Annotated in this window: 113 protein-coding genes and 2 pseudogenes (2 of these 115 running past the window's edge); 81 read left to right on the forward strand and 34 right to left on the reverse strand. The window is 68.9% G+C overall.

Annotated elements, in window-relative coordinates; all coding sequences use genetic code 11:
• Positions 1-505, forward strand: partial view of a hypothetical protein gene (locus AB0H76_RS07035; protein ID WP_357318485.1) — the 3' portion only. The gene continues 1,238 nt to the left of window position 1, outside the view; only the last 505 of its 1,743 coding nucleotides appear in the window; the start codon falls outside the window, past its left edge; the stop codon is at positions 503-505.
• Positions 506-1,123 carry a TetR/AcrR family transcriptional regulator gene (locus AB0H76_RS07040; protein ID WP_357318488.1) on the forward strand — a complete coding sequence of 206 codons (618 nt, stop codon included), beginning with the start codon at positions 506-508 and terminating at the stop codon, positions 1,121-1,123.
• On the opposite strand, the gene AB0H76_RS07045 is transcribed toward AB0H76_RS07040, so the two are convergent.
• The 4 genes and pseudogenes from AB0H76_RS07045 to AB0H76_RS07060 form a co-directional block, all read right to left on the reverse strand.
• Positions 1,104-2,246 (reverse strand): acyl-CoA dehydrogenase family protein, encoded by a 1,143-nt coding sequence (locus tag AB0H76_RS07045; protein WP_357318490.1) that lies wholly within the window; start codon positions 2,244-2,246, stop codon positions 1,104-1,106. The two genes, AB0H76_RS07040 and AB0H76_RS07045, sit on opposite strands and share 20 nt — an antisense overlap.
• 114 nt (positions 2,247-2,360) lie before the next feature.
• On the reverse strand, positions 2,361-3,371 hold the full coding sequence (locus tag AB0H76_RS07050; RefSeq protein ID WP_357318493.1) for an AraC family transcriptional regulator: 1,011 nt from the start codon (positions 3,369-3,371) through the stop codon (positions 2,361-2,363).
• Between the two features lie 36 nt (positions 3,372-3,407).
• Positions 3,408-4,839 (reverse strand): annotated as a pseudogene (rox, locus tag AB0H76_RS07055) (rifampin monooxygenase).
• A 140-nt stretch (positions 4,840-4,979) separates the two neighbouring features.
• Entirely contained in the window at positions 4,980-5,381 is a 402-nt protein-coding gene (locus AB0H76_RS07060; protein WP_357318496.1) for a hypothetical protein, read from the reverse strand.
• Positions 5,382-5,507: 126 nt separating this feature from the next.
• Here AB0H76_RS07060 and AB0H76_RS07065 point away from each other — a divergent pair, with 126 nt between their 5' ends.
• Entirely contained in the window at positions 5,508-6,557 is a 1,050-nt protein-coding gene (locus tag AB0H76_RS07065) for an NADP-dependent oxidoreductase (protein WP_357318499.1), read from the forward strand.
• Between the two features lie 2 nt (positions 6,558-6,559).
• Here the strand turns inward: AB0H76_RS07065 and AB0H76_RS07070 are convergent, their stop codons facing one another.
• Positions 6,560-7,801 (reverse strand): oxygenase MpaB family protein, encoded by a 1,242-nt coding sequence (locus AB0H76_RS07070; RefSeq protein ID WP_357318502.1) that lies wholly within the window; start codon positions 7,799-7,801, stop codon positions 6,560-6,562.
• A gap of 333 nt (positions 7,802-8,134) precedes the next feature.
• Between AB0H76_RS07070 and AB0H76_RS07075 the strand changes: the two genes are divergently transcribed.
• Positions 8,135-9,286 (forward strand): nucleotide pyrophosphatase/phosphodiesterase family protein, encoded by a 1,152-nt coding sequence (locus AB0H76_RS07075; RefSeq protein ID WP_357318504.1) that lies wholly within the window; start codon positions 8,135-8,137, stop codon positions 9,284-9,286.
• On the opposite strand, the gene AB0H76_RS07080 is transcribed toward AB0H76_RS07075, so the two are convergent.
• The gene (locus AB0H76_RS07080; RefSeq protein WP_357318507.1) at positions 9,270-12,428 is read right to left on the reverse strand and encodes a carboxyl transferase domain-containing protein; all 3,159 of its coding nucleotides are present in this window, start codon (positions 12,426-12,428) and stop codon (positions 9,270-9,272) included. The two genes, AB0H76_RS07075 and AB0H76_RS07080, sit on opposite strands and share 17 nt — an antisense overlap.
• A 57-nt stretch (positions 12,429-12,485) precedes the next feature.
• On the opposite strand from AB0H76_RS07080, the gene AB0H76_RS07085 reads away from it, so the two are divergent.
• Positions 12,486-13,097 (forward strand): helix-turn-helix domain-containing protein, encoded by a 612-nt coding sequence (locus AB0H76_RS07085; RefSeq protein ID WP_357318510.1) that lies wholly within the window; start codon positions 12,486-12,488, stop codon positions 13,095-13,097.
• Here the strand turns inward: AB0H76_RS07085 and AB0H76_RS07090 are convergent.
• The gene (locus tag AB0H76_RS07090) at positions 13,094-14,383 is read right to left on the reverse strand and encodes a helix-turn-helix domain-containing protein (RefSeq protein WP_357318513.1); all 1,290 of its coding nucleotides are present in this window, start codon (positions 14,381-14,383) and stop codon (positions 13,094-13,096) included. The two genes, AB0H76_RS07085 and AB0H76_RS07090, sit on opposite strands and share 4 nt — an antisense overlap.
• A 205-nt stretch (positions 14,384-14,588) precedes the next feature.
• The gene (locus AB0H76_RS07095) at positions 14,589-15,215 is read right to left on the reverse strand and encodes a TetR/AcrR family transcriptional regulator (protein WP_357318515.1); all 627 of its coding nucleotides are present in this window, start codon (positions 15,213-15,215) and stop codon (positions 14,589-14,591) included.
• Between the two features lie 137 nt (positions 15,216-15,352).
• Between AB0H76_RS07095 and AB0H76_RS07100 the strand changes: the two genes are divergently transcribed.
• Positions 15,353-16,726: an AarF/ABC1/UbiB kinase family protein gene (locus AB0H76_RS07100; RefSeq protein ID WP_357318518.1), complete on the forward strand. Its 1,374-nt coding sequence runs from the start codon at positions 15,353-15,355 to the stop codon at positions 16,724-16,726.
• On the opposite strand, the gene AB0H76_RS07105 is transcribed toward AB0H76_RS07100, so the two are convergent.
• Entirely contained in the window at positions 16,727-18,217 is a 1,491-nt protein-coding gene (locus AB0H76_RS07105; RefSeq protein ID WP_357318521.1) for a multicopper oxidase domain-containing protein, read from the reverse strand.
• Between the two features lie 177 nt (positions 18,218-18,394).
• On the opposite strand from AB0H76_RS07105, the gene AB0H76_RS07110 reads away from it, so the two are divergent.
• The 3 genes from AB0H76_RS07110 to AB0H76_RS07120 are packed head-to-tail and all read left to right on the forward strand — an operon-like array spanning position 18,395 to position 21,497.
• Positions 18,395-19,564, forward strand: coding sequence for a histidine kinase (locus tag AB0H76_RS07110; RefSeq protein ID WP_357318524.1), 1,170 nt, complete (start codon positions 18,395-18,397; stop codon positions 19,562-19,564).
• Complete coding sequence (locus AB0H76_RS07115) at positions 19,561-20,202, forward strand: response regulator transcription factor (protein WP_357318527.1); 642 nt, start codon at positions 19,561-19,563, stop codon at positions 20,200-20,202. The genes AB0H76_RS07110 and AB0H76_RS07115 overlap by 4 nt, the downstream gene beginning before the upstream one ends.
• A gap of 53 nt (positions 20,203-20,255) precedes the next feature.
• Positions 20,256-21,497 (forward strand): acyl-CoA dehydrogenase family protein, encoded by a 1,242-nt coding sequence (locus AB0H76_RS07120; RefSeq protein ID WP_357318530.1) that lies wholly within the window; start codon positions 20,256-20,258, stop codon positions 21,495-21,497.
• Here the strand turns inward: AB0H76_RS07120 and AB0H76_RS07125 are convergent.
• Positions 21,494-23,134 (reverse strand): CocE/NonD family hydrolase, encoded by a 1,641-nt coding sequence (locus tag AB0H76_RS07125; RefSeq protein WP_357318533.1) that lies wholly within the window; start codon positions 23,132-23,134, stop codon positions 21,494-21,496. The genes AB0H76_RS07120 and AB0H76_RS07125 overlap by 4 nt on opposite strands.
• A 459-nt stretch (positions 23,135-23,593) precedes the next feature.
• Between AB0H76_RS07125 and tuf the strand changes: the two genes are divergently transcribed.
• From tuf to AB0H76_RS07140, 3 genes are all read left to right on the forward strand, one after another.
• Positions 23,594-24,769 carry an elongation factor Tu gene (gene tuf / locus AB0H76_RS07130; RefSeq protein ID WP_357318535.1) on the forward strand — a complete coding sequence of 392 codons (1,176 nt, stop codon included), beginning with the start codon at positions 23,594-23,596 and terminating at the stop codon, positions 24,767-24,769.
• 167 nt (positions 24,770-24,936) lie between these two features.
• The gene (locus AB0H76_RS07135; protein ID WP_357318538.1) at positions 24,937-25,458 is read left to right on the forward strand and encodes a hypothetical protein; all 522 of its coding nucleotides are present in this window, start codon (positions 24,937-24,939) and stop codon (positions 25,456-25,458) included.
• A gap of 144 nt (positions 25,459-25,602) precedes the next feature.
• The gene (locus tag AB0H76_RS07140) at positions 25,603-26,739 is read left to right on the forward strand and encodes an LLM class flavin-dependent oxidoreductase (protein WP_357318541.1); all 1,137 of its coding nucleotides are present in this window, start codon (positions 25,603-25,605) and stop codon (positions 26,737-26,739) included.
• A gap of 7 nt (positions 26,740-26,746) precedes the next feature.
• On the opposite strand, the gene AB0H76_RS07145 is transcribed toward AB0H76_RS07140, so the two are convergent.
• Entirely contained in the window at positions 26,747-27,577 is an 831-nt protein-coding gene (locus tag AB0H76_RS07145; RefSeq protein WP_357320489.1) for a siderophore-interacting protein, read from the reverse strand.
• Positions 27,578-27,739: 162 nt separating this feature from the next.
• Here AB0H76_RS07145 and AB0H76_RS07150 point away from each other — a divergent pair, with 162 nt between their 5' ends.
• Genes AB0H76_RS07150 through AB0H76_RS07160 form a run of 3 tightly spaced genes read left to right on the forward strand, consistent with a single transcriptional unit; the run spans position 27,740 to position 29,593 of the window.
• Positions 27,740-28,324: a biotin transporter BioY gene (locus AB0H76_RS07150; protein ID WP_357318544.1), complete on the forward strand. Its 585-nt coding sequence runs from the start codon at positions 27,740-27,742 to the stop codon at positions 28,322-28,324.
• Positions 28,317-28,997, forward strand: a complete 681-nt coding sequence (locus AB0H76_RS07155) for an ABC transporter ATP-binding protein (RefSeq protein WP_357318547.1) — start codon at positions 28,317-28,319, stop codon at positions 28,995-28,997. The genes AB0H76_RS07150 and AB0H76_RS07155 overlap by 8 nt, the downstream gene beginning before the upstream one ends.
• A complete protein-coding gene (locus AB0H76_RS07160) occupies positions 28,994-29,593 on the forward strand; it encodes an energy-coupling factor transporter transmembrane protein EcfT (RefSeq protein WP_357318550.1) in 600 nt (199 codons plus the stop codon). The genes AB0H76_RS07155 and AB0H76_RS07160 overlap by 4 nt, the downstream gene beginning before the upstream one ends.
• 29 nt (positions 29,594-29,622) lie before the next feature.
• On the opposite strand, the gene AB0H76_RS07165 is transcribed toward AB0H76_RS07160, so the two are convergent.
• Both AB0H76_RS07165 and AB0H76_RS07170 read right to left on the reverse strand, forming a co-directional pair.
• Positions 29,623-30,039 carry a PIN domain-containing protein gene (locus AB0H76_RS07165; RefSeq protein WP_357318553.1) on the reverse strand — a complete coding sequence of 139 codons (417 nt, stop codon included), beginning with the start codon at positions 30,037-30,039 and terminating at the stop codon, positions 29,623-29,625.
• Positions 30,015-30,326, reverse strand: coding sequence for a hypothetical protein (locus AB0H76_RS07170; protein ID WP_357318556.1), 312 nt, complete (start codon positions 30,324-30,326; stop codon positions 30,015-30,017). The genes AB0H76_RS07165 and AB0H76_RS07170 overlap by 25 nt, the downstream gene beginning before the upstream one ends.
• A gap of 209 nt (positions 30,327-30,535) precedes the next feature.
• Between AB0H76_RS07170 and helR the strand changes: the two genes are divergently transcribed.
• Positions 30,536-32,737, forward strand: coding sequence for an RNA polymerase recycling motor ATPase HelR (gene helR / locus AB0H76_RS07175; protein WP_357318559.1), 2,202 nt, complete (start codon positions 30,536-30,538; stop codon positions 32,735-32,737).
• Positions 32,738-32,868: 131 nt separating this feature from the next.
• On the forward strand, positions 32,869-34,053 hold the full coding sequence (locus AB0H76_RS07180) for an Ig-like domain-containing protein (RefSeq protein ID WP_357318562.1): 1,185 nt from the start codon (positions 32,869-32,871) through the stop codon (positions 34,051-34,053).
• A 61-nt stretch (positions 34,054-34,114) separates the two neighbouring features.
• On the opposite strand, the gene AB0H76_RS07185 is transcribed toward AB0H76_RS07180, so the two are convergent.
• The 3 genes from AB0H76_RS07185 to AB0H76_RS07195 form a co-directional block, all read right to left on the reverse strand.
• Complete coding sequence (locus AB0H76_RS07185) at positions 34,115-35,494, reverse strand: MFS transporter (RefSeq protein WP_357318565.1); 1,380 nt, start codon at positions 35,492-35,494, stop codon at positions 34,115-34,117.
• Positions 35,495-35,576: 82 nt separating this feature from the next.
• Positions 35,577-36,368, reverse strand: coding sequence for a hypothetical protein (locus tag AB0H76_RS07190; RefSeq protein ID WP_357318568.1), 792 nt, complete (start codon positions 36,366-36,368; stop codon positions 35,577-35,579).
• Positions 36,369-36,520: 152 nt separating this feature from the next.
• Positions 36,521-37,399 carry an RNA polymerase sigma-70 factor gene (locus AB0H76_RS07195; protein WP_357318571.1) on the reverse strand — a complete coding sequence of 293 codons (879 nt, stop codon included), beginning with the start codon at positions 37,397-37,399 and terminating at the stop codon, positions 36,521-36,523.
• 135 nt (positions 37,400-37,534) lie between these two features.
• Between AB0H76_RS07195 and AB0H76_RS07200 the strand changes: the two genes are divergently transcribed.
• Entirely contained in the window at positions 37,535-38,008 is a 474-nt protein-coding gene (locus AB0H76_RS07200) for a carboxymuconolactone decarboxylase family protein (protein ID WP_357318573.1), read from the forward strand.
• A 79-nt stretch (positions 38,009-38,087) separates the two neighbouring features.
• On the opposite strand, the gene AB0H76_RS07205 is transcribed toward AB0H76_RS07200, so the two are convergent.
• A complete protein-coding gene (locus tag AB0H76_RS07205; protein ID WP_357318576.1) occupies positions 38,088-38,615 on the reverse strand; it encodes an ATP-binding protein in 528 nt (175 codons plus the stop codon).
• 110 nt (positions 38,616-38,725) lie between these two features.
• Between AB0H76_RS07205 and AB0H76_RS07210 the strand changes: the two genes are divergently transcribed.
• The 4 genes from AB0H76_RS07210 (at position 38,726) to AB0H76_RS07225 (ending at position 41,088) form a co-directional block, all read left to right on the forward strand.
• On the forward strand, positions 38,726-39,208 hold the full coding sequence (locus tag AB0H76_RS07210) for a macro domain-containing protein (protein WP_357318579.1): 483 nt from the start codon (positions 38,726-38,728) through the stop codon (positions 39,206-39,208).
• A 150-nt stretch (positions 39,209-39,358) separates the two neighbouring features.
• Entirely contained in the window at positions 39,359-40,132 is a 774-nt protein-coding gene (locus tag AB0H76_RS07215) for an ATP-grasp domain-containing protein (RefSeq protein ID WP_357318581.1), read from the forward strand.
• A gap of 74 nt (positions 40,133-40,206) precedes the next feature.
• The gene (locus tag AB0H76_RS07220; RefSeq protein ID WP_357318583.1) at positions 40,207-40,632 is read left to right on the forward strand and encodes an SgcJ/EcaC family oxidoreductase; all 426 of its coding nucleotides are present in this window, start codon (positions 40,207-40,209) and stop codon (positions 40,630-40,632) included.
• 30 nt (positions 40,633-40,662) lie between these two features.
• A complete protein-coding gene (locus tag AB0H76_RS07225) occupies positions 40,663-41,088 on the forward strand; it encodes a hypothetical protein (RefSeq protein ID WP_357318586.1) in 426 nt (141 codons plus the stop codon).
• A 60-nt stretch (positions 41,089-41,148) separates the two neighbouring features.
• Here AB0H76_RS07225 and AB0H76_RS07230 read toward each other — a convergent pair whose 3' ends face one another.
• The 4 genes from AB0H76_RS07230 to AB0H76_RS07245 form a co-directional block, all read right to left on the reverse strand.
• Positions 41,149-41,484 (reverse strand): YnfA family protein, encoded by a 336-nt coding sequence (locus AB0H76_RS07230; RefSeq protein ID WP_357318588.1) that lies wholly within the window; start codon positions 41,482-41,484, stop codon positions 41,149-41,151.
• A 22-nt stretch (positions 41,485-41,506) separates the two neighbouring features.
• A complete protein-coding gene (locus AB0H76_RS07235; RefSeq protein ID WP_357318591.1) occupies positions 41,507-41,974 on the reverse strand; it encodes a MerR family transcriptional regulator in 468 nt (155 codons plus the stop codon).
• On the reverse strand, positions 41,971-42,300 hold the full coding sequence (locus AB0H76_RS07240; RefSeq protein ID WP_357318593.1) for a hypothetical protein: 330 nt from the start codon (positions 42,298-42,300) through the stop codon (positions 41,971-41,973). Before AB0H76_RS07240 ends, AB0H76_RS07235 begins: the two co-directional genes overlap by 4 nt.
• Before the next feature lie 62 nt (positions 42,301-42,362).
• Complete coding sequence (locus AB0H76_RS07245) at positions 42,363-42,794, reverse strand: SgcJ/EcaC family oxidoreductase (protein ID WP_357318596.1); 432 nt, start codon at positions 42,792-42,794, stop codon at positions 42,363-42,365.
• Positions 42,795-42,932: 138 nt separating this feature from the next.
• On the opposite strand from AB0H76_RS07245, the gene AB0H76_RS07250 reads away from it, so the two are divergent.
• Entirely contained in the window at positions 42,933-43,580 is a 648-nt protein-coding gene (locus AB0H76_RS07250; protein ID WP_357318599.1) for a CoA pyrophosphatase, read from the forward strand.
• A 9-nt stretch (positions 43,581-43,589) separates the two neighbouring features.
• On the opposite strand, the gene AB0H76_RS07255 is transcribed toward AB0H76_RS07250, so the two are convergent.
• The gene (locus AB0H76_RS07255) at positions 43,590-44,600 is read right to left on the reverse strand and encodes a fused (3R)-hydroxyacyl-ACP dehydratase subunits HadA/HadB (protein WP_357318601.1); all 1,011 of its coding nucleotides are present in this window, start codon (positions 44,598-44,600) and stop codon (positions 43,590-43,592) included.
• A gap of 330 nt (positions 44,601-44,930) precedes the next feature.
• Here AB0H76_RS07255 and AB0H76_RS07260 point away from each other — a divergent pair, with 330 nt between their 5' ends.
• Positions 44,931-45,431 carry a hypothetical protein gene (locus AB0H76_RS07260; RefSeq protein WP_357318604.1) on the forward strand — a complete coding sequence of 167 codons (501 nt, stop codon included), beginning with the start codon at positions 44,931-44,933 and terminating at the stop codon, positions 45,429-45,431.
• Positions 45,432-45,531: 100 nt separating this feature from the next.
• Here AB0H76_RS07260 and AB0H76_RS07265 read toward each other — a convergent pair whose 3' ends face one another.
• A complete protein-coding gene (locus AB0H76_RS07265; protein ID WP_357318607.1) occupies positions 45,532-45,846 on the reverse strand; it encodes a hypothetical protein in 315 nt (104 codons plus the stop codon).
• Positions 45,847-46,122: 276 nt separating this feature from the next.
• Between AB0H76_RS07265 and AB0H76_RS07270 the strand changes: the two genes are divergently transcribed.
• The 9 genes from AB0H76_RS07270 (at position 46,123) to AB0H76_RS07310 (ending at position 55,789) form a co-directional block, all read left to right on the forward strand.
• Complete coding sequence (locus tag AB0H76_RS07270; protein WP_357318610.1) at positions 46,123-47,661, forward strand: arylsulfatase; 1,539 nt, start codon at positions 46,123-46,125, stop codon at positions 47,659-47,661.
• 2 nt (positions 47,662-47,663) lie between these two features.
• Positions 47,664-48,617, forward strand: a complete 954-nt coding sequence (locus AB0H76_RS07275) for an HAD family hydrolase (protein WP_357318613.1) — start codon at positions 47,664-47,666, stop codon at positions 48,615-48,617.
• 49 nt (positions 48,618-48,666) lie between these two features.
• Positions 48,667-49,590, forward strand: a complete 924-nt coding sequence (locus tag AB0H76_RS07280) for a formylglycine-generating enzyme family protein (protein ID WP_357320490.1) — start codon at positions 48,667-48,669, stop codon at positions 49,588-49,590.
• The gene (locus AB0H76_RS07285) at positions 49,583-50,239 is read left to right on the forward strand and encodes a GAP family protein (protein ID WP_357318616.1); all 657 of its coding nucleotides are present in this window, start codon (positions 49,583-49,585) and stop codon (positions 50,237-50,239) included. The genes AB0H76_RS07280 and AB0H76_RS07285 overlap by 8 nt, the downstream gene beginning before the upstream one ends.
• Positions 50,240-50,366: 127 nt before the next feature.
• Positions 50,367-50,792, forward strand: coding sequence for an SRPBCC domain-containing protein (locus AB0H76_RS07290; protein WP_357318619.1), 426 nt, complete (start codon positions 50,367-50,369; stop codon positions 50,790-50,792).
• Positions 50,793-50,808: 16 nt separating this feature from the next.
• Positions 50,809-51,738, forward strand: a complete 930-nt coding sequence (locus AB0H76_RS07295) for an aminoglycoside phosphotransferase family protein (protein ID WP_357320493.1) — start codon at positions 50,809-50,811, stop codon at positions 51,736-51,738.
• Positions 51,735-52,328 carry an ElyC/SanA/YdcF family protein gene (locus tag AB0H76_RS07300; protein ID WP_357318622.1) on the forward strand — a complete coding sequence of 198 codons (594 nt, stop codon included), beginning with the start codon at positions 51,735-51,737 and terminating at the stop codon, positions 52,326-52,328. The genes AB0H76_RS07295 and AB0H76_RS07300 overlap by 4 nt, the downstream gene beginning before the upstream one ends.
• Positions 52,329-52,373: 45 nt before the next feature.
• The gene (locus AB0H76_RS07305) at positions 52,374-52,520 is read left to right on the forward strand and encodes a DUF1059 domain-containing protein (RefSeq protein WP_357318624.1); all 147 of its coding nucleotides are present in this window, start codon (positions 52,374-52,376) and stop codon (positions 52,518-52,520) included.
• Positions 52,521-52,708: 188 nt separating this feature from the next.
• Positions 52,709-55,789, forward strand: a complete 3,081-nt coding sequence (locus AB0H76_RS07310; RefSeq protein WP_357318627.1) for a hypothetical protein — start codon at positions 52,709-52,711, stop codon at positions 55,787-55,789.
• A gap of 43 nt (positions 55,790-55,832) precedes the next feature.
• Here AB0H76_RS07310 and AB0H76_RS07315 read toward each other — a convergent pair whose 3' ends face one another.
• On the reverse strand, positions 55,833-56,393 hold the full coding sequence (locus tag AB0H76_RS07315) for a heme-binding protein (protein ID WP_357318630.1): 561 nt from the start codon (positions 56,391-56,393) through the stop codon (positions 55,833-55,835).
• A 163-nt stretch (positions 56,394-56,556) separates the two neighbouring features.
• Between AB0H76_RS07315 and AB0H76_RS07320 the strand changes: the two genes are divergently transcribed.
• The 3 genes from AB0H76_RS07320 (at position 56,557) to AB0H76_RS07330 (ending at position 59,078) form a co-directional block, all read left to right on the forward strand.
• Positions 56,557-57,711: a sensor histidine kinase gene (locus tag AB0H76_RS07320; protein WP_357318633.1), complete on the forward strand. Its 1,155-nt coding sequence runs from the start codon at positions 56,557-56,559 to the stop codon at positions 57,709-57,711.
• Entirely contained in the window at positions 57,708-58,337 is a 630-nt protein-coding gene (locus AB0H76_RS07325) for a response regulator transcription factor (RefSeq protein WP_357318636.1), read from the forward strand. The genes AB0H76_RS07320 and AB0H76_RS07325 overlap by 4 nt, the downstream gene beginning before the upstream one ends.
• A gap of 75 nt (positions 58,338-58,412) precedes the next feature.
• A complete protein-coding gene (locus AB0H76_RS07330) occupies positions 58,413-59,078 on the forward strand; it encodes a DUF899 domain-containing protein (protein WP_357318639.1) in 666 nt (221 codons plus the stop codon).
• Positions 59,079-59,094: 16 nt separating this feature from the next.
• Here AB0H76_RS07330 and AB0H76_RS07335 read toward each other — a convergent pair whose 3' ends face one another.
• Complete coding sequence (locus tag AB0H76_RS07335) at positions 59,095-59,697, reverse strand: hypothetical protein (RefSeq protein WP_357318642.1); 603 nt, start codon at positions 59,695-59,697, stop codon at positions 59,095-59,097.
• Between the two features lie 316 nt (positions 59,698-60,013).
• Between AB0H76_RS07335 and AB0H76_RS07340 the strand changes: the two genes are divergently transcribed.
• The 13 genes from AB0H76_RS07340 to AB0H76_RS07400 all read left to right on the forward strand — a co-directional run bounded on the left by AB0H76_RS07340 (position 60,014) and on the right by AB0H76_RS07400 (position 75,199).
• Positions 60,014-62,257, forward strand: coding sequence for a bifunctional SulP family inorganic anion transporter/carbonic anhydrase (locus AB0H76_RS07340; RefSeq protein WP_357318645.1), 2,244 nt, complete (start codon positions 60,014-60,016; stop codon positions 62,255-62,257).
• A gap of 162 nt (positions 62,258-62,419) precedes the next feature.
• Positions 62,420-64,666 (forward strand): bifunctional SulP family inorganic anion transporter/carbonic anhydrase, encoded by a 2,247-nt coding sequence (locus tag AB0H76_RS07345; RefSeq protein ID WP_357318648.1) that lies wholly within the window; start codon positions 62,420-62,422, stop codon positions 64,664-64,666.
• Positions 64,667-64,738: 72 nt separating this feature from the next.
• Positions 64,739-65,170, forward strand: coding sequence for a TIGR02611 family protein (locus AB0H76_RS07350; RefSeq protein ID WP_357318651.1), 432 nt, complete (start codon positions 64,739-64,741; stop codon positions 65,168-65,170).
• Complete coding sequence (locus AB0H76_RS07355) at positions 65,164-65,814, forward strand: (2Fe-2S)-binding protein (RefSeq protein ID WP_357318654.1); 651 nt, start codon at positions 65,164-65,166, stop codon at positions 65,812-65,814. Before AB0H76_RS07350 ends, AB0H76_RS07355 begins: the two co-directional genes overlap by 7 nt.
• 168 nt (positions 65,815-65,982) lie before the next feature.
• Entirely contained in the window at positions 65,983-68,040 is a 2,058-nt protein-coding gene (gene thrS / locus AB0H76_RS07360; RefSeq protein ID WP_357318657.1) for a threonine--tRNA ligase, read from the forward strand.
• A complete protein-coding gene (locus tag AB0H76_RS07365) occupies positions 68,037-68,600 on the forward strand; it encodes an HIT domain-containing protein (protein WP_357318660.1) in 564 nt (187 codons plus the stop codon). Before thrS ends, AB0H76_RS07365 begins: the two co-directional genes overlap by 4 nt.
• 3 nt (positions 68,601-68,603) lie before the next feature.
• A complete protein-coding gene (gene pgsA, locus AB0H76_RS07370; protein ID WP_357318662.1) occupies positions 68,604-69,272 on the forward strand; it encodes a phosphatidylinositol phosphate synthase in 669 nt (222 codons plus the stop codon).
• Between the two features lie 63 nt (positions 69,273-69,335).
• Complete coding sequence (locus AB0H76_RS07375; RefSeq protein ID WP_357318665.1) at positions 69,336-70,295, forward strand: phosphatidylinositol mannoside acyltransferase; 960 nt, start codon at positions 69,336-69,338, stop codon at positions 70,293-70,295.
• Complete coding sequence (locus AB0H76_RS07380; RefSeq protein WP_357318668.1) at positions 70,292-71,416, forward strand: glycosyltransferase family 4 protein; 1,125 nt, start codon at positions 70,292-70,294, stop codon at positions 71,414-71,416. Before AB0H76_RS07375 ends, AB0H76_RS07380 begins: the two co-directional genes overlap by 4 nt.
• Positions 71,416-72,438, forward strand: a complete 1,023-nt coding sequence (locus AB0H76_RS07385; RefSeq protein WP_357320496.1) for an NUDIX domain-containing protein — start codon at positions 71,416-71,418, stop codon at positions 72,436-72,438. The genes AB0H76_RS07380 and AB0H76_RS07385 overlap by 1 nt, the downstream gene beginning before the upstream one ends.
• Before the next feature lie 364 nt (positions 72,439-72,802).
• On the forward strand, positions 72,803-73,705 hold the full coding sequence (gene pdxS, locus AB0H76_RS07390; RefSeq protein WP_357318671.1) for a pyridoxal 5'-phosphate synthase lyase subunit PdxS: 903 nt from the start codon (positions 72,803-72,805) through the stop codon (positions 73,703-73,705).
• Positions 73,706-74,027: 322 nt separating this feature from the next.
• Positions 74,028-74,132, forward strand: coding sequence for a hypothetical protein (locus AB0H76_RS07395; protein WP_357320498.1), 105 nt, complete (start codon positions 74,028-74,030; stop codon positions 74,130-74,132).
• 224 nt (positions 74,133-74,356) lie between these two features.
• The gene (locus AB0H76_RS07400; RefSeq protein WP_357318674.1) at positions 74,357-75,199 is read left to right on the forward strand and encodes an MHYT domain-containing protein; all 843 of its coding nucleotides are present in this window, start codon (positions 74,357-74,359) and stop codon (positions 75,197-75,199) included.
• Here AB0H76_RS07400 and AB0H76_RS07405 read toward each other — a convergent pair.
• Positions 75,162-75,995 (reverse strand): helix-turn-helix transcriptional regulator, encoded by an 834-nt coding sequence (locus AB0H76_RS07405; protein WP_357318677.1) that lies wholly within the window; start codon positions 75,993-75,995, stop codon positions 75,162-75,164. The genes AB0H76_RS07400 and AB0H76_RS07405 overlap by 38 nt on opposite strands.
• A gap of 87 nt (positions 75,996-76,082) precedes the next feature.
• Here AB0H76_RS07405 and AB0H76_RS07410 point away from each other — a divergent pair, with 87 nt between their 5' ends.
• Together AB0H76_RS07410 and AB0H76_RS07415 are read left to right on the forward strand one after the other, a co-directional pair.
• Complete coding sequence (locus tag AB0H76_RS07410) at positions 76,083-76,487, forward strand: hypothetical protein (RefSeq protein WP_357318680.1); 405 nt, start codon at positions 76,083-76,085, stop codon at positions 76,485-76,487.
• Positions 76,484-76,885 (forward strand): SgcJ/EcaC family oxidoreductase, encoded by a 402-nt coding sequence (locus AB0H76_RS07415; RefSeq protein ID WP_357318683.1) that lies wholly within the window; start codon positions 76,484-76,486, stop codon positions 76,883-76,885. Before AB0H76_RS07410 ends, AB0H76_RS07415 begins: the two co-directional genes overlap by 4 nt.
• 1 nt (position 76,886) lies before the next feature.
• Here AB0H76_RS07415 and AB0H76_RS07420 read toward each other — a convergent pair whose 3' ends face one another.
• Positions 76,887-77,495 carry a hypothetical protein gene (locus tag AB0H76_RS07420; RefSeq protein ID WP_357318686.1) on the reverse strand — a complete coding sequence of 203 codons (609 nt, stop codon included), beginning with the start codon at positions 77,493-77,495 and terminating at the stop codon, positions 76,887-76,889.
• 109 nt (positions 77,496-77,604) lie between these two features.
• On the opposite strand from AB0H76_RS07420, the gene AB0H76_RS07425 reads away from it, so the two are divergent.
• The 5 genes from AB0H76_RS07425 to AB0H76_RS07445 all read left to right on the forward strand — a co-directional run bounded on the left by AB0H76_RS07425 (position 77,605) and on the right by AB0H76_RS07445 (position 81,601).
• Entirely contained in the window at positions 77,605-78,102 is a 498-nt protein-coding gene (locus tag AB0H76_RS07425) for a hypothetical protein (RefSeq protein WP_357318689.1), read from the forward strand.
• Between the two features lie 138 nt (positions 78,103-78,240).
• Entirely contained in the window at positions 78,241-79,062 is an 822-nt protein-coding gene (locus tag AB0H76_RS07430; RefSeq protein ID WP_357318692.1) for an acyl-CoA thioesterase II, read from the forward strand.
• A gap of 25 nt (positions 79,063-79,087) precedes the next feature.
• Positions 79,088-79,732 (forward strand): pyridoxal 5'-phosphate synthase glutaminase subunit PdxT, encoded by a 645-nt coding sequence (pdxT, locus tag AB0H76_RS07435; protein WP_357318695.1) that lies wholly within the window; start codon positions 79,088-79,090, stop codon positions 79,730-79,732.
• Between the two features lie 139 nt (positions 79,733-79,871).
• Positions 79,872-80,696: a C1 family peptidase gene (locus AB0H76_RS07440; protein WP_357318697.1), complete on the forward strand. Its 825-nt coding sequence runs from the start codon at positions 79,872-79,874 to the stop codon at positions 80,694-80,696.
• 152 nt (positions 80,697-80,848) lie between these two features.
• Positions 80,849-81,601, forward strand: coding sequence for a YebC/PmpR family DNA-binding transcriptional regulator (locus tag AB0H76_RS07445; RefSeq protein WP_357318699.1), 753 nt, complete (start codon positions 80,849-80,851; stop codon positions 81,599-81,601).
• Here AB0H76_RS07445 and AB0H76_RS07450 read toward each other — a convergent pair.
• Genes AB0H76_RS07450 through AB0H76_RS07460 form a run of 3 tightly spaced genes read right to left on the reverse strand, consistent with a single transcriptional unit; the run spans position 81,586 to position 82,897 of the window.
• On the reverse strand, positions 81,586-82,101 hold the full coding sequence (locus AB0H76_RS07450; protein WP_357318702.1) for an SRPBCC family protein: 516 nt from the start codon (positions 82,099-82,101) through the stop codon (positions 81,586-81,588). The genes AB0H76_RS07445 and AB0H76_RS07450 overlap by 16 nt on opposite strands.
• The gene (locus AB0H76_RS07455) at positions 82,098-82,457 is read right to left on the reverse strand and encodes a metalloregulator ArsR/SmtB family transcription factor (RefSeq protein WP_357318705.1); all 360 of its coding nucleotides are present in this window, start codon (positions 82,455-82,457) and stop codon (positions 82,098-82,100) included. Before AB0H76_RS07455 ends, AB0H76_RS07450 begins: the two co-directional genes overlap by 4 nt.
• A 38-nt stretch (positions 82,458-82,495) precedes the next feature.
• A complete protein-coding gene (locus AB0H76_RS07460) occupies positions 82,496-82,897 on the reverse strand; it encodes an SMR family transporter (RefSeq protein WP_357318708.1) in 402 nt (133 codons plus the stop codon).
• Positions 82,898-83,036: 139 nt separating this feature from the next.
• On the opposite strand from AB0H76_RS07460, the gene ruvC reads away from it, so the two are divergent.
• From ruvC to AB0H76_RS07480, 4 genes are all read left to right on the forward strand, one after another.
• On the forward strand, positions 83,037-83,606 hold the full coding sequence (gene ruvC, locus AB0H76_RS07465) for a crossover junction endodeoxyribonuclease RuvC (protein ID WP_357318711.1): 570 nt from the start codon (positions 83,037-83,039) through the stop codon (positions 83,604-83,606).
• Positions 83,603-84,202: a Holliday junction branch migration protein RuvA gene (gene ruvA / locus AB0H76_RS07470; protein ID WP_357318714.1), complete on the forward strand. Its 600-nt coding sequence runs from the start codon at positions 83,603-83,605 to the stop codon at positions 84,200-84,202. The genes ruvC and ruvA overlap by 4 nt, the downstream gene beginning before the upstream one ends.
• Before the next feature lie 6 nt (positions 84,203-84,208).
• The gene (gene ruvB / locus AB0H76_RS07475) at positions 84,209-85,300 is read left to right on the forward strand and encodes a Holliday junction branch migration DNA helicase RuvB (RefSeq protein WP_357318717.1); all 1,092 of its coding nucleotides are present in this window, start codon (positions 84,209-84,211) and stop codon (positions 85,298-85,300) included.
• An 82-nt stretch (positions 85,301-85,382) separates the two neighbouring features.
• Positions 85,383-85,925: a GtrA family protein gene (locus AB0H76_RS07480; RefSeq protein WP_357318720.1), complete on the forward strand. Its 543-nt coding sequence runs from the start codon at positions 85,383-85,385 to the stop codon at positions 85,923-85,925.
• Here the strand turns inward: AB0H76_RS07480 and AB0H76_RS07485 are convergent.
• Positions 85,894-86,460 (reverse strand): DivIVA domain-containing protein, encoded by a 567-nt coding sequence (locus AB0H76_RS07485; protein WP_357318723.1) that lies wholly within the window; start codon positions 86,458-86,460, stop codon positions 85,894-85,896. The two genes, AB0H76_RS07480 and AB0H76_RS07485, sit on opposite strands and share 32 nt — an antisense overlap.
• Positions 86,461-86,527: 67 nt before the next feature.
• Positions 86,528-87,178, reverse strand: a complete 651-nt coding sequence (locus tag AB0H76_RS07490; RefSeq protein WP_357318726.1) for a TetR/AcrR family transcriptional regulator — start codon at positions 87,176-87,178, stop codon at positions 86,528-86,530.
• 80 nt (positions 87,179-87,258) lie between these two features.
• Here AB0H76_RS07490 and AB0H76_RS07495 point away from each other — a divergent pair, with 80 nt between their 5' ends.
• From AB0H76_RS07495 to AB0H76_RS07525, 7 genes are all read left to right on the forward strand, one after another.
• The gene (locus tag AB0H76_RS07495) at positions 87,259-88,764 is read left to right on the forward strand and encodes an NAD(P)/FAD-dependent oxidoreductase (protein ID WP_357318729.1); all 1,506 of its coding nucleotides are present in this window, start codon (positions 87,259-87,261) and stop codon (positions 88,762-88,764) included.
• A gap of 145 nt (positions 88,765-88,909) precedes the next feature.
• The gene (gene yajC / locus AB0H76_RS07500; protein ID WP_357318732.1) at positions 88,910-89,281 is read left to right on the forward strand and encodes a preprotein translocase subunit YajC; all 372 of its coding nucleotides are present in this window, start codon (positions 88,910-88,912) and stop codon (positions 89,279-89,281) included.
• 143 nt (positions 89,282-89,424) lie between these two features.
• Complete coding sequence (gene secD, locus AB0H76_RS07505) at positions 89,425-91,152, forward strand: protein translocase subunit SecD (RefSeq protein WP_357318735.1); 1,728 nt, start codon at positions 89,425-89,427, stop codon at positions 91,150-91,152.
• Positions 91,149-92,369 carry a protein translocase subunit SecF gene (gene secF, locus AB0H76_RS07510; protein WP_357318738.1) on the forward strand — a complete coding sequence of 407 codons (1,221 nt, stop codon included), beginning with the start codon at positions 91,149-91,151 and terminating at the stop codon, positions 92,367-92,369. Before secD ends, secF begins: the two co-directional genes overlap by 4 nt.
• A gap of 22 nt (positions 92,370-92,391) precedes the next feature.
• Complete coding sequence (locus tag AB0H76_RS07515; protein WP_357318741.1) at positions 92,392-94,095, forward strand: ABC transporter substrate-binding protein; 1,704 nt, start codon at positions 92,392-92,394, stop codon at positions 94,093-94,095.
• Between the two features lie 26 nt (positions 94,096-94,121).
• Positions 94,122-94,694 (forward strand): adenine phosphoribosyltransferase, encoded by a 573-nt coding sequence (locus AB0H76_RS07520; protein ID WP_357318744.1) that lies wholly within the window; start codon positions 94,122-94,124, stop codon positions 94,692-94,694.
• A gap of 176 nt (positions 94,695-94,870) precedes the next feature.
• A complete protein-coding gene (locus tag AB0H76_RS07525) occupies positions 94,871-96,460 on the forward strand; it encodes an ATP-binding cassette domain-containing protein (RefSeq protein ID WP_357318747.1) in 1,590 nt (529 codons plus the stop codon).
• Positions 96,461-96,500: 40 nt separating this feature from the next.
• On the opposite strand, the gene AB0H76_RS07530 is transcribed toward AB0H76_RS07525, so the two are convergent.
• Positions 96,501-96,854, reverse strand: a complete 354-nt coding sequence (locus AB0H76_RS07530; protein ID WP_357318750.1) for an MmcQ/YjbR family DNA-binding protein — start codon at positions 96,852-96,854, stop codon at positions 96,501-96,503.
• A 77-nt stretch (positions 96,855-96,931) separates the two neighbouring features.
• On the opposite strand from AB0H76_RS07530, the gene AB0H76_RS07535 reads away from it, so the two are divergent.
• Both AB0H76_RS07535 and AB0H76_RS07540 read left to right on the forward strand, forming a co-directional pair.
• Positions 96,932-97,873 carry a hypothetical protein gene (locus tag AB0H76_RS07535; RefSeq protein ID WP_357318752.1) on the forward strand — a complete coding sequence of 314 codons (942 nt, stop codon included), beginning with the start codon at positions 96,932-96,934 and terminating at the stop codon, positions 97,871-97,873.
• A gap of 28 nt (positions 97,874-97,901) precedes the next feature.
• Positions 97,902-99,125: pseudogene (locus AB0H76_RS07540) on the forward strand (adenylosuccinate synthetase); the annotation flags it as partial.
• Between the two features lie 9 nt (positions 99,126-99,134).
• On the opposite strand, the gene AB0H76_RS07545 reads toward AB0H76_RS07540, so the two are convergent.
• The gene (locus AB0H76_RS07545) at positions 99,135-100,412 is read right to left on the reverse strand and encodes a family 1 glycosylhydrolase (RefSeq protein ID WP_357318755.1); all 1,278 of its coding nucleotides are present in this window, start codon (positions 100,410-100,412) and stop codon (positions 99,135-99,137) included.
• Positions 100,413-100,535: 123 nt separating this feature from the next.
• On the opposite strand from AB0H76_RS07545, the gene AB0H76_RS07550 reads away from it, so the two are divergent.
• The 12 genes from AB0H76_RS07550 to AB0H76_RS07605 all read left to right on the forward strand — a co-directional run.
• A complete protein-coding gene (locus AB0H76_RS07550; RefSeq protein WP_357318758.1) occupies positions 100,536-101,159 on the forward strand; it encodes an NUDIX hydrolase in 624 nt (207 codons plus the stop codon).
• Positions 101,160-101,456: 297 nt separating this feature from the next.
• A complete protein-coding gene (locus AB0H76_RS07555; protein WP_357318761.1) occupies positions 101,457-103,850 on the forward strand; it encodes a RelA/SpoT family protein in 2,394 nt (797 codons plus the stop codon).
• Positions 103,851-104,232: 382 nt separating this feature from the next.
• Entirely contained in the window at positions 104,233-105,843 is a 1,611-nt protein-coding gene (locus AB0H76_RS07560; RefSeq protein ID WP_357318764.1) for a cutinase family protein, read from the forward strand.
• A gap of 58 nt (positions 105,844-105,901) precedes the next feature.
• The gene (locus AB0H76_RS07565; protein ID WP_357318767.1) at positions 105,902-106,810 is read left to right on the forward strand and encodes a hypothetical protein; all 909 of its coding nucleotides are present in this window, start codon (positions 105,902-105,904) and stop codon (positions 106,808-106,810) included.
• Positions 106,811-106,919: 109 nt separating this feature from the next.
• Entirely contained in the window at positions 106,920-107,738 is an 819-nt protein-coding gene (locus AB0H76_RS07570) for a hypothetical protein (protein WP_357318770.1), read from the forward strand.
• Positions 107,735-108,385, forward strand: coding sequence for a hypothetical protein (locus AB0H76_RS07575; RefSeq protein WP_357318773.1), 651 nt, complete (start codon positions 107,735-107,737; stop codon positions 108,383-108,385). The genes AB0H76_RS07570 and AB0H76_RS07575 overlap by 4 nt, the downstream gene beginning before the upstream one ends.
• A 40-nt stretch (positions 108,386-108,425) precedes the next feature.
• A complete protein-coding gene (locus AB0H76_RS07580; RefSeq protein WP_357318775.1) occupies positions 108,426-108,737 on the forward strand; it encodes a hypothetical protein in 312 nt (103 codons plus the stop codon).
• On the forward strand, positions 108,734-109,000 hold the full coding sequence (locus AB0H76_RS07585; protein WP_357320500.1) for a hypothetical protein: 267 nt from the start codon (positions 108,734-108,736) through the stop codon (positions 108,998-109,000). The genes AB0H76_RS07580 and AB0H76_RS07585 overlap by 4 nt, the downstream gene beginning before the upstream one ends.
• Positions 108,997-109,653: a hypothetical protein gene (locus AB0H76_RS07590; protein ID WP_357318776.1), complete on the forward strand. Its 657-nt coding sequence runs from the start codon at positions 108,997-108,999 to the stop codon at positions 109,651-109,653. The genes AB0H76_RS07585 and AB0H76_RS07590 overlap by 4 nt, the downstream gene beginning before the upstream one ends.
• Positions 109,650-110,474, forward strand: a complete 825-nt coding sequence (locus tag AB0H76_RS07595) for a hypothetical protein (RefSeq protein ID WP_357318777.1) — start codon at positions 109,650-109,652, stop codon at positions 110,472-110,474. Before AB0H76_RS07590 ends, AB0H76_RS07595 begins: the two co-directional genes overlap by 4 nt.
• Positions 110,468-111,322 (forward strand): hypothetical protein, encoded by an 855-nt coding sequence (locus AB0H76_RS07600; RefSeq protein WP_357318778.1) that lies wholly within the window; start codon positions 110,468-110,470, stop codon positions 111,320-111,322. Before AB0H76_RS07595 ends, AB0H76_RS07600 begins: the two co-directional genes overlap by 7 nt.
• A 26-nt stretch (positions 111,323-111,348) precedes the next feature.
• Positions 111,349-112,284: the 5' portion of a hypothetical protein gene (locus tag AB0H76_RS07605; protein WP_357320502.1), read on the forward strand. 519 nt of this gene lie beyond the right edge of the window; the window shows 936 of its 1,455 coding nt (coding positions 1-936); the start codon lies at positions 111,349-111,351; its stop codon lies off the right edge, out of view.

A 112,284-nucleotide genomic window follows, 5' to 3' on the forward strand; every position in this document is an offset into this window, starting at 1 on the left:
CGGCACCAAGATGCGCTGGCGCACCACCATTTCCAACCACCGGCCCGACATCCTGAACAAGCTCAGCGTGAATCCCGGTGTGCAGCTCGGCTTCTCCGACGCGGGCGCGCATCTGCGCAACATGGCCTTCTACAACTTCGGGCTGCGTTTCCTGCGGCGCGTGCATCACGCCGAACAGGCCGGAGTCCCGTTCATGACACTGGAACACGCGGTGCACCGGGTGACCGGCGAGCTGGCCGACTGGTACGGCGTGGACGCGGGCCATCTGCGCGAAGGCGACCGGGCCGACCTCGTCGTCATCGATCCCGCGGGCCTGGACGACTCGCTGGACGCCTACGCCGAATCCCCGGTCGCCATGTACGGCAACCTGCCTCGTATGGTCAACCGGAACGACAAAGCCGTCTCGGCCGTGTTCGTCGGTGGCCAGTACGTGTTCGGCGACGGTCGACCCGCCGAGGTGCTCGGCGTCCGGCGCACCGGCCGCTTCCTGCGAGCCGGAGGGTAAGTGACCACAGCGCGACGAACGCAAGCCGAGCGCAGCGCCGCCACCATCGCCAAACTGATCGACGCCACCATCGAGGCGATCGAGCAGGTCGGCTACCACAGCACCTCCCTGGGCGAGGTCAGTAGCCGCGCGGGCGTTTCCAAGGCGGCCATCTTCCGGCACTTCGACTCGCGCATGGATCTGGTGGTGGCGGCGGCCGGCGAGGTCAGCCGCCGGCACCTGGCCGTGGTCGCCGCGCTGCGGATTCCCGAAACCATCACGCATCCGGTCGATCTGGCGGCGCTCATGCGGGTGGCGCGCCAGCAGATCCGCAGCGATATCAACACCGTCTGGCTGGAACTGCTCGTCGCCGCGCGCACCGAACCCGAGCTCCGGGTCCGGATCGCGCCGGTGCTGCGGGAGCTCTACGACGAATTGGAGGAGCTCGCCGTCGACGTGCTGACCCCCGAGGTGCCCCCGGAGGCGGCGCGGCTGCTGGTCACCTCGCTGATCCACATGTTCGACGGCGAGGCGATCCTGCGCACCACCTACCCGCGCCCGGAACTCGAGGACGCGCGCATCGAGCACGTCGCCGCCGCGTTCCGGGCGCTGACGGGACCTACAGACCCCGGCCGATGATCAGCTTCATGATCTCGTTGGTGCCGCCGTAGATCTTCTGGATGCGCGAATCGGTGTACATCCGCGAGATCGGATACTCCTCCATGTAGCCGTAGCCGCCGAACAGCTGCAGGCACTCGTCCACGACCTTGCACTGCTGCTCGGTCAGCCACCACTTGGCCTTGGCCGCGGTGGGGATATCCAGTTCGCCGCGTTGGTGTTTGGCGACGCAGTCGTCCAGGAAGGCCCAGGACACCGTCTTGATGGTGTCGGCCTCGGCGAGGGTGAACTGGGTGTTCTGGAAGTTGAAGATCGGCTTGCCGAACGCCTCGCGGTCCTTGGTGTAGGCCAGGGTCAGCTCGACGGAGGTCTCGATGGTGGCCGCGGCCGCGACCGCGAGGATCAGCCGTTCCTGCGGCAGCTGCTGCATGAGCTGGATGAAGCCCTGCCCTTCCGCGCCACCGAGCAGGTTCGACTTGGGCACCCGCACCTCGTCGAAGAACAGCTCACAGGTGTCCTGGCCGTGCTGGCCGATCTTGCGCAGGTTGCGGCCGCGCCGGAAGCCCTCGCGGTCGGTCTCCACCACGATCAGCGAGACGGTGTCGGCGCCCTTGCCCTCGGAGGTCTTGGCGGCCACGATCACCAGGTCGGCGAGCAGGCCGTTGGAGATGAAGGTCTTGGCGCCGCTGATCACGTACTCGTCGCCGTCGGCGACCGCCTTGGTCTTGATGTTCTGCAGGTCGGACCCGGTGCCGGGTTCGGTCATGCCGATGGCGCCGACGATCTCGCCGGAGGCCATCTTCGGCAGCCAGGCCTGCTTCTGCGCTTCGGTGCCGTAGCCGTTGATGTAGTGCGCGATGATCGTGCTGTGCACCGGGTTGCCCAGGCTGGGCGCCAGCGCGCGGACCTGCTCGATCGCCACCACGGCCTCGTGCCGGAAGTCGCCGCCACCGCCGCCGTACTCCTCGGGGATGCTCAGGCACAGCAGGCCGAGCTCGCCGGCCCGGTTCCAGACCTCGCGGTCCACGTGCTGCTGCTGACCCCAGCGTTCTTCGTGGGGCGCGCACTCCTTGTCGAAGAACCGGCGCGCGAGATCGGCCAGAGCGTCCAGGTCGTCGTTCATCCAGGACGAGCGGTGGGCCACGGGAACTCCTTCGTTCGAAAAACAGGCTGCCTCCCGACGGTAGGGCGTGGCGGGGCCCGGGCCGATGACCGTGCCGATCAGATCGTTGACCGGACCGCTCGAGTTGGCCCGAATTCACCGCTGATAGGACCCGGGTGCGCTACCGGTCCAGCGCCGGAAGGCCCGGGAGAACGCGCTGGCCTCGGAGAAACCGAGCCGCCGGGCCAGGGCGGCCACCGTCTCCTCGCCGCGCACCAGGCCGGCGATGGCCGCGTCGCGCAGGATCTGTTCGCGAATCCGGCGCAGCGAGACGCCCTCGTCGCCGAGTTTGCGGCGCAGCGTCTGCGGGCTCATGGCCAGCTCGGCGGCGATGTCCTCGACGCTGGGCCAGGTGCCGTCGAGCCCGCGTTCGAGGATGGTGCGGACCCGCCCGGCGACCGACAGCGCGAACTCGCGCCGGCCCATCACGCCCGCCGGTGCGTTGCTCAGGAAGAGCATCAGGTCCTTCTCGTCCCGCACCAGCGGCGCGTCGAACACCGTCGCGGTGAAGATCAGCGCGGGCGCGGGAGCCTCGAAAACCACTGGCGCGCCGAACATCTGGTCGTAGTCGTCGAGTCCGGGTATCGCCGAGTACGGCACCTCGACCCGGCGCAGTGGCAGCCATTTCGCGGCCGCCCAGCAGGCGAAGCGGTGGCACGCGGCCAGCATGGTGTCGATGGGCAGCGCGACCGGCGCCACCACGTCGCTGATGTCGAAGGACAGCCGCACCTCCTCGCCGACATCGCGGACCGACACCGGCGGCACACCGGGCAGCGAGCGCTGAAAGTTGGCGTAGCGCTGGGCCGCCGCCCGCGCGGTCGGCGCACCGAGCAGCCCGAAGCACACCAGGCGGAAGGTGCCGAGCGGGACCGGTTGCAGCCCCAGCCCGAGCAATTCGTCCCCGGTCTCGCGCCAGAGCCACTGCACCAGCCGCACGGCCTGCTCGAGGGTGACCCGGGAACCGCCCTGTGCCAGCAACTCCGGTGCGACACCGGCGTCGGCGAGCGCGGCGGTGATGTCCCAGCCCTTGCTCGTGGCGACCTCGATCAGGCCCTGCACGCGCTGGATCGGCAGCGTGTACTCGACGTCGGCGGGTGCGGGTGACACACGCCTGACCCTATACAGCGCCGCCGAAACCCCGGTTTACCGGTGCCCGGCCGCGCCGAACCAGCGCGGCAGGTGCGCCAGCAGATCCTGTTGCTCGCTGCCGACCCATGCCACATGGCCGTCCGGGCGCAGCAGCACGGCCGGCGCCGCCAGCTCCGTACTGATATCGACGACGTGGTCGATCCGATCCGACCAGCCCGGCACCGACAGCTGCCCGGTCTGGTCGAGCAGCAGTCCCCGGCCCTCGTGCATCAGGTCGTAGAGGCCGCCGCTCTTCAGCGGCAGGTCGCGCAACCGGCGGCCGAGCAGCGGGTCACCGTCGCCGAAGTCGTAGCGGATGCCGATCGCGGTGATCTTCTCGATCAGATACCGGTTGACCTCCTCGAAGTCCATCAGCTGCGCGAACAGCCTGCGCACCGCCTGCGGGCCCGGCTCCAGCAGCATCAACTGCATCTGCGCGCGCGTGTTGTCCAGCACGTCGGCGGCGACCGGGGTCCCGTTCGGTGTGATAGCTGTCCAGCAGGTCCGCCGGGGCCCAGCCCGCCAGCTCGGCCGCCAGTTTCCAGCCCAGGTTGAACGCGTCCTGGATGCCGAGGTTGAGGCCCTGCCCGCCCAGCGGCGGGTGCACGTGGGCCGCGTCGCCCGCCAGCAGTACCCGGCCGACCCGGTAGCGGTCGGCCTGGCGGGTGGCGTCGCCGAAACGGGACAGCCAGCGCGGCGAATGCGGGCCGAGGTCGACGCCGGCCGTCGCCCGCAGCTGCCGAGTGAACTCCTCGAAATCCGGTGCGACGGAACGGTCGTCGGCGACACCCTCGGCGGGCACCACGATGCGGTAGCCGCCGTCGGCGAGCGGACCCGCGCCGAATCGCAACTGGGTCTTGCGGACCTCGGTGTTGACGGCGGTGATCGTCTCCGCGTCCGCGGTCAGTTCCATCTCGCCCAGCAGCGTGTCCACCCGGCTCGATTCGCCGGGGAACCCGACGCCGAGCAGCTTGCGGACCGCGCTGCGGCCACCGTCGCAGCCGACCAGATAGCGTGCGCGCAACCGGGTGCCGTCGGCCAGCTCGACGGTCACGCCGTGCTCGTCCTGTGCCAGCCCGACGAGTTCACACCCGTGCCGCAACTCGGCGCCGACCTCGACGGCGTGCTCGTAGAGCAGGCGATCGGTGATGTTCTGCGGAATGCCCAGCAGGTATTCGTGCGCGGTGTCCAGCCCCTCGGGCGTCGGCTTGATGATCCCGGCGAAGGAGCCGCGGATCGGGTACCGCTGGCCGTGGGCGAGGAAACGCTCCAGCAGGCCACGCTGATCCAGGATTTCGATACTGCGGGCGTGCAGCCCGAGCCCGCGCACGATCTTGGTCGGCTCGGCCTCCTTCTCCAGCACCACCACGTGCACATCGTGCAGGCGCAACTCGGCCGCCAGCATCGATCCGGTCGGACCGCCACCGGCAATGATCACGTCGATCATGAAACCCCCATTCCCTCGCGGACCCACGTTTTCGCAGGTTATCGGCTTCGGCGGACGATTGTGCGCCATCCCCGGGGGCTTGCCGCAAGCCCCCGGGTGCGATATACGTTGGAGTGGGGGAGGGAGAGTGCGGCCATATTTCAGGCGTCGAGCGCCGCGCTGATCTTGCGAGTCATCTCGGCCAGGGCCGGGCCGGGCTGCGCCTTGTGCGCCTGGGTGGACGCTTCGACGGCAATGAGAACGGTGCGGCGGAAGTTGTCGGCCTCGGCCGGGTCCTGCTGCTCGAGCAGGGCCACCGCGGCGGTCAGCGCCGGCAGCACCTGATCGGCGATCCCGGCGACGGACTTACCGGTCAGCTTCATGCCCTTCGGTCGTTCGGCCAGCACATGCCCGACCGCACCGGTCGCGGAGCTCAAGGCGATGGACCCGTTGGTGGCGGCCTTGTGCGCCGAGGGCGCCCCCGCGGCCGAGATCAGCGAGATGGCGCCGTGCGCGGCGGTCCACAGAGTGAGCTTGTCCTGGGTGGAGAGGGTGATCGACATGATGTTCGCTCCTTGGTGAGGGGGTCCGCGGTGTCGCTGACGAGAACTACCTTCGCGGCCCGCCCTGACACCGCCCTGTCACGGCGCTGACTCCACCGCTGACATCGTGTACGGCCCGAAATCCGGATGACATCGCCCCGATCCGGCCGCTACCGTCGCCGGGTGAATCGCCAGTGGATCCTCATCGAACGACCGACCGGCCTGGTCGGCGACAACAACTTCGAGCTCAGAACCACCCCGATCCCGCAACCCGGTCCCGGTGAGGCGCTCGTCCGGGTGGTCTGGCTGGCGTTCGATCCGACCCAGCGCGGCTGGCTCAACGACGGGCCGAACTACCTGGATCCGGTGCCGGTCGGCGCGGTCATGCGCGCCGGCGGCGTCGGGCAGGTGGTGGCCTCCCACAGCGCGGAATACGCGGTGGGGGACTGGGTGTGCGGGATGGTCGGCTGGCAGGAGTACGCGATCGCCGCGGGCCAGGGCCTGCTGGGGCTGAACGTCGTCCCGCCCGGCATCGACCCGAAGGCCATGCTCGGCGTCTTCGGGGCGACCGGGCTGACGGCCTACTTCGGCATGACCGATATCGGCAGGCCCGCCCCCGGCGAGACCGTGGTCGTCTCCGGCGCCGCGGGCGCCACCGGCTCGGTGGCCGGTCAGATCGCGAAAGCGCTGGGATGCCGGGTGATCGGGATCGCGGGCGGCGCCGCCAAGTGCGCCTGGGTGACCGAGGTCGCCCGTTTCGACGCGTGCGTCGACTACAAGTCCGACGACGTCGCGTCCCGGTTACGCGAGCTGGCGCCGGACGGCATCGATGTGTTCTTCGACAATGTCGGCGGCCCCATTCTCGATGCCGCGCTGGCGAATATCGCCGAACGCGCCCGAATCGTGGTCTGCGGCGGCATTTCTTCGGGCTACGCCGCCGGTGACCCGCCGCCGGGCCCGCGAAACTATATGCAGCTGGGCCTGAAGCGAGCTCGCATGGAGGGTTTCATCTTCCTGGATTACCTCGACCGATTCCCGGAAGCCTTCGGTCGCCTGCACGACTGGCTGACCAACGGCGACATCGTGTACGCCGAAGACATCCGGGCGGGCCTGGAACTCGCACCGGCTCTCCTGCGGGGCCTCTTCGAAGGACGCAACCTCGGTAAGCAGTTGCTCCGCATCGCGTCCCCCGAGTGAGATCAGCGCGGAGGCTGATTCATGTCCCGGTTCATGGTGGGGAGTTCGATGCTGATCGGCAGGCGTAGTTCGGCCAGGTAGATCAGGGCGGCTTGGCGCAGGAATTCGTCGAAGAGCCAGTAGGCGTCCGGGGCCAGCGGGACGACGGGCAGCAGGCCCTCGCGCACGGCGATGAACGGGCCCCAGCTCAGGCGCAGCAGCGGATCCCAGACCGGTTCGCGGGGGATGGACAGGCCGTCGGCGATGGGGTCGCCGAGCAGGAAGCGGGTGAACGCGCCCAGCACCGGTTTGGTGAGGATCGCGAGGTCGAGCTGGTTGCCCAGGCGCAGTAGCCGGTCGGCGAGTTTCGCGCCCTCGGGCGTCGCGGCCAGGATGGGGTCGAGCACCTGTGCCGCTTGGGAATCGGCTTCGGGCCAGGTCGCGGGGATGTACTCGTCGCGGACGCCGAGCATGTGCGCGGCCACCTGCCAGGAGTGCAGGAATCCGTCGGATTCGTGCGCCGGGATCGGCACCCGCCAGGCGGTGAGATGTTTCATCACGGTGGTGGGCAGGCTGTGCCAGGTGACCATGATGTCGTTCTGGCTGATCGGGATCTGCTCCTCGGCCACGTAGACCCAGTGCGGCGACTGCGGCAGCAGATGCCGGACCGCGGCGTGCACCAGCCGGGTCTTGACGCAGGTCACCACCATTTCCCCGTCGGGGCCGTAGGCGTTGTGCGTACCGATGTCGTAGCCGAGTTTCGCGGTCTTGGAGATCCGGTCCTTCAGGTCGTGGCCGCCCTTGGAGTAGTAGACCGAGCGGGCCTCCTTGGGAATGACGGTGCTCATCATGCCGCTGGCCAGCCCGTACAGGACGCCGAGGTAGAGGCCGCGCTTCTTGTTGAAGTCGACCGCGGCGCGCAGCTTGCCCTGGTCCGCCCACTGCGGCAGCCGCCGGGCGTATTCCATGAAGTCGCGCAACTCGTCGGGCAGTCCGGCGGGCAGCGCCTGGCCGTTCCTGGTCCAGGTGCGCAGCAGCTCGTTGACCCGCGGCGCTTCGCCGCGGTCGAGCAGCCCGGCCACCACCGGATCCGCCTCGGGGTCCCACATCGTCAGGGGATCGGCGCCGGCGCCGTCGCCGGCCACCGACCCCTGCGGGGACCAGGTCCACGGTTCGGCCCGGGCGGGCGTGACGGCGGCGAGGGTGCCGAGTGCGCCGAGCGCTCCGCCTACTTTGAACGCGTTGCGTCTGCTGACTGGATCCATTGTCGCCACTCCTCATCGAGCGCTGCCGCCATGAGGTCTCGGACGGGGTGCCTCATGTGCGAAGAATGATTAGTAACTTAGCGTGCGATTGGACAGCTGTCCGGCGTTTCTGGAATTTTCGTGTCAACCACGCTGGAGGTGGTCGAAATACCATGAGCAACATCGATTACCGGGACGTTTGCAGCGGCCGACGGCTAGTCGAGTTAGCTATGTGCTCGTGTTCAACCCTGACTCGACCGCTAAGAATGTATGGACACTTACTTCTCGACACGAGCACACGCGATCCGGTAATGAACTCGCGAAAACGGCACGCGCACGGCACTATTCGAGGTGATGCCGAACACACTCGCCGATGTCCTGCCGTCCGTCGCGGCCTCCTTCGGGCTGGGCACGGCCAACCCGCTGGGGCTCACACCCAACCGCGACGTCGTGCTGCTGCTGATCGACGGGCTCGGCGCCGAATTGCTGGCCCGCCACCACACCGTCGCACCCACCTTGGCGGCCCACGTCGTCGACACCCTGGTCGCCGGCTTCCCCGCCACCACCGCGACCAGCCTGGCCAGTCTCGCGCTGGGCGCACCGTGCGCCACGCACGGCATCATCGGCTACTCCTTCGCCCTGCCCGACCTCGGCAGCGCGCGCCTGTTCAACGCGCTGCGCTGGCGGCTCGACGCGGCGACCGGTGACGATGCCCGCGCGGAGTTCCCGCCGGAAACGGTGCAGCCGCGGACCAGCCGCCTCGAGGACCTCGCCGCGCACGGGGTGGAGGTGCACTACGTGGTGCCGCCGTATCAGCGCACCTCCGGCCTCACGCGGGCGGTGTTCCGCGCCCCGGGCACTCTGCATCCGGCCGAGAGCCTGGACACGGTGCGAGACGGAATCCGCGCTGTCGCACAGCATTCGGGCGCCCGGTCGCGCTTCGCCTACGCCTACTTCCCGGAGCTCGACAGCACCGGTCACCTCTACGGTCCCGAATCGCCGCAGTGGCTGGAGATGCTGGGCGCGGTCGAGGCGTTCGCCGCTGAGCTCCTGGCCGACCTGCCCGCGACCTGCACGCTGCTCGTCACCGGCGATCACGGAATGATCCACGCGGACAACGTGATCGATCTCGATGCCCGGCCCCGATTACAGCAGGACGTGCACCTGATCGCGGGCGAGCCGCGCGTTCGCCACGTCTATCTCGAACACCCCACCGCCCTGGCCGACGTGCAGGCCGTCTGGACCGCCGAATTGGCCACGGACGCACGGGTGGTCAGCCGCGAGCAGGCATTGGACGAGCACTGGTTCGGCCCGACTCCGCCCGATGCCGTCATCGCCCAGCGCATCGGCGACCTCGTCGCCGTCGCGGAAGGCAACAGCGTGCTCTACTGCCCGCAGCGCGAACCGCTGGAGTCGGCGCTGCTCGGCCACCACGGCGCCTGGACCGCCGACGAACAGCTGGTGCCGTTGCTCAGCAACCGGCCGCTCGTCAGAACAGGGTCGTGATCCACCGCCGGGTGTCCGCCGGATCGATGACGTCGTCGAGTTCCAGCACCGCCGCGGCGTTGAGCGCCTTGCTGTTGGCGTAGGCGAGCTGCACCATCGCCTCGAAGGTGCGCTCGCGCTCGGCCGGGTCCTCGATCGCCTCGAGTTGCTTGCGGAAGCCGAGGCGCACCGCGCCTTCCAACCCCATGCCGCCGATTTCGCCGGTCGGCCAGGCGATGACGAAGCGCGGGCTGCGGAAGGAGCCCGCCGCCATCGCCTGCGCGCCGAGCCCGTAGCCCTTGCGCAGCACGACGGTGCCGAAGGGCACCGTCAGGGCGGCGCTGTCGATGAACAGGCGGGAGAACCTGGTGACCGTCGCCTCCCGTTCGGCGTCCGGCCCGACCATGAAACCCGGTGTGTCACAGAGCGAGACGATGGGCAGGCCGTGCGCTTCGCAGAGTCGCAGAAAGGCGCTGAGCTTGTCCGCAGCCGGTGCGTCGATGGCGCCGCCGAGGTGGTGGCCGTTGTTCGCGACGAGTCCGAGCGGGCGTCCCTCGACCCGGGCGAGCGCGGTCACGATGCCGGTACCCCAGTCCGCCCGCAGTTCCAGCAGCGAGTCGACGTCGATCACCGACTCGATCGCGGCGCGCACGTCGTAGGCGCGTAACCGGTTCTCCGGCACCACATGCCGGGCCAGGCGCGGATCCGGCGCGGTCCACTCGGCGACACCGTCCTGGAAGTAACCCAGGTAGCGCCGGGCCAGCGCCACGGCGTGCGCCTCGTCCCGCGCGACCACGTGCACCACGCCGTTGCGCCGCTGCACCTCGACCGGGCCGATGTCCTCGGGCGCGTAGACGCCGAGCCCGCCGCCCTCGATCATCGCCGGCCCGCCCATGCCGATATTCGCGTCGGGGGTGGCGATCACGACATCGCACATGCCCAGCAGCGCGGCATTGCCGGCGAAGCAGCGCCCGGACACGATGCCGATCAACGGCACCCGCCCCGAGAGCGCGCCCATGGCCCGGAAGGTGGTCACCTCCAGCCCCGAGACGCCGGGGTGATCGGTATCGCCGGGCCGGCCGCCGCCGCCCTCGGTGAAGAACACCACCGGCAGCCGCCGCTCGTGCGCCAGCTCCAGCATCCGGTCGGTCTTGCCGTGATTGCGCACGCCCTGCGTGCCGGCCAGCACGGTGTAGTCGTAGGACAGCACCACCGCCCGGGCGGCGTCGATGGTCGCGACACCGGCGATCAGGCCGTCGGCGGGGGTGTTGGCGATCAGGTCCGCGTCGTTGCGGCGCTGCCGTTGCGCGGCGATCGCGAGTGCGCCGTATTCGCGGAAGCTGCCGTCGTCGACCAGGTCGGCGATGTTCTCGCGGGCGGTCCGCCGGGCCAGGCGGTGGCGCTTGGCCACCGCCTCCGGGCGGGCCTCGTCCTGTCCGGCCCGGTGCCGGTCGCGCACCTCGGCCAGATCGGGGCGGATCGTGTCGAGGTCGATATCGGTGGTCTCGGTGGCGGTGCCGTCGTGCTCGGCCGCGGCCCAGGTCGCCAGCAGCGCGTGCGGATCGACGACCGCGCCGGGCTCGGCGCAGGTGCGCCGCACCAGCAGCGCCGTCTCCGCGCGCAGTACGTGCTGCATCTTCATCGCCTCGAGGACCGCCACCTCGCCACCGGCCGCGATGACCGAGCCGGGTGCGGCGATGCTGATGACGGTGCCGCCCATGGGGGAGCGGAAGGCCTGCTCGTCGTCGAGAAGTGCCGGTGTGGAAGAGGTTCCGGAGGTTTCCCCGGTCGTGATCGGCGCCGACGGGTAGTTCGCGGCGTCGGCGATCAGCTTCTCCGCGTGCTGTTCGAACCAGGTGGTGGACACCGGCCCGGTCGTGGCGAGCGCGGCCACGATCGCCCGCAGCAGGGCCACGTTGGTGTCCACCCCGGCGATCGTCGTCTCGGCGAGCGCGTCCGAACAGCGTTGCAGCGCGGCGGGATAGGAATGGGCGCGGCCGATCACCTTGGCGAGCAGCGAGTCGAAGTCAGGGCCGATCCGCAGGCCGGGCCCGGCGGCGGTATCGACGCGGACACCCGCACCGGTCGGGGCGGCGAAGTGTGAGAGGGTGCCGGTGCTCGGCAGCATTTCGCCTGCGGCCGTGACGAGTTCGGCGGTCACCCGGGCCTGGATCGCGACACCGCGCGGCGGCGAGGCCGGCAGCTCGAGCTCGTCGAGGGTGGCGCCGCGGGCGAGATCCAGCTGGGCCGCGACCAGATCCAGTCCGGTCGTCTCCTCGGTCACCGTGTGCTCGACCTGGAGCCGCGGATTGACCTCGAGGAACCACGCATCGTCCGCGGCGACCAGGAACTCGACGGTGGCCAGCCCGCGACAGCCCACCGATTCGACGATCCGGACGGCGTCGCGATGCAACCGATCCCGCAGTGCGGCAGGCAGATCCGGAGCCGGCGCGATCTCGATCAGCTTCTGCCGCCGCCGCTGCACGCTGCAATCGCGATCACCCAGCGCGACCGCGCGTGACCCGTCACCGATCACCTGCACCTCGATGTGCCGGGCGTCCGGCGCGAGCGCTTCCGCGTAGAGGGTGCCGTCGCCGAAACTCGCCAGCGCCTCCGAACGGCAGCGCGCGTAGGCCTCGGCGAGTTCCGTGGCGGCCCGGACGACGCGCTGACCGCGCCCGCCGCCACCGTGCGCGGCCTTGATCAGCACGCCGTGCGGATGGTCGCCGAGCAGCGCCTCGATCGCCGGCAACCCGGCCTCGGCGGTCGTCGCCGCCAGCACCTGAAGTCCCGCCGCCAGCGCGGCGGCGCGTGCGGCGAGCTTGTCCCCGAACGTCCGCAGCGCCGCCGGTTCCGGACCGGTGAACACCAGCCCCGCCCGGGCGCACGCGGCGGCGAAATCGGCGTTCTCGCTGAGGAATCCGTAGCCGGGATGCACCAGCGCCCCGGCGCCGGCCGTGCTCGCCGCCGCGACCACCGCCGCCACGTCGAGGTAGGCCGCGGCCCCCGAGCCCGGCAACAGCACCACCTCGTCGGCCAGCCGGGCCGGCAGGGCCGAGCTCTCCGCCGCGGTGCACAGCGCGTACGTCGCGTAACCGCGCTCGCGCGCCGTCCGCAGCACCCGGACCGCGATTTCGCCTCGATTGGCTACGACTACCTTCACGTCGCCCAGTCTGCTTTGACGTTGATGTCAATGTCAACGGAGCGCTACGCTTTCCCGGTGACTCAGGCTTGGTCGGTGCGCGACGCGCGCGAACGCACCCAGACCCCGCGGCACCGCGAACTCCTGGACGCGGCCGCGCGGGTCTTCGCCGCGCGCGGTTACGAGGACACCACCGTCGCGGCCATCACCGCCGAAGCCGGTGTCGCGCGGGCGACGCTGTATGTCTACTTCGCGTCCAAGGACGAGATCTTCCACGCCCTGGCCGAACGCGTTCGCGACGATTTCCTGGCCGCGCAGGAATTCGAGAGCACCGGCGCGGATCCGCGCGCCGCCCTCGTCGCGACCATCCGGGCCTATGCCGACGCGGTGCTCGCCGCCGGGCCGCTGCTGCGACTGATCGATCAGCGCGGCGCGGTCGACTCGCGGATCGCCGCGCTCTCCACCGAGATCAACGAGCGCCCGCTGCGCCGTTTCACCCGCTACCTCGACCGGCAGGCCGCGGCCGGGACCATCGCACCCGCCGCCTCGCACCGGGTGCTCGCCGAAACCATCGGCTACACCATCACCCACGGCGTGCTCGCCCGGCGCGCGGCGTCCCCGGCCGCCCGGGCGGCCTTCCTCGACGACATCCTGCGCGTCAGCGAGACGCTGCTCGGGCTGGCCCGCTAACCGGCCCGGCGGTCGCTCGAGGTGTCGGGCTGGTCCCGGTAGCTGCGCGCGACCAGCGCCGAGCGCAGGTACCACAGGCCACTGGCCTGGCTCGGGTCGAAGCCGGTGATCGCGGCGATGCGCTTGAGCCGGTAGTCGACGGTGTTGGTGTGCACGTGCAGGGCGTGCGCGGTGCGCTGGCGGTTGAGGTTGTTGCTGATGTGCAGGTGCAGGGTGCCGAGCAACTCGGGGTGCGAGTCGAGCGGATCGAGCAGCGTGCACAGCTGTTCGCGGCCGGGCCCGGGCCGGGTGAGCTGGTATTCCAGGGCGAGATCGTCGAAGCGGTAGAGGCCGCGTTCGAGCCGGAGCCGGTGCACCATGTCGAGCAACTGGTGGGCCTGGTCGGCGGCGCCGGGGACATCGGTGGCCGCGACGGTGACCACGGCGGCGGTGACGGGCACCTGCCCGGCCTGCGACAGCGTGGTGACGAGGCGGTCCATGTCGACGGTGTCGGTCGTGTCGGGCAGCAGCAGCGTGCCGCCGTCCACGCTGAGCAGCGACAGCACGGTGTCGCCGGCGGTGGCGAGCGCGGCCTGGACGCGGCGCAGTTTCCGGCGGGCCACCACCGTGCGGTCCACGCCGGGGTTGGCCTCCTCCGGATGCGGCGGAATCGAGAGCGCGAGCACGTTGTACCGGGCGGCGATCTCGATGCCGGATTCGCGCGCCATGGTCGAGGTGGGGTGCCCGGCCAGCAGCGCGGAGGTCATGGTGTGCACGCCGTGGTGGTGCTCGCGGATCACCGAACGCAATTCCCGCACATAGGCTTTCGAGACCGCGGTGGTCATGGTGTCGAGGATGTCGACCACGATGCGGGCACCGCCCACCAGATCGTCGTAGTCGCCGCGGCGCAGCACCAGCAGTTGCGGGTCGTCCTCGTGGCTGTAGCCGTTGGCCGCGCTGGAGACGACGAGGTCGAGCCCGATCCGGAAACCCTCGTGCATGGCGCGGTGCACGGTGTCGATCGGCACGCCCTCACGCGCCCACTGTGCAGCGCTGTGTTCGAGCCGGCGGATCTTGTCCGGGGCGTCGGTGCCGTCCAGCATGCTGACCGCCAGTTCCAGGCAGACCCGGGTGATCGAGGTGACGTCGCCGTCCAGCGATTCCCCGGGCAGGGTGCGGCACGGCGCCACCGTCTCCAGGAACTGACTCACCATCTCGCGCGACAGGGCGCGCACATTGCGCAGCGGCCCGGCCAGCGACGTCCCGGGACGGGTACGGCCCGGATTGTGCGACGTGTCCACGGTCATCGGTGACCTCTCTTCCGAACTCTGAGAGAGCGATTGATGTAACCCGCTCTAGCAGAAACCGTAAACTGCAAACGAACTCACCTTCTACTCCTCTTCGGAATCCCGGTGGCATCCGCCAAAGACCTATCCCCACCAGGGGAAAGGGCGGTTTTCGCGGGCTGGGACGGAGTACTCGCGGAGTCGATTGCTAGGGCAGGGCTCACTTTTAGGCGACGCTCTTGCGTTCGGAATCGGTCCAGGCCGTGACCATGCGCGCGGTCATCTGGATGGCCTCCCGGCGCGCTTCGCTGTCGACCTCCAGCGCCGCGGAGCGGACCACCGCCGCGAAACACGTGTTGATCAGCACGAACGTCATCACGTCGTACTCGTGATCGTCGCCGGGACCCAGAATCTGGATCACCATGACCTTGACCAGCAGCCGCAGGCGCGGCTCGAATTCCGGGATGCCGCTGCTGTAGAACTGCACGCCCTCCACCAGCGCGCGCACCAGGCGGGCCTGGGCGGCCAGCTCCTCGGCGAGCACCTCCAGGATGCCGGTGATCATCTCCAGGGTTGTCCGGTCCGAGAGGCCGAAAACCTGCTGGGTGAAGCGCTGCTCGATGGTTTCGAGCAGCCGCCGCAGCAGCTCCTCGACGATCACCCCGCGGTCGGAGAAGTACCGGTAGACGGTGCCGATGCTCACCCCCGCCTCGGCGGCGATGCGGTTGGTCGAGGTGTTGGCGATGCCGCGGTCGCCGAACAGCGCCGCGGCGGTGTCCAGGATGTGTTCCCGGGTCGCCTTGGCGCGTTCCTGGGCGGGGCGCCGCCGCTGACCCGTGGATTTCGACGGCATCCAAGCCTCCTGCCGACGGTGGAAAATGAGCGGCGCTCAGCTTAAGCGTGATCCAGGTAACCGCGTGGGCGAATTCGTGATCACGCGCGGCCGGGATGCGGTGAGATGTGGCGGAACGAACCAAGGGAGGTGCGACAGTGAGCGGTCGAGTGCCCAAGGGCCGGCTGGTGCGCGGTGGCCGGATCGGCAAGCTGGTCGCGGGTCAGGCGGTGCGCGGCGTCGGCACCCGGCTGTCCATGATCGGGCGCCCGGAACAGGCGCGCCGGGTGCTGGCCGAGCGGTCCACCCTGCAAGCGGCCCAGCAGCTGGTCACGGTGCTCGGCGGCCTCAAGGGCGCGGCGATGAAGGTCGGGCAGATGCTGTCGGTGCTCGATGTCGACCTGATGCCGGAATCGCACCGGGAGATGTTCCGGGTCAAGCTCGCCGAGCTGCGCGATCACGCGCCGGTGGTGCCGTTCACGGGCATGCGGAAGGTCATCGAGGATGATCTGGGCCCCTTGACGCGCGTCTTCGCCGAGTTCGACGAGACGGCCATCGCCGCGGCCTCGATCGGCCAGGTCTATCGCGCCCGGCTGCACGACGGCCGCGAGGTCGCGGTCAAGGTGAAGTATCCGGGCGTCGACGACGCCGTCGAGGCGGACATGCGCAATCTGGCGATGTTCAGCCGGCTCTGGAAATCGGTGCTGCCCAGCGCCGCCGACAACGAGGTGCTCGACGAGATCGCCCGCAATATCGGCAGCGAACTCGACTACGAACGCGAAGCGCGCACCCAGCACCGGATCGCCGAACGCTATCGGGGCCACCCGTTCCTGCTGGTGCCGGACGCGATCGGCGAGTTGTGCGGACCACACGTCCTGGTCACGGAATTCGTTGCGGGACAGTCGTTCCAGGACATCCGGAACTTACCGGCCGCCGATCGTGACCGGATCGGCGAACTGGTGTACCGCTTCTACGTCGGGTCGCTGTTCTCCGACTACGAGTTCTGCGGCGACCCGCACCCCGGCAACATCCTCTACGCCGCGGACGGCCGGGTCGGGCTCGTGGATTTCGGGCTCTTCCACCACATGGACCCGGTGCACGTCGGCTTCGAACGCGAAGGGCTGCGCGCCGCGGGCGAGTACCGGGCCCAAGACCTCTACGACGCGTGGGTCACGCACGGCGTCGTCGAACCGGGCTCCGGCATCTCCGCCCAGGAGGTGCTGGACTATGTCTGGGCCGCCGCGGGGTGGCATCTGCTCGACGAGGACATCACCATCACACCCGAATTGGCCACCGGCGCGGTGATCATGGCCGTCGATCCCCGCGCCGCCGAGTTCAAGAACATGCGCCAGCTTCGGCTTCCGCCCGAGCACGTCTTCTCCCGCCGCTCCGACCTGTTCACCTTCGCCGCCCTCGGCCAGCTGGAAACCACCAACAACTGGCACCGCATCGCGCGTGAATGGCTCTACGACGAACCCCCGGCCACCGAGATCGGCCGCGAGGTGGCGCGCTGGCAGGCCGCGCGGGGCTGATCAGCCGTGCCCGCCGTGCGCCGGCATCGCCATCGGGGCGGGGCGCTGACCGGGCGCGAGCGCGAGGAACTGGCCCATCATGCCGTGGTCCTCGTGCAGCAGCAGATGGCAGTGGTACATGTACGGGTAAGTCGGATCGGTGTGGCCGGAAAAGCGCATGACCAGGGTATATTCGGATCCGGGCCGGGTGTAGACGGTGTCCTTCCAGCCCGCGAGCTCGGGCGGCGGTGCGGCCCCGTCGATGTCGGTGATCTGGAACTGGACGTCGTGGACGTGGAAGTTGTGCGGCCAGTTGTCGATATTGCGCACGGTCCACACCTCGGTGCTCTCCGGTGCGACGGTGAAGTCGATGCGATTCATGTCCATCTGCCGGCCGTTGATCTGGAACCACTCCAGCTCGAAGCGCCGCTGCGCGGCCGCGCCCGCAGTCGGGATCGACGCCCGCGGCATCAGCGAATCCGGCACTGCCGGAGCGTCTTCCATCGATGCCGCGCCGCGCAGGTCCAGGATGTCGAAGCTGTCGTCGAAGCCGAACTCGCGGGCCCGATCGGCCTCGATGTCGCCGCGGTCCGCGATCGGCAGCGCGCGCAGCATGGTCCGGTCCCCGGCCCGGATCGGCACCACGATCTCGACCCGTTCGCCGGGGCTGAGCTGAATTCGGTTGCGGGACAATGGCTGGGGCAGCAGGCCGCCGTCGGTGCCGATGATCTGGAATGCGCGGTCGTCCGCGAAACCCAGGTGGTAGAGCCGCCCCGATGACCCGTTCAGCAGGCGCATTCGGAGTCGGGAGGTGCGCGCGCGGAAGTACGCGCCCGCGCTGCCGTTGGTGACGATGGTGTCGCCCAGCAGGCCGATATCGGTGGGGTCGGATTCGTCGAGCGCGCCGGTGGCGGTAAAACGCCGGTCCTGGATGACCAGCGGAATATCGTCCACGCCATAGTCTTTCGGCAGATCGAGCGCGTCGGCGTCGGGGTCGTCGATCAGGAAGAACCCGGCCAGTCCGCGGTAGACGTGCTTCTCGGTGCCGCCGTGCGGATGCGGGTGGTACCAGAGGGTGGCGGCCTGCTGCTCGATGGTCCACGACGGCGTCCAGGTGGCGCCGGGTGCGATGGTCTGGTGCGGCCCGCCGTCCATGCGGGCGGGCACCCGCATGCCGTGCCAGTGCAGCGTGGTCGGTTCGGGCAACTCGTTGCGCACCTGCACCGCGACCGTCTCCCCGCGCCGGGCGCGCAGCGTGGGCCCGAGGTACGGCCCGTTCACGCCCCAGGTGGGCGTGCGCTTTCCGGCCAGGATCTCGGCGGTGCCCGGCTGCGCGGTGAGCCGGAAATGCCGCACGCCGTCCGCGCCGACGGACGAGTCGGCCAGCGGCGGGATCGGCAGCGCTCGCGGCCCCGAGACCACGGCCGGCGGACCGCCGAGCGCGCAGCCCGCGGACACGGCGATCGGCGCGGCCGCGAGCCCGGCCAGGAACCCCCTTCGCGAAACAGTCATGCCGGAAATCCTGGTCGGCGCGGACTCGTCGGCCCTCCTGCCGCGGGCCCGGAATCCGGCCGTCCCGGTTCCTGCGCGCGACCCTTGTGGTCGTACTTGCTGTGTGATAACCAACGCCTCGCCACCTCCTACCGGGGGAGGAGGTCGGACACCGCTCGCGTCCCCTACCGTGGATCGGTGACCGAAACCGCCGCACGCCGTGACCAGTGGCTGCTGCTGCGCTGCCTACCCCTGGTACTGGTGCCGCTGCTGCTGCTGGCGAGCACGTTCCCGGGGCAGTACCGCGTGCCGGTGAGTTACTGGCTGCTCGCGATGACGGCGGCGGCGCTGTTCGTGGCCGGTGCGCGCCGGCCGGTGGCGGTCTCGGTGGCGCTGTCCGCGCTGGCGATCCCGATGTTCATGACCGACGCGTGGGGGTTGTCGGGCCTGGTGCCCTATCTCGGCGCGGTCGCGCTCACCGACGCGGTGACGCGCACCCATCGGCGCGCCGCGGTGGCGCTGGTCGCGGGTTGCTGGGCCGTCGCGCTGCTGGTCGGCCTGTGGTTCGATCACCTGCCGTTCTGGCGCGCCGCGACCGCCCTGGAGGCGATCGCCTATGCCGGGCTGCCGCTGCTGCTCGGCCTGTACCTGCGCGCCCAGCGCGATCTCGCGGAGAAGTTCCGGCTGGAGGCCCTGGCCGCCGAGGCGCGCCGGGTCGACGCCGAAGCGCACACCCGCGCCGCCGAGCGCAGCGCCATGGCCCGCGAACTGCACGACCTGGTGGCCCACCACATGGCCTCGATCGTGCTGCGCATCGAGGTTGCCCGGCATGTGCTGGCCGACCCCGATCCGCGCGTGGTGTCGGTGCTCGACGATGTGCACGGCGCCGCCTCCGATTCCCTCACCGACATCCGCCGCCTCCTGGTCGCCCTGCGCGATCCCGATCTCGGCGCGGTCGCCCTGGTCGAGTCCGCCACCCTGGGCCGGGAGATCGCCGCGGCGGTCGAGCGGGCCCGCGCGGCGGGTTTCGGCATCGAGGCCGACCTGATGGCCGACCCGTCCGGGCTCGACGCGGTCGGGCGCCTCACCCTGCTGCGGGTGGTGCAGGAGTCGCTGACCAACGTGATGAAGCACGCCGACCGCACGGCGCCGGTCACGGTCGCCGTGACGCGCGGCACGGGCGGTATCGCCGTGCGCATCGCCAGCGGCGGCGGCGCGGCCCCGAATCCCCTCGGCCACGGCCTGATCGGCATCCGCGAGCGCGTCGACATCGCGGGCGGCACGCTCACGGTCGGCCCGGTCGCCGAGGGCTGGGTGGTCGCCGCCTGGCTGCCCGCGACCGCGAGCCGGGAGCTGATGCCGCGATGATCACCGTCCTACTGGTCGACGACCAGCGTCTGATCCGCACCGGCCTGCGCATGCTGCTGGAATCCACCACCGACCTGCGGGTGGTGGGCGAGGCGGCCGACGGTGTCGAAGCCGTCCGTCTGTTCGCGGAGCTCGAACCCGACCTGGTCCTGATGGATCTGCGCATGCCCGGCCTGGACGGTGTCGGGGCGACCCGGCAGATCCTCGGATCCCGCCCCGGCGCGAAGGTGGTGGTGCTCACCACCTTCGACGACGACGAGCACCTGTATCCGGCCCTGGCCGCGGGCGCGGTGGGCTTCCTGGTCAAGGACACCGCCGCCCCCGACCTGCTCGCGGCCCTGCGCCGCGCGGTCGACGGCGACATGCCCTTCTCGCCTGCACTGGTGCCCCGGCTGGTCGGTCGCGCCCTGGCTGCCGCCCCCAAGGCCGAGGCGGTCGCCGTCGCGCTCACTCCGCGCGAGCAGCAGGTGCTCGCCCTGGTCGGCGAGGGCCTGGGCAACCAGGAGATCGCCGATCGCCTGCACCTGGGCGTCACCACCGTGAAAACCCACGTGGGAAACCTGATGGACAAGACCGGCTGCGACAACCGCGTGCGCTTGGCCGTCTACGCGCACCGCCGCGGCACGGGTATCAACTAGAACGTGTTCTATATTGAGGACACCGTTCCGGCGATCCCGTGGGAGTTTGCACGATGTACCAGTGGTCCGACACCGACCTGATGTTCCGCGACGCCCTGCGCGGCTTCATCGCCAAAGAGGTCACACCGCATGTCGAGCAGCTGGAGAGCGGTGAGCTGCCGCCGTTCGACATCATCCGCAAGCTGTACGCCACCTTCGGCATGGACGAGATGGCCCGGGAGAGCTTGCAGAAGGCGATCGCCCGCGAGGAAGCCAAGGAGCGCGGGGAGGCCCCCGCGGCGGCCGAGAAGTCGTCCGGGTTCAGCGGCGCGGGCAGCATGGGCGTGGTCCTGAACAGTGAGCTCGCCGGTGTCAGCCTGGGACTGGTTGCCTCCATGGGTGTTTCGCTGGGACTGACGGTCGGCACGCTGCGCAGCCGCGGCACCCTCGCGCAGAAGAAGCGCTGGCTGCCCGAGCTGGTCACCTTCGAGAAGGTCGGCGCGTGGGCGATCACCGAACCGGACTCGGGCTCGGATGCCTTCGGCGGCATGAAGTCCTACGTGCGCCGCGACGGCGAGGACTACATCCTCAACGGCCAGAAGACCTTCATCACCAACGGCCCCTACGCCGATGTCACCATCGTCTACGCCAAGCTGGACGACGGCGACACCGCCGTGGACCGCCGCGACCGCAAGGTGCTCGGCTTCGTCCTGGATCAGGGCATGCCCGGCTTCACCCAGGGCAAGCCGTTCAAGAAGATGGGCATGAATTCCTCGCCCACCGGCGAGCTGTTCTTCGACAACGTCCGCATCGGCAAGGACCGCCTGCTCGGCGAGACCGAGACACCCGCCAAGGGCGACGGCAAGGACAGCGCCAAGGAGTCTTTCGCCGCCGAACGCATCGGCATCGCCTCCCTGGCGCTGGGCATCATCAACGAATGTCACCGGCTCTGCGTCGATTACGCGAAGTCCCGCAAGCTCTGGGGTCGCGAGATCGCCCAATTCCAGCTCATCCAGCTCAAACTCGCCGAGATGGAGGTCGCCCGCATCAACGTGCAGAACATGGTCTTCAACGCCATCGAGCGCACCGCGGCGGGCGAGAAGGTCTCGCTCGCCGAGGCTTCCGCGATGAAGCTGTACTCCTCGCGCGCCGCCACCGAGGTCGCGATGGAGGCCGTGCAACTCTTCGGCGGCAACGGCTACATGCGCGAATACAAGGTGGAACAGCTGGCTCGCGATGCGAAGTCGCTGATGATCTACGCCGGTAGCAACGAGATTCAGGTCACCCACATCGCGAAGGGCCTGCTGGGCGCCTAGTCGGCGGGCAGGTCCAAGTAGGCCGCTCCGTGCCCGCTGGACAGCGTCACGGTGCCGCCCGTGTCGGGTTGCTCCGGGTAGAAGTAGAGGTGATCGCGGGCGTCGGTCACCAGCACCAGCTGGTGACCGAGTGGGATCTGATAGTCGGTGGCCTGCAAGCGGATTCGAACCTCTGCCGGATGGCCGGGCTGCTGGTTGCGCACCGTCGCGGCGGCGTGGGTGATGATTCGCATGGAGCCGGTGAACGGATTCAGGTCGAACAGATACGCGACGACGGTGACCGCCGCGCCCGACGGCGTCAGGGTCAGCCCGAGCTCGGGAATGCCCGCGATGTGCTGCGGCCGCGGGAACATCTCGGTGGCCCAGACCGCCGCGGCGGCGCGATCGATGTCGGTCAGCTGCTGCCGGCGCGGCATGAGCAGCCGCTCGCGAAAGCCGTCCAGCACCAGCGCCGTGACCGCTTGGACCTGCTGGCCGCCCGCCTGGAAACTCTGCCCGAAATCGGCCGGCGCCTCGAGACTCAGGGTGCCGTCGCCGGATCTGCGCACGGGGGCGGTGAGGTAGTAGCGCCGCGGCTTGCGGGCCCAGGAGTCCAGATCCGGGGCGGCGGTGGTGCCGAAGGTGTGCATGGTCTCGGTGTGCACGACACCGTCGCGATCGATGCCGTTGTCGACACCGCGCAGGTAGTGGTCGAACCAGTCGTAGGCGGCCTCGGTGGTGCGGGTGTGCACCCCGAGCAGCAGGCCCGGGATCTCCACCGCGCCATGGTCGCCCACTCCGAGGTCCAGGCGCTTGGGCCCGGGGTAGCGCGCGAAGAAGTCGAGCAGCTGGTTCTGCGGGAAGATCGTCTCGTGCCAGAAGCTGGTGAAGAAGGTCGGCACCGGCCGCAGTTCACCGGGGAGCTGGGCGGGGGAGCGCAGTCGCGCGTACTCCAGGACCAGATCGATATTGGTGTCGGCGCGGAAGTCGGCCAGCACCTTGAGCAGTTCGCCGCTCGGGCGGTCGCTGATCGCGGCGAGCGCGTCGGCCGCCGCGGTGTGCCGGGTCTCGTTGTCGTAGAGCGCGGCTCCCAGATCCGCCCAGGTGCTCAGGGCGACAACGGCTTTCACCCGCGGATCGGCCTGGGCGACGAGCTGGCCGATGCCGGAGCCGTAGGAGATGCCGGCCAGGCCGATCCGGTCGGCGTCGGCGTTCAACTGTTCGTGGCCCAGCGCCCAGTCGATCACCCGCCGGCCGTCCTCGACATCCTCGGGACCGGCCACCGTGAGCTCGCCCTCGGAGCCGGGCAGGCCGCGCTCGGTGTAGGCGACGACGGCGTAGCCGCGCATCAGCAGTCGAATGATGGCTCCGGAGTACATCTTCCAGCCGGCCGGGTCCAGGCCGGCGGGCATGATGATCAGCGGGTGCGGGCCGCCCGCGTGGGGGTAGGCGGCGATGCCGGCGAGGAGCACGCCGCCCTCCCCGGGGATCAGGACCTTGCCGAGGATGCTCTGGGCGCGCACCGCGGTGATGTCCTCGACGAGATATTCGGGCACACCCGTGGTGGTGCCGGTGAGCAGGCCCTCGACGACGGCCGCGCCGTCGGACTCCTGGTCGGGAGCGAGTAGCCGTACCTGATTCGAACGCGCGTGGGACATGAGAGTGTCCTTTCGATGGCAACGAGGTGCGAACAGCGTTGTCGCGCAACAGGGTCCGTGTAAAACGGCAAGGGGGAATCGCGCCGGCGGATGCGGTGGCGGCGCTCGAATTGTGTTCGAACACAATGGCTTTGACGAAATATTACCGCCTCGTTTCGAGCTGTGGAGCGAATTCGGAATCGATACCGGGAGTCGGGTTTTCGGCCCGGAAGCTCGACGCCCGCCGGAAAATCGGTGGCGCCGCCCGGGACCCGGCGGGCATCATGAATCCCATGTTCTGGCAGCCGACCCTCGCTACGCCCGCAGCCGCGGGCGCGACGGCGGCTGCCCTGGTGGTCGCCTTCGCATTCGACGGCGCACGACGCTGACCTTCCCCGGGATGTCCCCGGGACCTCGCGCGGGGAAGGTCGTCCGGCGCCGAGGTTCCGATTTCACGACTTCCAGGGAAGGTTCCCGATCATGGCCAAGCAGGCCTACCTCCGCACCAAGCCGCACCTCAACATCGGCACCATGGGTCACGTCGACCACGGCAAGACGACCCTGACCGCCGCCATCACCAAGGTGCTCGCCGAGCGCGGCGGCGGTTCGTTCGTCCCGTTCGAGCGGATCGACCGCGCGCCCGAAGAGCGCGATCGCGGCATCACCATCAATATCGCGCACGTCGAATACGAGACCGCCACCCGGCATTACGCCCACGTGGACATGCCCGGTCACGCCGACTTCGTGAAGAACATGATCACCGGCGCCGCCCAGGTCGACGGTGCGATCCTGGTGCTCTCCGCCCAGGACGGGGTGATGCCGCAGACGATCGAGCACGTGCTGCTGGCCCGTCAGATCGGCGTCGAGCACCTCGTCGTCGCGCTGAACAAGGCCGACGCCGGCGACGACGAACTGCTCGAGCTGGTCGAGCTCGAGGTGCGTGACCTGTTGCGCGCCAACGGCTACGACGGCGCGGGCACCCCGGTGGTGCCGGTGTCGGGCCTGCGCGCGTTGCAGGGCGACCCGTACTGGTCCGCGGCGGTGCTGCGCCTGCTGGACGAGGTGGACACCCACATCCCCACGCCGGTGCGCTACACCGACGCGCCGTTCCTGCTGCCGATCGAGAACGTGCTCACCATCACCGGGCGCGGCACCGTCGTCACCGGTGCGGTGGAACGCGGCCGGGTCCGCATGGGCGAGCGCGTCGCGGTGCTCGGCTACGGCGCGGATCTCGAATCCGTGGTCACCGGCGTCGAGACCTTCGGCCGGACAATGGAGTTCGCGGAAGCGGGCGACAATGTCGCGCTGCTGCTGCGCGGCGTGCAGCGCGGTCAGGTCCGGCGCGGTCAGGTGGTGGCCGCCCTCGGCAGCTCCGGCGTGCACACGCGTTTCACCGCGCGCCTGCACCTGCTGTCGGCGGCGGAGGGCGGCCGGCGCACCCCGATCGCCTCCGGCTACCGCCCGCAGTTCTACCTGCGGACCGGTGATGTCGTCGGCGATGTCACCCTCGGCTCGGCCGTCGCCCGCCCGGGCGAGACGGTCGAGGTGACGGTGACGCTGGGGCAGCCGGTGCCGCTCGAGCCGGGCCTCGGGTTCGCCGTCCGCGAGGGCGGGCGCACCGTGGCGGCGGGCTCGATCCTGACGGTCGAGGCCTAGGCGGTTTCGCGAAGTGGCCGCGGCGGATTCCGCCGCGGCCACTGGACGGCCGGTGGGAGACCGTGCGGTGTCCGCGGAATTACCGGGTGGGGGGCGTCGGATCAACACGAGGTTAAGGATGGCCGCGCGGAGTGCGGGGTGTTCGCTGCGCTCATAGACTCCGCCTCGTGTATGAAGCTGCCGGTGGCACAGTCGAATTGGCTATGCCGACGATCGCGCGGATGCTGCTGCACGCGGACGGCTCCACCACCCGGTTGCTGGAAGCGCTGCTGGGGCAGCGGGTTTCGCTGACCCTGCTCGAGCAGCAGGCCGCCACCGCCGGGGCGCTGCCGCTCGGCGTGCGGGCGGCGCTGCGCTGCGCGGCCGGCACCGAGGTGGTGTGCCGGCGTTCGCAGCTGCGCACCGGCGACGGCGCGGTGGTCTCCAGCAACGAGGTCGTCGTGGTCTGCCGGGACGCGGATATCGCGGCGCTGCTGACCGGTAGCGCCCTGCCGATCGGCCACGCGCTCGCGGCCGCCCGGCGGCATCTGGGTCGGGTGCTGCTGGCCACCGGGTGGGATGTGTGGCCGCTGGCCACGGACGGCGTGATCCGGTGCGCGTTCAAGGAATACGTGCTGCTGGACGCGGCTTCGGTGCCGGTCGCCCACATTCACGAACGATTCAATCCGGTTTACGTCCCGGTCGACTGAGCTACCCCGAACCGGCGGGTCGGTACGGGTAGAAGACCGACCTGGAGTCGAAAAATATTGTGGCGTAAGCATTTTCCGGACGTGCGTGGTCCGCGTCCGGATAATCGGTACTTCGGGCCTCTGCCCGGTCGAGAGGAGACCACGGTGTCGGATTCGCGATCGTTCTCGTTGGGCACCATGGCAGGGGTCAATCCGCCCCTGGCCGCGGCGCGGTTCCTGGTACGGGCGGCCCGGCTGGGGCGGCTGGATTCGGTGATCGCGCCGGATCATCTGATCAGCGTGTTCCCGAAGGCGATCTGGGACACCGATTTCACGCCGCAGGCCAAGTCGGTCGCCAGCCCGGACGAGCAGTTCGATTACGCACCGCTGCTGGCCTATCTGGCCTCGGGCGCGGGCAAGATGCAACTCGGGGTCGGCGTGACCGATCCGCACCGGCGGCATCCGGTCCTGCTGGCGCAGACCTTCCTGACCCTGGCGCACATGACCAAGTCGCCGCCCATCCTGGGCATCGGGTCGGGGGAGAAGGAGAATCTCGACCCCTACGGCTTCACCTGGGACCGCCCGGTCAGCCGTTTCGAAGAGTCGCTGCAGGTCCTGCGCGCGTGCTTCGAGGCGAAAGGCCCGATCGACTTCGCCGGGAAGTACTACCGGCTCGATCAGGCCCCCATGGATCTGACCGCGCCCCCGGGTCGCGAGCCGCAGATCTGGATCGGCGCGCACGGCCCGCGCATGCTGGAGCTGACCGGCCGCTACGCCGACGGCTGGTACCCCTGGGAGTCGCTCTCGCCCGACGAGTACGCGGGCAAACTCGAGGTGGTCCGCACCGCGGCCCGCGCCGCCGGCCGCGATCCGGACAAGATCGTGCCCGCGCAACTGCTGTCGATCATCACCGCCCGCACCCGCGAGGGGATCGCGCGCCAGCTGCGCGCCCCGGCGGTGCGCTACCTGGGACTGATGGCTCCGGCCGCGGTGTGGGCGCGCTGCGGCGCGAAACACCCCTTCGGCGACCGCTTCCGCGGCCTCATCGAACTGATGCCGCACCAGCTGACCAGGCAGGAAGTGCTGGACGCGATCGCCGAGGTCCCCGAGGAGGTGCTGCACGAGTGGCTCGTGATCGGCACCCCCACCGAGATCTTGACCCGGCTCCGCGCCCAGGCCGACGCCGGCCTGCGACACGCGATCGTGTTCCCGAGCTCGGCCCTGGTCTCCAACGCCGACGCCGCCTACGGCTACGGCGTGGTGCTGTGGCTGGCCTCGAAGCTGCGCGGCAAGGCCGGGTGAGCGGCGCTCATTCGTCCCGGTCGTAGTCCTCGACGCCGCGCTTCCAGTATCCCGCGATCAGGAAGTCCTCGGGGCGCACGCCGAGTTCGGTGCGCACGAAGCGGCGCAGCGGGCGCAGGCAACCGGCCTCACCGGCGATCCACACGTAGACCCGTTCGCCCTCAGCGACTTTCACCGCGCGCACGGCCTGCTCCAAGGCGTCGCCGGTGCCCGGCTCGGGTGTGCCGCGCGGCACCCAGCGCACCTGGACGCCGGGTGGTGGGTTCAGCTCGATCCGCTCGTCCTCGGCGCCGATTTCGACGAAGGCCCAGCCGGAAGCGGTGCGGGGCAACCACTCCAGCCAGCGGGCGATGGCGGGCAGCGCGGTGATGTCACCGGCGAAGAGGTATTTGTCGTAGGTCTTGGGCACCACCACGCCGCCGGGCGGGCCCGCGATGTGCACCCGGGTGCCGGGGGCGGCGGCCAGCGCCCAGTCCGAGGCCAGGCCGCCGGGATGGATCGCGAAGTCGATGTCGAGTTCCGCGCCGTCGTAGCGGCGCACGGTGTATTCGCGCGACACCGGCCGGGGCGCACCCCATTCCAGCGACAGGCCGTCACGCTGCGGCAAGCGCAGGACGCCGTCCTCGCACGGAAAGATCAGGCGCACATGCTCGTCCGGCACGTAGCTGTGGAACCCCGCGAGATCCGGACCGCCGAAGGTGACGCGCAGCAGCCCCGAGCCCACCGCGACACTGCGCAGCACCTCGACCTCGCACAGCCCGATCGGGTAGCCGACCTTGGCGCCGTGCGTACCGGCCAGCACCTCGGCGATGCGTTCGGCGTAGGCGCTGCGATCCATCATCATCTTCCCTCTCTCCGGCGTGACGAAAGTTAGCCTATCCTTGCCGACGGCAGACAATGGAAGTGCCCTGTCCAGCGGTCGCGCAGGTCACGCGCGCCCCGCCGAGCGGGCGCTTGCTATCTTGAACGTCGTTCAAGCAGGTAGTGGAGGAAAACCGTCATGGATCGCGTCGAGCACACCCGAGCGTCGAAAGCCGCCTTCTCCGCCCGGGAACTGGCGCAGATCGCCGTTTTCGCGGCCCTGATCGCCGCGCTGGGGCTGCCGGGCGCCATCACGGTCGGCTTCAGCGGCGTGCCGATCACCGTGCAGACGCTCGGCGTCATCCTGGCCGGCGCGGTGCTGGGCGCACGCAAGGGCACCGCCGCGGTGCTGGTGTTCATCGCGCTGACGCTGGTCGGGTTGCCGCTGCTGTCCGGCGGCCGCACCGGGCTGACGGCGCTGGCCAGCCCGACCGCCGGGTACCTGGTCGGCTGGATTCCGGCGACCCTGGTCATCGGGCTGCTGACCGCGCGCATCCTGCCGAAGTACCCGATCGTGCTCGGGCTGCTGATCAACGCGTTCGGCGGGCTGGTCGTCATCTACCTGTGCGGTTCCCTCGGCCTGCTGCTGCGCACCGATCTGGATCTGTCGCACGCGATCTCGGCCAATTTCGCCTTCATCCCCGGCGATCTGGCCAAGGTGGTGGTCGCGACGATCGTCGCCAAGGGTGTGCACCGGGCCTACCCGGGCCTGATTCGTGCCTGAGGTCGTCTTCGAGGCGGTCCACCACGCCTTCGGGGACCGGCGCGTCCTCGGCGGCATCGATCTGCGCATCACTGAACGCCGGGTCGGAATCATCGGCGCGAACGGTTCCGGCAAGTCCACGCTGGCGCGGATGATCAACGGGTTGCTGATTCCGTCGGCGGGGCGGGTCACGGTCGACGGCCTCGACACCGCCCGCAAGGGCGGCCAGGTGCGGCGCAAGGTCGGGTTCGTCTTCACCGATCCCGATACCCAGATCGTCATGCCGACCGTGGCCGAGGACCTGGCCTTCTCGCTGCGCCGCGGCGGCCTGGGCAAACCGGAGATCGCGGCCCGCGTCGCGGAGACGCTGGACCGGTTCCAGCTCGCCGGCCACGCCGACCATCCCTGCCACCTGCTCTCCGGCGGCCAGAAACAGCTGCTCGCGATCGGCGCCGTCCTCATCCGGCGGCCCGAGCTGATCATCGCCGACGAGCCGACCACGCTGCTGGATCTGCGCAACGCCCGCGTCGTCGCCGCGGCGCTCGACGCGGTGGACCAGCAGGTCATCGTCGTCACGCACCAGCTGGCCTTGCTGGACGGATTCGACCGGGTGATCGTGATCGACGACGGCACAGTCGCTTTCGACGGTTCGCCCGACGATGCCGTACCCACTTATCGAGCCCTGGTCGGATGATCGGCCTCTACCGCCCGGGTACCTCGCCGCTGCACCGGCTCCCGGCCGGCCTCAAGCTGCTGCTCCTGCTGGCGGCGATCGTCGGGGCAACGGTGTTCGCGCACAACCCCTTACACATCGGCGTCGCGGCCGTCCTGGTCGCCGTCCTGTTCGCGGTGGCGCGCATCCCGTTCGGCGTCGCGATGGCTCAGCTCCGCCCGGCGGTCTGGATGCTGCTGATCATCGCGGCCTTCCAACTGCTGCTCACCTCACCCGCCCGCGCGATCGTCGTCTGCGGCCTCCTACTGCTCTCGATCGCCCTGGCCGCCCTGTTCACCCTCACCACCCGCGTCACCGACATGCTCGACGCCCTCACCCGCGCCCTGCACCCCCTACGCCGCTTCGGCCTCGACCCCGACCGCCTCGGCCTCCTGCTGGCCCTCGCGATCCGCTGCAGCCCCCTGTTGACCACGATCGTCCACGAGGTCGCCGAGGCCCGCCGCGCCCGCGGCCTGCACTGGTCCATGACCGCCCTGATCACCCCGGCCCTGGTCCGCGCCCTGCGCACCGCCGACGCCCTGGGCGAAGCCCTCGCCGCCCGCGGCGTCGACGACTGAACCCATAGGGGCAGTAGCTGTTTCCGTTCCTAAACGGCGACGACGCGTACCTCCTTGCCGCAGAGTTTGACCATATCGTCGGTGTCGGAGGTCAGGACGATGGTCGGCTTGGTGGCGCGCAACGCGGTGGCCGCCACGACGGCGTCGATCGCGTACTTGTGGCCGTGCAGTCCGGCGACCCGCAGTAGGTCTATCGCGTGCAGGGCGATCTCGTCGGTCACGGGCTCGATTCGCAGCCGGGACAGGTGCCAGCGAAAGTGTTCATTCTTCGCGCGGACGTTGTAGGCCTCGATGGGAGTGAGCGCGCTGACTGCGACCCGGAAGTCGTTGTCCTGCGCCGCGCGAATATGGGCGGTCACTCGCGGGTCCGACGTGCACCACTTCGACAGCCCCTCGCTGTCGAGAATCACCGTTCCAGCACTCAGTCGGCTTCGCGTTCGCGCCACCCTCGGTCCCCCTGCAACTCGGGCGAGGATTTCACCTCGCGGAACAGTGCTGCCGCTTCATCTTTGAACTCTTCCGGGATGGGCCCGGCCTGCGCCTCGTTGGCGAGCAAGGCCTCTTCCAGGAGGTCGCGTTCGATCTGGCGCTCGACGGCGGCATCTACGTAGGCGGAGAATCCGCGCGCGCCGACCCGGTCTTTGATGGCGCGAATATTGCCCGCTCGCAAGGACACGCTCACCTTCGACGCCGGGCCGTCACCTGGCGGATAGTCGGCAGGTAGTGCACTCATACCCGAAGTTTACTACTTGAAGTAGCAAACCGAGTGGCACCTGTGGACCGGCATCGGAGTCGTTTGCCGCGTAGCGGAAAATAAGAAAGGGCAAGGAGTGCGCTGTCTCCTTGTCCCTTCTAAATATATAGCGCACACGGGGGCTTGCGGCAAGGGCGGGGTGATGGCGCATAATCGCTGGCCGAAGCTTGGACCTGCGGAAATAGGAGTTGGGAAGGCCTGTGTCTACTCACGGATATGAAGACGAACTGCGGTCCGAGCAGGACTACGTGGCCGGGCTCTACGAGCGGCTGGACGCGGACCGCGCGCAGGTGCGGGGCCGCTACAGCGAGGCGCTGCGGGGCCGGGGGACCACGGCGATGGAACGGGAATTCGAGGTCCGCGCCCTGGCCAAGCAGGTGCAGCGGCTGGACGTGGCCGACAACGGGCTGTGCTTCGGCCGCCTGGACGCCGCCTCGGGCGAGCGCTCCTACATCGGCCGGATCGGCATCTTCGACGAGGCGAACGAGTTCGAGCCGCTGCTGCAGGACTGGCGGGCGCCGGCTTCGCGCGCCTTCTATGTCGCCACGGCCGCGAACCCGGAGGGCATGAGCCGCCGCCGTCAGTTCCACACCCGCGGCCGCACCGTGCTCGATTTCACCGACGAGGTTCTGGGCCGCCCCAGCGGCGACGAGCACGGCGCGGACGCGGCCCTGCTGGCCGCGGTCAACGCGCCGCGCGGTCAGGGCATGCGCGACATCGTCGCCACGATCCAGGCCGAGCAGGACGAGATCATCCGCCTGGAACACCCCGGCGTCCTGGTGATCGAGGGCGGGCCGGGCACCGGCAAGACCGTCGTGGCCCTGCACCGCGTCGCCTACCTGCTCTACACCCAGCGCGAACGGATGGAACGCCAGGGCGTGCTGGTCGTCGGCCCGAACCCGGCGTTCCTCAACCACATCGCGCACGTCCTGCCCTCGCTGGGCGAGACCAACGTCGTGTTCATGACCGCCGGCGACCTGCTGCCCGGCCTGCGCGCCACCGCGGAGGACGTGCCGGAGGCGGCACGGCTCAAGGGATCGCTGGCGATCCTGGCGATCCTGCGCGCCGCGGTCGCCGACCGTCAGCGCCTGCCCGCGGAACCGATCTCGATCGAACTCGCGGACGTCACCGTGCGGATCGACGCTCCGACCGCGGAGTGGGCCCGCGAGGAGGCCCGCGGCACCGGCCTCCCGCACAACGAGGCGCGCGCGAAGTTCACCGAGATCGTCACCTATGTGCTGACCGAGCGGGCGATCGCCAAGATCGGCAAGGGCTGGCTGACCCGATCGGACAAGGACGCCTGGGAGCAGATGCGCGCGGCCCTGCTCGCCGAACTCGCCGAGCACCCGGGTTTCACCGCCGCGCTGGACGAGCTGTGGCCGGCCCTGTCGCCGGAAACCCTGCTGGCGGAGCTGTATTCGTCGCCGGAACGATTAGCCGCGGCGGGCGCGCCGCCCGTACTGCACCGGGCCGACGGCGCCGCCTGGACGGTGTCGGACGTCCCGCTGCTCGACGAGCTGATCGACCTGCTCGGGCCCGACAAGCCCGCCGACGACAGCGCCGACCGGGAGCGCCGGGCCGAGGCCGAATACGCCGCGGGCGTGCTGGACGTCCTGGTCAACCGCGAGGACCACATGGACGACGAGGACCACCTGTTCGCCTCGGACATGCTGTCCGGGTCGGACCTGGCCGAACGCTTCCTCGAGCGCGACACCCGAGATCTCGCGGAACGCGCTGCGGCGGATCGGGATTGGACCTACCGCCACGTTGTGGTCGACGAGGCGCAGGAACTCTCGGAGATGGATTGGCGCGTGCTGATGCGCCGGTGTCCCGGCAAGTCGTTCACGATCGTCGGCGACCTCGCGCAACGCCGATCGGCCGCCGGTGCGATGTCGTGGGGCCAGATGTTGGAGCCGTATGTGCCGGGTCGCTGGGTGTACCGGTCGCTGACGGTGAACTACCGGACCCCGGCCGAGATCATGTCCGTCGCGGCCGCGGTGCTGGCGGACTTCGCGCCCGAGATCCAGGCGCCGGAGTCGGTCCGGTCCTGTGGCGTGCAGCCCTGGTCCCGGGAGGTCGCCGGTGCCGAATTATCTTCGGCCATCGAGGATTTCGTGCGCGACGAGGCGGCACGCGAGGGGACGAGCATCGTGATCGGGCCGCCGGGCGTGCCGGGCACGGTGCCGGCCTCGGAGACCAAGGGCCTGGAGTTCGACGCCGTTCTGGTCGTGGACCCGGCGCGGATCCTGACCGATGGTCCGCGCGGCGCGGCCGAGCTGTATGTCGCGCTGACTCGCGCCACGCAGCGCCTGGGTGTGCTGCACGAGGGTCCGCTGCCGCGGTCGCTGACCGGCCTGGTGGAGTCCGGGACCCCGGCGCGGGTGCGCTAGCGATGCCGGGATGGTGTCGGTTCCGCGTCGGATCGGTCGCGGGCCGACCACACTCCCCAGTCATTAACTGAATCTTTGCTATACAGCAACCGGTGCTCGTTCCGTTTGCTGTTCGGCGAAGGGAGTTCGCGGTGTCTCTGGGGCGCAGACAGGTATTGGCCGGACTGGCCGGTGCGACCGTGCTGGCCGGCTGCGCGAGCGGACCGAAGGATCCGCCCGCGCCCACGCCGGCGGTCATCACCTTCGGCCCCGCGCCGGACGGTCCGGAAGCCGACCCGCGCAAGGTCGGCACGGCGGCGGTGACCGGCGGAACGCTGACCTCGGTCGAATGGATCGACGAGACCGGCCGGGCGCTGCCGGGCATCATGACGGCGGACAAGCGCACCTGGTACAGCACCGAACCGCTCGGCTTCGGGCACGTCTACGCGGTCAAGGCGGTGGCGAACGGCGCGACCGGCGACGTCACCGCGACGACGACCTGCCCCACCATCCGCCCCGCGACGCTGACCGACGTGGCCCTGCGCTCCGCGAGCCTGGAGGACCTGGTCGACGGCGACACGCACGGCGTCGGGCTGGTCATCGTCGCCGTCTTCGACGAGCCGGTCGATCACGCTGCCGCGGAACAGCATCTGCACGTCCGCACCGACCCGCCGGTGGACGGCGCCTGGTACTGGCTCACCGACCGCAACGCGCACTGGCGCCCCGAGCGCTACCACCGCGCCAACTCGAAGGTGGTCGTCGAGGCCGAGCTGTTCGGCGCCCCGCTCGGCGACGGCCTCTACGGCGCCCGCAACCAGCGGGTCACGATCAATATCGGACCGGAGCGCATCGCGATCGCCGACGACAACACGAAACACGTGGACGTGTTCGAGAACGGCCAGCTGGTGCGCAGCATGCCCACTTCGATGGGTATGGGCGGCACTGCCGTCTCGGGCAACAAGGTGCTGTCCTTCTGGACTCCGCCCGGCGTCTACACGGTGCTGCAACGCCAGCACCCGGTGAAGATGGACTCGCGCAGCTACGGCCTGACCGGCGCCCAGGGCTACGACGTGATGATCAACTACGGCGTCCGGATCAGCCACGACGGCATCTTCCTGCACGAACTGGCGTCCAGCGTCTGGGCCCAGGGCAATACCAATGTCTCGCACGGCTGCCTGAATCTCGGGCCCGGCGATGCCCAGTGGTTCTACGACTTCATCGGCCAGGGCGACGTCGTCGAGGTCCGCAATACCGGCGGCGATCCGCTGAACCTCTGGCAGAACGGTGACTGGGGCATCCCCTGGGAGCAGTGGCGCTCCGGCGCCATACCGGCCTGACGAACAACGGATCATGCTCCCGCACCGACGATTACCGGTGCGGGAGCACGATTGTCTCGGGTCAGGCGGCGGCCGCCAGCTGGCGCGCGGTGGGCCACCGCGGGTGGTCGACGTCGATGACGTAGGGGTGGGTGTGGCGGTAGTGGGTGGCGTCGACCCGTTCCGCGTCGCGCAGGCGGGCCGGGTCGATGGTGCCGACCGCGTGCAGGTGGGTCAGCTGCTCCGGGTCGCGGCGCGGCCACATCCGCTGGGCGACGGCGAATCCCGCGCCGGCGAGCCCGATCAGCGTGATCCAGGTCAGGGTGAAACCGGCTGCGGCGGTGAGCCATCCGGCGACCGGGTAGCTGATCAACCAGGCCAGGTGCGACAGCGAGAACTGCGCCGCGAACAGGGCCGGGCGATCGGCGGGCCGGGCCGAGCGGCGCAGGAGCTGGCCGGTCGGGGTGAGGATCGCGGCGGTGCCCGCGCCGATCAGGAGCCAGATGGTGAGCGCGGCGCTCCACCGCCAGTCGCCGGCGCCCGCTGTCGACAGGGCGATGGCCGCGCCGAGTCCGAGCACGAGTGTCGCCGCGCCGGTGAGCATTACGGGGCGAGCGCCGGTGCGGTCGAGCAGGCGGGGGAGTGCCATCGCGACCAGTAGCGTGCCGAAACCGTTGGCGGCCAGCAGCATCGCGACCCCGGACTGGGTGCCGCCCAGGGTGTCCCGGACGTAGTTGACGGTGTTGACCATGATCATCGAGCCGGCCGCCGCGACCACCAGGTTCAGGCCGAGCAGACCGCGCAGCCGGGGTGTCGCGGCGAAGATCCGCAGGCCCACGGTGATTCGCTCCCGGAAGCTGCCCGCCGCGCCGGTGGCCGGACCCGGGATGCGGGTGGCGAGCACGAGTGCGGCCGAGACCGCGAATCCGATCGCGGTGCCCACGAACAACCAGTGGAAGCTGATCAGGGTCAGCGCGGCGGCGGCGAGCATCGGGCTCAGCAGGGTCTCCATGGTGGCGGCCAGCTGGGCCGCCGACAGCGCCCGGGTGTAATCGCGTTCGTCGGGCAGGATGTCGGGAATGATCGCCTGGTAGGTCGGAGTGAACGCGGCCGAGGCGGTTTGCAGGATCGCGATCAGCAGGTAGATCTGCCAGATCTGATCGATGAACGGCAGGCCGAGCACGATGGCCCCGCGAACGGCGTTGAGCGCCACCAGGAACGGGCGCCGGGGCAGCCGGTGCGCGAAGGCCGCCACCACCGGGGCGACCGTGACGTAGACGAGCATCTTGATGGTCAGCGCGGTGCCGAGCACGGCGCCCGCCGCGGCGCCGGCGAGCTCGTAGGCGAGCAGACCCAGTGCGACGGTGGTCAATCCGGTGCCGAAAAGGGCCGAGACCTGGGCGGTGAACAGTCGCAGGTAGTCACGGTGCTGGAACAGCGAGGTGAACTGGGACGTGGACATGACTGATTCTTCCTCGAAATAGGGTGTCAGGGGGCGGATCTCGGGAGCAGGGGCAGTCGCACACGGGGGACTCCATCAGGGCTCAGGCCTGGACGGCAGGCAGGGTGAAGGCGGCCGTGCGGACCACGTCACCGTGCTGGAAATCCAGGAACAGGCGGTAGGTCCCGGTACCGGGGACCGCGGTGTGGAAGGTGATGGCCGGGCCGGGCGCGGTCACGCCGTCGCCGGGTGCGCCGTTCGGGTGCACGTGGATGTAGGCCAGGTCACCGGCGCGGATCACCACCAGGTGCCCGTAGGCGGCGAGGTAGGGCTGAAGGTCGGTGACGGGCCGGCCGTCCTTGCGCACGGTGAGGGTGAGCAGCTCTCCCGCGCCGGGCACCAGGTCGCCGTCGAGGGTGACCTCGTAGCCGTCGACGGTGGCGACGCGGGCGGTGCCCGGGGTGGGGCGCGGCTGGTAGTCGCCGGTCACGGCCAGATCCGCGCCGAGGGTGAGCGTCTTACCGAGGGCGCGCGGGGCGATATCGGTGAATACGCGGTAGGCGCCCGCGTCCGGGAGATCCAGGCGCACCACCCAGGTCCCGTCCGCGGTGAGTTCGGGGTGGACGTGCCAGAAGCCGGTCAGCTCCCGCCGCACCACGATCAGGTGCAGGTCGCGGTCGTGCAGCGGGGTGTATTCGGTGACCGGGTTGCCGTCGGGGCCGAGGATGCGGAACCGGAAATCGATCGCGCCGGGCCGGGTGATCGGCTGCGCGAGCTCCAATGTGTACCCGTCCTGGGTGATTTGGAGTCCGCCGGGCAGGCCGCCGCCGTGGGCGTCGTGGTGCTGCTCGGTGGTGTGCGCGCCGTGGTGGTGGGTGTGGGTCTGCGTGGTCATTGTCCCGGCCTTTCCGATCGTGTTCTTTCGACGACCTGAAATGTATACCCCTAGGGGGTATAGGGCAACCGGCTGTGATGCAGCCCACTGCACCGGAATGGCCTTCGGTGCAGTGTTGATATGTCGATACGCTAGGGGGGTACGGTTATTGCTCACCGCCGCAACGATGTCTCCTCCTCCATCCGCGACAGCTTCGCCGGATTCCGCACCGCGTAGAGCCCGGTGATGCGCCCCTGTTCGATGCGCACCGCCACCACCGTGTCGATCTGATCGTCGAGCCGCAGCACCAGCGCCGGGTAACCGTTCACTTGAGTCGGCACCAGCGACCCGGCGGGATCGATCCGGCGCAGCACCCGGGCCACCACCGTGGCGCCCACGATCGGTTGCAGTGCGGCCTGTTTGACGCCGCCGCCGTCGCCGAGGAAAACGACATCGGGGGCGAGAATGTTCAGCAGCCCCTGTAGATCGCCGGTAGCGACCGCACGCTGGAACGCTTCCAGCGCCACCTCGGTCTCGGCGGGCGACGCGACACCGCGCGGCCGCCGGGCCGCCACGTGCGACCGCGCGCGATGCGCGATCTGGCGCACCGCGGCCGGGGACTTCTCCACCGCCTCGGCGATCTCGTCGTAGTCCAGATCGAACACGTCGCGCAGCACGAACACCGCCCGCTCGGTCGGCGTGAGCGTCTCCAAGACCAGCAGCATCGCCATCGACAGGCTCTCGGCCAGCTCCAGGTCCTCGGCCACGTCCGGCGCGGTGAGCAGCGGTTCGGGCAGCCACGGACCGACGTAGGACTCCTTGCGCCGGCCCAGCGTGCGCAACCGCCCGAGGGCCTGGCGGGTGGTGATCCGCACCAGATACGCCCGATGCTCCCGGATCGAATCGAGGTCGACGCCCGCCCAGCGCAACCAGGTCTCCTGCAGGACGTCCTCCGCGTCGGCCGCCGACCCGAGCATCTCGTAGGCGACGGTGAACAGCAGATTCCGGTGGGTCACGAACGTCTCGGTGGCGCGATCTCTGAACTCTGGCACGTACACAAGATGCCGCCCGCCCCCGTTCTGTGACACCTCACCCAGGTGGCATGGGTCACATCCCCGCCCTGTCACAGGACACGGCCACCCGGCATCTCATGGTCGTTCCCCATCGCAACCAGTAAGGACACGATCATGAATTCCCGAATCAACCTGGTAGACAACGAACTCGGCGCCAAGTTCGGCAAGCGCTTCGGCAACGCCGCCCAGGTCCTCGCCCAATCGTCACTGTCGAAAACCATCCAGGAACTGGCCTCCCTGCGCGCCAGCCAGATCAACGGCTGCGGCTGGTGCGTCGACGTCCACACCAAGGAACTCGCCCACCTCGGCGAATCCGCCACCCGAATCAACCTGGTCGCCGCCTGGCGCGAAGCCACCGTCTACACCGAAGCCGAACAAGCCGCCCTGGCCTTCGCCGAAGAAGGCACCCGCCTCGCCGACGGCCACCACGGCGTCTCCGACGAAACCTGGGACCTGGTGCGCAAGCACTACGACGACGACCAGGTCATCGCCCTCGTCGGCGCGATCGCCATGATCAACGCCGCCAACCGGCTCGGTGTGATCCTGCACCAGAAGGGTGGGTCGTACGAAGTCGGTATGTTCGGGTGACAGATCGGCTCGGCCCCACCGATCCCTCGGTGGGGCCGATCTCGCTGGTTCGATCGGTCCGATCGGATTGCTTCCGGCTTCACCCGGGCCCGGCAATCACCTGTACTCGCTCAGCGAGCGCGGCGTAATCCACGGTGCCGGTGGTGTCGACCAGCACAACGGGAGTCAGCCCAAGTGGCTCGGCCTCGGCAGCCCAGCGGTCCCAGCTGCCGGCCAAGCGTTCCCTGTCTCGGTGGATCGCTGCCCGCTGCCGTGCGGCATATCGAGATTTCGCGACCTCCGCAGGAAGGTCGCACCACACTTCCACGATCCGGCGCGCACCGGATCTCGCTATACCCGCACGGGCGAACTCCAGATCTCGTGGCTTGAACCACCACGAGTCGATGACACCATTCCCGGGCGCTCGGCTCGCCATCGCCCAGATCGTCTCCATAGCAACACCGCCCAATTCCGTTACGTCGACGGCATTTTCGAGACTCCCGGCCAACGCCTCCTTGACCGCGTCTTTGGACAGAAACCAAGCATTCAACGACCGAGCAAGCCGGGCACCCACTGTGGTCTTGCCCGCGCCGGGCAATCCATTCACCAAGACCAGCAATCCGTCCACGCTTCGATCATGACCCATCGAAATGCGGTCCTCCGCGACGTACTGTTCGCCGCCCATCGCCCAGCCGTTGATGTCGGTGCCCGTGTCTATCGTCGGGGCGGGAGGGCATCATGAACAAGACCGAGATCGCGTACGAAACCGGGGACGCGACCACACCCCGTATAACCGGCCCCGCGATCATCGCGCACATCTGCAACGATCTCGGCCGCTGGGGCAAGGGCTTCGTCCTCGCCGTATCCGCACGCTGGCCGCAACCCGAACGCGCCTACCGCGACTGGCACAAGCAACGTGACACCAACGACTTCGCGCTGGGTGCAGTGCAATTCGTCCCGGTCGCCGCCGATCTGTACGTGGCCAACATGATCGGCCAGCACGGCCTCCGCTCCAGCACTGGCAGTCCACCGATCCGCTACGACGCTGTCGACCAGAACCTGCGAACACTCGCCGATTTCGCGTCCACGTCGAAGGCGTCGGTGCACATGCCGCGTATCGGCTGCGGATTGGCCGGCGGATCGTGGGACCGGATAGAACCGCTCATCGATAGCTGCCTGTCCAGCCGCGGTATCGCCGTCGTGGTGTACGACCTGCAATGACCACCGTGCTTCGGCGTGCCCGTAGATCTCTGGATAGTCGGCCCAACACCACAGGGCCGATGTCTCTTCAATATCCCGAACTACGCTACGCCCCAAGCTGATTGATACTTCGCGGGTAGATGCTTCGCGCGGTGTGAATAGCATCGTGGCATGCGACCCCAGTGGCTCATCGATCTGCACGAGGACTTTCCCGGCTCGGCTCTCGTCGCGGCCGCCCTCGACGATGCGCTGATCGTCGAACCGCATGATTCGATGATGGGGCGCTGGCCCGTTGTTCAAGACGGGCGCACGGTGGTCGGGTACGGGACGATGCCGACGATGATGGGTTTGCGTCGTGTGGCGCGGCTCGGGGAAGCGGTGTTCGATGACTATGCGGCACTGCGCTGTTCGTTCTATTACCGGCACGTCTACGACCTGCTCGGGCGGACCGCCTTTCTGGTGCCGTTCTCCGCGGTGCCCGATCTGCCCTTGCGGCGCATGTTCGACAGTGATCAGGTGTTCATCCGTAGCGATACGAACTACAAGCTGTTCCCGGCGGGCGTTCATGCGATCGCGGAGCTGGGCCGCTGGCTCGAGATCTATGACCAGCACCGCGACGCATTGGTCGTTGTCTCCGAGGTAGTGACCTTCGAGCGTGAGTATCGCTGCTTCTGTCGCGACGGCCGCTTCTTCTGCGGTAGCTCTTATCCGGTCGAGCCGTATCTCCCTGTGCCCGAACACGTACGCGGCTTCGCGGAGAGTGTGGCGGCGCGACTCCTTGTTCACGGCGCCAACATGGTCACCGTGGATGTCGGTGTCGGTCCCGACGGCGTACTGCGCTTGGTGGAACTCGGCGGGGTGAACAGCTGGGGCATCTACGGCTCCGATGTCGCCGACTTTATCGCCGCGATGGAAGCCGAGGCCCTCGCTCGCGCGGATATGTGAAGGAGGGTCCCGCGCACTGAACGCCGCCGCAGGTGATCCTGATCGATGCCTACGGCTAGCCGTATGTTGAAACGATGACTGCCGATACGAACAGCGTGCGCCCGAAGGCCGCCGTCGCAACGGATCAGGACAACACGCTATCCGCGATCACGAAAGTGTTCGAACGTCTCGAATCCGCACTCGCGGCGAAGGACGCCGTTGCCTTCGACAGCGTCTTCACCGACGACGTGGTCTTCATCAATCCGGCGGGCTCGGTCTTTCTGAACTGGGATGAGCTGCACGCCTATCACTCGACCGCGCTGCGGAACAGCCCGGATGCCCAGGCGCGCTACAAGATTCTGGCAGTGCGGCTGCTTGCCGGTGGGCATGCGATCGTCACTGTCGAGCAGACGTTGCGGACACCGGATTTCTCGGTAACCAACCGTGGTACCTGGGTTTTCACGGAGCGAGACGAGAGCTGGTGGGTCTGTTCGGTGCACAACACGAATGTGGCGGGATGACGTGTCGGTGCCCCGTGTCACCATCCTGATATGTCACTGGAGTTCTTCAATGGGTTGTCCGGAACGTTGGCGATCGAGCTGACGGAGCCGACCGAGGCCGTCGCGGCCAACCTGATCAATCAGCGCGCGTCGGCTACGGCGGCGATCAGGGGAATCTCGTTTGCGCTGAATGTGTTCGAAGACGGGGATTTCCGTGACCTGACCGTCGGCGAGTTGGACCGCGTTGTCCTGGAATCGCCTGTGCTGAACTTGCGTGGGCTGAGTGCGCCTGTTGAACACCTGGCGCCCAACGGTAAGTGGTTCACCGTGCGTGACCTCGCGGCCGCCATCAGGGAGACGGAAAGAAGCACTCGCCAGGAATCGCAGTGGTTCGGCGGCGTCGACGTGCATCACATCTTCTTCGAAGGTATCCACCAGGGCGACGACGGAGTCTGGGAGATCTATTGGGGGTCGTGAATTCGGTGGTGACTCGAGCTCTCTCGACCAGGCGGAGAAGAACGTCCCGGCGCGCGTTGCTCAGGCCGGGCGGGGCGCGTACATGATGATCGCGACCCCGATGAGGCAGATGGTCGCGCCGATCACATCCCAGCGGTCGGGGCGGAAGCCGTCCAAAACCATTCCCCACACCAGGGATCCGGCAACGAACACTCCGCCGTAGGCGGCGAGGATGCGACCGAAGTTCGCGTCGGGCTGCAAGGTGGCGATGAAGCCGTAGATGCCCAGCGCGATGATTCCGGCGCCGATCCAGGCCCAGCCGCGGTGTTCGCGCACGCCTTGCCAGACCAGCCACGCGCCGCCGATCTCGGCGACAGCGGCCAGGACGAACAGCAGGATGGAGCGCGCCACAGTCATGGGCAGAGCCTAAATGTCGTGGTCAGGAGGTTGTTGGCGAGCGGGTCTGTTCAGCGATGACCGCCTCCACGTTCGATGGGGCCGCTCCGTCGAAAGGCACTGGGCAGGTGGCGGATTCGCTACAGATGAGCAGGTCATCGCAACCGGCGGCCAAGGCTGCGCGCAAGGAGTCGCGCATCTGGGTCAGTTCGGCGAGCTTGACGTCGACCTCGGCCAGCTTCGTCGCGGCACGGGCTTGCAAACCCGCGTCGGCGCGTCGGCGTCCGACCTGAGCCACTGTGAGCAGGTCGGCGACTTCGTCGAGCGTGAACCCGAGCCGCTGGGCGGCTTTGATCACCCGCAGCACTGTGACGGCGTGATCCGGGTATTGCCGGTGGCCGCCGAGGGTGCGGGCGGGTTCGGCGAGCAGGCCGCGGCGTTCGTAGTAGCGCAGTGTCTGCACGTTCACGCCGGCGGTCGCGGCGAGTTCGCTGGTGCGGAGTCCGCTCATCGTGGGCCGATCCGGTCGGCGAAGGCGTCGAGCACCTCGGTGTAGGACGCGGGAACCTCGACGCGCATCACCAATCCTTCTGTGGTGAAAACGAAATCGAAGGTGAAGAACGCGCAGCAGTTCGACTCCCGCGCGGCCAGGTCCCGCCCGGCGGGTTCGGCCTCGGCGGTGAGCAGGAGTTCGAGACCAGTGGGGGAGACCCGGCGCAGCCGGGTCACCCCGTCGGCGCGGAACTGGTCGAACTCGGCGACGCGTATCGGTTGTTCGACGGTGGGCAGGGTGCACGCATCCGGCACCCAGTCGCCCCGAGCCGGTGAGATCGTCATGTTCACGACGGTAAGCCTGTACCCGGGTACCGGATGCAACCCCGAATTCGGAGCAATCCGCGTTACCGCGATTCCGCCGGTGTGAAGTCGTCGAGCCCGTTGAGCCGGGTGTTGTGTGCCGCCCGGATCAACCAGCGCCCCGAGCGTTCCACGAGAACCGCGGTGATGAGACCACGTCGATCCTCACCCGCGGGAGCGCCCGGCAAGACGTGATCCGGCCACGCCCACTCTGTGTGCGCCAGCAGCACGCCGGGAGCGATCGGCTGGATGTTCACCACCCTCTGGCTGTAGTTCTTCTTCTGTGCCAGAACGGATTCGGGCACATCTTCGTGCCCGCGCACATTCTCCTCCCTCGATCGCCACCACACGCCGCGGTGTGTGATGAAGTCGCAGTCCTCGGTGAACAGCTCGCCCCACTCCCGCATCTCATGCTGAATCCAGAGCTCGGTGTAGCGATCGAACAGTTCTCGGATCATCTCGGTGTCATCACGCATACATCGGAGTGTGAAACATCAACCATGGTTGGGGTCAAACCCGCGCTCGCGACCACTACGGCGTTCAGCCCACAACGACACGCTCCGGCGACGGCAGGAACGTTGACGGTTACCGACGGGGCGAATTAGGTTCGGCTGATGCCGGTCGATGAGGACAGTAGCGGATACCGCTGGAGTGACGCGTCTGCCGACCAGCTGCGCCGTGAGGTGGCCGGGGCGTTGGGTGCGTTCCCGCGCCGGGTGCTCGACCTCGAGGGTCGTAAGGCGGCGGCGGTGTTGATCGCGATAGTCGATTTCGATGGGGGACAGGCGATTTGGCTGACCGAGCGGTCGCCGGGGCTGCGTGCCCATGCTGGGCAGTTGGCGTTGCCGGGCGGGAAGGTGGATCCGGGGGAGGACGCGGTGGCGGCCGCGCTGCGGGAGTTGGCGGAGGAGTTGGGGATCGAGGCGCCGCGCTCGACGGTGCTCGGGTTGCTCGATGACTATCCGACTCGCTCCGGGTATGTGATGACTCCGGTGGTGGCCTGGATCGGGGACGCGCCGAAACCCACGCCCAACCCCGCGGAAGTGGCTGTCGTGCATTGGATTCCGCTCTCGGATCTCGACGTCGAGCCGCTTTTCGTCGCGGTGCCGGGCTCCGACCGCCTCGCGATCCAGCTTCCGCTGCTGGGCGGTCATCTGCATGCCCCGACCGCCGCGATCCTGCATCAATTCCGCGAGGTGGCGCTGCGGCACCGGGAGACTCGCGTCGACCACATGGATCAGCCGCGTTTCGCCTGGGAATGAGCGCGGTCGCTATCGGAGGCGGACATCCAGGGTGGCCAGTCCGAATATCTTGCGCCCAGCGGATTTCGCGACCAGGACGACGGTGGCGGTGCGTGCTTGCGGGTCGAGCGATTTGACGCGGCCGGTGAACTCCACCTCGCCCGCCGAAACGGCTTCGACGACGGCGTAGTTGGACAGGCGCGCTCCGTAGCGGACGATGGCGCCGGGATCGCCGAGCCAGTTGGTGACGAAGCCCGCGCCGAGGCCCATGGAGAGCATGCCGTGCGCGATCACATCGGGAAGCCCGGCCAGGGCGGCGATCTCCCTGTTCCAGTGGATCGGGTTCACATCGCCGGCGACGCCCGCGTAGTTCACCAGGTCGCCGCGCGTCAGGTGCGCGGTCAGGGGCGGTAGCTCGTCGCCCACGGTGATGTCTTCGAAGCGAATCGTGGTGTGCGGCTGACGTGTTCGCGAGACGTGCGCGGTCTGATCGAGCGGTTCGACGGGCGGGTCCACGATCGTGGGCGACGGCGCGGTTTCCAGCCCGCTCATGACTATGCCCTCGATGGCATCGCCGATGTCGGCGTCGACGTCAGCGCTGGTGATGCCGACCACGGTGGTGTGCATGATCTGCACGAGCCGGCCGGACCGGTCGGTGAAGGTGTTGGTGATGGTGAGCAGGTCCTTGCCGGCGACGCGGCGCACCGAGGACAGTTCCACATCGATGATCAGTCGGTCACCGGCCAAGACAGGTTTGTACATCTCGAATACCTGATCGGTGTGCACGAACATGTCGTAGCCGGTCAGCACGGTGCCGAGCAGGGCGCGGTTGGCCTGCATGGCGACGATCGAGGTGAACGTGGTCGGTGCGATCAGCCCGGCATATCCGAGCTCGTCGGCGTCGCTCTCGCTCCAGTGCGCCGGATGGGAATCCTGCACGGCTCGGGCGTATTCGCGGATCTTCTCGCGGCCGATCTCGTAGTAGTCCTCGGCGCGATACCGGTAGCCGACCAGTCCGGCTACATCGAATGCGGTTTCCATCAGGCCGCCCCTTCAGTTCTCACAGGCTCAGATCCGTTTCGGCGGAACCCGATCCACTCTTCCACAGCGCCCACGGCCGCACGCACGCCACCTCGAGGACGACCTTGCCCGACGCGTGACCGTTCTCGACGCGGCAAGCGCTGTGGCGGCAAGTTGCGGACTGTCGACGCCGAGCACACCGCCGAGCTGTTCGTGCGACGCCACGGGCGAGCCGCAGTGTTGGAGTCGTGGACATCCTCTGCTTATCCTGATGTCCCACAACGAGAGTCGCGCCGCTGAGTCGGCGCGCAACATCGTTACGCAGTTCTGAGTTCTCTGGGGGAGTACGTCATGAAGTCATCAAGAATCGCTGCGTCATTCGCGGGCGCGGCACTGTTGGCCCTCGCCACTTCTCCAGCGGCGCAAGCATTTCCCAACCAGTACGAGGGCTTGCAGATCGGCGACTGTGCGTCGTGGGACTTGGCGAACAACAGCGCGGGACCCGCCGATTGCGGCGCGGTCGAAGCGCAGTACCGGCTGATCGAACACCATCCCCTGGCGCCGGAAACCCAACAGCAGCAATGTGGCCCCAAAGCCACGCTCAGCTACCACCATCGCACCGACGACGGCTACCGCCTCGCCCTGTACTGCTTCACCTACAACATGACCGTCGACAGCTGCTGGAAGCTGACCGACGTCGACACTCCCCAGCGCCTCGATTGCGCCGCCCGTCAGCCCGGTAGCGATCGCATCACCGAGGTCTTCGAGGATGTGGTCGACGAAAACCTCTGCTCGACAACGGCAGTCGTCTACCGGCGAGTCGGACTCACGGTCTGCGTCGTCCCGAACTGACCAGCCTCAGCCCCGGCGGAAGCGACGTCGCGCCGACATGATCATCCGGACCTGGGGGCGCTGCCGCCGCCAGGTCCGGACGATCATGATCGCGCGTATGTCAGGCGCAGACTCGGTTGAGTTCGTTGGTGGCGGGGTCGAGGTCGGTGATGTTGTCGTCGACCAGGGCGTTGGCGTAGCCGGTGAGGGCGTTTCGTTCTTCTTCGCCGGCGAGGAGGGCCAGGGCGGAGAGGCGGTCGGAGAGGGCCTGGCGGGTGGGGGCGTCGAAGTTGCCGCCGCTCATGTCGACCGCGGCGTTGATCAGCTGGATCGCCTTGTCACAGGTGGGGGACTTGGCGGCGGCGGGGGCCGCGGGGACGGCGATCAGGGCGGCGGTGGTCGCGGCGAGTGCCGCGGTGGCGAAGAGCTTGATCATGGGGAGCGTGGTTACCTTTGCGAGTAGATCTCTGGGCCGCAACCATAGCTGTTCGCGGGGCGGGATTAATTGGGTGGCGGTCCGTGGCGGTCGCCGTTAGAGTGATCGCCGCGACGCGGGGAAGCTCCTGGATCTATAGCTGGGGGCCGAGTTGAGTTCCCCAGCGTCGTCCAAAATCCCCGATTTCACCCGTAATGGGTGATGGCACTCCCGATCGAGCCGAACATCCTGGTAGCGGCGTTATGTACCCGGTTCGCTCATAGAGGGAGATAGTTCATGCCGGACTCGAAGCCGAACATTCTGGTCATCTGGGGCGACGACATCGGGATCAGCAATCTGAGCTGCTACAGCGACGGCCTGATGGGTTACCGCACCCCGAATATCGACCGGCTGGCCGAGGAAGGAATGCGGTTCACCGACTCCTACGGGGAGCAGAGCTGCACGGCGGGGCGGTCGGCGTTCATCTCCGGGCAGAGTGTGTACCGGACGGGGATGAGCAAGGTCGGTGTCCCCGGCGTCGATATCGGTTTGTCGCACGAGGATCCGACGATCGCGGAACTGATCAAGCCGCTCGGGTACGCGACGGGCCAATTCGGCAAGAACCATCTCGGCGACCTCAACAAGTATCTGCCGACGGTCCGCGGGTTCGACGAGTTCTTCGGCAACCTCTATCACCTCAACGCCGAAGAGGAACCGGAGCTGCCGGACTATCCCACCGAAGCGCAATATCCGCGGCTGCACAATATGCAGTTGCCGCGCGGTGTGCTGCACTCGTGGGCGACCGACACCGACGATCCGACCGAGGACCCGAAATTCGGGCGGGTCGGCAAACAGCGCGTCGAGGACACCGGGCCGCTGACCAAGAAGCGCATGGAAACCGTGGACGACGAGATCGCCGACGCGTGTGTGGATTTCATCCGCCGCCAGCACGAATCGCAGACGCCGTTCTTCGTGTGGCTGAACTTCACCCACATGCACGTGCGCACCCACACCAAACCCGAGAGCCGCGGCCAGGCCGGGGTCTGGCAGTCGCCGTATCACGACACGATGATCGATCACGACCGCAATGTCGGCCAGGTCCTGGACCTGCTGGACGAACTCGGTCTGGCCGAGGACACGATCGTCATCTACAGCACCGACAACGGCCCGCACGCCAATACCTGGCCCGACGGCGCGACCACCCCGTTCCGCAGCGAGAAGGACACCAACTGGGAGGGCGCGTTCCGTGTTCCCGAATTGATCCGATGGCCCGGAAAGATCGCCGCCGGAGTGGTGTCCAACGATATCGTCCAGCATCACGACTGGCTGCCGACCCTGCTCGCGGCGGCCGGGGATCCGGGCATCATCGACGAACTCAAACAGGGCCATACCGTCGGCGAGAAGACCTATCGGACCCATATCGACGGCTACAACCTGCTGCCCTACCTGACGGGGGAGGTCGAGCACAGCCCCCGGCGCGGCATGGTCTATTTCTCCGACGACTGCGATGTGCTCGGTATCCGGTTCGAGAACTGGAAAATCGTGTTCATGGAGCAGCGCGCCACCGGCACCCTGGGCATCTGGGCCGAGCCGTTCACCGCGCTCCGCATTCCCAAGTTGTTCAATCTGCGCACCGATCCGTTCGAGCGCGCCGACAGCACTTCCAACACCTACTGGGACTGGTTCCTCGACCACGACTACATCACCGCCTACGGCACCGCGATCTGCACGGCGTTCTTGGACACCTTCAAGGAATTCCCGCCCCGGCAGGAGCCCGCCACCTTCACCATCGACCACGCGGTCGCCAAACTGCACGAATACCTGGCCCGGGACTGACCGTGGTGGCCACCGATCTGGCGTCCTGGACAGACGGTGCGGCGCGCACCGCGATCGTCGAATTCGTCGAACGCGTCACCGACGAGAAGGGGCCCGGCTTCGTCGAACCCGCCGCGCGCGTAGCGGTGTTCGACAACGACGGCACCCTGTGGTGTGAGAAACCGATGCCGATCCAATTGGACTTCACGATCGGCCGGCTGGGTGAAATCGCGGCCGACGATCCGGAGTTGCGGAACCAGCAGCCCTGGCAGGCCGCCTACACCCACGATCTGCGATGGCTGGGCGCTGCCATGGTCAAGCACTACCACGGCGACGACGCGGACCTGAAGTTGTTGATGGGCGCGGTCACCCGCGCGTTCGACGAGGTCACGGTCGAGGATTACGACGCGACGGTCACCGCGTTCTTCGCTCGCGCCGAGCATCCCGGTCTGCATCGCCCGTATCGCAGCTGCGGATATCTCCCGATGGTCGAATTGCTGCGGTATCTGCAAGGGCACGGTTTCACCAATTACATTGCCTCCGGGGGCGATCGGGACTTCATGCGTCCGGTCGCCGAGGCGCTCTACGGGATTCCGCCCGAACGCGTCATCGGCAGCGCGCTCGGGCTCACCTATCGCGGCGAGCAGGGGCAATTGCTCTACAAGGCGGCGATGGATTTCTTCGACGACGGACCGGAGAAACCGGTCCGGATCTGGAGCCGCATCGGTCGCCGCCCGATCCTGTCGGTCGGCAACTCCAACGGCGATCTGCCCATGCTGGAATTCTGCGAACTGCCCGACACGCCAGCATTGCGGTTGCTGATCCTGCACGACGACTCCGTACGAGAATTCGACTACACCGACGGCGCAGAGGACATCTTGGCGGCCGCGCAGGGACGTCGGTGGAGCGTCGTCAGCATGCGCAACGATTGGCGCGAAATCTTCACCCCGACCGACGGTCCCGGCGACACCGGGTAACCGACGCGACCACGGCAGGGCAGGAGAAACACCTTTCGTGAGTACCAGTATCGCCACCGAGCTGCGCCAGATCCCGGCCCAGCTGTTCACCATGGGCTCCGACGATCACTACCCGGAGGAGAAACCGGCCCACCGCGTCGAGGTGGACGCGTTCGGCATCGAAACCCACCAGGTCACCAACGCCCGATACGCCGTCTTCGTCGCCGACACCGGCTATCGGACCGTCGCCGAACGGCCGCTGGACGCCGACCAATTCCCCGGGGCGCCACCGGAAAACCTGCGCGCCGGCTCGATGGTCTTCACGCCCACCGGCGGGCCGGTCGACCTGCGCCACCTCAACCAGTGGTGGACCTGGACGCCCGGGGCCGACTGGCGGCACCCCGAGGGCCCGCACTCCTCGATCACGGGCCGGGAAGACCATCCCGTGGTCCACATCGCCCACGCGGACGCCCGCGCCTACGCCGACTGGGCCGGGCTCGATCTGCCCAGCGAAGCCCAGTGGGAAGCGGCCGCTCGCGGCGGCCTCGAGCACACCCGATTCAGCTGGGGCGACGAGGAAGAGGCCACCGGCCAGCGGCTCGCGAACTACTGGCACGGGGACTTCCCCTGGCGCCCGGAACCCGGTTACGGTGCCACCACGCCGGTCGGGACCTTCGCGCCCAACCCCTACGGCCTGTTCGACATGACCGGCAACGTGTGGGAATGGACCGAGGACTGGTACACCGAGAACCACGCCGGCGCCCCCGCCTGCTGCGCGCCCCGTAACCCGCGCGGTGGCACCGCGCAAGCCAGCCTCGACGCCCGGCAACCGCAGTTCGCGGTGCCGCGCAAGGTCATCAAAGGCGGGTCGTTCCTGTGCGCGGACAGCTACTGCCGGCGCTACCGCCCGGCCGCCCGGCGCCCCCACATGATCGACACCGGTATGAGCCACATCGGATTCCGATGCGTCACCGTGAGGAGCGCTGATGGGTGAGCTGATCCTGCTGCTGATCCCCGAGATGATCGGGTTGGTCATCACGCCCGCCGCGATCGTGGGGTGTGTGCTGCTGTTGCAGTCGCGCCGCCCGCTGGCCAACGCCGCGTCCTTCGGCGCGGCCTTCGTGCTCGTCTACAGCCAGGTCGGTATCGCGGCGCTGCTGGGCGGCGCCTCGGACCCGGGTTCGACGTCGAAGACGGTGGCGCACTGGGCCGGTCTGGGCGTGGGCCTGGTGTTCCTGGCCTTCGGCGCGCGGGCCGCGCTGCACCGGCCGCCCGCGGACGCGCCGCCCCCGAAGCTGCTCACCCAACTCGAATCGGCCGGACCCCGCCGGGCGTTCACGGCCGGTCTGGTGCTGGCGATCGTCAACCCGAACCTGGTCATCATGATGTCGGGGATGAGCCTGATCGCCAGCTCGCAGAGCAGCCGGGGCACCGCACTGGTCGCCACCGTGCTCCTGCTGCTGGCCGCTGCCCTGGACTTCCTGATCCCGATGGCGATCTATCTCGTGCTGGGCGAGCGGGCCCGGCGCGGCCTGGAATCGGCCAAGCGGTGGATGCTGCGCAACAACCGGAGCATGACGATCGCGGTGCTGCTCGGCTTCGGTGTGCTGTTCACCGCCCGCGGTATCGCCGACCTCATCTGACACGAAAGCATTTCGCTACCAGGCGAACTCGCGCCGTAGCGGCCGACTCCCACCCGAGGGCGCACCGAAATGGAATGCTGGTGGCCTGGACTCGTCGAGGAGGTGTGCCGTAATTTCCGATTCAGAGTTGAATCCCGCTGCGGTCGAGATCGGCAGCTTCTTCACCCAGCCGCCGCCCGCCGTGTGGCGGGCCCTGTCCGAGCCGGATCTGATCGAACTCTGGCTGATGAGCTCGATCGGGTTCGCCGCCGCCACCGGCACGCATTTCATCTTCATCCTGCCCACCCAGCCGACCGGCGAGATCGCCTGCGAGGTGCTGGCGGCGCGTCCGGCGCAGCAGCTTACCCACACCTGGTTCGACCTGCGCGGCGAGCCGCCCGCGCGCTGGGTGGTCGACTGGGCGATCCAGCCGGAGGGCCGCGGCACCCGGTTGCTGCTGACCCAGACCGGCTTCGACATCAGCGACCGGCGCCAGAAGATGGCCCGCAACGCGATGGAACGCGGCTGGAAGACGGCGTTGCTGCGGCTGCGCGAGGCACTCGACGAGCTGTGAGGCGGAGACCATGCGGATGCACGCGGGCCAGCTGACCGTCTCACCGGAGCTGGTGCGCGCGCTGGTGGACGAGCAGTTCCCGGACTGGCGTGCCGCGCCGATCAGCCGGGTGCCCGGCACGGGGACGGTCAACGCGATCTACCGGATCGGCGCCGAGCTGGCCGCTCGATTCCCGCTCGAACCGGGCGAGGCCGAACAGGCCCGGCGGGGGTTGCTCGGCGAGCTGGCGGCGGCACGAGAGTTGTTCGGCCGCACGCCGGTGCCGACGCCGGAACCCATCGCGCTGGGGGAGCCGGGCGCGGGCTACCCGCTGCCCTGGTCGGTGCAGACCTGGCTGCCGGGCACGGTGGCCATCGACGCCGACCCGGGCGTTTCGGCGGCGTTCGCGCTGGATCTGGCGGAGTTCGTGCGGGCGGTGCGGGCCATCGACGCGAGCGGGCGCACCTTCGACGGCGTCGGCCGCGGCGGCGTGCTGGCCACCCATGACGCCTGGCTCGACGTCTGTTTCCGCGAGAGCGAGCGGCTGCTGGATACCGCTGTCCTGCGGGCGATCTGGCACGACATGCGCGCGTTGCCGCGCGGCCCGGCCCCCGACGTGATGAGCCACGGCGACCTGATCTCCGGCAATCTGCTCGTCGCGAACGGCCGGCTGGCCGGTGTCCTCGATGTCGGCGGCTTCGGCCCGGCCGATCCGGCGCTGGATCTGGTCGGCGCCTGGCATCTGCTCGAGGCGGGCCCGCGGCGGGCGTTCCGCGAGCGGCTCGGCAGCGCCGATCCGGAGTGGCAGCGCGGGCGGGCCTGGGCCTTCCAGCAGGCGATGGGGCTGGTCTGGTACTACGCCGAGAGCAACCCGGTGCTGAGCCGGATCGGGCGACGCACCCTCGACCGCGTTCTGGCCGATGTGCGAGGCTCGGTGTCGTGGGATGGCGGCAACGAGTGCGGGTGAAGCGGCGGGTGCTGGTGTGGGGCGGGGCGGTGGTCGCCGGGTTGCTGGTCGTGGTCGCCGGGTCGAACGCGTGGTTGTGGGTGGTGTCGGCCGGGCATCGGTCCGAGGTCGGGCAGGCGCCGGACGCGCCGGTGGTGATCGTGCCGGGCGCCAAGGTGGCCGAGGACGGCACGCCGATGTCGTACCTGCGGGGGCGGCTGGATGTCGCGATCGATCTGGTGCGGGCGGGCAAAGCCGCCAGAATTCTGGTCTCGGGGGACGCCGGTGGCATCTCCGGCGACGAAATCGCGGCGATGACCAGCTATCTGGTGTCGCGCGGGATCGATCCCGCGATCATCGAGCCCGATCCGGCGGGCCTGTCGACCCGCGAGACCTGTGAGCGCGCCCGGCAGCACTACGCGGTCGACCGGGCGCTCATCGTCACCCAGTACGAGCATCTGCCCCGGGCGGTCGCGCTGTGCCGGGCGGCCGGCATCGAAGCCGACGGTGTGACGGCCTACTGCGAGTGCCGCCGAATCACCAAGGTGCGCAACAATCTCCGGGAATGGCTCGCGGCGCCGAAGGCGATCTTCGCGCTGCTGTTCCGCTAGCCCGCGGTGCGACATCTAGACTTCTGCGCGAGAGGAGGGCCTGCTGTGAAGCGAAACCTGAACTGCCCCTGTGGAGAAACCATCGTCGGCACCGACGAGGACGACCTGGTCGAGAAGACCACGAAGCACCTGGCCGAGAATCACCCCGGACACGAGTACTCCCGCGACGAAATCCTGTTCATCGCCTACTGAGCCGACCGCGAGTGGCACCTCGGGTGTCACTCGCGGGGTTGTTCCCGGGTTCGGTGCTCGGGCATACTGTCCCGCATGACGATTAGTGGAAAGGGCGTCCTGCGCCCGGGCCGTTGAGCCCCACGCCGGTTCTCGAACCGGCCTCCGTCCTGCTGAATCGCGTGGAATCCCTGCCTTACTCACAGCGCATGCGTGCGCTGGCGCAGCACGCCCGAACCCATGCCGGTGACCCCGGCTTTCCCGCATTGCTCACCGATCTCGCCGCCGACGGCTACTACGGCCGTCGCATCGCGCTGCACATGGCGATGGCGGCGCGCGAGCTGGACTATGTCGCGCGGGTGCTCGCCGGGTCCGAACTCGGGTTGCGCCGGGCGGCGCTGCGTGCGGTCCGGACCCTGCCGATTCCCGATGCCGCCGTGCCGCCCGCCCTGGTCGAGTCCTCGACCGAACTGCGAATGGCCGTGTACCGCACTATCGTTCACGCGCGCCGCACCGAACTCGCCGATCGGTTGCTGCCCGAGGTGGCCGAGAAGTGGGGTGCGGGGGAGGCGGCCCGCTTGCTGCCGGGGTGTTCGCCGGACGTGGTGGGGCAGTGGCTACCGGGGCTGGCCCATGCCGTCACCACCTGGAAAACCTTGACCCGCCGTCACCCGGTGCTCGTAGTGCGGTGTCTCGACGCGGAATTCGCGACGACGCGGGGATTCGCGCTGTGGCGGCAGCGGTTCCCGGCGATCCGCGAAGCCGCAGCACGGGAACCGGTGCTGGTCCTCGACCTACTGGAGCGACACGGCCTGGGGCGCATGATCTATCGCCTGCCCGGAGACGTGATGGGCCCGCTGATGCGGGCCGATCTGCCCCGGGCGGCCGGGCTGCTGTCCCGGCTGCTGCGCCGGCGCTATCAGCCGAAGCAGTCCCTGCTGGCGCGCTGTGCCGGACTCGGCGACGACGAATTGGTGCGGCTCGCAGGGCGGCGGCCCGGCCCCCTGCTGCGTGCCCTGCCGGTAAGCCGTCGCGGCGCCGTCTATCAGCGGTGCGACATTTATGAGCGGGAGGCGTTGGCCCTCCTGCATCTGCTGCCGCACGAGCTCGCGGTGTGCGAAGCGCGGCGGCTGCGCCAATGGCATGACACCGCGCGGCATTCGTCGCGGGCGCACCTGGACGATCCGAGAATCACGCTGCGGATCACCGCGTTCCTCCCCTATTCGGAAGCGGAACCCGCACTGCGGTCCGCCGCTTTCACCGGCGATCCCCGCAGCCGCGAGGCCGCCCGCGGCCTGTTGCTGCGGGCCGCGCAGCGCACCGGCGACCGTGCCGCGACCACGGCGGTACTCGGCGAGTTGGTGGAGCGCATTCGCAACGAGCGCGATCCGGCGCGGGCCGCGCTGCTGGAGGGCATCGCCGAGCTTCGTCTCGATCCGCTCTGGGCAGAGCACCTCGAGCGACTCGTCGCCGCGGTCGTTCCGGCGCGGGATACCTCCGAACGGACGCGGTCGGCGCTGTGCGCGCTCGCGGACCGGGCGCTGAATACCGAACCGGCGCTGTCCGATTGGGCATTGCGCACCTATGCCCGGTTGATCGACCGTTTCGGCGGCGGCGCGCTGTCCCGGCCATCCACCCTGGGCCGGGTGCTCCGGCGCGGCCAAGAGCGGGAACTGCTCGACCTGCTGGAAAAGCCGTGCGACCACTACACCACCGTTGTGCTCGCCGGTTCGCTCGGCGCACGCCTTGGCGCCCTGCCCGAACTGCTGGCCGACCTGCGGCAGATCGTCGTGGACGGTGACGAGCGCTCGGCCGGGATCGCGGCGGGAATGTGGTTGCGCCACTGCGCGAACCGGGATGCCCAGGTGGCCGCGCTGCTGCGCGACGCGCCCGAAGCGATTCGCCTCGAACCGGTCTGGCGCGCCGTCGCCACCCGGCGCACCGATCTGCTCCCGATCGAGCCGGGGGTCTTGGCGGATCACGAAGTGCTGCCCGGCATGGCCGGACGCTGGACCGATGCGCAGCGCGAGTCCGTCGGCGCGGCGCTGGAGACGATCGCCGACGACGGCGACGCCCTGATCGAGGAACGGGTGCGGGCGCTGCGCGGCCTCAGCCGAATCCCGTTCCACAACGCGAAATTGGTGGAGCACGCGCTCGGCGGCGACCCCGTGCTCGCGGACACCGCGCTGGGGGCGCTCGGCGATTACCCGCGGGTGCTGCCGCGTCTGCTGCGCATTCCGGGGCCGACCGCCCTCGCGACCGCGGCGAAACTGTGCCGGGTCAGCCGACCGGTACAGCTGCGGGAGAACCTGGAGCGGGCGCTGTTCGAAGGACGGGTCGGCGTCCGGAAACTGGCGGCCCGCCAGCTGATCACGCAGCGTGTGCCCGGCGCGGAGGACCTGCTGCTGCGCGCCTGGGCCATCCCGCAGCTCCATCCCGATGTACGCATCGCGCTGGCGGTCGCGCTGCGTCGGCTGCCCGAAAGTGACCGTGCCCGTGCGGCACTCGCGCAAATCCCGGTGCGGTACAACACGGAGCAGATGGTCCGGACGCTGTTGCAATCGACACCCGAGCAGTACGCGCCCCAGCACCGGGCCGGCGGCGCGGAACTGGTGTGCGCGCTGCTGGCCGCCGCCGAAGCGCCCGGGGTCCGGTTCCGTGCCGCGAAGGCGTTCGCGATGTGGGCGCCCTGGTTCGAACGCGGCGTCGACGAGATCGTCGAGGCGGCCGTCACCGGTGACGACACCGACCAGACTGTGTTCCTCGCCCTGCTGCGCAGTGGACTGATCAAGGACGAGGCGTTGCCGGTGTTACTGCGCCTGCTGGCCGCCGACCGGCACGGGCGGGTACGGGAGATCGCGGGTGCGCTGACTGCCGCCCGGGACGCGGAACTCTGGCGGCGCGGGCTCGCGCGCGCCGCGGCCGAACTGCTGCTGGATCATCCGCTGCACGTCGTCCAGGCCGTCCGCATGCTGATCTACCTGCTGCCGTCGGAGGAATTCGACCCGGAGACAATGGCTTTCGAGCTGAACGCGCTCGCCGACCGGCTGACGCCGGTGACGGCGTTCCGGATCGTGTCCAGCGGGCACCGGCTGTTCGGCTGGAACGCGCGGTCGAGGTCGTCGCTGTTGCCCGCGATCCGGAGCCTGATCGCCCGCGGCGACGTCACCGGTGGCGTTCTCGCCTTCGGGCTGATCGAGCACCGCACCGACGAACATCGGGAGGCGCTCCAGCAATTGCGATGTTCGCCGCATCTCGACATCCGCAGGCTGGCCTGGGAGATCGGGTGAGCAGTGTGCCGCGCCCGCGAATCTCGGGCGCGGCTCCGGTGCGTCAGCGCGACAGTTCGGCCGCTCCCGCGCGGGCGAATTCCTCGTCGAGGTCGCCGCTGGGCGCGCCGGCGACGCCGATGCCCGCGATCGGGGCGTTGCCCGCGGTGACGGGGACGCCGCCGGCGAGGAACAGGGTGCCGGGGATGTCGGCGAGGCGGGGCGCGGCGGCGAGGCGGTTGCCGAGTTCGGAGGTGGGCGCGTTCCAGGAGACGGCGGTGAAGGCCTTGCGCTCGGCGGATTCGTAGGACTGCGGGCCGGCGCCGTCGCCGCGCAGCGTGACCAGGGTGTTGCCGTCACGGTCGACGACGGCGACGCTGATGCGCTGGTTCTTCTGCGCGGCGGCCCGCAGCACGGACTGGGCGGCCCGGGTGGCGGCATCGACGGACAGGTGGGTGCTCTGGCGCAGGTTGCCGGGGGTGGCGTCGGCGGCCAGCGCGACCTGGGCGGTGGCGGGGGCGTCGGAGCCGGTCAGATCGACGGCCACGGCGCCCGCGCCGACGGCGGCGAGCACGGCGGCGCCGGTGACGAGTCCGGTCAGGGTGCGGCGGGAGAGGGTGCTCATGGGGTTTCCTTTGCGTCGGCGGGTTGTCGCTGCTTCGATCCTGCGGCGCGGACGGGGTCCGGCGGATCGGCGAGCGGGACGGTGATCGGTGGTAACCCGGTGGATGCCCTTATCGTCCGATCGGTCGATACGGGACTGCCCCGGGGCGGGCAGAATGGGGCTCGTGACCGACAACGCGCAGGTGAACGGCGATCGGGTGCTCGGCGTGATCATGCACGCCGCGTTCCTGCTGCTGGTCGCCGCGTCGCTGGCGCGGTTCGCGCTGCGGCATCCCGAGTCGGCGCGCACGCCGGTGATCGTCGTCCTGTCGGTGGCGGTGGCCGGGGTGTACGCGCTCGGTGCGCGCCGCGGCCGCGTCGGGTGGCTGGCCGTGGTGGTGACGCTCTGGATCGTGCTCGTCGCGCTCGCGCCGAGTTTCGCGTGGTGCGCGGTGCCGCTGCTCTACACCGGGTTGCGGATCCTGCCGCTGCGGACCGCGCTGATCCTGGTCGCGGTGCTCACCGCGTTCGTCGCGGGTGCGCAGATCCGGCTGGCCGGGTGGGCGGATCCGGCCGTGCTCGTCACCCTGCCGACCGTGGTCGTGCTGGCCACCACCGTCTTCGTCCACATGCGGCGCCAGTCCGATCATCAGCGCGTGCTCATCGAGGACCTGATCCGCACCCGCCGCGAGCTCGCCGCCACCGAACGGCGCGAAGGCACCCTGGCCGAGCGCGAGCGGCTGGCCATGGAAATCCACGACACCCTGGCACAGGGGCTGTCGAGTCAGCGCATGCTGTTGCAGGCCGCCGATCGGATCTGGGACACCGAGCCCGCCCGCGCGCACGAGCACGTGCGGTCCGCCGAATCGATCGCCGAGCAGAACCTCACGGAGGCAAGGCAATTCGTGCGCGATCTCGCACCGGCGGATCTCGCGGCGCACGGCTCGCTGGCCGCGGCGCTGGGTGCGCTGGCGGAGCGGGAGAGCGCCGGTGCGCTCGCCGTCCGCTTCCAGATGGACGGCGAACCGCCCCGGCTGCCGGAGCGGGTCGAGGCGACACTGCTGCGGATCGCGCAGGGTGCGCTGGCCAACGTGCGGGAACACGCGCGTGCCCGCACCGCCACCCTGACCCTGACCGGGCTCGGCGATCAAGTCGTGCTCGATATCGCCGACGACGGTCAAGGTTTCGATATCGCCGCGCTGCCCGAAAACACCGGTCGCGGTTACGGACTCGCGGCCATCCGGGCCCGGCTCCAGCAGTTCGGCGGTGCGCTGACCGTCGAATCCACGCCGGGCGAGGGGACGGTGCTGTCCGCCGCCATCCCGTGGGGAGAAGCATGAATTCGACTGTGCGCGTGCTCGTTTGCGATGACCACGCGGTGGTGCGGGCCGGTCTGCTCGCGTTGCTGTCCAGTGCGCCGGACATCGAGGTGATCGGGGAGGCGGGCACGGGGGAGGAGGCCATCGCCCTCACCGCGCGGCACGCACCCGATGTCGTGCTGATGGATTTGCAGCTCGGCTCGGGCATCGACGGGATCGAGGCGACCCGCCGGATCGCCGAGTCCGGTACCAGCGCCCACGTTCTCGTGCTCACCACCTACGACACCGACGCCGACATCACCCGCGCCATCGCCGCCGGCGCCACCGGCTATCTGCTGAAAGCCGAACGCCCGGAAGAACTCTTCGCGGCTATCCGGGCTGCCGCCGCGGGGCGCCCGGCGCTGTCTCCGCCCGTCGCCCAGCGGGTGATGGCCCGCATGCGCAACCCCGCGCCCACGTTGACCGCCCGGGAGCTCGACATCCTCGGGCAACTCGCGCAGGGCCACGGCAATCGGGAGATCGCCCGCGCGCTGCACATCAGCGAGTCCACCGTGAAGACCCATCTCGGCCGGGTCTACGAGAAGCTCGGTGTGGACACCCGCGCCGCCGCGGTGGCCGTGGCCACCGAGCAGCGCCTGCTCGGCTGAACCCGGGGCGCCGATGAATTCGGCCGCGCCGACTCGTCACCACTAGGGAGAGTCAGCACAGCGGAAGGAAGCATCATGTCCACACAGGATGTCGGTACTCGCGAGCAGTGGCGGGCAGCATACGAGAAGCTGCGCGCCGAGGAGAAAGACCTCACCCGGCGCGGCGACGAGGTGACGCGGCAGCGCCAGGCCCTGCCCTGGGTCCCCGTCACCAAGGACTACCGTTTCGACACCAGCACCGGCGAGAAGACGCTGGCGGAACTCTTCGACGGCCGCTCCCAGCTCATCATCCGCCACTTCATGCACGGTCCGAACACCCCGGCCGGCTGCCCCGGCTGCACCTTCGAAACCGACAATCTCGTCGGCGCGGTGCCGCACCTGGCCCACCACGACGTCACCTTCCTGCTCGCCTCCCGCTCACCGCTTCCGGTCCTCGAGGAATACAAGGCCCGCTTCGGCTGGGACATCGAATGGGTCTCGCTGGGCGACAACGGTTTCAACGAAGACTTCTACGACCTCATGCACATCCCCACACCCCGCCGCCCCGGCAACATGCTCGACCAGATGGAACTGATGGCCCTGAGCTGCTTCGCCCGCGCCGACGACACCGTCTACCACACCTACTCCACCTACGACCGCGGCACCGAAGCCCTCAACGCCACCTGGCAACTCCTCGACCGCACCCCCACCGGCCGCGGCACCGACTTCGCCGACTGGCCCCGCAAACGCGACGAATACTGAGCCGGGAGGGCTCGGGTCAGCGGCCGCGGAGGCCGAGGCTGCGGAGTTCGAGGGCGGCTAGTTCGCGGACGGTGGCGTCGTCGCCGTTGCGCCAGGCGTTGACGACGTCGGGGTCGATGCGGTTCAGGGTGCGCAGGGGCTGGTTGGCCAGGGCGCGCAGGGCGAGGAGGTCGCGGCCGGCGGGGGCGGCGCGCAGGTCGCGGGCGGCGGCCGCGCGGCGCATCCAGCGCCAGCGGCGCGGTAGCCAGACGAACAGGACGAGCCCGATCGGGAAGATCAGCGAACCGATGGCCAGGGCCATGGCCAGGTCGTCGACGAAGCCCTGCTGATCGCGCCCGGCCTCGGCGATCGACCGGGCCGCGGCGGCGGTCTTGTCGAACGGCGTGGTCAGTTCGTCGCCGACGACGGGCACCCGGTCCACCTTGTCGCCCACATCACTGAGACTGTCGGCCATGCCATTTCCGGCGCCCTCCAGCTTCTGACCGGGGATCGCGAGCTTCAGCACCAGATCGTGTAACCACCAGGCGGCGCGGACGGCAAGGTAAACCCAGGCCAGCACCAGCAGGTCCATGAGGAGCTGACGGGCGGCGACGGGAGCACGGTCGGCATAGATTCTCACGCTCTCAGGGTCCCCCGGCGCGCAGCGTATTTCGCGATTTTCGCCCGAGTTCCGGATGCACCGGCCGGTGGCTCCGGATCCGGTAGTCTGGTGTGACTGCGATCACATTTTGGTAGCGATTTCCGGTCAGTGCCCTGTCAGCCCTTTCCAACTGCTTTGCGAAGTCTTTACTATCAGCGCGTTCTCCGCATAACCGGGTGGTTGCTCCAAACCAGCGTTCCGAAGTCTTCTGCTTCGCCCGCCGCTCGCTTTCGATGCCTGTACATGTTCGACCGATGAACCGAATACGGCGCTGCCGGTTCGGCGAAGGAGAAATATGTTCACCGACACCGATCCCGCACCACGGACGTTGCCGCGTTCCGCCGTCTTCGACCCGCTACGCTCTGTGTTCCGCCACGATCTACCCGCCTCCCTGGTGGTTTTCCTTGTCGCCCTTCCGCTTTCGCTCGGTATCGCGGTAGCCAGCGGCGCCCCCGTCGCCGCCGGCTTGATCGCGGCCGTGGTCGGTGGCGTGGTCGGCGGTCTGCTCGGGGGTTCGGCGCTGCAGGTCAGCGGGCCGGCCGCGGGCCTGACGGTGGTGGTCGCCGGAACGATCAGCCAATTCGGCTGGGCCACCACCTGTTTCATCACCGTCGCGGCGGGCGTCCTGCAGGTGATGTTCGGCCTGAGCCGCATTGCCCGTGCGGCCCTCGGCATTACGCCGGTGGTGGTGCACGCGATGCTGGCCGGCATCGGCATCACGATCGCGTTGCAGCAGCTGCACGTGCTGCTCGGCGGCTCCTCCTACAGCTCGGCCTGGCGCAACGTCGTCGAACTGCCCGCACAGCTGCTGCATTCGCACGGCCCCGCGGTCCTGATCGGCGTCACCGTCATCGCGATCATGCTCGGCTGGAAGTATCTGCCCGCGCGGGTGCGGGTGGTGCCCGGCCCGCTGGTGGCGGTAGGCGTCGGCACCGTGCTGTCGCTGGTGCTTCCGGTCGAGGTCGCCCGAGTTCCCTTGGGCACCGACCTGTTCGACGAGATCGCGCTGCCGCGCCTGCCGGAGGGCAACTGGTTCGCGGTCGCGGTCACCGTGCTGACGGTGGCGCTGATCGCCAGCGTGCAGAGCCTGCTCTCGGCGGTCGCGGTGGACAAGATGCACGGCGGCGAGCGCACCGATTTCGATCGGGAACTGCTGGGCCAGGGCTCGGCCAACGTGCTCTCGGGCCTGCTCGGCGGCCTGCCGGTGGCCGGCGTGATCGTGCGCAGTGCGACGAATGTGGAAGCGGGAGCGCACAGCCGGGCGTCCTCGGTGCTGCACGGGCTCTGGATCCTGATCTTCTCGGTGGCGCTGGTCGGGCTGGTCCGCCAGATTCCGACGGCCGCGCTGGCGGGTCTGCTGATCGTGATCGGCATCCAGCTGGTGAAGACGGCACACATCAAGCTGGCGCATCGGTCCCGGGACCTGGTGGTCTACCTGGTCACGGTGCTCGGTGTGGTGTTCCTGAACCTGCTCGAGGGCGTGCTGATCGGCCTGGCGCTGGCCTTCGGGCTGCTGCTGTGGCGGGTGGTGCGCGCGCAGATCGTGGCGAAACCGGTGCCCGACAGCGAATTCGGGGATCAGTGGCTGGTGACGATCGAGGGCAGTCTGTCCTTCGTCGCGCTGCCGAAGCTGTCGCAGGAATTGGCGAAGGTCCCGGCGGGCGCGATGGTGCGCTTCGAGCTGACCGTCGACTTCCTCGACCACGCCGCCTACGAGACCATCGACGAGTGGGTGCGCAGACACCGAACCAACGGCGGCAGTGTGGAATTCGTCGAACTGGGCCCGGTGCGGATGGCCGCGGCGCTGGCCGGCCCGCCGACCCGCGAGCACGCCAGTAAAGCGGTGGACGACCTGATCGGCCCGTGGCGGCGCACCGCCAACCGGGTGGACCCGGTGGTCGCCGGGATCTCGGCCTACCACCGCGGGCACGCGCATCTGATGCGCCCGCACCTGGACGGTCTGCGCAATCACTCCGAGGCCGACACCTTCTTTCTGACCTGTGCCGATGCCCGGATCGTGCCCAACGTGATCACCCACAGCGGCCCGGGTGATCTGTTCACCGTGCGCAATGTCGGCAATCTGGTGCCGGTGGGCAGCAGCGATGTCTCGGTGGAGGCGGCGTTGATTTACGCGCTGGAGAAGCTGGACGTGCGCAGCGTGGTGGTGTGCGGGCACTCCGGCTGCGGCGCGATGGACGCGCTGTATCGCGGCGTGCAGGCGGGGCCCGGGCTGGGGGATTGGCTGGCGCACGCGCAGTCCAGCCTGGCCCACTTCCGGCTCGGCCATCCGGTGGCGGCCGCGGCCGCGGCCGCCGGATTCTCCGAGGTGGATCAGCTGGGCATGGTGAATGTGGCGTTGCAGTTGGAGACCTTGCACGCGCATCCGGCGGTCGCCCGGGGCGTGCACGAGCGCGGTGTCGCGGTGCGCGGTCTGTTCTTCGATATCACCACCGCGCGGGTGATCGAGGTGACCGGTGCCGGGATCGCGCAGTTCGAGGAAGACGTACCGAGTCGCGTTGCGGCCGAACCGGTTCAGTAGCCTGTGTGAGCGCTCTCACAGCCGCATCGGCCTATGGCGCCAGCCACTTCGGGGCAACTTCTTAAGTTTTGCTAAGTCTTTACCAATAGCCTCGAGGCGATTTACCTGCCGATCCAACGGCGCGTCGGCGATCACCTCATAAGCACTGGACCTGGAGGAGCAATGGCTGTCGATCGCGACCTAGCCCCACCTGTGCCCGGACCCGGAAGACCGGGTAACCGATCACTGCCTGATCGTCTGAATTTTATTGCGCGCCATGATCTTCCCGCCTCGATCGTGGTTTTCCTGGTGGCGCTGCCACTGTCCCTCGGTATCGCCGTCGCCTCCGGCGCGCCGGTTGCCGCCGGCCTGATCGCCGCCGTCATCGGCGGCATCGTCGCCGGCCTGATCGGCGGCTCCACCTTGCAGGTGAGCGGCCCGGCGGCCGGCCTGACCGTGGTCGTCGCCGAATCGATCAACAAGTTCGGCTGGGGCACAACCTGTTTCATCGTCGTCGCCGCGGGCGTGCTACAGATCCTGTTCGGCCTCAGTCGAATCGCGCGCGCCGCCCTGGCGGTGGCGCCGGTGGTGGTGCACGCGATGCTGGCCGGCATCGGTCTCACCATCGCGCTACAGCAGATCCACGTGCTGCTCGGCGGTTCCTCGCGCAGCTCGGCCTGGAACAACATCGTCGATCTACCCGGCCAGCTGCTGAACCTGCACGGCGGCGACGTGTTCGTCGGCGGCGTGGTGATCGCGATCATGCTCGGCTGGAAGTACATGCCCAGCCAGATCCGCGTGGTCCCCGGCCCACTGGTCGCGGTCGTCGCGGCCACCGTGCTCGCACTGCTGCTGCCCACCGGTGCGGAGCGAATCGTGTTGGACGGCTCGCTGTTCGACGCCATCGGCCTGCCCGAGATCCCGAGCGGCGGCTGGTCGGCCATCGCGGTCATGGTGCTGACCATCGCGTTGATCGCGAGCGTGGAGAGCCTGCTCTCGGCGGTCGCGGTGGACAAGATGCACAGCGGCCCGCGCACCAATTTCGATCGTGAACTCATCGGCCAGGGCTCGGCGAACGTGCTCTCCGGCATGGTCGGCGGTCTGCCGATCACCGGCGTGATCGTGCGCAGTGCCACCAACGTGCAGGCCGGCGCCCGTTCCCGGGCCTCGACCGTGCTGCACGGCCTGTGGATCCTGCTGTTCTCGGTCGCGCTGGCCGGGCTGGTGCAACAGATCCCGCTGGCCGCGCTGGCCGGTCTGCTCATCGTGATCGGCATGCAGCTGGTCAAGCTGGCCCACATCCGGCTCGCCCGGCGCACCGGTGACCTGCTGGTCTACGTCGTCACCATCGGCGGCGTGGTGTTCCTGAACCTGCTCGAAGGCGTGATCATCGGCCTGGCGCTGGCCTTCGTCCTGCTGCTGTGGCGGGTGGTCCGGGTGGCGATCGTGGCCGCGCAGATCCCGGCCTCGCAACGCTGGCTGGTCACCATCGACGGGTCTTGCACCTTCCTCGCGCTGCCCAAGCTGTCCTCGCAGCTGGCGAAGGTGCCCGACGACGCCGACGTGACTGTGGAGATGACCGTCGACTTCCTCGACCACGCCGCCTTCGACGCCCTCTCCGAATGGGTTCGTCATCAGGAGAGCCACGGCGGCAGTGTGGAATTCGTGGAGATCGGCAGCGCGCGGATGGCCGACGCCGACGCCGGGCCGCCCGCGCGCGGCTTCGGCCGGGCCATGTTCGACGACGTGCTCGGCCCCTGGCAGCCGCGCGCGGGCCGGCAGCGCGATCAGATCACCGAGGGCGTCGCCGCCTACCACCGCAGCCACGCCCACGTGGTGCGCCCGCACCTGGACGAACTACGCGACCACCAGGACCCGGATTCGTTCTTCCTCACCTGCGCGGATTCGCGGGTGGTGCCGAACGTGATCACCAACAGCGGTCCCGGCGATCTGTTCACCGTGCGCAACGTCGGCAACCTGGTGCCGATCGAGGACGACGCCTCGGTGGAGGCCGCGCTCACCTACGCGCTGGAGCAGCTCGACGTGCGCTCCATCGTGGTGTGCGGGCACTCCGCCTGCGGCGCGATGGGCGCGCTGCATCGTGGCGATCACAAACGCGCCACCGGCACCGGTATCGGGGCCTGGCTGGCACACGCCCAGCCGAGCCTGGACCGGTATCGCGCCGGCCATCCGGTCGCGATCGCCGCTGCCGCAGCCGGTTTCGGCGAGATCGATCAGCTGAGCATGGTGAATGTGGCCGTCCAGCTGGAGACCCTGCACCGGCATCCGGCGGTGCGGGCCGCCATCGCCGACCGCGGTGTCACGGTGTCGGGCTTGTTCTTCGACATCGCGACCGCCCGCGTCGTCGAGGTGACCGTCGACGGTCTGGTCCGCATCGAGGATCAGCTGGCCGCAGCCGAATTGGTCTGACGCACACCGAACCCGCCCGGGCCGCAGCGCGGTCCGGGCGGGTTCCCCTTGGCGGCTCGTAGGCTTGCTGGTGTGAGCACCGAGTTAGAACAGACCGAGACAACCGAACTTGGTCGCTGGCGCGCCTTCCGCGCCGCGATCACCGAGCGACCTACCCTGAATCTCGCCTACCGGATCGTGGTCGGCGTGGTCGGTCTGGCGGTGCTGATCCTGGGCATCATCGCGATTCCCTATCCCGGACCCGGCTGGCTCATCGTGTTCGCCGGCCTCGGTATTCTCGCCACCGAATTCACCTGGGCTCACCAGGCCCTGGGCTGGCTGCGGCACCGGTACGACAAGTTCATGGAGTGGTTCGCCGGCCGCGGGCTGGTGGTGCAGGCGTGCGCCGCGCTCTTCACGTTTCTGTTCGTGGTCGCGACGCTGTGGTTGTTGGGCACATTCGGAATGGTCGGCGGCTGGATCGGAGTCGAATCGAAGTGGTTGCACAGTCCTTTGACATGGTGACGGTCCCCGGGACCACGCTCACCCAGCCGGAGTGGCTGGCCGCGCGGATCGCGGAGATGGGCGCGTCCTGGGGCACCGCCACGCCCCGCGTCGCGGGCACCCTCTGGTGGTGCATGGTCGCCTCGGCGCTGGTCGAGCAGGTGGCCCGGGCCTACGCCGAGGGCCGTCCCGCGCCGATCCCGACCCTGGATCGCCTCGATTGCGAGGTGCGCCCGGACGGCGGCATCGAACGCGTACACATTCTGCCGGGTACGGCCGCCGCGGAACTGCCCGGCGCGGACGCCGGCTGGTCGCATCGTGCCGACGCCAGTGCGGCCCTGCGCGAGACGCTCGCCACCGTCATCCCGGCGGTCGCCGCGGTCTCCGGTGCGGGAGTGCCCGCGCTGTGGGCGATCGTCGCGGACGCCGCGGGCAACCGCGCCCTGGACGCCGGGGATGCCGAGGCCGGTGCCCGGCTCGCCACCGATATCGGCGGAAAACTCCCGGTCCCGCGCTTCGTCGAGGTAGACGGCCGCACCTTCGTGCGCCGCATCTCCTGCTGCCTGGTCTACGAGGTCGCCGGCTGCGAGATGTGCACGAGCTGCCCGAAACGCCCTGCGCCGGAACGGCAAGCGCTGTGGCACAAGCTCGCCGCCGATAGCTGACCGCGGAAACGAACGCGGGTAGTGCCGCGCGGACCGGCCCGCGATCCGGCCGGTCCGTGAACACAAGGTCGATTCGGTGCCGATAGCATGGTCCGCGCCGGAACAACTGCCGGTGATGACGCGTGCGGGAAATACCCGCCCTCGCGAAGACTTAAGGAGAAGGCTGCCGTGACCACCTCAGCCCCCATGCCCCCCGCCGCCCTCATCCGGGTGCCGGCCGGGACTACGGCCGGCGCTGCGGTGCGGGAGGCGGGTCTTCCCACCAAGGGCCCGGACACCATCGTGGTGGTCCGGGACGCCGAGGGCGCGCTCAAGGATCTGTCCTGGGCTCCGGAGACCGACGTCGAGGTGGAGGCGGTCGCCGCCGATACCGAGGACGGCCGCAGCGTCATCCGGCATTCCGCCGCGCACGTGCTCGCCCAGGCGGTGCAGCAGGAGTTCCCCGAGGCCAAGCTCGGCATCGGCCCGCCGATCAAGGACGGCTTCTACTACGACTTCCAGGTCGAGCGCCCGTTCACCCCGGAGGATCTGACCAAGCTGGAATCCCGGATGAAGAAGATCATCAAAGGCGCGCAGCGTTTTTCGCGCCGGGTGATCGAGATCGAGGACGCCCGCGTCGAACTGGCCAAGGAGCCGTTCAAGCTGGAGCTGATCAGCGACAAGTCCGGCATCGACGATCCCGAGGTGATGGAGGTCGGCGGCAACGAGCTGACCATCTACGACAACCTCGATCCGCGCACCGGCGAAACCCTCTGGGGCGATCTGTGCCGGGGCCCGCACATCCCCACCACCAAGTTCATTCCGGCGTTCAAGCTGACCCGCTCCTCGGCCGCGTACTGGCGCGGTGACCAGGACCGCGAGGATCTGCAGCGGGTCTACGGCACCGCCTGGGAATCGACCGAGGCCCAGGACGAGTACCTGCGCCTGCTGGCAGAGGCCGAGCGCCGCGACCACCGCAAGCTCGGCCTGGAGCTGGACCTGTTCAGCTTCCCCGACGAGCTCGGCTCCGGCCTGCCGGTGTTCCACCCCAAGGGCGGCATCATCCGCAAGGAGATGGAGGAGTACTCGCGCCGCCGGCACGTGGCCGCGGGCTACGAGTTCGTCAACACCCCGCACATCACCAAGGGTCATCTGTTCGAGGTCTCCGGTCACCTCGATTGGTACAAGGACGGCATGTTCCCGGCCATGCACCTGGACGCCGAGCTGAACGAAGACGGCTCCGTGCGCAAGCCCGGCCAGGACTACTACGTCAAGCCGATGAACTGCCCGATGCACAACCTGATCTTCCGGGCGCGCGGCCGGTCCTACCGCGAGCTGCCGCTGCGGATGTTCGAGTTCGGCTCGGTGTACCGCTACGAGAAGTCCGGCGTGATCCACGGCCTGACCCGGGTGCGCGGCATGACCCAGGACGACGCGCACATCTACTGCACCAAGGAGCAGATGCACGCGGAGCTCACCAGCACCCTGGAGTTCGTGCTCGGCCTGCTCAAGGATTACGGCCTGGACGACTTCTACCTGGAGCTCTCGACCAAGGACCCGAAGAAGTTCGTCGGCTCCGACGAGCTCTGGGAAGAGGCCACCGAGACCCTGTCCAAGGTCGCCTCGGCCTCGGGCCTGGAGCTGGTCCCGGATCCGGGCGGCGCCGCGTTCTACGGCCCGAAGATCTCCGTGCAGTGCAAGGACGCGCTGGGCCGCACCTGGCAGATGTCGACCATCCAGCTCGACTTCAACCTGCCCGAGCGCTTCGAGCTGGAGTACACCGGCTCCGACGGCGCCAAGCACCGCCCGGTCATGATCCACCGCGCGCTGTTCGGTTCCATCGAGCGGTTCTTCGGCGTGCTCACCGAGCACTACGCCGGCGCCTTCCCGGCCTGGCTGTCGCCGGTCCAGGTGGTCGGCATCCCGGTCGCGGAAGCCTTTGCCCCGCACCTGGATTCGGTGATCGAGCAGCTGCAGGATCGCGGCATCCGGGCCCAGGTCGACCGCAGCGACGACCGGATGCAGAAGAAGATCTTCAACAACACCGCGCAGAAGATCCCCTTCATGCTGCTGGCCGGCGAGCGGGATGTGACCGCGGGCGCGGTCAGCTTCCGATTCCGCGACGGCACCCAGGTCAACGGCGTGCCGACCGCCGACGCGGTGGCCACCGTCGAGGCGTGGGTGCGCAACCGCGTCAACGATTCCCCGACCGCCGAGGGCTTCCAAATCGTTCAGGCCGCGCAATGACCGACAGCGACTTCGAAGACCGCATCGTCGATCGTGGCGCGGGCGAACCCGATCGGCTGCAACGGCTGTGGACGCCCTACCGGATGTCCTACATCGCCGAGGCGGCCAGCAACCCGCGGCCCGCGGACGCCAGCGGGCATCCCTTCACCGACATCCCCAAGATGACCGACGAGGACGGGCTGATCATCGCCCGCGGTGAACTGGTGTACGCGGTGCTCAACCTGTACCCGTACAACCCGGGCCACATGATGGTGGTGCCCTACCGCCGGGTCGCCGATCTCGAAGCGCTCACCGAACCGGAAAGCGCCGAGCTGATGGCGTTCACGCAGCGGGCGATCCGGGTGATGAAGAATGTGTCGCGTCCGCACGGCTTCAACGTCGGGCTGAATCTCGGTGGCGTGGCGGGCGGTTCGCTCGCCGACCACCTGCATCAGCACATCGTGCCGCGCTGGGGCGGAGACGCCAACTTCATCACCGTCGTCGGCGGGGTGAAGGTGATGCCACAGCTGCTACGGGAGACCAGGGCGCTCCTGGCCGCCGCCTGGAAAGAGACGGACTAGAAGTTGCTGAGCTTCTTCGGTCGCGAGACGTTCGCGAAAGCGACTGCGCCGCTGGGCAAGGCGCTGGTCAAGACCGGGCTCACCCCGGACGCCGTGACCGTCATCGGCACCACCGCCTCGATCGCCGCCGCCGTCACCCTGTTTCCCTCCGGGCATCTGTTCTGGGGGACCATGGTGATCTGGCTGTTCGTCATGTTCGACATGCTCGACGGGGCCATGGCGCGGGCGCGCGGCGGCGGCACGAAGTACGGCGCGGTGCTCGACGCCACCTGCGACCGGGTCGCCGACGGCGCGATCTTCGGCGGCCTGGCCTGGTGGGCGGTGTATCACGAGCACAGCCGGTGGCTGTTGTTCGCCACGCTCGTGGTGCTGGTCACCTCGCAGGTGATCTCCTACGCCAAGGCGCGCGCCGAGGCCAGCGGGCTCTCGGCCGACGGCGGCTGGATCGAGCGGCCGGACCGGCTGATCATCGTGCTGGTCGGCGCCGGGCTCACCGGCATCGGCGGCTACTGGGGCATCGAATGGCTCACCTGGGCAGTGCATGTCGCCATGTGGGTGCTCGCGGTGCTGAGCATCGTGACGGTGTTCCAGCGGGTGCTGGCGGTACGGAACTCGCCGGGCGCGCGCGACGTGATCGCGCCCGCGCGGCCGCAGGGCCCGGAAACGCCGTGAGCGGCGCCCGGCGAATTCGCGTGTGGACGCTGGAAAGCACAGGGCAACAGGAGGGTTCGGGGGATGAGTAAGATTCAGGCGATGCTGACCGACCGGGCCTACGCCACCGGCTGGCGGCTGGTGCGGGCGCTGCCGGAGACCACGGCGCGCAAGCTGTTCAACGCGGGCGCGGATCGGTTCGCGGCCGGCGGTGGCCCGAAGCAGTTGCGGCGCAACCTCGCCCGCGTACTGGGCGTGACGCCGGACTCGGTGCCGGACGAGCTGGTCGAGGCCAGCCTGCGGTCCTATGCCCGGTACTGGCGCGAGGCATTCCGGCTGCCGGGCATGGATCATGCCGCCCTGGGGCGCGAGCTGTCGGTGCAGCAGATCGAGCACCTGGAAGCCGCCCTGGAGGCCGGGCGTGGCGCGGTCTGTGTGCTGCCGCACTCCGGGAACTGGGATATGGCCGGGGTGTGGCTGGTGCAGAACCACGGCACCTTCGCCACCGTGGCCGAACGGCTGAACCCCGAATCGCTGTTCGAGCGTTTCGTCGCCTACCGGGAAAGCCTCGGTTTCGAGGTGTTCCCGCTCACCGGCGGTGAGCAGCCGCCGTTCGAGGCGCTGGCCGAACGGCTGCGCGCGAACAAGGTCGTGTGCCTGATGGGCGAGCGCGACCTCACCGGCAAGGGTGTGCCCGTGGACTTCTTCGGCGAACGCACCTGGATGCCCGCCGGGGCGGCGAAGCTGGCGATCGAGACCGGTGCGGCGCTGATCCCGGTGCACACCTGGTTCACCACCACCGCCGACGGCCGCGAAGGCTGGGGCATGAAGACCGAAGCGCCGCTGGATGTTTCGGGCGGCGTCACGGAGGCGACCCAGGCGCTGGCCGACCGGTTCGCCGCGAACATCGCCGCGTACCCGGCCGACTGGCACATGCTGCAGCCGCTGTGGGCGGGCGACCTGTCCGCCGAGCGGCTGGCCCGCATCGCCGCCGTGCAGCAGCGGCCCGCGCCGCCGGCCGCCACCTCGGAGCAGTCCCGATGAAGATCGGCATGGTCTGCCCGTACTCGTTCGACGTGCCGGGCGGCGTGCAGGCGCACGTGGTGGAACTGGCGCGGGTGTTCATCGAGCGCGGGCACAAGGTGAGCGTGCTCGCGCCCGCCTCCGAGGAGACGCCGCTGCCGGACTTCGTGGTGTCGGCGGGGCGGGCGGTCGCGATTCCGTACAACGGGTCGGTGGCGCGGCTGTCGTTCGGGCCCATGGCCTACACCAGAATTCGGCGCTGGATCGACGGCAACGACTTCGACGTGCTGCACATCCACGAGCCGAACGCGCCGTCGCTGTCGATGCTCGCGTTGAAGATCGCCGAGGGGCCGATCGTCGCGACGTTCCACACCTCGACCACGAAGTCGTTGATACTCAGTACTTTTCAAGGCGTGCTTCGCCCGTACCACGAGAAGATCAGCGGCCGGATCGCGGTCTCCGAGCTGGCCCGGCGCTGGCAGGTGGAGGCGCTCGGGTCCGACGCCGTGGAGATTCCCAACGGTGTGGACGTCCCCGCGTTCGCCCGCGCGCCGATGCTGAGCGGTTATCCGCGGCCCGGCGGCACGGTGCTGTTCCTGGGCCGCTACGACGAGCCGCGCAAGGGGATCGCGGTGCTGCTCGGGGCGTTGCCCGAGCTGGTGCGGCGGCACCCGGACGTGCAGATCCTGATCGTCGGCCGCGGTGACGAGGAGAAACTGCGCCACGACGCCGGGCCGCTGGCCGGGCACCTGAAGTTCCTCGGGCAGGTCTCCGACGAGGAGAAGGCCTCGGCGATGCGCAGTGCCGACGTGTACGTGGCGCCCAACCTGGGCGGGGAGAGCTTCGGCATCATCCTGATCGAGGCGATGGCCGCCGGCACCGCCGTCGTGGCCAGCGATCTGGACGCGTTCCGGCGCGTGCTGCGCGATGGTGCCGCCGGAATGCTTGTCCCCGTAGGTAATTCGGATCGGCTCGCCGACGCGCTGCATACGCTGCTCACCGAGGACGACCGCCGGGAGGCACTGGTGCACACCGCCGATCAGGTGGTCGGTGAATACGACTGGCCGGTGGTCGCCGAGCAGATCCTGCGGGTGTACGAGACCGTCACCGTCGGCCACACCCGGGTGCGGGCCGCCGGATGATCACCTTCTCCGCGACCACGGTCCTCGTTCTCGCGCTCATCGCCGCGGTCGTGCTCTCGATCGGCGTCTGGGCCTACTCCACCGCCAACCGACTGGACCGCCTGCACGTGCGCTCCGATCAGTCCTGGCACGCGCTGGACAGCGCGCTGGCCCGGCGCGCGGTGGTCGCGCGCGCGGTGGCCGTGGCCATGCCGGTCTCCGAGGAGGCCCGGCAGCTGTCCACCCTCGCCGCGCACGCGGAACGCGCCTGCCGCACCGACCGCGAAACAGCCGAGAACCAGCTCTCCGCGGCGCTGTCGCTGGTCGACATCGCCCAGCTGCGCCCGCAACTGGTCGCCGAACTCGCCGACGCCGAGGCCCGGGTGCTGATCGCCCGCCGCTTCCACAACGACGCCGTCCGCGACACCCTCGCCCTGCGCATCCGCCGCCCGGTCCGCCTGCTGCACATCGCCGGTACCGCGCCGCTGCCCACCTACTTCGAAATCACCGAGCGCGTCACCCCGGCCGCCTCCACCGGCCTGGTGGTCGACACCGTGCGCACCTCGGCCCGCATCGTCGTGCTCGACGAGAACGATCGCGTGCTGCTGATGCGCGGCAACGATCCCGTTACCCCCGAGCAGTCCTTCTGGTTCACCATCGGCGGCGGCGTCGAGCCGGGGGAGTCGCTGCGCGCGGCCGCGGTGCGCGAGCTGTGGGAGGAAACCGGCTACGAGGCCAACCCCGCCACCCTGCGCGGCCCGATCTGGCGGCGCGTGGCCGTCTTCCCCTTCAATCGCGAGCTCATCCGCGCCGAGGAACTCTTCTACGTGCTGCGGGTCGAGGCCTTCGAGCCGCGGCCCGGCAATCTCACCACCCTGGAACGGCGTTCCATCACCGCCAACAAGTGGTGCACCCCCGAGGACATCACCGCCCTGGACGCCTCCGGTGAAACCGTCTATCCCTATCACCTGGAGCAACTGCTGCCCGCCGCCGTGTCCGCGATCGCCACCGAGGCCGAGCTGGAAGTCACCTCGATCCGCTAGCCGCTGTGATCTGATTCACGATCGTGCTAGCTTCGGACTGGATCGGCGCCTGACGGGTAAACCGTTCGAGACGCGTGCGGTAGTGGGCGTCGGCACTCCAAACACCTTGGGGTGCTCCCGGTTCGGTTCACGGAGGTAGCCAGCTCATGTCGTACCTGCTCTACGATTACCTTTTGCCGCTGTTGGGTCCGGCGGCCGCGGAGTACTGGGCGACGTTGCTGGTCGTCGCTCCGCTGTAAGGCGGTTATCCGGGCACCAGGCCAGTGGTGTTCAACTGGCTATCTAGTGGCTTTCTGAGCGCGCCTAGAATTGGATCGACAGCTGTACAGCGATCCGATTGGCACACATGACTCAGGAGACTCCCGTGACCACGCCCGAGACCACCAACACCGTCGGCACCGCCCGCGTGAAGCGCGGCATGGCCGAGATGCTCAAGGGCGGGGTGATCATGGACGTGGTTACCCCCGAGCAGGCCAAGATCGCCGAGGACGCGGGCGCCGTCGCCGTCATGGCGCTGGAGCGCGTCCCGGCCGATATCCGGGCCCAGGGCGGCGTCTCCCGGATGAGCGACCCGGACATGATCGACGGCATCATCGCCGCGGTCTCCATCCCGGTCATGGCCAAGGCCCGCATCGGTCACTTCGTCGAGGCGCAGGTGCTGCAGAGCCTCGGCGTCGACTACATCGACGAGTCCGAGGTGCTCACCCCGGCCGACTACGCCAACCACATCGACAAGTGGCAGTACACCGTGCCCTTCGTCTGTGGCGCGACCAACCTGGGCGAGGCGCTGCGCCGCATCACCGAGGGCGCGGCGATGATCCGCTCCAAGGGTGAGGCCGGCACCGGCGACGTGTCCAACGCCACCACCCACATGCGCAAGATCCGCGGCGAGCTGCGCAAGCTGAGCTCGCTGCCCAAGGACGAGCTGTTCGTGGCCGCCAAGGAGCTGCAGGCGCCCTACGAGCTGGTCCGCGAGGTCGCCGAGACCGGCAAGCTGCCCGTCGTGCTCTTCACCGCCGGCGGTATCGCCACCCCGGCCGACGCCGCGATGATGATGCAGCTCGGCGCCGAGGGCGTCTTCGTCGGCTCGGGCATCTTCAAGTCCGGCAACCCGGCCGAGCGCGCCGCCGCCATCGTCAAGGCCACCACCTTCTACGACGACCCGGACGTGCTGGCCAAGGTCTCGCGCGGCCTGGGCGAGGCCATGGTCGGCATCAACGTCGACGAGATCCCGCAGCCGCACCGCCTCGCCGAGCGCGGCTGGTAATACGGCTTCCTACATCGAACCGCCGGATGGTCTTTCGAGACCATCCGGCGGTTTTGTTCGCTGAGGTGGTCCCGCGGCGGCGTGAGGTCGGGGGCGCAGTGGCGTCGGGCGGGTGGAGTTGAGGTACGTCGTCGTGACGGCGGTCGACGCGGTCGGCGGCTACCAGCTCATCGGCGACCTCGATGCCGAGATCGCGCGAAAGCTCTTGGCTACCTAGCTGATCGGCACCGCTCTGCTCGCCAAGCACGCGGCGATCCACCGTGGCGGTTCGGCGAAAACCGAACGCCACCAACAGCTTGCGGCACGGCTGCCGGTCGGGCGGATCGGGCAGCCCGGCGATATCGCCGAAGCCTTCCTCGCGGTGCTGCGCAATCCGTTCATCACCGGCACCGTGCTGCATGTCGACGGCGGCCACCGGCTGGTCTGAGTGGTTGCGGACAATGTGCTGAGTGTCAAGGGCCGGTGACGGAATTCTTTGCCGCCCAAGCCACTTCGGCGCGCGCCCGCTACCAGCGCGCATACCCTTCAGCAAACGCCAGCTACTTTTCCGGAGTGGACTGCGGCAAATTTACGACCTGCTGATTCATGGCTACTGTTGCCAATGAATCACCGGTGAGCACAGTCGAATACACACTCTGGCAAGGAGTCCGCATGCTGGAAATCGACCAGTTCACCTATGGCTGGCTTACTCCCGTCCTGGCCTACGTCATGTCGGTCACCGGATCGTTGCTGGCCTTGCGCTGCATGGTCCGGGCCCGCAGCGACGACGGCCACGGCGGCTGGGTCGCGGTCGGGGCGATCGCGCTCGGCGGCACCGGGATCTGGGTCATGCATTTCATTGCGATGCTGGGCTTTTCGGTCCGCGACACCACCATTCGCTACGACGTCCCGGTGACGTTGTTCAGCGCCGCGATCGCGATGGGTGTGGTGTGGGCCGGGCTGTCGATCGTGCTGCGGCGCCCCCGGGACCTGTCGGCGTTGTTCTCCGGCGGGGCGATCACCGGGCTCGGCGTCGGCGCGATGCACTACTCGGGCATGTACGCGATGAAAACCGACGCGGCCGTGCGATACGACCCCTGGATCGTGCTGCTGTCACTGGTGATCGCGGTGTTCGCCGCGACGGCGGCGCTGTGGTTCACCCTGCACGTGCGCGGTTTCGCGGCCACCGTCGGCGCGGCGCTCATCATGGGCTTCGCGGTCTGTGGAATGCATTACACCGGAATGTTTTCCATGCGGGCCCACGTCGCCGAGCACATGCACGCACCCGCCGGGGCGCAGGCCGGTCAGCTGCTCACGCCGTTGATCGTCGCGGTCAGCATGGTGACCATGGTGACGCTGCTGCAGGTGGGCCTGAGCGAGATCGGCGAACCGCACCTCGGCCGGTTCGCGGGTCAGCGCGCCAGCCGGTACTGGCCGAGCCAGGGCGGCGGCGAGGGCGGCCCGTCGGACGAAACCGCTAGGGGGACATACCGGCACCGGCACCGGCGGTGGTGAGCTCGAACAGGTCGGTCAGCGTGCGCGCGGTGAATTCGTCCAGGGGATAGAACAATTCGATCGCCAGCTCGGACAGCGTGACGTCGGAGGGCGCGCCGAAGGTGACCATGGTGCTGAACATCCGCAGCTCGCCGCGCGGGGTCGCGATCCGCAGCGGCACCGCGAACGGGCTCGGCGGCTCGGGCTCGGCGCGGGTGCCCGGCGGCACCGGATAGCGCGACACCTCGTCGTAGAGCGCACGCAGGATCGGGTCGCCGGTCGACCGGACCTGGCGGTGCAGCCGGTCCAGCAGGAACTCCCGGACCTGGCCGTGGTTGACTATGTAGGTGGTGGCGTCCGGGCCGCCCGGATGCAGGGCCAGGCGGTACATGTTGGGCCGGGCCAGCAGTTCGTCGTCGGCCTCGCCCTGGAACGGGCTCATCGCGCGATTGGTGGTGACGACGTTCCAGTAGCGGTCCACCACCACGGCCGGGTAGGGCTCGTGCGCGGTGAGCATCGTCGTCAAAGCGGTGCGCGCCGAGCGCAATGGGTCGTCGTCGAGGCTGCTCTCCCGGTACTCCGGGGCGAAGCCGCCCGCCAGCAGTACCGTATTGCGTTCGCGCAGTGGAACTTCCAGCACATCGCAGAGCTTGAGGACCATGGCCCGGCTCGGCTGAGCCTTGCCGGTCTCGACGCAGGACAGGTGCCGCGCCGAACTGTCCGCCGCCAGCGCCAGTTCCAGCTGACTCAACCGCCGTCGCTGCCGCCACTCGCGCAGCAGCGCGCCGACCGGGGACTCCTGCACCGCACGCGCCATTCCGCCAGGCTATCCAGCCCGGAATACCCGCCGCCATGACCTCGGAGGTCATTGAGACCATGACCGGCGGCTGGCACCGTCGCCGCCATGACGACGAACCTCGATCACGGGCCCGGCCTGCGGACCATCCTGCGGGTAGACGGCTGGAGCACCGGCGCCTTCGGTGTCTTTCTGCTGGCCGCCGCCCCGGCCCTGCGCGCGCCGCTGGGGCTGCCGCTGACCTGGGCGATCCCCTTCGGCATCGCCATGCTCGGCGGCGCGGCGGTGCTGCTGCTCATCGCCCGGTATCCGGAGATTCCGGCGCGGTCGGCCATCGCGGTGGTGGCTGTGAACGCGCTGTCCGCGGTGGCCATGGTGGAACTCGCCTTCGGCGACCTGATGCCGCTGACCGCCTGGGGGAGCGCCTTCATGCTTTCCGGCGCGGCCTTCGTCGCGACGTTCGCCGCTCTCGAATTCCTGGGTCTGCGCCGCGGGGCGGCGGTGCGGGCATGACCGACGACGCCGCCGTTCGCGCGCTGCTGCGGACGCAGAGGGACGCCTGGGCCGCCGGCGACGGCGCGGCCTTCGCCGCCACCTTCACGCCCGACGCCGATTTCGTTTCAGTGATCGGCGAATTCGTCCAGGGCCGTGGCGAACTCGCGGTCGTCATGCAGGAGGGGTTCGACGGGTTCATGCGCGGCACGCGCATGGCCGAACCCGACACCTGCGCGCTTCGCTTCCCGGCGCCCGACGTCGCGGTGCTGGTCACGGTGGGTGACAAGCCGATGCCGCCGGGTGTGGCCGCACCGCCGGACGCGCGGTCCGTACAGACCCGGGTCGCGTTGCGCGCCAACGGAACCTGGTTGTTCACCAGCTTCCAGAACACCCGGATCGCGCAGTTCCCGGCCTGAATCAGGCGCGCACGGCGGGGCGATCCGGATGGTCCCAGGCGACGAGGATGTCCGGCTCGGCGGCGTGCGCGTCCTGGTGCGCGCCCAGTGCTTCGACGGTGAACAGGTCGGCGGGCGCGGTGCGGCGGCGCAGCGCGCCCGCCGACATGCGCAGCGACACCGTGAGATCGAAATCCAGGGCGCGGCCGAGCAGCATCGGGCCCGCCACCAGCAGCACGGTATCCGGTGCGGCGGGCCGGATCCGGGCCCGCGCCGAGCGATCGGTGCGCTCGTCCCACAGGGCGGGCAGCCATTGTCCGTGCTGCCGGAGTGCCACCAGCACTTCCCGATTCAGCGCCTCGTAGTCGAACCAGGCAGTGCGATAGGTGAACTCGTCGGCGCGATCGTATTCCAGGCGCAGCGAGGCCGGGCGCACGAAATCGTGCAGGGCGATCACCTCGGCGGGCCGCCCGCCGGTGCGCAGCCGGTCGGCCACCTGCCCGGCCAGGGCGACCGGGTCCGCCGCGTCGGCGCCGTCGATCGCGAGCACCGCGGCCCCGGGCAGCGCCGCCGCGCGTGCGGCGATCAGGTCGGCCAGGCCGGTCGGGGTGATGGCGGTGAACTCGGGCACCGGACCATCATGCGCGAACTCTTCGCCGTGGCTCACAGCTGTCTTAGCGTTCCCACAGAGCGGCTGGATAGCGTCGTGCTTCAACTCTGACCGAACAAAGGACGAGCAGTTGAAGCTTCGCAACACCGGACGTATCGCCATCGCCGGGCTGGCCGTCGTGGCCGCCCTCGGCCTGACCGCCTGCGGCTCTGACGACAAGGCGGAGTCGAAGCCCACGCCGACCACCACCAGCGCGCCGGCCACCAGCGCCGCCGACCTGCCCCCGACCCCGACCGCCGCGGACCTGAACGCCCAGCTGCAGAAGGCCCTCGACCCGAACGTGCCGAACTCGGAGAAGCTGGAGTGGATCCAGGGCGCCGAGGCCGACCCGGAGCTCCCGAACCGCCTGGCCGAGGCCTACAAGAGCACCAACGCCACCATCGACGTCACCGAGGTGACCGCCTTCGGCGACACCCTCAACGCCAAGGCCAAGCTGGCCTTCAACGGCCAGGAGAACATCGCCGACGTGCCCTTCGTCGCCGAGAACGGCCACTGGAAGGTGCAGAAGGCCTGGGTCTGCCAGATGCTCCAGCTGGCGAACCAGCCCTCGGCCGCCTGCCCGGCCTGATCCCAGCACCCTCGAGCGCCCCGGCCCGCAGCACCGCGGTCCGGGGCGCTCGCTCGGTATGTATGACCGTAACCGCAGGCCAAGCGTGTCGGCCGGTCGGACAAATGTGACGTAACCCGGCCGGATAATGTTGCGCCCATGGCGACGATCGAAGAGGCGCTGGAGATCGAGCGGCTGGAACGCGACATCTTCAGGGGAGCATCCACCAAGACCCAGTTGCCGCGGACGTTCGGTGGGCAGGTGGCCGGGCAGGCACTGGTGGCGGCGGTGCGCACCGTCGAGTCGCAGTTCCAGGTGCACTCGCTGCACGGGTACTTCCTGCGGCCGGGCAACCCGGAAGAACGCACGGTCTACCTGGTGGACCGGATCCGGGACGGGCGCTCCTTCTGCACCCGGCGGGTGACCGGCGTGCAGGACGGCAAGGCGATCTTCACCATGTCCGCCTCCTTCCACACCGGTGACCAGGGCCCCGAGCATCAGGACGTGATGCCGCAGGTGGCCGCGCCCGACGGCCTGCCGGACGCGCAGACCACGATGAGCCCGGAACGCCTGTGGGCCATGCGGGAATGGGAGCACTGGGATATCCGCCCGGTCCCGCCGACCGAGGTGACGCGCCGCGACGGCGTCGTCTCCCAGCAGCAGGTCTGGTTCCGCTACCGGCACCCGCTGCCCGACGACCCGCTGTTCCACGTCTGCACCCTCGCCTACATGAGCGACATGACCCTGCTCGGTTCCTCGAAGGTGATCCACCCCGACGAGGAGACCCAGAACGCCTCCCTCGATCACGCGATGTGGTTCCTGCGCCCCTTCCGGGCCGACGACTGGCTGCTCTACGACCAGTCCTCGCCGTCGGCCGGCTTCGGCCGCGCCCTCACCGGCGGGAAGATCTTCAACCGCCAGGGCGAATTGGTCGCCGCCGTCGTCCAGGAGGGCCTGATCCGCACGCTGCGCGAAGGCTGATCGGGTGAGTGGAAAGGACAGTGCCGTGGTTCAGGAGTCGGTGGTAACCGAGCAGCAGTCGCGCCCGAGCAGCGCCGCGCCCCGGATCGGGGTGCTGGCGTTGCAAGGGGATGTGCGCGAGCATTTCGCCGCGCTCGAGCACAGCGGGGCCGAGCCGGTCAGCGTGCGCCGGCTGGCCGAACTGGAGTCGGTCGACGCGCTGGTGCTGCCGGGTGGTGAGTCGACCGCGATCAGCAAGTTGCTCGAGGTGTTCGAGCTGCTCGAGCCGCTGCGCGGCCGGTTGCGCGAAGGCATGCCCGCGTTCGGGTCGTGCGCGGGCATGATCCTGCTCGCCTCCGAGGTACTCGATACCCGGCCCGACGCCCAGCACCTGTTCGCCATCGATATGACGGTGCGCCGCAACGCGTTCGGTCGTCAGGTCGACTCCTTCGAAACCGATCTCGACTTCACCGGCCTCGATACGCCGGTCCGCGCCGTCTTCATCCGCGCGCCCTGGGTGGAGCGCGCGGGTGCCGGTGTCGAGGTGCTGGCGACGGTGCCCAGCGGTCCGTTCGCCGGACGCATCGTGGCCGCGCGCCAGGGCACCGTGCTCGCGACCTCGTTCCATCCCGAGGTCACCGGGGATTGGCGCGTGCACGATCTGTTCGTCGACATGGTGCGCGCCGCGTAGTCCGCGCCCGTCCGCGCCCCGGAAACGAGTATTCGGTACTCGCGATTCCGGCCGTGCGGACCGCGAGGATGGTGCTATCCGGGCACGACCACCGACCCGGAAGTGGTGTTCGCACCACTGGACGAAAAGACGCACCATCATGACTACTCCCGAATATCCCCTGGACGTGGACTCCGTCCCGACCTCGGCTCGGCTGTGCAATCTGGTTCCCTCCCGTGATACCGAGCGGGACTGGACCTTCGGTGACGCGGTCGCCGCCGGCACGCTCGGCGCGGTCGCCGCGCTGCCGCCCGCGGTGGACCTGCGCCGCGACTGGTGGACCATCGGCGATCAGGAGGACACCGGCTCCTGTGTCGGCTGGGCCACCGCCGACGGCCTGATGCGCTACCACCTGATCACCGCGAACCGGCTGGACAAATCCGATCGGGTCTCGCCGCGCTTCGTCTGGATGAGCTCCAAGGAGACCGACGAGTTCGATCAGCGCCCGGAAACCTTCATCGAGGGCGGCGGCACCTCGCTCAAGGCCGCCGTCGAGGTGTGCCGCAAGTACGGTGCGGTCCGCGAGGACGTGCTGCCGTTCCACATCGTCACCAAGATGTACACCGGCCCGGAGAACGTGTTCTGGGCGCAGGCCGCGCAGAACCGGGTCGCCTCCTATTTCAACCTGCGCAAGAACCTGGACAACTGGAAGGCCTGGCTGAGCAATCACGGCCCGATCCTGGTCGGCCTGAGCGTGGACGCCACCTGGGACAGCGCCACCGCCAACGGCGGGGTCCTGAAGCACTTCCAGCCCGGCACGGTGCGTGGCGGCCACGCCGTCGCCGCCGTCGGCTACCAGGCCAACGGGCGCATCATCCTGCGCAACAGCTGGGGCACCGCCTGGGGTGACAACGGTTTCGCCTATGCCACACCGGAGTACATCGCGGGCGCGTTCTTCGACGAGGCGTACGGGATCACCCTGTAGAACGGCCCTACCGGGACCGCCGCGATCGGCCGAGTAGGCTGGAGAAGTTGTCCGCTCGGCCGGGCGCGGGATGCCCTTCTGGTCCGCGCTGCCTTGCCCGCCGGTAACGTACACACGTCCAAGCGTGCAATTCGACCTGAAGGAAGTAGGGCATGAGCGGCCATTCCAAGTGGGCCACCACCAAGCACAAGAAGGCGGGGATCGACGCCAAGCGCGGCAAGCTCTTCGCCAAATTGATCAAGAACATCGAGGTGGCGGCGCGCACGGGTGGCAGCGACCCGACGGGCAACCCGACGCTGTTCGACGCCATCCAGAAGGCGAAGAAGTCGTCGGTCCCCAACGACAACATCGAGCGCGCGCGCAAGCGTGGCGGCGGTGAAGAGGCCGGCGGCGCGGACTGGCAGACCATCATGTACGAGGGCTACGGCCCCAATGGTGTCGCCGTGCTGATCGAGTGCCTCACCGACAACCGCAACCGCGCCGCGGGCGAGGTCCGGGTGGCGATGACCCGCAACGGCGGCAATATGGCCGATCCGGGCTCGGTGTCCTACCTGTTCGGCCGCAAGGGTGTGGTCACCCTGGAGAAGAACGGCCTGTCCGAGGACGACGTGCTGGTGGCGGTGCTCGACGCGGGCGCCGAGGATGTCCACGACCTGGGCGAGTCCTTCGAGATCATCAGCGAGCCGGGCGATCTGATCCCGGTCCGGCAGGCGTTGCAGGCCGCCGGCATCGACTACGACTCCGCGGAGTCGGGCTTCCAGGCCTCGGTGTCGGTCGCGGTCGACGCCGACGGGGCGCGCAAGGTGTTCAAGCTGGTCGACGCGCTCGAAGACAGCGACGACGTGCAGAACGTCTACACCAACGTCGATATCTCCGACGAGGTCATGGCTCAGCTCGAGGACTGATCGCGCCGCAGCGCCGCGTAGTACTCGGCGAACGCTGGATAGTAGTCATCGAATTCGGGGCGGTTCACACCTGTGTGGGCCGCCCCGAACATGTCCAGGTAGTACTCCCAGCCGGGGCCGATCTCGGGCAGCATCGTCAGCTTGTCGCCGGACAGGTGCTGGATGAAGCGGAATTCGGTGCTGCCGTCCTGCTGGGTCAACTGGACTTCGAGCAGCCACGCACCGGCCTCGTCGGTCGCGGAGACCTCGAGCCGGTGCGGGGGTTCGCAGGCCTCGATGCGCATCTCCGTCCACGGCTCGCCTTCCTCGAAACTCAGCTGCACCTTGATGTTTCGGCCCGGAGCGGCTTCGCCCGTCCACGGCCCGTACCACCGTGCGGTGCGATCCGGCTCGGTCAGGCTCGCCCAGACGTCCTCGATCGGGGCGCGATAGGTTCGGGTCAGCACCAGGTCGTGGCCGGTGTCGGTACCGAACAGGCGCCCGGTCGGTCGTGTGGTCATGCGGTGTTCTCCTTCGCGGTGTGCGGTTCGGCCGTGCCGCGGCGCTCGCGGCGCGTCCGGTAGACCTCGGTGTCCAGGGCGTCGAGGCGGCGTTCCCACGTCGCGCGGCCCAATCCCGAGATCCAGGCGGTGATTTCGGCGAGCGGTTCTTTGTGCAGGGCGTAATAACGCTCCCGGCCGACGAGTTCGGCGCGCACCAGGCCGCTGTCGCGCAGCACCCGCAGGTGCCGGCTGATCGCCGGGCGGCTGATGTCGAACCGCTGCGCGATCTCGCCCGCGGTGCGGCGCTGCCCGTCCAGCAGTTCCAGAATCCGGCGCCGTACCGGGTCGGCGATGGCCGCCGCCACTTCGTCCACGGCAAAAGCGTAACCAACTAGTTACGCGTTGTCCAGGTTCAGGAGAACAGCTTCAGGCCGACCACGCCGCAGACGATCAGGAGCAGGCAGAGAATGCGTGGCAGGGCGTGGGATTCGCCGAGGAACAGCATCCCGATCACCGCGGTGCCGACCGCGCCGATGCCGACCCACACGGCATAACCGGTGCCCACCGGAATCTCACGCAGCGCGATACCCAGACCGGCCATGCTCAGCGCGAGCGCGACCGCGAAGATCACGCTCGGCACCACCTTGGAAAAGCCCTCCGACCGCTCCAGCGCCACCGCCCACGCGGTCTCCATGAATCCGGACACGACAAGCAGAATCCAGGCCATGCGGCCCACCGTAAGCGACCCACCCGGCCCGCCGCCGCAGGCGCCGTTCGGCCCGGCCCGCCGCCACTCGGCTACTTTCGTGTGCACGGTGGACACCGTGCGGGGCAGCGGGACTCGGGTGCGCTGAGAAGGGGTGGGGGAAGGCTGTTGGAGTGTCCTGGCGCGGAGGCGGGTGGGGTTCCACTAGACTCTCGAACAGTTGTTCGTGTCTGCGAGAGGGGTTTTCGTGCGGGTGATGGGCGTCGACCCCGGGCTCACCCGGTGCGGGCTCAGCATGGTCGAGGGCGGGCTCGGCCGTAAGGTCACCGCGCTCGACGTGGATGTGGTGCGCACGCCGCCGGATATGGATTTGGCCCAGCGCCTGATGCTGGTGGCCGACGCGGCCGAGCTCTGGATGGACACGCACAAACCCGAAGCGGTGTCGATCGAACGCGTCTTCGCCCAGCACAATGTGCGCACCGCGATGGGCACCGCACAGGCGGGCGGCGTGATCGCGCTGGCGGCGGCGCGGCGCGGCATCCCCGTGGCCTTCCACACGCCCAGCGAGGTGAAGGCGGCCGTCACCGGTAACGGCACCGCCGACAAGGCGCAGGTGACGGCGATGGTGACCCGGATCCTCGGGCTGGCCGTCGCGCCGAAACCGGCCGACGCGGCCGATGCGCTGGCGCTGGCCATCTGTCATTGTTGGCGGGCGCCGCTGATGGATCGAATGGCCAAGGCCGAAGCGCAGGCGGCGGAGATGCGCAGGCGGTACACCGAAAAGCTTGCTGAACAACGGAAGGCGGTACGCGGGTGATCGCGTCGGTTCGTGGTGAGGTGCTCGAAATCGCGCTCGACCACACGGTGATCGAGGCGGGCGGTATCGGCTACCGGCTGAACGCGACCCCGTCGACGCTGGCCACGCTCACCCGCGGCGCGGAGATCCGGCTCTACACCGCGATGATCGTGCGCGAGGATTCCCAGACGCTGTTCGGCTTCGCCGACACCGAATCCCGGGATCTGTTCGGCCTGCTGCAAACGGTGTCCGGTGTCGGCCCGCGCCTGGCGATGGCGGTGCTCGCGGTGCTCGAACCCGAGTCGCTGCGCAAAGCGCTCGCGGAAAGCAATGTGGCGGCACTGACCCGGGTGCCCGGCATCGGCAAGCGCGGCGCCGAACGCATGGTCGTCGAACTGCGCGACAAGGTGAATCTCATTCCGGTGCAGGACGGTCCGCCGGGCAGCAGCCCGGTGCTCACGCCGGTGCGCGAGCAGGTGGTGGAGGCGCTGACGGGCCTGAGCTTCCCGCTGAAGCAGGCCGAGCAGGCGGTGGACACGGTGCTGGCCGACCAGCCCGCCGCCGACACCGCCACCGCGTTACGCGCCGCCCTCAGCCTGCTCGGCAAGAACCGCTAGGCCGCCATGGATTACGACGAAACCCTTTCCGACGACGAGTCCCAGGTCACCGCAAGTCTTCTGAAGTCCGACGGCGACGTCGAGGCCAGCCTGCGCCCGAAATCCCTGGACGATTTCATCGGCCAGCCCCGCGTGCGCGAACAGCTGGCACTGGTGCTGCGCGGCGCGAAGCAGCGCGGCGGCACCCCGGATCACGTACTGCTGTCCGGCCCGCCCGGCCTCGGCAAGACCTCGATGGCGATGATCATCGCCGGCGAACTCGGCACCGCCCTGCGCATCACCTCCGGCCCGGCGCTGGAACGCGCCGGCGACCTCGCGGCGATGCTCAGCAACCTGGTCGAGGGCGACGTGCTGTTCATCGACGAGATCCACCGCATCGCCCGGCCCGCCGAGGAGATGCTGTACCTGGCGATGGAGGATTTCCGGGTCGACGTGGTGGTCGGCAAAGGCCCGGGCGCGACCTCGATTCCGCTGGATATCGCCCCGTTCACGCTGGTGGGCGCGACAACTCGGTCGGGCGCGCTGACCGGTCCGCTGCGCGATCGCTTCGGGTTCACCGGGCACATGGATTTCTACGAGCCCGACGAATTGCTGCGCATCCTGCTGCGCTCGGCCCAGATCCTCGGCGTCGACGTCGAACGCGACGCCGCGGCCGAGATCGCGGGCCGCTCGCGCGGCACGCCCCGCATCGCGAACCGGCTGCTGCGCCGGGTCCGCGATTACGCCGAGGTCCGCGCCGACGGCCGCATCACCCGCCCGATCGCGCATGCCGCGCTCGAGGTCTACGACGTCGACGCGCTCGGCCTGGACCGCCTGGACCGGGCCGTTCTCGGCGCGCTGGTGCGCGGTTTCAACGGTGGGCCGGTGGGCGTCTCGACGCTGGCCGTCGCGGTGGGGGAGGAAGCGGCCACGGTCGAGGAGGTCTGCGAGCCGTTCCTGGTCCGGGCCGGAATGGTCGCGCGCACCCCGCGCGGCCGCGTCGCCACCGCCACCGCCTGGGCCCATCTGGGCCTGGTTCCGCCCGCGGATCTGGCCTTCGGTTCCATCGAAGTGCGTGCGCGCGAACCGCATCCGGTGAACCTGTCCGAAAGCCCGTAACCACGACACGATTCGGCGTGCGGCAGGTTACAGCTAACTTCCGGACGGGCGCGCCGCCGATCTCCCCGCTACAGTCGGTCGCATGACCGTGGTGCAGTCAGTCGTCGATCGTTTGCCGGAGCCCTATCGCTCCAAGGCGATTCAGCACCGTGAGCTGATGAAATTCGCGGTGGTCGGTGCGGTGACCTGGTTCATCGACACCGGTGTCGTCTACGCGACGAAGCTGACGGTGCTGGGGGACAAGCCGCTGACCGCACGCCTGCTCGGCGTGTTGATCGCGATCATCGCCTCCTACATCCTCAATCGCGAGTGGTCGTTCCGCACCCGCGGCGGGCGCCAGCGCCATCACGAGGCGGCGCTGTTCTTCGCGGTCAGCGCGCTCGGCGTCGCGGTCACCGTGCTGCCGCAAGCGATCTCGCTGTACGTGCTGAATCTGCGGGTGCCGCATGTCGGCCCGCTCACCCAGGCGGTCGCCAACTTCGTCACCGGCCAGATCATCGGCGTGCTGCTGGCGATGGGCTTCCGCTTCTGGGCGTTCCGCCGTTTCGTCTTCCCGGACGATCTGGCAGAGGCCGAATTGCCCCGGGCCGAGGTCAGTGGTGCGGGCTCTTCTCCAGCGCCGTGATCACCAGGTCCATGAAGGCGTCCACCTCGTCGCGCGCGTAACCACGGGTACCTAACCGCGCCCCGGTGAAGTGCACGCCGCGCACGTCGGCGATGGTCAGGCTGCCCGGCCCGCCGTGCGCGAGGGTGGCCGCGACGAGATCCATGAACGCGTCGACCTCCTCCTCGTTGTAGCCGCGCCGCCCGACCGGGGCCGAGGTGAAGCGCATCCGGCGCACGTCATCGGGGGTGAGCAGGGCGGCGGGCTCGGAACCGTTGGCCCCGGCGGGCACCGGGCGGGTGCCGCGCTGGCGGATCTCCAGTTCGATCCGCACCCGGTCCAGGAACTCGTCGACCTGATCCGCCTGGTAGCCGCGCCCGCCGAAGCGCGGCGGGTCGAAGTGCACGTGGCGCACATCGTCGGCGGTCAGCACGCCGGTGCCGGCCAGGGTCGCCGCGACCAGCTCCAGAAAGGCGTCGACCTCGTCGGCGTGATAGCCGCGATGCCCGACCGGTGGCATGGCGAAATGGATCCGGCTCACGTCCTCGGGGGTCATCACCAGAATTATTGTGTCAGGGTCCAACACACACTGCTCAGTCTTTGCTGAACGCGCCCAAGTGATCTCAGTCTTTGCGCACGCCGTCGATGAGCAGACGGCGAATCGCCTCGGTGAGCGCTTCGATTCGCGTCGTGTCGAGATCACGCAGGCCGTGCACGATTCCGGCGAGCAGCATGCCCGTCACCGCCTTGGCGGTGTTGCCGGTGTCGAGATCTGCTCGCAGGTAACCGAGTTCGACACCGTGGTCCAGATACCCCTCGGTCAGCGCGTCGGCGGTGTCGAGCAGGCCGTAGAGCCGGGCGGTGAGTTCGTCGTCGATGCCGGTGGCGTGGAACAGCAGCAACTGCGCGATCCGCCGGTCCTGGATCAGGATGCGGGTGAGCGCGGTGCCGATCCGGTCCAGCTGGGCGCGGTACTCGTCGAGGCTGGTTGCCGCGTCGGGGGCGTTCTCGGTGCCGAGGGTTTCCACGATCCGGGCGGCCAGATCGTCGATGACGTGATCGATGATGTCGCGCTTGTTGTTGAAGTACCGGTAGAACGTGCCGTGCCCGATACCCAGCTGACCTGCGATATCGGCGATGCCGGTGGCGTGATAGCCCTTTTCGGCGAAGCAGACGAACGCGGTGTCGATGATGCCTTGGCGCAGCTCGGCTTTGCGGCGCGCGACGGCGCTGCCGGCCGGCTGGCGCGGGCCTCGGGTCGATGGCTTCGTCACGGACTGAATGATACAGTCGTCACAAACGGAATGATGTGTCATTCCGTGATACATGGTTCACACTTTTCTGGAGGTTCGGCGTGGCGCCTCAGTTCGATGCCATCGTGGTCGGTGCGGGATTCGGCGGAATGGGTGCGGGCATCGAGCTCGACCGCCTCGGCCTGAGCAATTACGTGATCCTGGAGCGCGAGGAAGATCTCGGCGGCACCTGGCACGTCAATCACTACCCGGGTCTGGCCGTGGACATCGCCTCGGTCACCTACTCCTACTCCTTCGAGCCGAACCCGAACTGGACCCGCCTGTTCGCGCCCGGCAAGGAGCTCAAGGGCTACGCCGAGCACGTCGCCGAGAAGTACGGCCTGCGCCGCCGGATGCGTTTCGGCACGGTGGTGGACGGCGCCCGCTGGGACGAGGAGCACCAGCACTGGGTGGTCTCCGTCGAGGGCGGCGAAAGCCTCACGGGCCGTTACCTGCTCACCGCCACCGGCTTCCTCTCCCAGCCCTACACCCCGCCGTTCCCCGGCATCGAGAACTTCCAGGGCAAGATCATCCACACCACCGCGTGGGAGGACGATTTCGACCTGACCGGCCGCAAGGCCGCGATCATCGGCACCGGCGCCACCGCCGTGCAGCTGGTGCCCGAGGCCGCCAAGAAGGTCGCCGAGCTCACCGTCTTCCAGCGCACCCCGATCTGGGTGGTGCCCAAGGTCGACACCCCGATCCCGGCGCCCGTGCGGCAGCTCTTCGCCAAGGTCCCGGCCACGCAGAAGGCCGCGCGGCTGGTCAACACCAGCCTGCTCGAGGCCCTGATGGTGGTCGGCGTGCTGCACTACAAGCAGGCCAAGCTGCTGAACCGGGGCGCGGCCGTGCTGGCCAAGGCGCACCTGTTCGCCCAGGTTCGCGACAAGCAGACCCGCAAGCAGCTGACCCCGAATTACGACTTCGGCTGCAAGCGCCCCACCTTCTCCAATCACTACTTCAAGGTCTTCAACCAGTCGCACGTGCACCTGGAGACCAACTCGATCGAGCGCATCGAAGCCGACGGCATCGTCACCGCCGACGGCCACAAGACCGAGATCGACACCCTGATCCTGGCCACCGGCTTCAACCTGTGGGACGTGAACTTCCCGGCCATCGAGATCATCGGCCGCGAGGGCGTCAACCTCGGTAAGTGGTGGCGCGACAACCGCTTCCAGGCCTACGAGGGCATCACGGTGCCGAAGTTCCCGAACTTCCTGAGCCTGAACAGCCCGTACTCCTACAGCGGCCTGTCCTACTTCACCACCATCGAGGGCCAGATGAAGCACATCGCCCGCCTCTTCGGGGAGATGTTCCGCCGCGGTGAGCACACCTTCGAGGTCACCCCGCAGGCCAACGAGCGCTTCCTGGACGAGGTGACCGAGAAGCTGGGCTCCTCGGTGTTCTACGGCGGTGATTGCGCCTCCGCGCGCAGCTACTACTTCAACCAGCACGGCGAGGCCGCGCTGCTGCGCCCGAACAGCACCGCGAGCACGCATCGGCAGTCGGTGAGCTTCCCGCTCGACGACTATTCGTTCGGCGCCGAAGGTGTAAAGGCCACAGCCTGAGGTATGTATCGCGTGGGCCCCGCCGTTGTGTCACGGCGGGGCCCGTCGCGTGTTGAGGCGTGCCGGTGTGGCGGTCGATACAGGAACTGGCAGACTAGGGGCGTATCTGTCCATTCATCCACAAGACTAGGGACTGACTTCGACGATGGAACTTCTGTTTCCGCTCCTGCTGCTGGGCATGCTCGCGTTCTTGTTTCTGGGTAACCGCCGGCAGCGCAAGGCGGCCGCCGATATGCAGGCCAGCCTGAAGGTCGGTACCTCGGTCGTCACCACGTCGGGCCTCTACGGCACCATCGTCGACGTCGACGAGGACACCGTCGATCTGGAGATCGCCGAGGACGTCGTCACCACCTGGTCGCGTGCGGCGATCGGCCGGATCCGTCCCGAGGAGACCGACACCGCCGACGAGATCGACACCGTCGGCGCCACCGACACCGAGACCGTCACGGCCGACACCGAGACCGTCGTCGTCGAAGAGTCCCCCGCGCAGACCGAGACCCGGCTGACCAAGGACTGACCCTCGGGCGCATCGCTCGAGGCCGTATCCCATCGGCGCTGTACGCGGTAGCCTCCGTGTTTCGCGGAGGCTTCATCGCCTTCCCGGGGTGTTTGCGCCTGCCTCACGTTCCACACTCGACTTCCGCCTAGGAGATACCTGCTGTGCCACCTTCACAGGGATCGGCGCAACATCCGCTCCGGCTGCTCGGCGTCTACGCCGCGTTGCTGGCCGTGATCTATGCGCTGGTGTTCTTCACCGGGGACAAAGCCCCGACGCCCAAGCTCGGCATCGACCTGCAGGGTGGTACCCGGGTCACGCTGACCGCCCGCACTCCCGACGGCAGCAAGCCGAGCCAGGACAGCCTGAAGAAGGCCCAGGAGATCATCGAGAACCGCGTCAACGGCCTCGGTGTCGGCGGTTCCGAGGTCGTCATCGACGGCGACAACATCGTCATCACCGTCCCCGGTGACGACGGGCAGCAGGCGCGGGCGCTGGCCACCACGGCCAAGCTCTACATCCGCCCGGTACTCGCGGCCGTGCCGGTCGGCGCGGACGGCAAGGTGGCCGCCCAGCAGCCGACGCAGCCGACCCAGCCGGTGCCGGTGCCCGAGGCGCCGCCCGCCACCGATCCGGGCCAGCCGACGGCCGAGGCCCCGGCCCCGGAACCCGCGCCGCAGCCGCGCGTCTTCCCGGCGCAGGCCCCGACCCAGCCGCCCGCCGACAACAGCGGACTCACCCCGCAGGAGATCGCCCAGAAGGAGATCGCCGACGCGCGGGCGACCCGGCAGAGCTCCGATCCCGCGGTGCAGCAGGCGGCCGTGCTGGCCATGGACTGCTCCAAGCCGGACCCGCTGGCCGGTAACGACGACCCGACCCTGCCGCTGATCACCTGCGCGGTATCCGGTTCGCAGAACCCCGAGATCTACCTGCTCGCCCCGAGCAAGATCGACGGCCAGGAGATCAAGGACGCCACCGCGGGCCTGAACTCCCAGCAGGCGCGGCACGAGGTCAACCTGGAGTTCAAGGCCGGCGGCAGCGATGCGTGGGCCAGCGTCACCGGTGACGCGATCAAGCAGCAGTCCCCGCAGAACCGCGTCGCCTTCGTGCTCGACTCGCGCGTGGTCTCCGCGCCCGTGGTGCAGCAGGGCCCGCAGCTGGGCGGCCGCACCACCATCTCCGGCAACTTCAACGCCGCCAGCTCCAAGGAGCTGGCCAACACCCTGAAGTACGGTTCGCTCCCGCTGTCGTTCCAGACCTCCGAGGCCGAAACCGTCTCGGCCACACTGGGTCTGTCCTCGCTGCGGGCCGGCCTGCTGGCCGGCGCCATCGGCCTGGCCGTGGTGCTGCTGTACTGCCTGGCCTACTACCGCATGCTCGGCTTCCTCACCGCCATCTCACTGGTCGCCTCGGGCTTCGCGGTGTACGGCATCATGGTGCTGCTCGGGCGCTGGATCGGGTTCACCCTCGACCTGGCCGGTATCGCCGGTCTGATCATCGGTATCGGCATGACCGCCGACTCGTTCGTGGTGTTCTTCGAACGCATCAAGGACGAGATGCGCGAGGGCCGCAGCTTCCGCTCGGCGGTGCCGCGCGGCTGGGCCCGGGCCCGGCGCACCATCCTGTCCGGTAACGCGGTCAGCCTCATCGCCTCCGCGGTGCTCTACATTCTGGCCGTCGGCCAGGTGAAGGGCTTCGCGTTCACCCTCGGCCTCACCACCGTGCTCGACGTCATCGTCGTGTTCCTGGTGACGATGCCGCTGGTCATGCTGGCCTCGCGGAGTCAGTTCTGGGCCAAGCCCAGCGTCAACGGCTTGGGTGCGATCCAGGAGGTGGCGCGGGAACGCCGGGCCGCCGGCACCGCCCGCTCCGAAGGTGTGAGGACTCGATGAGCAACCAGACCAGCCCGTCGCTGCGCAAGCGGGACTCCGAGGACGACGTGGACTACGACGACAACTTCGACACACCGTCGCGGCACGGCTTCTTCAGCCGGCTCTACACCGGTACCGGTGCGATCGACGTGATCGGCAAGCGGCGGATGTGGTACATCATCACCGCCGTCATCCTGCTGATCTCGTTGGGCAGCATCATCTTCCGCGGTTTCAACTTCGGCATCGACTTCGAGGGCGGCACCCGGATCCAGTTCCCGGGTACGGCCGAGCAGAGCCAGGTCGAGGATGTCTACCGCGACGCCATCGGCACCGATCCGGAATCGGTGCAGAAGGTCGGCGCCGGGTCGACCAGCAACCTGCTGATCCGCTCCGAGGCCCTGGACCAGGGTCAGGTCGAGAAGCTGCAGGCCGCGCTGTTCAAGGAATTCCAGCCGAAGGATTCCAGCGGCAAGGCCAGCCTGAACGCGATCAGCGTTTCCGATGTGAGCGAGACCTGGGGCGGCCAGATCACCAAGAAGGCGCTGATCGCGCTCGCGGTGTTCCTGGCGATCGTCGCGGTCTACATCACCATCCGCTTCGAACGGGACATGGCGATCGCCGCGCTGGCGGCGATGGTCTTCGACGTCGCGGTCACCGCGGGCATCTACTCGCTGGTCGGCCTGGAGGTCTCCCCGGCGACCGTGATCGGCATCCTCACCATCCTCGGCTTCTCGCTGTACGACTCGGTGATCGTGTTCGACAAGGTCGAGGAGAACACCCGCGGCATTCTGCACGTGAACCGGCGCACCTACGGTGAGCAGGCCAACCTCGCGGTCAACCAGACGCTCATGCGCTCGATCAACACCGCCCTGATCGGCATTCTGCCGATCGTCGGCCTGCTGGTGATCGCGGTCTGGCTGCTCGGCGTGGGCACCCTGAAGGACCTGGCGCTGGTGCAGCTGGTGGGTCTGCTGGTCGGTACCTACTCGTCGATCTTCTTCGCCACTCCGCTGCTGGTCTCGATCAAGGAGCGCTTCGGCCCGGTCGCCGCGCACACGCGCAAGGTGCTGGCCAAGCGCTCCGGTGTCGCGAGTCAGCGGGCCCTGGCCGCCGCCGAGCAGCGCGCCGTGGCCGCCACCGGACGGCCGCCGTCCGAGGGGCAGATCCGCCGCGCGGCCGGGCAGACCCCGGAGCCGGGTGCGCGCCCGAGCGGGAAACGGCACAAGCGAAGGAACTAGTACCCCAGGGGGTTTCGTTCATATGCAGCGATCACGCGTCTTGGTGCGGTTGATCGGAGTGGTCGCGGCGGGCGCCTCGGTCGTCGCGCTGGCGGCCGGGTGCTCGGGCCAGAACCAGGTGCCGTCCATCGGTTACGCCGTAGACGCCGCGATCGCGAGCTACAACGGCGGCAGCACCCTGGGCGCGAGCAGCGGCGCGGCCGCCGTCTTCGGCCGGGTGCTGACCGGGTTCTACTACACCGGGCCGGACGGTCAGCAGGTCGCCGACACCGATGTCGGTACCGCCAAGGAGGTTCCGGGCGAGTCCCAGACCATCCAGTACCGGCTCAACCCGGACGGCGTGTACTCCGACGGCGTGCCGACCTCCTGCGATGACCTGTATCTGGCCTGGGCGGCCCGCAGCGGCCGGTTCACCAAGCCGGGCGGCTCGCTGTTCGACGCGGCGAGCACCGCCGGATACGCCGACATCGAGCGGGTGGAGTGCCAGCCCGGATCCAAGGACGCCACCGTGGTGTTCCGGCCGGACCGGCGCTACCAGTACTGGCGCAACCTGTTCACCGCCGGCGAGCTGATGCCGGCGCACGTGGCGGCGCGGGCCGCGAACGTGCCGAATGTGGTGTCGGCGTTGCAGACCGGTGACGCCGGCGGCGTCGGACGGCTGGCCGACTTCTGGAACACCGGCTGGCAGATCACCGGCGGACTGGATGTCACGCGATTCCCGTCCTCGGGCCCCTACCGGATCGAGTCCTTCAGCCCGGCAGACGGTTTGGTGCTGGTCGCGAACGAGCGCTGGTGGGGCAACAAGCCCGAGACCGGGCGGATCGTGGTGTACGGCAAGTCGGCCGATCTCGGCAAGAAGATCGGCGACGGGTCGGTCAGCGTCGTCGACATCGGCGGCGATTCGGTGAAAGACCCGAAACTGGACGGGTTCTCGACCCGGACGGTGCCCGGCCGCGGCGCCGAGCAGTTGGTGCTGGCGACTACCGGGGTGTTCGGCTCGGCCGACGCGCGCCGCGGTTTCGCGCTGTGCGTCCCGCGTCAAGAGCTGTACAACCAGGTCGGCAAGGCCAAGGATCTGCCCAAGAGCAGCCTCGGCTCCGGGCCGCTGAACTCCCGTATCGTGCAGCAGGATTCGCTGTTCTACCCGGCGGTCACCGCGGCCGCCGAGAAGTACAAGAACGCCGACATCCCCGGCGCGACGTCCACCCTCGCCGCCGCCAAGGCCGCCGGGCAAACTATCCGCATCGGTTACCTCGGGCCCGACGAACGCCGCGCCCGCACCGTCGCCATGATCGCGGAATCCTGCAAATCGGCGGGTATCACCGTGGTCGACGCGGGCGCCGTGGATTTCGATCCCGGTCGGCTCGGCGCCGGGCAGGTCGATGCCGTACTCGGCAGCACCGCGGCGGCGCCCGGCCCGGCCGGGGCACAGTCCGCGGTAGCGGCGACCAGCGCGTTGCGCACCGGGAACGGCCTCAATTTCGGCCGATTCGGTAATGGCCGCTACGATTCGCTTACCGATCAGCTTGCCGCCGACGATAATTCGACGGTTCAGCTGAATCTGCTCACCGAGGGCGAGAACCTGCTGTGGGCGGAGATGCCGAGCATCCCGTTGTTCGCCACTCCGCGCACCATCGCGTTCGCCAACGGTCTGCAGAACGGTGTGGCCGGCCCCACCCAGGCGGGATCCGGCTGGAATATGGACCGCTGGGTGTTGAAGCGGTGAGCGCAGATGACCATGGAGAGGGCTCGATGAGCAAGCACGCGGCGATCGAATCCGAGGAGCTAGTGGCCGAGCGGACCGCCCAGGCGGGTCAGCTGGTCCGGCACCTCACCCGGTGGCGTGACGACTTCCCGTCGCCCGGTGTGCGTTTCGCGGATTTGACCCCCGTCTTCGCCGACGCCGAAGGCTTCCGGACGGTCATCGACTGCCTGGCCGCCTGCGCACCCGACGCCGACCTGGTGGCCGGCGTGGACGCGCGCGGCTTCCTGCTGGGCGCGGGCGTGGCCGCCACGCTCGGCACCGGCGTGCTCGCCGTGCGCAAGGCCGGCAAGCTGCCGCCGCCGGTGCTGAACCGCGAGTACAGCCTGGAGTACGGCACCGCGGCCCTGGAGATCCCCGCCGACGGGCTGGATCTGCGCGGCAAGCGCGTGCTGCTGCTCGACGACGTGCTCGCCACCGGCGGCACCTTGGCCGCGGCCGCCGACCTGTTCGCCCAGGCCGGCGCCGAAGTGGTCGCCGCCGCGGTGGTGCTCGAGCTGGAGTTCCTGCACGGCCGGGAGCGGCAGGGGAATTACCCGCTCACCGCCATCGTCAAGATCTGAGCAAGCCGGTCCGCCGGTGTGACACAGATTGCACTGGCGCGAATCCGGGTCGTGTGGTTAACCTTGTCGAGTCTTAATCCCGTTGATCGGAGTCATGCCGTTGAAGTTCTGAGGATGCGCTTTCGGGCGGCCCGCACGTTGCGCGCCGCGATACCGTCGCAACCTCAGGAGGACGCATGTCTTTCTTGTCTATTTCCGATCTCACTTTCCTCTGGCCTGACGGCACCCCGGTCTTCGAGGGGCTCGCCGCGGTGCTCGGGACCGGGCATATCGGCCTCGTCGGCAGTAATGGCGCGGGGAAATCCACGCTGCTGCGGCTGATCACCGGTGAACTCGTCCCGCAGCGCGGCTCCGTCACCGTCTCCGGGCAACTCGGCTATCTGCGGCAGGATCTCGGCTTGGCCGAGGGGCAGCGTGTGGATGCCGTGCTCGGCATCGACGGCATCCGGAACGCGTTGCACCGCATCGAATCCGGATCCGGCGACGAGTCCGACTTCGAGACGGTGGGCGCGGCCTGGGATGTCGAGGAGCGCGCCGTCGCGCTGCTGGGCCGGCTCGGCCTGCACTACCTCGCCGATTCGGCCGCGCAGCTCGATCGCACGCTGGACACCCTGTCCGGCGGCGAGACGGTGCTGCTCGGGCTGGTGGCGCAGCTGCTCACCGAACCGGAGGTGCTGCTGCTGGACGAGCCGACCAACAACCTGGACGCCCGCGCTCGCGAGCGGCTCTACGAGGTGATCGCCCAGTTCGCCGGCACGGTGCTCACGGTCAGTCACGACCGTGAACTGCTGGACCGGATGGACACCATCGCCGAGCTCCGGCAGGGCGAATTGCGGTTGTTCGGCGGCAATTTCACCGAGTACGAACGGATCGTCGAGGCCGAGCAGGCGGTGGCGCGCGCCGCCATCCGGGACGCGCGCAGCGATGTCCGCAAGCAGGCACAGGAGCTCGTCGAGGCCCGCGTCAAATTGGACCGCCGTAAGCGCTACGGCCAGAAGATGTGGGATCAGAAGCGCGAGCCGAAGATCATCATGAACGAGCGCAAACGGCAGGCCCAGGTGTCGGCCGGGAAGCTGCGCAACAACCACCTGGAGAAACTGGAGGACGCGAAACAGTCGCTGGACCAGGCCGAGGAACTACTGCGTGCGGACAAGGAGGTCCGGATCGAGCTCCCCGACACCCGGCTCTATCCGGGGCAGGACGTCATCGAGCTGGAAGAGCTGCGGCTGGCGTGCGGCCCGACGGTCACCCTGACGGTGAACGGCCCGGAGCGCATCGCCCTGACCGGTCGCAACGGGGTCGGCAAAACGACACTGCTGCACCAGATCTCGGAGCTGGGCCCGAAGGTGCCGTGGCGCATGCTGCCGCAGCGCCTGGACATCTTCGACGAGGAGGTGTCGGTGTTCGAGAACGTGGCGCGGGCGGCACCGCATGCCCTGCCGCAGCAGATCCGGGCGCAGTTGGCGCGGTTCCTGTTCCGCGGCGCCGACGCCGACGTGGCGGCGAGCGCGCTGTCCGGCGGCGAACGGTTGCGGGCGGCGCTGGCCATGCTGCTACTGGCCGACCCCGCGCCGAAACTGCTCCTGCTGGACGAGCCGACCAATAATCTGGATCTGCCCAGCCTGCAACACCTCACGCAGGCCCTGGCCGGCTTCGAGGGCGCGCTGATCGTGGTCAGCCACGACCCGCGCTTTCTCGACGATATCGGTGTCACCCGCCGGGTGGAGCTCACCCCGGACGGGCTCGTCGAGACCCTGGTCCGATGAGGTCCGAAATCCCCGCACGCCAGGGCGTGCGGGGATTTCATCAATCGAGTTGCGCTACTAGCTTTTTCGGGGCCACCTGGCGGTAGGCGTCGCGGATGATCGCGGTGATCTCGGTCCAGTCCGGGTCGACGGTGAGGCGCACGCCGAGCCAGCCGCGATGGCCGACGTACGGGGGCCGGAAGAAACGCTCCGGCTCGGCGTCGATGAGTTCTTCTTGAACGCCGGTGGGGGCGGGGCACCACAGGGTGTGGCCGGGTTCGTCGTAGGCATCCTCGGTGAACGTGGTGAAGACGGTCTTGCCGCGCACGAAGAAGGTCGGGCAGCCGTGGCTGAGCCGCTCGGTGCTCTCCGGCAACGCCAGGCAGATCGCCCGGATCTGGGTCAACTGGTCCACCCTCGCAGTCTAAATCCTTGACGAGAATTGTTTTAGTCGCATAAACTAAAACAGATCGAACGGGAGGACTGATCACCATGGGATACGGACACTGGGACGACACCGCATATCGCGCCGCCAAGACCTACCGTGCCAGCCGGGGGCTCGACGACTTCGGCTACACCGCGGAGATGCGCGGCAAGCCCTACGACACCTGGCAGGCGCACCCGTCGCTGGATCCGCTCGGCGTCGGCCTGCGCGAATGCCGCGACTCCGCCGACCACGGCAACTCGCTGCCCATCGCGGTGCTCTTCGACGTCACCGGTTCGATGGGGCAGGTGCCGATCATCATGCAGCGCAAGCTCGGCAAGCTGCACGGCCTGCTCCAGCGCAAGGGCTACGCCGACGATCCGCAGATCCTGTTCGGCGCGATCGGCGACGCCGACACCGACCGGGTTCCGTTGCAGGTCGGCCAATTCGAGTCCGACAACCGGATGGACGAGCAGCTGCGCAACATCCTGCTCGAAGGCGGCGGTGGCGGACAGAAATCCGAAAGCTACGAACTGGCCGCCTATTTCATGGCCACCCATATCGCCACCGACGCCTGGGAGCAGCGCCGCAAGCGCGGCTACCTCTTCCTGATCGGCGACGAACTGAACAAGCGCAAGCTCGCGTCGCGGCACATCCGGGCGATCGTGGGTGACCATGTGCGCAAGGATGTCTCGGTCGAATCGATCTACCGGCAGCTCGCCGAGCGCTGGCACGTGTACTACATCCTGCCCAACCAGTCGAGCTACTACAACGATCCCGAGATCGCGCAGCACTGGACCGAACTGCTCGGCCAGAACTTCATGAAGCTCGACGATCCGGCCGCGGTCTGCGAACTCATCGCCCTGACCATCGGGCTGGAGGAGGACCGCGTCGACCTCGACACGGGCCTGACCGATCTCGCCGACCTCGGCTCGGCCGCCGAAGTCGCGGCCGTCGGAAAAGCCTTGAACCGCACCGGCCCCCGCGCGCTGCCGCCCGGCTCGCGCTGACCGGATGGTGCCGAAGGAAGGGTGAACGATGCGCGGCGAGCACATCATCGTGGTGGATCTGGGGTTCGGGGACGCCGGCAAAGGCGCGACCGTCGATTGGTTGTGCTCGCCGCGGGCGGGGCTCGGGGTGGCGGCGGTGGTGCGATTCAACGGGGGAGCGCAGGCCGCGCACAACGTGATCGCGGACGGCAGGCACCACACGTTCGCGCAGTTCGGGGCGGGGACGTTCTCGGGCGTGCCCACCCTGTTGTCGCGGCACGTGCTGGTGGAGCCGATCGCACTGGCGGGGGAGGCCCGGCAACTGTCGGCGCTCGGGGTGCCGGATCCGTTGTCGCTGCTGCGCATCGACGGGCGGGCGCTGCTCACCACTCCGATCCACATCGCGGCGAACCGTGCGCGCGAGGACGCGAGGGGTTCCTCGCGGCACGGTTCGTGTGGGCGCGGCATCGGTGAAACCGCGGCGTACGCACTGGAATACGACGCGCCGACGGTGGGCGACTGCCTGCGCCCCCGGGTGCTGCGCCAGAAGCTCGACCTGCTGGCCGCGCACTACGGCCCGCTGATCGCGCCGAGCGCGCACCGGTACGAGCCGATCGCCGACCTCGTCGCGATGTACGGCGAATTCGCCGCCGCCGTCCGCGTCGTGGACGGCGGGGAACTGGCCCGCCTCGCCCGGCGTGGCCGGCTGATCTTCGAAGGGGCGCAGGGGATTCTGCTCGACGAGTGGCGCGGCTTCCACCCGCACACCACCTGGTCCACGGTGGAACCGCGCAACGCCCGCGCCATGCTCGCGGCGATCGGCTCGTCCGCGTACACCCTGGGCGTCACCCGCACCTACATGACCCGCCACGGCGCGGGCCCGCTCCCCACCGAGGACCCCGCCCTCGACCTCGCCGAACCGCACAACACCTACGGCCCGTACCAGGGCGCCTTCCGCCGTGGCCACCTCGACCTCGCGCTGCTCCGCTACGCCATCGCCGTCTCCGGCGGTATCGATGGCCTGGCGGTCACGCATCTGGACGTCGAAACAGCCTTTGCCGCGGACGGTTACGACACCCCGGCCGGTGTGCTGCGCGACCTGCCGCTGGGTCGATGGCAAGACCTCGCGCACCAGCAGCGGCTGACCGACCTGCTCGCCAGCGCCGACCCGCTGCTCAGTACGCCGCCGTCGAACCGAATCGACTGGCTGGCAACACGGCTCGGCGTCCCGGTGGTGCTGACCTCCGACGGACCGGGCCGTGCCGACCGGCGAGCCGACGGGTCAGGGAAAGGCGATGGGATCGGCGCAGCTGTTGGGTGGGTCGACGAGGTCGCAGTCGGCGGGTGGACGGGCGGTGCGATGCCCGGGGCGGACGCCGCCGTCCTCGATGATCGCGGCGTAGGCCGCGGCGGCCTCGGTGGGGACGCGGGTCAGGTCGCCCTGGCGGGCGTCGACGGTGTAGAGGCCGAAACGTGGGGTGTAGCTGCCCCATTCGTAGTTGTCGGTGAGGCTCCAGTAGTTGTAGCCGATGATGTTCATGCCGTCGGCGGCGGCGCGCTGTAGCCAGTAGATGGAGTCGCGGAGATGGTTGCCGCGGGTGTAGCCCTCGCGCCGGGGCTCGTGGTTCTCGGTGGTGATGCCGTTCTCCACGACGAACAGCGGTTTGCCGGGGAACAGGCGGGCGTAGCGGCGCAGGGCGAAGTAGAGGCCCTCGGGGCGGACGGGGAGTTCCCAGAGTTCGGAGGGGTCGGGTTTCGGGGGTTCGAAGGCGTAGTAGTAGTCGAAGCCGATGTAGTCGAGGCGGGGGCCGATATCGGCCAGGACCGATCCGTTGATCTGCAGGTCGTTGCCGGCGACGTAGCCGACGTTGCTGGTCACCATCGCGTCGGCGCGCACGCTGTGGATGTGGTCGTAGATCGCGTTGTGCGCCTCGGCGACGCGCTCCTCCATGACCTGCCGGTCGGTGCCGCGCAGGTTCACCTCGTGGCTGATGTAGGCGACCGGCTCGTTGATGGTGACCCACAGCGGGTTCAGCACGGCGTAGCGGTCGACCACTCTGCGCATGTTCGCCAGCCAGTCGCCGACCATCTCCGGGTGGTCCCAGCCGCCGCGGTCATAGGCCCAGCCGGGGTACACCCAGTGGTCCAGGGTGAGCATCGGGCGCATGCCCGCCCGGGTGATCTCGGCGATCACCGCGTCGTAGAAGCGGAACGCCGCGGGATCCCAGGTGGCGGGGCCGTCGGGTTGCAGTCGCGCCCATTCGATCCCGACCCGGAACACGTTGACGCCGAGGTCCGCGGCGAGCCGGATGTCCTCGGGGTAGCGGTGGTAGAAGTCGACGGCGTCGCCGTAGGCGTCGAACTCGGGGTTCTGCTCGATGTAGCGCAGCCAATTGCTGTCCGGCGCATGGCCTTCGGCCTGGAAGCCGGACACCGCCACGCCCCACAGGAAGCCCGGTCCGAGCGTGACGACACTCGCCGCCGGGGCCGCCGCGGGCACCAGTAGCGCGACCAGCGAGGCCGCGAGGGCGGCCGCGGCATGCCGAGCCCGGATACGCATCATCCGCGAAGGTAGCCGAGTATTCGCTGGTCTGCCGCACCCGGGCGAGTGTGCGGTCCTCGCCGTCGATCAGCGCGCCCCCGGCGGGCCGGGCGCGGCGGGGGCGCGGCAGGATGGTGCGCCGTGGAGCAATCGGTGGTCTCGGTCGATGTGGTGGCTCTCCGCTTCTGGGAATCCGACAGCGCGGTCAGCGTCGGCATCGCGCCGCGCGAACTCGAGCCGTTCACCGGCGAACTCGCGCTGCCCGGCGTCCTGCTGGGGCGCGGTGAACGGCTGGCGGTCGCGGCCCGGCGCGCGGTGCACACCAAACTCGGCGTGCCCGAGGCGGCGATCGGCGCCGTCGGTCAGCTCGTCACCTTCGACGAACCCAATCGCGACCCGCGCGGCCCGACCCTGTCCATCGCCATGTGGGCGGTCGTCGGCGTGCACGAGGGTCCCGCGCAGTGGACGCCGTTCGACGACATGCCCCCGCTCGCCTTCGACCACAACGCCATCCTCGAGGTGGCCCGCGGCCACCTGGCCCGCCTGCTGTGGAAGGACCTGGCCTTCACCCGCGCGCTCACCGGCGCCGAGTTCCCGGCCACCCGGGCCGTCGACCTCGCCACCACCCTGCTCGGCGCCCGCCCCGACCCCGCCAACCTCAACCGCACCCTGGCCGCCATTCCCGGCCTCACCCGCACCACCGAGCGCCGCCGCACCAAGGCCACCGGCCGCCCCGCCGCCGTCTGGGCCTTCACCCCGGACTGACGCCCCGGACACGGCCGGACGCGGGTGCGGATCTCGGCCGACGGCAACACCGGCGGCCCCCGCCCCGGCCAGCCATAACCGGACAATGGTGACGACCGGATTCGAGCCCGAGACCAAGACGGGATTCACCAATCGGTCGCTGGTCCGGCACCCGGACTAAAGTGGTGATCTGGGCGGTTGCAGCGGTCGGATAGGGTGTTGCGATCGAGGCCCGGCACGAGAGGTCAGGCCCGGAGGCGGCAGCCTGCGTAACCACGCAGGGCTCCGATCGTGCCAATGGTCTCAGGAGGTGGTGGCATGGCTCAACACTTGGGCGAGGCGAATGTCGGGCAATCGGCATCGTCTCCGGAGGCGAACGGTGCCCCCACCCCGGCCGATGTGCCCGTCACCAAACCGGAAGAAGAACCGCCCGTCCGCGGCGCCACCGCCAACGTGCCCACCTCCGCCTCGCGCAGAGTCCGGGCGCGCCTGGCGCGCCGGATGACCGGTCAGCGCGGCATCGCCGCGGTCAAACCGGTGCTGGAGCCGCTGGCCTCCGTGCACCGGGAGCTGTACCCCAAGGCGAACCTCACGCTGTTGCAGCGGGCCTTCGACGTGGCCGACGAGCGGCACGCGCACCAGTTCCGCAAGTCCGGCGATCCGTACATCACCCATCCGCTCGCGGTCGCCAACATCCTCGCCGAGCTCGGCATGGACACCACCACGCTCGTCGCGGCGCTGCTGCACGACACCGTGGAGGACACCGGCTATTCGCTCGAGCAGCTGACCAGCGAGTTCGGCCAGGAGGTCGCGCACCTGGTCGACGGCGTCACCAAGCTGGACAAGGTCAACCTGGGCGCCGCCGCCGAGGCCGAGACGATCCGCAAGATGATCATCGCGATGGCCCGGGACCCGCGCGTGCTGGTCATCAAGGTCGCCGACCGGCTGCACAACATGCGCACCATGCGCTTCCTGCCGCCGGAGAAGCAGGCCAAGAAGGCCAAGGAGACGCTGGAAGTCATCGCGCCGCTGGCGCACCGGCTCGGTATGGCCACGGTCAAGTGGGAGCTCGAGGACCTCGCGTTCGCGATCCTGCACCCGAAGAAGTACGACGAGATCGTGCGCCTGGTCGCCGACCGCGCCCCGTCCCGCGACACCTACCTGGCCAAGGTGCGCGCCGAGATCGTGAATACCCTTGCGGCGTCCCGGATCACCGCGATCGTCGAGGGCCGTCCGAAGCACTACTGGTCGATCTATCAGAAGATGATCGTCAAGGGTAAGGACTTCGACGACATCCACGACCTGGTCGGCATCCGCATCCTCTGCGACGAGGTGCGCGACTGCTACGCCGCGGTCGGCGTGGTGCACTCGCTGTGGCAGCCGATGGCGGGCCGGTTCAAGGACTACATCGCCCAGCCCCGCTACGGCGTCTACCAGTCGCTGCACACCACCGTGGTGGGCCCGGACGGCAAGCCGCTGGAGGTGCAGATCCGCACCCAGGACATGCACCGCACCGCGGAGTTCGGCATCGCCGCGCACTGGCGCTACAAGGAGACCCGCGGCAAGCACTCCAACGACTCGACCGAAGTCGACGACATGGCGTGGATGCGCCAGCTGCTGGACTGGCAGCGGGAAGCGGCCGACCCGGCCGAGTTCCTGGAGTCGCTGCGCTTCGACCTGAAGTCGCCGGAGATCTTCGTGTTCACCCCGAAGGGTGACGTGATCACGTTGCCGCAGAAGTCGACTCCGGTCGACTTCGCCTACGCCGTGCACACCGAGGTCGGGCACCGGTGCATCGGCGCCCGCGTCAACGGGCGTCTGGTCGCGCTGGAGCGCCAGCTCGAAAACGGTGAAGTGATCGAGGTTTTCACCTCCAAGGCGCAGAACGCCGGCCCGAGCCGGGACTGGCAGAACTTCGTGGTCTCCCCGCGCGCCAAGGCCAAGATCCGGCAGTGGTTCGCCAAGGAGCGCCGCGAGGAGGCCCTGGAGTCCGGCAAGGAGCAGATCTCCAAGGAGGTCCGCCGCGTCGGGCTGCCGTTGCAGCGCCTGATGAGCGTGGACGCGATGACCGCGGTCGCGCACGAGCTGCACTACACCGATATCTCCACGCTCTACACCGCGGTCGGCGAGCACCAGGTGTCCGCGCACCACGTCGTGCAGCGGCTGATGGCACAGCTCGGCGGCATCGGCGACGTGGAGAACGAACTCGCCGAACGCTCCACCCCGTCCAGCACCCCGAGCCGCCAGCGCGTCACCGGTGACGCGGGCGTGCTCGTCCCGGGCGCCACAGGCACGGTCGCCAAGCTGGCCAAATGCTGCACCCCGGTGCCGGGCGACGAGATCATGGGCTTCGTGACCCGCGGCGGCGCGGTCAGCGTGCACCGCACCGACTGCACCAACGCCGGCTCGCTGCGCGAGCAGTCCGAGCGCATCATCGAGGTGGAGTGGGCGCCGTCCCCGTCCTCGGTGTTCCTGGTCGCGATTCAGATCGAAGCGCTCGATCGCACCCGCCTGCTCTCGGATGTGACCAAGGTGCTGGCCGACGAGAAGGTCAACATCCTGTCCGCCTCGGTGGCCACGCACGGCGACCGGGTCGCGATCAGCAAGTTCACCTTCGAGATGGGCGATCCGAAACATTTGGGGCACTTGCTGAATGTGGTGCGCAATGTGGAAGGCGTCTATGACGTCTACCGCGTAACTTCCGCCACTTAGTTTCGGCGGCTTACCGGAACGGCCGGAAGATGTACGGCGCGTGTCGCGTGCATGAATTCGTTGCGTTGCGGGTAGATTCCCCACCACAAGCGAACCACGGCGGTCCCAGTTGCCCGGTAGCACACCGGATTCGGGGTCCGCGCACACTTCGCCGGAGGGTTGCGGTACCGATCTCGGGATCGGAAAATCGTCGAATACATTCCGGCGCCGCGCCGTCCTGTGTGCAGCATCTCCCGCCGATCGGCGGAAACTTTTCGCCATGGCGGCAGTCATAGCCGGAATCTGTTACCGTCGAATGCGTTTGAGAGCGTCAAGATTCACCTGCGGCAATACGGATTGATTGCGGATCGCTATGGCCAATTACCCGGCAAGAATCGCGGGGGTGCTCAGTGCACTCGCCGTTGCTGTGGCATTCGCCCAGGCGGTCCCGGTAGCCACCGCACAGCCCGCGCCCTCGACGAATCTGTCGATCGACACCTGTCCGGCGCTGTACGCGTTGGGGATTCAGGGCACCGGCCAGTCCTCGCCGGACGCCGCCCCGAGTACCGACACCGGCATGCTGTCCACGGTGTTCCGCCCGATGCTGGCCAAGGCCCCCGAGGCGGGTCTGGTCGACCGGGCTTATGTCCCTTACGAATCCAGCTTCGGCGGTTTCACCGCCGGCGGGGTGACGCCCTACGCGCAGTCGGTCGCCGCCGGCCTGGACCGGCTCCGCGGCATGGCCCGGTCGGTGCTGGATCGGTGCCCCGGCAGCCGATTGGCCATCGTCGGGTACTCCCAGGGCGCGCACGTGGCGTCGCTGTTCGCCCAGGAGGTCGGGCAGGGCAAGGGCGTGGTCGCACCCGACAAGATCGCTGCCGTAGCGCTTTTCGGCGATCCCACCCGGAATCCGGGCGCGCCGCTGTTCCCGGGTTCGCCCGGTAAGACGAACCCCGACGCGGCGCCGGACACCGATGGCGCCGAGGTCGCGGCCATCGCGGCGCTGAACCAGACCCCGGCCTCCGGCGGCGGTATCGCCCCCGAACGCGATCAGGCCAAGAACTTCGCGGCGCTCACCGGCCGGGTGGCCAGCTTCTGCACGGCGGGCGATCTGTCCTGTGACGCGCCCACCGGCGCGCCGATCCTGAAGGCGGTGGCCAACATCGCGGGCCAGGCCCAGGTCAGTGGCGGCGATCCGATCGCCTCCCTGGTCTCGATCGCGCAGGCGCTGGCCTACACCTCGATCAAGACGGTGTCGAAGGTGGTCAACGAGGACGTCTCGGGCAACTCGCTGTCCAACCTGTCGCTCTCGCCGAAGAAGTCGATCTCCGAGCGGCTTGCCGACGCTTCGGACCCGCGCACCCCGATCGAGGTCAACAGCGCCTTCCAGGCCCTGCTGAAGGTCGGCATGATCGGCCTGAACGCGGTCGTCACCGTGGTGAAGGCGGTCATCAATCCGGCCACCATCGCCGAACTCGCCACCGCGGGCCTGGCCAACCCGGTCGCCGGGCTGGCGCTGCTGGGCGCCAAGCTGCTCGGCGCCATCCCGGAACTGATTCCGCCGACCACGATCTCGCGCCTGGTCACCCAGGCCTTCACCGCCGTCGTCCAGAACATCACCGACAACAGCGAATTGCTGAACGTCACCACCTGGGTGAAGTACTGGGAGACCGTGCAGCGGCACGGCGCCTACGATTCCGCGGCCGTCACCGCCAGTGGCGACGCGCCGGTGCGGTTCGTGGCCGACTGGTTCGCGGCTGTGGCCCGGGATCTGGACGAAAAGCTCGGCAGCGGCGGTGTACCGCTGAGTGTGAGTACCACGCCGACGCCTCGATTATCGGTACCGCCTACCGGCGCGTCGACTACGCCGAACGCGTCCGGTACGGGAGAATTTCCGTTTGGGAACGGAGCCAAGAGCGCCCCATCCAGTGGCGCAACTGATCTTGATCAGCCTCCAGCGCCCACCGCGGTACCCGGCACCCCCAGCATTGTCTATCCGTCCTTGACGAACTGAGCGCCGAGAGGTCCGAACCGATGCGACACCAGTTGCCCGGCTCCGCGGGAAGGGGGAAATGTTGAAGTCCTACAAAGAACTGTCACGGTGGTTCCCGCCGCTGGAGCCGGAGACCGGCACACCCGCCACGGCATCGGTGCGCGAAGACGAGTTCACCGCCGACCAGGACGCGCCGGCCCAGTACCCCGATTACATCCGCGAACCCGACCCGGACGATCCGGAAGTCGCGCGAGCGCGGGCCGAGGTGCCCACGGATCTGCCGTCGCGGCGCAGCGAATTCACCGGTGGCTGGTCGGACTGGGTCGGCGAGCAGGCGCCCGCCTCGGACACCTACCGCCGCGACGCCGATCTGGTGCGGTTCCCCTGGGCCGACGACGACGAGGACGACGACTACGACATCGATCCCACCCCGGTGCGCGCCCGCAAGTCCGGGCCGCGCCGCGGCCGGGTGCTCGCCGTGCTGGTGGTGGCCGTGCTGCTGCTCACCCTGGCCGGCGCGGGCGCGGTGTGGCTGCTGAAGTCCGGCGGCAACACCAGCGCGGGCTCCCCGCGCGAGTCGATGCAATTCACCGCGGGCAGTGCGCAATCCGGCCCCGGCGCCGCCTGTCCGGTGGAACGCGCCGACGGCATGGTGCGCAGCGCCGAGCCCGGTGGTACCAGCTCCGGGCCGGAGGCGATCCTGTCCTTCCAATACGCCTACTACGTGGAACGCGACGCCGAGCGAGCGCTCCAGGTCGTCGCGCCCGGCGCGTCCGTCTCACCCGCCGAGGTGATCCAGAAAGGTATCGGCACGATTCCGTCCGGCACGACGCACTGTGTGCGCATCGTGACGCTGGGCGAGAACAGGTATTCGGTGGAGATCACCGAGCAACGGCCGGATGGGATTCCGGCGACGTACAACAAGCAGACCGTCACCACCGCGGTGATCGGCGGCCGCACCCTGATCACGGGGATAGCGGCCGGATGAAGGAGAGCTGAGAACGATGGGAGACGACTGGAGCCGCTGGCTCGACGACACACCCGAATCGGGTGACGCGCCGAGTAAACCGCGGTCTAAGGCTCCGAAGTCTCCGGTAGTGCGGTTACGGCGGAACAAGCAGGGCGGCGGGGGCGGCGCGACGGACACCGGGGAAGAACTCGAGACACAGCGGTCACCGCGACCGATTCTGGTGGTGGGCGGCTGTGGTGGCGCGGGGGCTACCACCACGGCGCTCGGCATCGCGGGCGAGCTGGGCATGGCGGGCACGCCGACGGTGGCGGTCGACGCGACCGCCGCGGGCAGCGATATCGCCCTGCGCGGCGCCGACGAGCACCTGCACCCGATCAGCCTGCAATCCTGGCTCTACGGGCGCGGCAACGACGAACCGGCGCCGGTGAAGGAGTGCCTGTCCCTGGCGACCTCGGGCATCGGCCTGCTCTGGCGCGACGCGGCGCCGCTGCGCCGGCGTGCGACTTACCTCACGGTGGCGCGAGCCATCGACGACGCCGGGTTCACCGGTGTCTACGACGGCGGCAGCCCGATTGCCGGACGGCAACTGCGCCCGCTGCTCGACGATTCCGATGTGGCTCTGGTGCTTGCCATTCCGGCCCGCGCCGACGCCGCCAACCGCTTGCGCGTCACCCTGGAATGGCTGGACGACCAGTACGGTGACGCCACCGAGGGACAGGGTGGTGGCATCGTGGGCGACACCACCGTCGTCATCTCCCATCAGCTGCCGGGCGCGGACTCCCGCATAGCCGATCATTTGCGCGAGCATTTGTCCGGCTGGGTCCGCGATATCCGCGAGATTCCCTACGATCCGCACCTCGCGCGCGGGGAGCTGGTGCGGCATTCCGCGCTGGCTCCGGACACCCGTCGAGCGTATGGGCGCCTACTCGCGGGGGTGGCATCATGACCGCCGCGATGTCGAAACTAGGTATGCGTAAGCACTCTCCGCAGCCGGCGGGCGTGATCGCCCCGCCGGAATCCCGCCGGGCTCCGGTCTGGGATCGTCCCGTGCCCGGTATCGGGCGCGCTCCGCTGCTGTGGCTGCTGGGGGTGCACGGCGGCGCCGGCGCCACCACGCTGGCCCATGTGCTCGCGCCCGCGGCCGACGCCAGCCGGCGCTGGCCCGGCGTCTTCGATCGGGAGTCCCCGTTCGTGGTGCTGGTGGCCCGCGAGACCATCGCCGGGCTGACGCGCGCCCATGATCTGCTGCGCCAGCACCACTTCGGTTTCGGCGGCCCCTCGGAGGTGCTCGGCTTGATCACGGTCGCGGCCAGACCTGGGAAGATGCCGGTCGAGATCCGGCGCTATCGTGACGTCGTCGGCTCGCTGGCCGGGCCGATGTGGCAGATCCCGTGGTACGAGGAGTGGACCCTCGTCGAAGCCGACGCGCTGCCCGTCTGGGCGCCCGGTGACCCGCTGCCGGAACGGAAACGCAAGATCGATCCGCTTGCGGAGGTACCGCTGGAAGTCCGCGAAATCGGGGCCGATATTGTCGCCACGGTTCGTGAAAAGATCGACGCCCGTACAGCTTTCGAAGAGGGGGAGGAGCCGTGAGGCTGGTCGCCGAACCTTCGTATTTCGAGAAAGGCACCCGATGAGCTTGTTACTCCTCGCCGTGCAACCTGTATTTGATACAGACACGTATGGCACCGTGCTGGCCCAGGTCGGTAACCCGACCCCGGAAGCACCCCCCGGATCGGAGAAGTTCCTCCAGCTGGTCAGCTATCTCACCTGGTTCGTGCTGTTGTCGGGCATCTGCGGGATCGTCTACGCGGGCGGCAAGTTCGCCTGGGAGAAGTGGACCGGCGGCGGCCTGGAGTCACCGAAGATGGTGGCCGGAGCCATGATCGGCGGTGTCATCGCGACCAGCGCCGGCACCATCATGAACGCCCTAATCGGGACCTGAGGGCGGTGAATACTGTGCTGCTCGCCTACAAACAGCTGCCCTCGGAGGTCCTGGAACCTCTCATGCAGCTCTTGAACTGGCTGCTGTGGTTCGTGCTCCTGATCTGCCTGGCCTGGATGATCTTCTCGGCCGGCCGGCTCTGGATCGCCTTCCGCAGTGACATGGCGGTCAACGACGCCACCCACGGCGTCCTGATGAGCTTGATCGGAGCGACGGTCGCTAGCACGGCGTCGGGGATCGCATTGGCGTTCCTACCGACATGACAAACACGGTGGTGAAGCCCGCCCAGCCCGACAACGCCGTCCGGCGGCGGGCCCTATACCGGCCCGCCGGGATCCTCGGCCTCGCCGTGCTCGCGCTGACCGTCGGCTGTGGTTCGAGCCAGGACGCACCACCCGATATCGACGCCGGACCGAGCGGCGTCCGCTGGCAGAGCTACCACGGTGTCGCACTGCCGCAGACCGATCAGGGCCCGAAGTCGACCGACGACGGCGCCGCGACGGGTTTCGCGGCGTCCCCGGCCGGCGCCGCGGTCGCCGCGATCACGCACACCGTGCGGATGTCGGTGGCCCCGGACAACCAGTGGGCGAAGGTCATCGCCAAGGAGGTCGTGCCGGGGCCCGCGCGCGACGAGTGGGCGGTGAACCGGGTGCAGCTGTCCATCACCGGACCGGCCGCGCCCGAGTACGCCCCGCGGCTGCTCGGCTACAAGATCAACGATTACACCACCCGGCAGACGGCGGTGGACATCTACACCGAATACTCCGACGGCTCCAAGGCGGTGAACCACACCACCGTCGAATGGTTCCTCGACGACTGGCGGCTGCGCTTACCCGATCCGGGTTCGACCGCGCGGCCCATCGACGCGATCAGCGAATTACCTAGCGACATAGTCAAGTTGGAGGCACCCGAATGATGGCGAAGGCGAAGGAGGCGGCGGCGTACCCGCGTGACCGGGTCTCCTTCGGCGCGATCGCGTCCGCCGCGGTCCTCGCGCTCATCGTGCTCGTCGGCGCCGTCATGGTCCTGACCCGGGACGACAACGGCGCCACCCCCGATCTGTCGGCCGCGACGGCGACCATCGGGCAGGGCTTCACCGATCCGGAGACCGACTTCTTCGGCCGGCGCGTGGACGTCCCGAACAATTCGGCGGGCCAGCCGCTGCCGCAGGATCCGTCGAGTCAGCGCCGCCCCGCCGACCCGGACTGGCTGACCGGCGCGCCCGCCGGCACCACGCAGCCGCAGGGCTGGCAGCGGGTGTACGGCGCCTCGGTGCCGTTCTCCACCTCCGACGGGCCCACGCGCATCGAAGACGGTCTGGCCGTGGGGTATTCGCATACCCCGCAGGGCGCCGCGCTGGCCGCCGCGCAGATCACCTACCGGCTCAACGCGCGTCCGGCCGATCGGGACCTGTACGTGCGTCAGGTGCGGGTCTCCGCGCAGCAGATCGCGGCCTACGACAAGGCGCTGAACGAGAACCGGCTGCCCAAGCAGCAGCCGGAGCGGGTGACGAAGTACTTCGTCGCCTCCGACGCGTTCAAGATCGAGAACTACGCGGACGATCTGGCGATCCTGCGGCTGGCCTCGCGGGGTCAGATCATCAACGGCACGCAGACCTGGGCGGCCATGCGCCTGGTGATGGTCTGGGACGCGGGGGACTGGCGGCTCAAGCCGGCCACCTCCAGCGGTTCGCAGACCGAGCTGATCGAATCGCTGGCGGGGTGGACCAAATGGTGAGCTCCCCGCGCGCCAAGGCGCAACGCTCCCGGCTGACGCTGCTCGGTCTGGCGGCAGCCGTGGCCGTGCTCGTCGCGGTGGGTGTCGCCGTCACGGCGACGCGCGACGGTGCGGCCGAGGGTGATCAGAAGCTGGCGACGAACGCGTCGTCGGGCACCGGGCCGGTCACCTCCGCCGCGAACGCGCCCACCGGATTCGCCGGGGCGGCGGTCGATGTCTTCGGCCGTCGCGTCGAGATCCCGAACAACCCCGCAGGGCAGCCGCTGGCGCAGGATTCCGGGCAGCAGCGCAGGTCCGCGGACCCGGACTGGCTCACCGCCGCACCGACCGGCACCCGGGGCGAGGGCGGCTGGCAGCGGGTCTACGGCGTCTCGGTGCCGTTCTCCACCTCCGACGGCCCGGCCCGGATCGAGAACGGTCTCGCGCTCGGCTACAGCCGCACTCCGCAGGGCGCGATCCTGGCCGGCGCGCAGATCATGTACCGCGCCAACGCCCGCCCGGCCGACCGCGTCCTGCGGGAGCGTCAAATGGTGCTGACGCCGGACGAGCTCACGACTTACCAGCGCCGTCTCGCCGCGGGCGGCGTGCCGGAGCAGCTCCCGGAGTCGGCCACCAAATGGCTGGTCGCCGCCGACGCTTTCCAGATCGAGAGCTTCACGCCCGAGCAGGCGAGCATGCGCATCGCGACCCGCGCGCAAGCCGGCGAGGGTGGCGGGAACAGATGGGTGGCAACACGTTTGGCAGTGGTGTGGGCCGAGGGCGATTGGCGACTGAAGTCGGTGCCCGGTCCGGACGGTAGAGCACAAACCGAAACCATTACGACGTTGACGGGGTGGACGCCATGGTGAAAAAGCTCCTGACAATCCTAGCGGTGATGTTCACCGTCATGATCGCCTCGCCGACGGTGGCCTACGCGCAGTACGGCTTCGACGAGCAATGCAACGAGATCCACGACACCCTCGACAACGTCGGCATCCCGGGCACGCCCTCGCTCGGCGATCTGGCCTCGGCGGTGTGCAAGGGCGGCAACGCCGGCACGCATCCCGACCAGGCCGCCGCGGCGATCCGCGACAAGGCGTGGGACTCGACCTTCGGCAAGGTGGTCGACTCGCTGATGAACGGGCTCGGCGAGGCGCTGATCCTGGCGCTCACGTTCTGGATGAAAGTCCCGAACGAGGCGGCCAGTGACGGTGGTTCGCTGTTCACCAAGATCAACGATTACACCTATCAAATACAGATAATGCTGTTGATAGCCTCGGTGATCATCTCCGGCGGCCGGTTGGCGGCGGCCCGGCGCGGCGGCGTCTCGGGGGAGGCCGAAGAGGGTTTCCGGATGTTCGCCCGGGTGGTGTTCTCCTCCTGGATGCTCGGCGCCATCATCGTGGCGGGCACCCAGGCCTCGGACCGCTTCTCCGAGTGGATCATCAACGACTCCACCAACGGCAACGCCAAGGATCTGGCCGAGCTGATGGTGAAAACCTCGAAGCTGCAAGCGTTCTCGCCGGGTCTGGTGCTGATCATCGCGATCGTCGGCCTGCTGGGAGCGCTGGCTCAGATCGTGCTGGCCATCGTGCGGCAGGGTCTGCTGATCGTCGCGGCCGGTGTGCTGCCCTTGGCGGCGGCCTCCTCCGGCATGGATATCGGTAAGAGCTCTTACCAGAAGCTGGTCGGCTGGATCATCGCGTTCATGCTGTACAAACCGGTGGCCGCGATCGTCTACATGATCGCGTTCACCACCGCGGGGCACGTCGACGGGCTCACCTCGACCACCGGTCTGCCCGAAGGTGAAGAGGCGCAGCGCATGCTGGTC

This window comes from Nocardia sp. NPDC050712, from assembly GCF_040654295.1.
Lineage (GTDB): Bacteria > Actinomycetota > Actinomycetes > Mycobacteriales > Mycobacteriaceae > Nocardia.

Excerpts from the sequence above, each read along its gene's own strand:
- AB0H76_RS07555 (WP_357318761.1), top strand. The coding sequence starts at position 101,457 with ATGGCTCAACACTTGGGCGAGGCGAATGTCGGGCAATCGGCATCGTCT.
- AB0H76_RS07160 (WP_357318550.1), top strand. The coding sequence starts at position 28,994 with ATGATCGGCCTCTACCGCCCGGGTACCTCGCCGCTGCACCGGCTCCCG.
- AB0H76_RS07440 (WP_357318697.1), top strand. The coding sequence starts at position 79,872 with ATGACTACTCCCGAATATCCCCTGGACGTGGACTCCGTCCCGACCTCG.
- AB0H76_RS07070 (WP_357318502.1), bottom strand. The coding sequence starts at position 7,801 with ATGGATCCAGTCAGCAGACGCAACGCGTTCAAAGTAGGCGGAGCGCTC.
- AB0H76_RS07090 (WP_357318513.1), bottom strand. The coding sequence starts at position 14,383 with ATGACCGTGGACACGTCGCACAATCCGGGCCGTACCCGTCCCGGGACG.
- AB0H76_RS07480 (WP_357318720.1), top strand. The coding sequence starts at position 85,383 with ATGACCGTGGTGCAGTCAGTCGTCGATCGTTTGCCGGAGCCCTATCGC.
- AB0H76_RS07340 (WP_357318645.1), top strand. The coding sequence starts at position 60,014 with ATGTTCACCGACACCGATCCCGCACCACGGACGTTGCCGCGTTCCGCC.
- AB0H76_RS07145 (WP_357320489.1), bottom strand. The coding sequence starts at position 27,577 with ATGGATCGCAGCGCCTACGCCGAACGCATCGCCGAGGTGCTGGCCGGT.
- AB0H76_RS07525 (WP_357318747.1), top strand. The coding sequence starts at position 94,871 with ATGTCTTTCTTGTCTATTTCCGATCTCACTTTCCTCTGGCCTGACGGC.
- AB0H76_RS07375 (WP_357318665.1), top strand. The coding sequence starts at position 69,336 with ATGAGTAAGATTCAGGCGATGCTGACCGACCGGGCCTACGCCACCGGC.
- AB0H76_RS07095 (WP_357318515.1), bottom strand. The coding sequence starts at position 15,215 with ATGCCGTCGAAATCCACGGGTCAGCGGCGGCGCCCCGCCCAGGAACGC.
- AB0H76_RS07430 (WP_357318692.1), top strand. The coding sequence starts at position 78,241 with ATGGCGACGATCGAAGAGGCGCTGGAGATCGAGCGGCTGGAACGCGAC.
- AB0H76_RS07315 (WP_357318630.1), bottom strand. The coding sequence starts at position 56,393 with ATGAGCACCCTCTCCCGCCGCACCCTGACCGGACTCGTCACCGGCGCC.
- AB0H76_RS07185 (WP_357318565.1), bottom strand. The coding sequence starts at position 35,494 with ATGTCCACGTCCCAGTTCACCTCGCTGTTCCAGCACCGTGACTACCTG.
- AB0H76_RS07380 (WP_357318668.1), top strand. The coding sequence starts at position 70,292 with ATGAAGATCGGCATGGTCTGCCCGTACTCGTTCGACGTGCCGGGCGGC.
- ruvB (WP_357318717.1), top strand. The coding sequence starts at position 84,209 with ATGGATTACGACGAAACCCTTTCCGACGACGAGTCCCAGGTCACCGCA.
- AB0H76_RS07450 (WP_357318702.1), bottom strand. The coding sequence starts at position 82,101 with ATGACCACACGACCGACCGGGCGCCTGTTCGGTACCGACACCGGCCAC.
- AB0H76_RS07065 (WP_357318499.1), top strand. The coding sequence starts at position 5,508 with ATGACATCGCCCCGATCCGGCCGCTACCGTCGCCGGGTGAATCGCCAG.
- AB0H76_RS07345 (WP_357318648.1), top strand. The coding sequence starts at position 62,420 with ATGGCTGTCGATCGCGACCTAGCCCCACCTGTGCCCGGACCCGGAAGA.
- AB0H76_RS07245 (WP_357318596.1), bottom strand. The coding sequence starts at position 42,794 with ATGCGTGATGACACCGAGATGATCCGAGAACTGTTCGATCGCTACACC.
- AB0H76_RS07255 (WP_357318601.1), bottom strand. The coding sequence starts at position 44,600 with ATGGAAACCGCATTCGATGTAGCCGGACTGGTCGGCTACCGGTATCGC.
- AB0H76_RS07105 (WP_357318521.1), bottom strand. The coding sequence starts at position 18,217 with ATGACTGTTTCGCGAAGGGGGTTCCTGGCCGGGCTCGCGGCCGCGCCG.
- AB0H76_RS07170 (WP_357318556.1), bottom strand. The coding sequence starts at position 30,326 with ATGAGTGCACTACCTGCCGACTATCCGCCAGGTGACGGCCCGGCGTCG.
- AB0H76_RS07365 (WP_357318660.1), top strand. The coding sequence starts at position 68,037 with ATGACCGACAGCGACTTCGAAGACCGCATCGTCGATCGTGGCGCGGGC.
- AB0H76_RS07235 (WP_357318591.1), bottom strand. The coding sequence starts at position 41,974 with ATGAGCGGACTCCGCACCAGCGAACTCGCCGCGACCGCCGGCGTGAAC.
- AB0H76_RS07520 (WP_357318744.1), top strand. The coding sequence starts at position 94,122 with ATGAGCAAGCACGCGGCGATCGAATCCGAGGAGCTAGTGGCCGAGCGG.
- AB0H76_RS07225 (WP_357318586.1), top strand. The coding sequence starts at position 40,663 with ATGTCACTGGAGTTCTTCAATGGGTTGTCCGGAACGTTGGCGATCGAG.
- AB0H76_RS07075 (WP_357318504.1), top strand. The coding sequence starts at position 8,135 with ATGCCGAACACACTCGCCGATGTCCTGCCGTCCGTCGCGGCCTCCTTC.
- AB0H76_RS07200 (WP_357318573.1), top strand. The coding sequence starts at position 37,535 with ATGAATTCCCGAATCAACCTGGTAGACAACGAACTCGGCGCCAAGTTC.
- AB0H76_RS07230 (WP_357318588.1), bottom strand. The coding sequence starts at position 41,484 with ATGACTGTGGCGCGCTCCATCCTGCTGTTCGTCCTGGCCGCTGTCGCC.
- AB0H76_RS07410 (WP_357318680.1), top strand. The coding sequence starts at position 76,083 with ATGACGACGAACCTCGATCACGGGCCCGGCCTGCGGACCATCCTGCGG.
- AB0H76_RS07415 (WP_357318683.1), top strand. The coding sequence starts at position 76,484 with ATGACCGACGACGCCGCCGTTCGCGCGCTGCTGCGGACGCAGAGGGAC.
- AB0H76_RS07250 (WP_357318599.1), top strand. The coding sequence starts at position 42,933 with ATGCCGGTCGATGAGGACAGTAGCGGATACCGCTGGAGTGACGCGTCT.
- AB0H76_RS07595 (WP_357318777.1), top strand. The coding sequence starts at position 109,650 with ATGATGGCGAAGGCGAAGGAGGCGGCGGCGTACCCGCGTGACCGGGTC.
- AB0H76_RS07210 (WP_357318579.1), top strand. The coding sequence starts at position 38,726 with ATGAACAAGACCGAGATCGCGTACGAAACCGGGGACGCGACCACACCC.
- AB0H76_RS07600 (WP_357318778.1), top strand. The coding sequence starts at position 110,468 with ATGGTGAGCTCCCCGCGCGCCAAGGCGCAACGCTCCCGGCTGACGCTG.
- AB0H76_RS07265 (WP_357318607.1), bottom strand. The coding sequence starts at position 45,846 with ATGATCAAGCTCTTCGCCACCGCGGCACTCGCCGCGACCACCGCCGCC.
- AB0H76_RS07355 (WP_357318654.1), top strand. The coding sequence starts at position 65,164 with ATGGTGACGGTCCCCGGGACCACGCTCACCCAGCCGGAGTGGCTGGCC.
- yajC (WP_357318732.1), top strand. The coding sequence starts at position 88,910 with ATGGAACTTCTGTTTCCGCTCCTGCTGCTGGGCATGCTCGCGTTCTTG.
- AB0H76_RS07580 (WP_357318775.1), top strand. The coding sequence starts at position 108,426 with ATGAGCTTGTTACTCCTCGCCGTGCAACCTGTATTTGATACAGACACG.
- AB0H76_RS07515 (WP_357318741.1), top strand. The coding sequence starts at position 92,392 with ATGCAGCGATCACGCGTCTTGGTGCGGTTGATCGGAGTGGTCGCGGCG.
- AB0H76_RS07330 (WP_357318639.1), top strand. The coding sequence starts at position 58,413 with ATGTCCACACAGGATGTCGGTACTCGCGAGCAGTGGCGGGCAGCATAC.
- AB0H76_RS07590 (WP_357318776.1), top strand. The coding sequence starts at position 108,997 with ATGACAAACACGGTGGTGAAGCCCGCCCAGCCCGACAACGCCGTCCGG.
- AB0H76_RS07190 (WP_357318568.1), bottom strand. The coding sequence starts at position 36,368 with ATGACCACGCAGACCCACACCCACCACCACGGCGCGCACACCACCGAG.
- AB0H76_RS07240 (WP_357318593.1), bottom strand. The coding sequence starts at position 42,300 with ATGACGATCTCACCGGCTCGGGGCGACTGGGTGCCGGATGCGTGCACC.
- AB0H76_RS07400 (WP_357318674.1), top strand. The coding sequence starts at position 74,357 with ATGCTGGAAATCGACCAGTTCACCTATGGCTGGCTTACTCCCGTCCTG.
- AB0H76_RS07270 (WP_357318610.1), top strand. The coding sequence starts at position 46,123 with ATGCCGGACTCGAAGCCGAACATTCTGGTCATCTGGGGCGACGACATC.
- AB0H76_RS07535 (WP_357318752.1), top strand. The coding sequence starts at position 96,932 with ATGGGATACGGACACTGGGACGACACCGCATATCGCGCCGCCAAGACC.
- AB0H76_RS07260 (WP_357318604.1), top strand. The coding sequence starts at position 44,931 with ATGAAGTCATCAAGAATCGCTGCGTCATTCGCGGGCGCGGCACTGTTG.
- AB0H76_RS07215 (WP_357318581.1), top strand. The coding sequence starts at position 39,359 with ATGCGACCCCAGTGGCTCATCGATCTGCACGAGGACTTTCCCGGCTCG.
- AB0H76_RS07565 (WP_357318767.1), top strand. The coding sequence starts at position 105,902 with ATGTTGAAGTCCTACAAAGAACTGTCACGGTGGTTCCCGCCGCTGGAG.
- AB0H76_RS07285 (WP_357318616.1), top strand. The coding sequence starts at position 49,583 with ATGGGTGAGCTGATCCTGCTGCTGATCCCCGAGATGATCGGGTTGGTC.
- AB0H76_RS07575 (WP_357318773.1), top strand. The coding sequence starts at position 107,735 with ATGACCGCCGCGATGTCGAAACTAGGTATGCGTAAGCACTCTCCGCAG.
- secF (WP_357318738.1), top strand. The coding sequence starts at position 91,149 with ATGAGCAACCAGACCAGCCCGTCGCTGCGCAAGCGGGACTCCGAGGAC.
- AB0H76_RS07220 (WP_357318583.1), top strand. The coding sequence starts at position 40,207 with ATGACTGCCGATACGAACAGCGTGCGCCCGAAGGCCGCCGTCGCAACG.
- AB0H76_RS07125 (WP_357318533.1), bottom strand. The coding sequence starts at position 23,134 with ATGTCCCACGCGCGTTCGAATCAGGTACGGCTACTCGCTCCCGACCAG.
- AB0H76_RS07150 (WP_357318544.1), top strand. The coding sequence starts at position 27,740 with ATGGATCGCGTCGAGCACACCCGAGCGTCGAAAGCCGCCTTCTCCGCC.
- AB0H76_RS07120 (WP_357318530.1), top strand. The coding sequence starts at position 20,256 with ATGTACCAGTGGTCCGACACCGACCTGATGTTCCGCGACGCCCTGCGC.
- AB0H76_RS07310 (WP_357318627.1), top strand. The coding sequence starts at position 52,709 with ATGCGTGCGCTGGCGCAGCACGCCCGAACCCATGCCGGTGACCCCGGC.
- AB0H76_RS07485 (WP_357318723.1), bottom strand. The coding sequence starts at position 86,460 with ATGACCCCCGAGGACGTGAGCCGGATCCATTTCGCCATGCCACCGGTC.
- AB0H76_RS07325 (WP_357318636.1), top strand. The coding sequence starts at position 57,708 with ATGAATTCGACTGTGCGCGTGCTCGTTTGCGATGACCACGCGGTGGTG.
- AB0H76_RS07115 (WP_357318527.1), top strand. The coding sequence starts at position 19,561 with ATGATCACCGTCCTACTGGTCGACGACCAGCGTCTGATCCGCACCGGC.
- AB0H76_RS07060 (WP_357318496.1), bottom strand. The coding sequence starts at position 5,381 with ATGTCGATCACCCTCTCCACCCAGGACAAGCTCACTCTGTGGACCGCC.
- AB0H76_RS07545 (WP_357318755.1), bottom strand. The coding sequence starts at position 100,412 with ATGCGTATCCGGGCTCGGCATGCCGCGGCCGCCCTCGCGGCCTCGCTG.
- AB0H76_RS07445 (WP_357318699.1), top strand. The coding sequence starts at position 80,849 with ATGAGCGGCCATTCCAAGTGGGCCACCACCAAGCACAAGAAGGCGGGG.
- AB0H76_RS07295 (WP_357320493.1), top strand. The coding sequence starts at position 50,809 with ATGCACGCGGGCCAGCTGACCGTCTCACCGGAGCTGGTGCGCGCGCTG.
- AB0H76_RS07405 (WP_357318677.1), bottom strand. The coding sequence starts at position 75,995 with ATGGCGCGTGCGGTGCAGGAGTCCCCGGTCGGCGCGCTGCTGCGCGAG.
- tuf (WP_357318535.1), top strand. The coding sequence starts at position 23,594 with ATGGCCAAGCAGGCCTACCTCCGCACCAAGCCGCACCTCAACATCGGC.